Raw genomic sequence first — 115,343 nt, forward strand, 5'->3', positions numbered from 1 at the left:
TTGATCTTGAGTCATACCTATACCATCGTCAATTACTGATAATTCGAGGTAAGGACCATTCTTTTTTGCGTTTACATAAATATTTAATTTGTTATATATATCCCCCATTCCATGGAGAATTGAGTTTTCTACCAATGGTTGTAAAAGAAGCTTGAGAATATTTAGTTCATAAGCCGAAGGGTCAATTGTAAGAGTTACTTCAAAACGATCGCCGTATCTTAATTTCATGATATCGGCATAACTCCGCAGGGTGTTAAACTCTTCTTCTATTGACGCATACATACCGCCCTTGGACAAGGTATTAGCAAGGAGGGTTGATAAAGAAGTTGTCATTTTCTTAATATGCTGTGCACCGTAGATGTCGGCCATCATCGATATAGAATTAAGAGTATTTAGTAATAAATGCGGGTTAACTTGATACTGTAGGGTTTGTAGTTCCAACTGCAGCTTTTCTTCTTTTTCTTGATCGATTCTATGAATTAATAGATTAATGCGATCTACCATTTTGTTAAATTTCTTGTATAATTTAGCCACTTCGTCATATCCAAAAACTTTTAACCGTCCATTGAAATTGTTTTCTTCCAAGTCTGACATATGATGAATTAAACGATGGATAGGGCGAAGCAATGTACGGTATATGGAGGTGAAAAATACAATCATGAAAACCAGTAAGATAAAACTAAAAGTTGTAACAACGAGCGAAATGACCTGATTGACATTTTGGGTAAGTTCATTAAAAGAAGTCGTGTTGATAACCTTCCATTTTGTAGAGGGAACTGTATAGTATGTCATCAATAATTTATCCTTATTTGATTCGTAAATTTGCCATCCATAGTCATTAGTGAATGAACGCATATTTTTCTTTATAGGTTCAACTTGGTCATCTTTGGAATAAACAATATCACCGGACTCCGAAAGTATATCCAACCTGCCGACTTGACTGAGTTGAAGACCAAAAAAGACCTTTTCAAAAGCTGTATCCCTAAACGTAATATAAACAAGCTCTACTTCATTATCACCCGTAAATTGGCGATTATTTACGAACGAAACAATGGCAAGCGATTGCTCGCCACTTTCGTTAACACTTGAAAAAAGCGAATGATTGACCTTTCCAAGTACACGAAGATGTTCGTTATTCTGTATCATCTCCGTATACCATGATGATGATTTTATCAGGGACGGTTCAACTGGATAGCGATTATTGAAGGAATAGGTTTGATTATCTTTATAAACAAAAGTAATACCGGTAAGATCTATGGTGTAATTGAAATATTGGCTTAAATCATGGTCAATTTGTTGACGCAGAGTCAATTGATCGGTTTCATTAGTCATGATTCGAAGTGAATTTACTCTATCAATTATGCTTTGCGGTCCATTATAGATGCTATTTTCATTTGTGATACTAGAGGCTGTAAGGATATACCTCAAAATATTATCATCTATTTTTTTGGCGATTTGTTCGGTTAATTGCAGATTTTTATTGGTGTTATTAGTAACCAACGTAGTGACTTGATTCTTATACATATAGGCACCGGCAAGGATTAAGGGAATAGGGATAAAAACAAGAAAAATGGTTACGAACTTAACGATTACCCATTTTCTTACAATCGGTAACATCCACAACCCTCCTTCATAACTAAGTACCAAGATGTTAACATAGATTTAGTTGAATATGAAGCATCTAAAATAAGTTAATATATTGCATTATGTCGAATTATGTTGAATTTTGAAAGAAAGATCAAAACAAAGTAAAAATAGATCATAGTAAGAATGAAGGCGCTATCATATTATTAAGCTATCTTAAAAGAAGGGGAGAATAAGATTATGCGTAAAACAAATTTTTTTAGTTCAATTTGTATGTTGTTGGTGTTGCTTTTCTTATGTAGCAGCAGCGTTTTTGCTGCATCGAATCAAGTGGAAATATATAGACCTGACCCAAATGTTGGTGTCGATGCAACTGACCCAGGAGTAAACTACCCAAGAATGATTCGATTAAATAATAGCGGAACAGCAAATGGGACATTACTGACTACATTTGAAAAGTCAAATGGCTCTGTTGACGTACAAGGTACGTTTCCTATCTATAGGAGTACAGACGATGGAAAAACTTGGGCGAAATATTCGGATATCGTAGATACGCAGAATAATTGGGGAATGGTATGGGAGCCTCAATTGTTTGAACTGCCGGTGGCGGTTGGAAATGTGCCTGCAGGAACGATCCTGGCATCAGGGATGAGTATTAAATTAACTAAACTTCCTGATGGGACAATAACATATGCAAACGGAAGGATGGAAATATACCGAAGTGATGATCATGGGTTAACTTGGAGTTATTTGACTACTATTGCTGTTGGAGGAGACCAAACCCATCCAATATGGGAACCATTTTTGGCTTTGGATAGTACGGGGCATCTCGTATGTTATTATTCTGACGAACGAGAACATGAGACCCATAGCCAGAAGTTAGTCCATCAAGTATCGTCAGATGGGGGGTATACGTGGGGACCAGTTGTTAATGACGTGAGAGTTGCTGATGCTACCTTGAGGCCTGGTATGGCTGTCGTATCGAAATTGGGGAATGGGCAGTATTTCATGACGTATGAAGTGGTCGGGCAAACTGGAAATCCCGTTCACTTTAGATATTCGAGTGATGGGGACAATTGGGGTGACCCTTTGGATATTGGAACTCCAATCTATTCAGCTGATGGGGCTTACCCGGGTAACACTCCCTTTAACGTTTGGACACCTAACGGTGGACCTAATGGCACCATATATGTATCTTCCAAATTTACAACTCCGAGTTCACCAAGGGGTGGAGATTTCTTTGTAAATTATAACTATGGTCAAGGAACTTGGTACAAGATACAGCAACCAATTGCCTACACATATACGACAGGTTCGGGATATAGTCGTAGTATGGTTTTATCCCCGGATGGGCAATCTATGTATCATACTGTTCCTATACCTTACCCGGGACATACAGATAAAAACATAATTGTTACAGAAAAATTTCCGTTAAATGTGTCTGTTGGAAATGCCTATAAAATCGTAAGCAAAAACAGTGCAAAACCGATTGCGATTAACGCAGCATCAACTAGTGACGGAGCAGCAGCAATCCAATATTCAGACACCTATACGGCAGAGCAGCAATGGTATTTGGTCAATGCAGGTAACGGATACAACGCAATTATCAATTTTAACAGCAACAAAGCTCTTAGTATTGCCGGTGCATCTACCTTGGATGGTGGTGTTGCTGTTCAATGGCCATATTATATGGGAGACGAACAATTATGGACGTTAGAACTGCAATCTGATGGTTTCTACAAAATAAAAAATAAAAAAAGTGGCAAACTGCTGGATGTTGCCGGCGGATCAACAACCAATGGCGCTGCTATTGAACAGCGATCGGATAACAGTCAACCTTATCAAGAATGGCAATTTCAATTTACAGATGTATTGCCTTCCAATACTATTCTTAATCAGATACAAAACCCAAGCTTCGAAGCGGATCAAGCATGGACGGCCTCGCCGACATCATGGACGACATGGACGAATAACAATGCTGCATATGTTGAAACCACTGGCGGTGCACATACAGGCAATTGGCATGGTACACATTGGAAAAATGCTCCATACCAAGCTTACACATCCCAGACTTTTACAGGTTTGGCTAATGGGACTTATACGCTTCGTGCATATGTAAAAGGAAGCGGTGGACAGAATCAAGCATGGATGAGTGCTAAGAATTTTGGTTCTGCCGAACTTACAGCTAACATACCGGCTTCTAGTTATTATACACAAATAACAATCCCTAACATTAACGTAACAAATGGCCAATGTACGGTTGGTTTTTGGTCTGATGCCAGTGCCAATCAATGGATAAATTTCGATGATGTTGAGTTTTTCAAAAACTAAGCAGTGAAAAATCAATTATAAAAATTGCTTTCCTCCTACTTTGTAGGAGGAATTTTTTGAATAACATTCCGGCTGGAAACTACGTATCAAAACATTGTCGAAAAATAACGAAAAATACAACGAAAGATCAAAAATGATACAAGAAAGATCATGGGAGTTCAATATGCATTAAGATATACTTTGATTAAGGCGCAAAAGAAAGCGCTATCTAAAAAGGGAGGGTTTTAAAATGGAAGGATTGTTTTCAAAAAAGAGGATGGGTCTCGTCTTATCCGGAATTTTATCCGTCACGGTTGTTTTAGCGGGATGTGGAAGTAACACGAGCGGCTCTGGTTCACCGACTCCCAAATCAAGTAATTCACCGAGCGAAACAAGCAGCCAGTCCAATGAGAAAGTAACCTTAAGCGTTGCAATTTTAGCAGAGGACTTGGATTATTGGAAAACGACGAGTCAATCGGATTCCTTTAAAAAACTTCTGCCAAATGTGACTTTGGATCTCCAATCATTTAAAGATGTAGACTCCTTGTACAAATCATTAATGGTAAGGCAGGCAGCGAATGAAGTACCGGATTTATTTTATGTTAAACCTTATAAGTTGATTGATCTAAAAAATTCGCTTTATGTTTGGGATAAGAGCGATCCTCTTGTGCAAATGAACAGTGCCATGGATTCCCTTACCGAGCTCAAAGCGGGAGATGGGAAATACTATGGATTGCCGATGAAGCAATTCGGAGAATGGGTTTTCTATAGCAAATCCATCTTTTCCGAATTGGGTTTAACGGTACCTAAAACTTGGGATCAGTTTGTAAGCACGGGTAAAGCTATTCAAGACAGTGGGAAGTATCAAGGGTTGGCACTTGGAGGAAAAGATGCTTGGCCGCAATATCCATTCGTGGGACAATTATATTCTTCTATGTTTAACGATCCAAATACGGATAACGAAGCAGCGTTGAAGGACAAGCCATTTAGTCCGGATGGCAACTATTATAAGGCGTTTGAAAAGGTAGAACAGCTTTATAAATCCGGTGCGGTTGGGAAGTCGCCGCTTGGAATCGGATACCCCGAAGCAGAGCAAATGTTTGCTAATAAAAAGGCAGGCATGATGGCAATCGGCCAGTACTATTACTCGGACTTCGTAACTTTGGGCGGGGATGTAAAAGATCTGGGCTTGTTCCCGATGCCAGTCGTGAATGATCCAAATGAAAAGAACAGACAAGTATTTAATATCGATCTTCCATTTTGCATTTCCAAGAATAGCAAACATATAGATGTCGCAAAGAAAGTGTTGGAATGGTATTTTAGTCCCGAAGTCTATAAGCCATATCTTGAACAAAGAGCTATGAGCTCGACCATCAAAGGAATTGACCCGCAAAATGTCTTTACCGAAGCAAGTAAGCAGTATCCAACCCAAACGTTTACTGCGTTAGCAGGAGAAGAAGATTTTGTGAAATTACAAAAAGAAACAAAATGGGATAGTGTCGTGGTTGGTGCACAAATGTTGGCAGGAAAAGATTTCCGACCGATTTTTGAAGATCTCAATCAGAAATGGGCAGCCGGCAGACAGAAATTTGGCATCAAATAGGAATAAACAAAGAGTAATTTAATTGAAGAATGCTGTGTCAATGGCATAGCATTCTTCTATTCATAAGAGGTGTATGATGAGTTATCTTCTTCAAAGGAAAATGATTATCGGTTCGTTTTTATTGATACCAATGGCATTGCTAATCATCTTTGTATTCTTTCCTACGTTAAAGCTATTTCAACTTAGTGTGACTGATTGGGATGGATACTCGAAAACATTTAACTATACAGGTATTGAGAATTTTAAAACGATATTTTTTCACTCAAAAGATATGTGGATTTCCCTTAGGAATAACGCTTATTACTTTATTGCATTCACAATCTCAATGCCGTTTGAAATTTTGATTGCTTCCATTCTTTGTGGTAATCTTATCGGAAAAAATTTCTTTAAATCGATTATTTTTATGCCCTATGTTATCAATGGTGTTGCTATTGCTCTGGCATTTTCGTTTTTCTTTTCACCACTTGGCGGATTGAATACCATACTTGATGGTTTGCATTTAGGTGAATTAAAACAAGACTGGTTAGGAAATATTAAGATTCTGAATTTTACGTTAGTTTTTGTAACCATGTGGAGATATTGCGGTCAACATGTTGTGTTCTTTATAGCTGGAATCATTTCGATACCGAGAGACCAATATGAAGCTGCGGAAATAGATGGTGCGAATAAATTTCAACAGTTTCTCTATATCACAATACCAGGTGTCAAAACAATCATTGATCTCCTTTTGTTCTTAAATATTCGCGGAGTTCTTGCTTCGTTTGAAATTCCTTTTCTAATGACAAACGGCGGCCCGGGATATGAGAGTTCTACATTTGTTCTCTATTCCATTAAGGAAGCCTTCGAATACAGTCATTTCGGTTTGGCAGCTGCATTGGGAATCATATTAATGTTAATCACGATTCTTGTTTATTCGCTCCAAAGTTTGATTCTTAAAGGCCTAAGGTGAGAGTAATGAAAAACAAATTTGATGCGTCCATCATTGTTAAATATTTGATTCTGCTAGTTTTGGCGGCAATTGTTCTTGTTCCTTTGTCTGTTATCGTTCTTTCTGCATTTAAAACACGAATTGAGCTTAGCCGTTATTCCCTTTTCTCGCTTCCACATTCCTTTATGTTGGATAACTTCATTGAAGTCTACAAGAAGGCTGAAATTCCACTGGCACTTAAGAATACAGCCATCATAACATGTACCAGTGTTGCTTTGAATGTTATTTTGGGTGCGATGGTTTCTTATATCTTGGCCAGATTTGAATTCAAATCCAAAAAAATCGTATTGAGTTCCTTTATGGTGGCTATGATTATTCCCTTTACCACCATTGAAGTGGCTAGATTTTCGATTATTAACAGTTTGGGGTTATTTAATACCTATTGGGCGCCTATTTTCATTTATGTAGGGGCAGATTTAATCCAAATATTTGTATACAAACAGTTCATTGATAATATACCGGTTTCGTTAGACGAGAGTGCCATGATGGATGGCGCCTCATATATAACCATTTTTACACGCATTATATTCCCTTTAGTCGTACCCGCATCCTTAACGATTGCTATTATTAAATTTGTTGATATTAGCAATGACATGTATACGCCCTATCTCTATATTCCATCAGACAGTCTTAGGACCTTGACAACGGCCTTAATGATCTTTCAAGGGGAACGCACCTTGGACTGGGGGAAGTTAAGTTCAGGTGTTATTTTAATTATGGCTCCGCCGTTAATATTATATTTTATTTTTCAGAAAAGAATATTTGCCGGTTTAGTGGCAGGGGCTTCTAAAGAGTGATCAAGTCATCGACGAGCCGGGAGCGGCAACACTACAATCAAATGGTCGTAGAAACCGTCAAATCCGTGATGATCACCTTTCGTCAGGCGAAGAGTTAGCGAATCAGAAACGTCCGTTTTCATTCGAAAACAGGCGTTTTTCGTTTTGTTCGGGAATAACATGACAAAATATATCATCGAAACGCAAGATATATCATGTGCCCCATAGTTCGAAATGGTTATGATTTAAATTGTAAGCGATACCAACATTGGTGACCTTTTGAGTTGCCCCTTTGTCTCGACAATCTAATCGAAGGCGGATTGCTGCACGTGGCATCACATTTCATTGAGGGGGTGATTGAGAAAGCTTGACAACTTCGGGGAGCCTCATAAGGCTGTCGGCTGTTGAAGATGCAAGAAAAGAACTCAATTATGGGAGGAGCACACAAGCTTGAAAAAAACATTTAGACGAAAATTGGCCATGTTGCTGGCGCTAGCCATGGCCGTGCCATCCGTGGCATTTGCTAGTGGCGGCGGCGGGAGCGATCCCAACAGTACGGGGAGCGCGGTAATATCTACGGTAGGTTCTGTCGATAAGCACCCGGTCTCTTACGCCAGCCTGCCTAAGTCTGTGGACGTTGTGCACGTAACCATCGGCCAGCGGGATTTCAGCTTGCTTGTCGGGGCGACGAAAAGCTTAACCGTTTCGATAGCTCCCGTCGCAGCGACAAATAAAAGCGTTAGCTGGAGTTCTAGCGACCCGGCAGTCGCCACCGTCGACGAGAACGGCAAAGTGACGGCGGTCTCCCCCGGCACTGCGGATATCCAAGCGACATCGGCAGAAGATTCGTCGAAGTTTGATTCGGTCGCGGTTCAGGTAACCAAAGCGTCCTTCACCAACGTTTCCGTTCACGATCCATCGATTGTCAAGGATGGCAACACGTTCTATGTGTTTGGTTCCAATCTCGAGGCTGCGAAGTCAACCGATTTGATGAACTGGACCCGGTTCACGAACGGTGATACGACGCCGGGCAATGTCCTGTACGGCGACCTGGTAAAGAACTTGGCCGGTTCTTTTGCTTGGGCCGGGAATAGCGATGCCGACAGTACCGGCGAACATAGGGTATGGGCTCCTTACGTGTTTTATAATGAGGATTACAAGAACAAGGACGGATCGATAGGCGCATATATGATCTATTACTGCACCTCGTCCACTACTATTCGTTCGGCGATCGGATATGCGGTTTCCCAAAATATTGAAGGGCCTTATACGTATGTGGACACCATTGTCTATTCCGGTTTTACCCAGAATGACGCATATGACAACAGAAGTGTCATTAATAAAAAATGGACCAATACCAATATCCAGGCTCTGGTTGATAACGGCAAGCTTCAAGGACCCAGATCGGAATGGTTCAACGGTAACGGCTCGTTTAACAACGACCTTTTTCCGAATGCAATCGACCCGGATTTGTTCTATGACAAAGACGGGAAGCTGTGGATGACATACGGCTCCTGGTCCGGCGGGATCTTCGAGCTTCAAATCGATAAGGTAAGCGGAAAGGCTATCTATTCGGGCGCTGATGGTACGACGGCCGACGGCAGAATGGTGGACCGTTATTTCGGAACGAAAATCGCAGGCGGCTACCAACAATCGGGCGAAGGATCTTTTGTTATCTATGATAAGAAAACGGGTTATTACTTCCTGAATGTAACCTACGGATGGCTGGAAGCGGGCAGCGGGTACAATATGCGCATGTTCAGAGCGACATCCCCGAACGGCCCATTCGTTGACGCACAAGGAAAATATGCCGTTCTGCCGCCAAATACGTCGAACCAGGACTACGGCAACAAGATGATGGGAGACTACCTGTTTCAGAGAGAGATCGGAGACCCTGGAACCGGTACGGGCATCAGTTACGTTTCTCCTGGTCACAATTCCGTCTATTTTGATAAAAAAACCGGGCAGTTCTTCCTTGCTTTCCACACGCGCTTCCCGGGAAAAGGCAATTCTCATGAGGTCAGAGTTCACCAGATGTTTATGAACAAAGACAATTGGCCTGTCGTTGCACCATACCGATATACGGGCGAGAAGCTTGAAGCTGTAACCGATCAGGATTTGGCCGGAGAATACAAGTTTATCAATCACGGTAAGAGCACTTCGGGAATCATCCAAAAATCCGTCTTTATCCGTCTGAACAACGACCATTCCATTACCGGCGACGCTGCCGGCAGCTGGAGCAAAACGGGCGATAATCTGGCGGAAATCACCATTGACGGAGTTACCTACAACGGTGTATTCGCGCGGCTTTGGGATGACACCTCAGGACGGGTTGTTATGACCTTTACCGCGATGTCTGGCGAGGGAGTAACGGTTTGGGGAAGCAGGCTGCAGGATAAGACGGATCAGGAAATAGTTGAAGACGTATTGAACGACATTCATCTTGGCGATACAAACAATGTCGTTTCCAACCTGACACTCCCGGTCGAGGGCACCAGGCACGCAATAATTACGTGGCAGACATCCAATGCCGACGCTGTTACAGCAACCGGGGTTGTAACCCGCCCTGAACCGGGGGCACAGGCGGCAGCAGCCATATTGACCGCGACGGTAACCAAAGGTAGTGTAACGGACTCCAAAACAATTTTCGTTACCATACTACCGAGGCAAGCGGCCAAACTGAAAGCCGATTATTCGTTCGACGGCAGCCTGAACGATTCTACTGGCATATTGGGTGCGGGAACAGTAACCGGAAATCGCATCGACAATACGGGCGGCACGATTACCTATGCGCAAGGCATGCACGGAGATGCCGCCGTGTTTGACGGAAATTCCGGCGTTCGCCTGCCTGACGGGCTAATCAACAGTGACAGCTATTCGGTATCGCTGTGGGTCAAGCCGGATGCTTTGACAAGGTATACGCCCACTTTCTTTGGAGCGAAGGACCGGGGCAGCTGGATCAGTATTCTGCCGCAAGGTCCGGCAAAGGACAACACGATGCTGTGGTCCCATAATGTTGCAGCAAACGGCGAAAACACCTGGTATGAAGCACCGTCGGGCATGACAGTGAAGATCGGCGAATGGAACCATCTGGCCATTACCGTCGAGAAGGGCACTGCCACCGTATACGTAAACGGGGTGCAAAAATTTAAGGGAACGAGCTTCCCGGATGTCTTTACGCCCGAAAACAATGGCATCTTCGGCCTTGGAGTAAACTGGTGGGATACGCCATTTAAGGGCATGATCGACGACCTTCAAATCTACGACGGAGTTCTCACTTCACAAGAAATCAAGAACATGGTTTTTGACCCGGCCATTAAAGTGAGCGGGATTCGGCTTGGCTTGACGGAGAAGAGAATATCTGCTGGGAACACATTCACGCCTTCCTCCGTTTCGGTAGCCCCGGCATTCGCGGGCAATCAGGCGCTGGTTTGGAACTCGGCCGACCCGTCAATCGCAACCGTCGACGAAATTTCAGGCCAGGTCACTGCCCTCAAGGCCGGATCGACGACGATTACTGCAACCGCAACCGATGGGAGCGGTACGGCGGCAAGCTACACGCTCTACGTCCTGGACGGAGCAATTGCGTATTATACGTTCGATGGGAGTTTATTGGATTCAACACGCTACGGATCAGGTACGGTAACAGGCAACCGGGCGAATAATACCGGCGGAACCATTACTTTCAGCGACGGCGTTTCCGGCCAGGCGGCTGTATTTAATGGAAGCTCCGGCATTCGTTTGCCGAATGGCTTGATCTCAGGCTATACGTATACGGTATCGATGTCTGTATATGTGGATCAAGCCAGCCAATACACGTCCGCGTTCTTCGGATCGGCGACGCCAGGCAGTTGGATCAGTCTGGTACCAAGAGGGTCGGGTGACGCTCAGCCGACCATGCTATGGTCCGGATCAGCCTGGTACAATGCGTCTACCGGCATTCAAATTCCGACCGGCACCTGGGTTGATCTTGCTTTCACGGTCGACAATGGAACGGTGACGGTGTACGTTGATGGCGTTGCCAAATATACGGGCATAGGCTTTCCGAATGTGTTCACGACAGACAACGGAATATTCGCGCTCGGCGTGAACTACTGGGACAACCCATTCATTGGCAAGATTGATGAGCTCCGAATCTATGATAAAGCGCTGACTGCTGATCAGATTCAAACGTTATCGCAATAACCTGATTTCAGGCCAAGCAATGGCCGTCAGAGAAAGCAACTCTGACGGTCATTGAAAACGATTTTCAGGCGGCATGGGGGCTTCAAAAGAGTGATAGGGCTGTCAAGCTTTCCTCATAGAATGAAATCAAAATGAATAGAAAGATCAAATTCATGTAAAGAAAGATCATGTCCAATATGATTGCGCTACCATATCATAGAATTAGGTAACATACTTAATTTCAAAGGGGGATAAAAAATGAAAAAGTCAGTTTCAAGCACGGTTTTAAGTACAGCGTCCATCTTGGTGCTTGTTGTAAGCGCTTTAAGTTTGGCAGGATGCGGGTCTAAGACTCCAACTCCTAACGCTACCCAAGCACCGCAGAACACAGCAAAAGCAGCAGGGGAAACTGCTGAACCGGTTACCCTAAATTGGTTTTCCGATGTAAGCTTCTGGAATCCGCCAATGACCTGGAGCTCGGATCCCAATACCTTTATGGGTGTAATTTCCAAAAAGACTGGTGTTAAATTTGCAATGAATATCCCGCCCCAGGATGGAGATACCAAATTAAGCTTAATGCTGGTATCGGGTGATATTCCGGATGTAATTACTGTAGCAGACCCTGGTAATACAACAAATATCATTTCCAAATTGGTCAAGTCGGGAAAGGTGTGGAGTCTGGACGAGTTGATCAAGAAATACGACCCGAATTCTCACCTGCTGAAAGATTTCCCTAATGACATCAAAAATGAGTTGATTAAACGTGATGGCGGCTGGTATGCGATCCCGAGCCATATATCTTCAGATGATTTGAGAAAAACATACCCGCCTTCAAGTCAGTACTATATAGATCGAACTAAATATCAATACAACGATACCATCATGGTAAACAGCAAAATGTTGGAACAGGCGGGAATTGACATTAACAGCCTTGGCACCGAACAAGGTTTGCTTGATGCTCTTAAGAAAATCAAGGAATCGAATTTAAAAGTTGACGGCGCGGATGTTATACCTCTTCTACTTGATGGCAAGAACTATTGGGATACAACGATGAGGTCAATCACCAGCCAGTTTGGCGGAATGAATGTAGATGAAAAAGGTAATTACCGTGATTTGATATATTCATCAGGATACAAGCATGCACTTGAGTTTATTAACAAATCTGTAAATGCGGGATTTATTGACCCAAGTGAATTTACTATGGATACGAATGCAACAGCTGCTGCAATTGTATCCGGCCGTGTATTTGCATTTTGGGGAAATACGGCAAATACTCACTATGCGGATGACAAAACGAATCAGCCTTTTTGGAAATCGCCTGCTCCCGTACTTTCAAGCACCGGTGCAAAACCTGTAATGGGTATGCATTATAGACCTACCGTAGGCTGGATGCAGACATTTATCTCCAAAACTACAAAGGAACCAGAGAAAGCGATTAAATGGCTGAGCTATATGACAAGTAACGAAGGTCTATACGATAGCAATGGAATTGAGGGCACTAACTATACATTGGATAAAAATAAAATGATTCATATAACAGAGGAAGGAGCAAAGAATGATTCTACAAAAACCGGTATCTGGGCTTACTGGGCTTTCGCCAACACAGACTGGGGAAATCATGTTAACGAGGCGCCTACTAAACAGCTAGGAACGGGCGGACTTATGGATACTGCTGTTACAACAGCATTTGCGAGATCTGAGAAAACAACAATATTTGAAAGATCACCTCTTGATGTTCCGCCGGGATTCATCCAGTCCAAAGGATTAGGAAATCAGGAAACTGAAATCAAGAATTTCGTACAAGCCGAGGTAGCAAAAATTATTACGGCAAAAGATTTGTCAGAAGCAGATACGCTTTATAATAACATGGTAAAAAAGGCGACTTCTATGGGATTGGATAAAATTGACGCAGCAAAAGATGAACTCATGAAAAAGCAAAGCAAGGAAATGGGTATCCCTATGAAGGGTATAAACGAATAAGAGTGATGACATCATTCAGGTGATGAAATAAGTGACGCTAAAGTTCTGTATGATGCTTTGAGGCGTTAGCGTCACTTCATTTATATCAGAAATTAATATTTATGCCACCAGCGACTTCGGCGGAATGGAGATTCATATGTTTGAAAAAACGGTTGGTAAGTCCTTAATAATAAATAATACAAAAAAGAAGACATTTAAGCTTGGTCATGATTTTCGTACCCAATTTGAACTCGGTATCATGCTTTGGCCTTCCGTATTGCATATTTTAATATTTGTCTTTATCCCGCTATTTGGTTATATCATTGCATTCAAAGATTATGATCCGACAAGTGGGGTAGCGGGCATATTTTCGAGTGCGTGGAACGGTTGGGATAATTTTATGATCATGTTTCACAGTTATGACTTTATTCCTATGCTAAGGAATACAATCGGTATGAATCTTTTGGCGTCTTTTGTAAGCATTCCTATAACTCTATTTTTCGCTTTATTCTTAAATGAAATAGTCAGCAGTAAATTCAAATCGATCGTTCAAACTGCCACTTATTTACCGCATTTTTTATCATGGGTTATTTACGGTGGGTTATTTGTAACGCTATTAAGATCTGACAGTGCCGTAAATTTTATTTTGAAAAAATTGCATTTTATTCATAAACCCATTCAATTTCTTGCCGATCCTTCCTATTTTTGGGGGGTTGCTACTGTAACCTCACTTCTGAAGGATCTCGGGTGGGGAGCTATTCTTTACCTTGCGGCGATAGCGGGAGTGGATGCGGCCCTTTATGAATCAGCAACAATAGATGGCGCCGGTCGTTTTAAAAAGATGTTTTATATAACAATACCGTGTATCATGCCTACCTTGATGATTATGATCATATTTGCCGTAAGCGGTATACTTAACAATAATTTTACCCAGATTTACGTATTTCAAAATTCATTGAACCTTCCGACAAGTCAGGTAATCGATACTTATGTGTATCAGTTCGGCTTACAGCAGCTTCAATTTAATGTAGCGACCGCCATACAATTAATGAAATCGGTTTTTGCTGTATTACTTCTTTGGGGGGCAAATTCCATATCGAAGAAATTATCTAACTCGGGTCTTTTCTAAGGAGGAAAATCAAATGGTCCCCAATGGAGCTCGTTCCGACAGGACATTTAATATTGTGAATATTTCAATTATGATCATACTCATCATCTTAACCGTGTATCCATTCTACTTTTCTATTATCAATTCCTTAAATGATGGTACGGATTTGAGACGTGGACCGATATTATTATGGCCAAGGTTGTTTAGGTTTGACAGCTGGGCGAAAGTATTGTCAGATGCAACATTAATAAAAGCCGAAATGATTACCTTATCCCGTACAATCATAGTTACCGTTGTACAAATCCTAAATACGGCAATATTCACATACGCTTTTTCCAGGCCATACCTGAAATTCAAAAAATTCTATGTAGCCGTAGGGTTTATTAGTATGTACTTTCCCGGCGCCTTGATTCCGACCTTTATCCTTTATAATTGGTTGGGCATATATGATACCTACTGGGTTTATATATTACCTATTCTTGTCGGAAACTTTTTCAACGTAATCATATTTAATGCCAATTATAAGGCCATACCCGACGCGCTCTTTGAATCGGCTAAAATGGATGGTGCCAATGAGTTTAAAATTTTCTTCTCCATTGTTTTGCCTCTTTCAAAATCGGTTATTGCAGCCATATCGGTTTTCGTGGCAGTATGGATATGGAACGACTATGGCACCACGTTGTTTTTCACACAAAATTCGAACTTGCAAACCCTTCAATATTATATATTGAAATTAATTATGTCGAATGCAGGTGCTGACCAATTGTCGAGCGCAGCTTCCCAAAATGCAGATATAGCCCAACTCGCTATTCAAGCTAGAGGCATAGGTAAAACTACAGCAGAGACCATTCAACTGGCGGCTATGGTTATTGCATCTATCCCGATGCTTATCATGTACCCGTTTGCTCAGAAATTCTTCATAAAAGGAGTGCTGCTGGGGTCGGTCAAGGGGTAAAGAAGTTTGAGGGAGCACCTTTGTTAATAAAGGAGATGAAATCAATATGGCGGGTTCCAGTTTTGTTGTAAGCAAAAAAGTCCGAATGTTTGCGATTGTTTTGGTGGCATGCGCAGCAATCTTTGGCTGCGCAGCAGCCTTCAAATTCTTCTTTATCGGCGCCGATCATGCCAACATCGGCACCGATCATGCCAACGCAATATTCGGGCCCTTGAAGATGTACACTGCGCCGGACAGCGACCCGGGACCGGGCGCGCTTTACGGCAGAGCCACTCGTCTGCAGCACTCAAAATCCGCCAACGGAACCATGCTGGCCACGTTCGAGCAGTATGTGAACGGCACACCCAGCTTTCCAATCTTTGAAAGCACGGATTCAGGAGAAACATGGAAACAGATTTCCAGCGTAACCGATCAGGTAAACGGATGGGGGTTGCGCTGGCAACCCGAATTGTACGAGCTGCCACAGGCGATCGGAAATATGCCGGAGGGTACGATTCTGTGCGCAGGGAATTCTATCCCTTCAGACTATTCCAAGTCGAAGCTCGATCTCTATAAGAGCACGGATCACGGCAAGACATGGTCGTTCGTCAGCTCGATCGCTTCCGGCGGACAGCCGAAATCGGAAAACGGTTACACGCCGGTTTGGGAACCGTTCCTGATGGTGGCGAACAACAAGCTGATCGCTTATTATTCTGACCAACGCGATACCAAATATGGCCAAAAGATTGTGCATCAAACATCGACTGACGGAATAAACTGGGGCCCCGTCGTCGATGATGTGACTTCCTCTTTGTACATCGACCGCCCGGGAATGCCGGTAGTTGCGCGAATGGGTAATGGCAACTACATCATGACTTACGAAATGTGCGGTTCGCAAAATTGTGAGGTTTCTTATAGAATCGGAGCAGACCCGGAAAATTTCGGCTCAGTAAAGGGGATTGGCTTGCTGGCGAAAGATGGTACGAGCCCATCAAGTTCACCATATGTCGTTTGGCTCCCGACTGGAGGTGCGAACGGCACCTTGGCCGTTTCCGCTTTTTCCAGCAGCTCGCTGTTCCTGAATACGCAAAATGGCGAAGGACTGTGGACCAAAATCAAACCCAATGCGGGAATTGGTTACAGTCGAGGACTTGTGCCGATGTCTGACGGGCATACGCTGTTCGTCATCTCTGGAGGCCCGCTTGGCAACAACTATTCCAACTCGGTTACATACGGGACTGTCGATTTGAGGAGCGACATTTCGGATGGAGGGGAGCAGTCAAAAAAATAAGTAAAGTAAATTCGAAAAGTGGCTCCCGAGGGAGCCTTTTTTCGATAAGTACGATATTAGGCAGACGTATTGGATTCATTATATAGGGTGGAAGGAGGCGTGTTATGTACAGGGTCTTCATAGTGGATGACGAGCCGCTTATTCGATTGGCTATCCAACAAATTGTACCATGGGCTGAGGAAGATTGTGCTGTCATCGGGGAGGCGGCAAACGGACAAGAAGTGTGGGAACGAATATGTACGAAACAGGATATCGACTTGTTAATATTGGATATCCATATGCCAAAGATGGATGGCATCACGCTCTTGACATGTCTGAAAGAAGCGGACTTGAAACGCAAACCCGTCTGTATTGTACTCAGTGCTTTTTCGGACTATGAGTACGTCCGTCATGCGTTCCTGCTCGGGGCAGTTGATTATATCGTCAAGTCTGATTTGAGTCCCGAGCATGTCATACCGGTGTTAAGGAAAACGGTTGAATTATTACAGGACAGAGAGCATGATGCTCAGATCGATGATGAAGCTGCTTCGCTGAAGGCTAATAATTTGCTCAGGGAGTACTTGCTCCATAAGCAGCCGAATCATCAAACGATTGATATGACTTCATTATTGGCGAGCAGATTGCAAGGAACTGGAGCCAACCAGCAACTTGTATTCGTAGTGTTGGTAGATCGAACACGTGATATGGTTGAAGCTGAAAAAGATGTTAGCCAGCACAAATACGAATATTTATACACAACGATAAGCCAGGTGCTGCAAAGGGAAAATATTCCCTATGAACTTGTTCCATTTAACCTATACGAATACGTCGTTCTATTCTTTTTTGAAAATGCGAATAGTTATTTGTATCTTCGCAACAGAGTAGCGGAATTATTCATCTATCTGAGAAGCAATATAAAGAACTATCTCGATTGTTCGGTTTCCATTGGTGTTTCAGATATTTGTATGGATTGGAAGGAATGGCGGCTGCGTTATGCACAATCCAGACAACTGGCCGAGATGCGCTTTTATGAAGGCCCCGGACGGACCTTCTATTATGATTTGAACCGACCTCAGATTGCGACCGAGCCAGATATGCCGAATCCATGGGATTTAACTCAACTTTTGCCATACATCGAGCATGGAGATGAGCGCTGGGAAGCAGCATTTTATCAAGGCTTGGAAATATTGGAACTTGAAAAAAGAACGTTAGGAAAAACACTCCGATTCTATCAGCATCTGCTGCGTGAGCTCGGCGCTCTGTTAGTCGTAAAAGAATTGGATTGGAGACATTTGCTGGAAGGTGATAAGCTGCCTTACGAGCTCGTAGAACAATTCGATTTTAAGAAAGATCTTCACGACTGGCTAATTGATACCGTCCATAAAGCAGTAGTGTTATTGCATACCAAACAATCGGAGCGTTCGTTAAGTCTCGTGGATAAAGCTAAACGATACATTGAGAATCATTTCCGGAAGCCGATTGCGTTAAGACAAGTGAGCGAAAGCGTCGGCGTCAGCGAAAGTCATCTAAGTAAGCAATTCGCCAAAGAAACGGGAATGAACTTCGTTGAATTCGTCACGAAACTACGTATTCAGGAAGCCAAGCGCTTGCTCGAAGCAGGAATGAAAATGTATGAGGTTTCTATCCAGATAGGCTATGAAAATCCTGAACATTTCAGCCGGGTATTTAAGAAAAATGTAGGGCTTAGTCCGCAACAATACAGGGAGTCGCATCACAAAAAATATCATTGAAACCACAATATATATCATGTGACCCATGTATCGAAGCTTGTAGAATAAAACTTGTAAGCGATACCACCATAGGGGGAATGAACTTGAAAAAGAAAACACTTGGATCCATTATGGCCGCAGTCATGGCCGTTGGGTTGGCAGGATGCGGAGCTAACAGCGCAGCCGATACCAAATCTGCGGGTAACTCGGCAGCGTCTGCATCTCCCGATACTAGTAAGGGAGCTATCACTGCACCAATTACATTGAAGCTCTCTACCTGGGATAGCGACAGCGCTTTTCTGGACAAATGGTCGGCGAAAGTAAAAGATTTTTCCAAAGTGATGCCTAACGTAAAGGTGGAAGTCGAAACCTTCAAGAGCGATGGGGATTATTTGCAAGCGATGAAGGTAAGGATGGCAGGCAATGAATTGCCGGACGTTATTGCGCTAAAGCCTAATTTCCTTAACGATTTCAGAGATGAATTATTGCCGCTTGATGATATGAGTGTAACAGCTAAAAATACGAAGGCAAAGCACTTTGCCGTGAATGGCAAAGTGTTGGCACTACCGATGATCTCTTTCCCTGAGCTTGTCTACTATCATCCGAGCATCTTCAAAGAACTTGGACTCAGTGTACCGAAAACTTGGGAGCAATTCATTGAAACATTATCGTCGATTAAGAAAAGCGGAAAAAATCAAGCGTATGCCATGGGTGGAAAAGACTCCTGGCCGGACTATCCATTTAACGAATTCATGCCGCTGCTTGTATCCGGCGATGAAAATTACTACGATACAATTGCCGGACAAGACAAGCCTTTCGATAAAGATACCCCGTTCTACAAGGCCTATACGGATATTCAAAAATTATACGATGCTAAAGTAATGGGCAACGATCCGCTTGGCTTGAGCAATGATCAAGCTACAGGATTGTTCGAGGCGAAGAAGGCTGCCGTTATAGCAGCAGGGCTCTGGTACTTGCCGCAATATACATCCAAAGTTGGCAATACGGACGACCTGTCGGCATTCCCGCTGCCGGTGCGCCATTCGGAAGCCGAACCGCTTAAAGTAATAACATTCACCGATGATTTCTACGGAATTAATAAAAACTCGAAAAATCTTGACGCAACGAAAAAGTTTGTAGAATGGATGTTTACTTCTGATGCATACCAATTTTTTGTCGACGAGAAGATGAGCAAATCACTCATGGAAGGCGTTGAGTCTAAAGCACCGTTTATGAACGATTTCTATAAAAATAACAAGTTCGAAGAATTCAATTATCAACCGGGTGGCGAGAAATTCAACAAAATTGTGAATGCGATGCAACTGGATTGGAAGAAGCTGGGTCAAGATATGATGTCAGGCAAATCACTTGACGGAATTGCAACTGATTTGAATAATAAATGGGCTAAGGCAAGAACGGCAAAGTAATCCATTTGGATATGGAGCAGCTAAGAGATCATGATTGCAATCGTGGTCTCTCTGCTTCAACACTGCGCAATGGAGGGGAGACCAGAAGAGAATCTAAATATCTTCACATTAATGTAAGCGCTTCTATTAAGGAGCTTTATGAGATAGATTAACGAATGCTTTGCGGAGAAAGGGGGTGACGATTGGCTTCGACATGCATGCAGGGGAAAAAACAATAGCCCCGATCAAATCGATTTCTAAGGGAGTGTAAAAATGATGTTTTCACGATCCACAGCAAGTATGATGGTCCGAAAGTTAACGATTGCTTTTATGGCGTGCGTAGCAGTCTTCAGCGTCTTCTTTTTTGATGCCGATCATGCCCATGCAGTATTTGGACCATCCACGATGTACACACCGCCGTCTGGCAGCCCGAGTCCGGGCGCGTTATACGGTAGATCGCTTCGTCTAGAGCACTCTGGATCTGCTAACGGAACCATGCTGGCAACGTTCGAGCAGTATGTGAACGGCACACCTAGCTTTCCGATCTTTCGAAGCACGGATGCAGGCAAAACATGGACGCAGATATCCAGCGTGACCGACAAGGTGAACGGATGGGGGATGCGCTGGGAGCCCTTCTTGTATGAGCTGCCGCAAGCAATCGGCAATATGCCGGCAGGCACGATCCTCTGCGCAGGGATGTCAATCCCTTCTGATTTGTCCGTGACGAAACTCGATCTCTATAAGAGTACGGATCACGGCATAACGTGGTCGTTCGTCAGCTCGATCGCTACCGGTGGCGAAGCGATATCGACAAACGGCCACACGCCGATTTGGGAACCGTTCCTGCTTGTAGCGAACAACAAGCTGATCGCTTATTATTCCGACCAACGTGATCCTAATTATGGCCAAAAGATCGTGCATCAAACGTCGACGGATGGCGTAAACTGGGGCTCCGTCGTCAACGACGTGATCCAGCCGCCCTATGCCAACCGCCCAGGGATGCCGGTAGTCGCACGCATGGGCAATGGCAACTACATCATGACTTATGAATATGGTGGTGCTCCGGAGGCAAACTTCGCCGTTTACTATAAAATCACTTCGGATCCAGAAAATTTCGGAGCGGCAACGGGGACGGTTTTGAGGGCAACGGATGGCACAGTTCCGACCAGTTCCCCCTATGTCGTATGGCTCCCGACAGGTGGTCCGAACGGCACGTTGGCTGTTTCCGCTTATTCCGATGGCTCACTGTTCCTGAACACGCAAAACGGCGCGTCGGGAACTTGGACCAAATTCAACTCTAACGCGTCAAGTGGATACAGTCGTGGACTTCTGCCTATGTCTGACGGGCATACACTTTTCGTCATTTCAGGCGGTCCTCTTGGCGGTAACGCCAATTCGGTCACATACGGGACCGTCGATCTGGGGGGCGGCATCTCGGATGGGGCGGTTTACAAGCTGAACAACGTTAACAGCAATATGGTGCTTGACATTAACGGCGGTTCGACGAGCCAGGGAGCGGCGGCCGTGCAAGCGACGGATATCGGCGCGACAGACCAGCAGTGGCGGTTTAATTTGCAAGTGGACGGCTTTTATAAAATCATGAATATCAAGAGCGGGATGGTGCTTGGCGTCACGAACCAGTCGACGAGCAATGGTGCGGTTGCGCTGCAATGGAGTGACAACGGCACGCCGGACCATGAATGGGCCGTGCAGAATACGACCCAGGGCGGCTACTTGATCATTAATAAACTCAGCGGGCTCAATCTGGAGGTATATCAAGCGTCGACTGCCAGCGGAGCAACTGTCGACCAATGGCAGGACAATGGGGGCAGCAACCAGCGATGGAACTTTACGCAAATTTCGCCGCCCTCATTCACAACGGGGCAGTTTGTCATCACCAACAAGAATAGTGGGAAATATCTGGATGTCTATCAGGGCTCTACTGCTGACGGAGCGACAATCGATCAATGGAACGACACAGGGTACAATGGCCAGATTTGGACGCTGCAAGCGACAGACAGCGGGTATTACCGAATCGTAAACGTAAACAGCGGCAAAGTGCTGGATGTGTCCGGGGCATCGACATCGGCAGGCGCCTCCATCATCCAATGGCCGTACTATGGCGGCATCAACCAACAATGGCTGCCGGTTGATACCGGAGGCGGCAACTTCAAGCTGATCAATCGCAAAAGCGGAATGGCTTTGGGGATTGGCGGCGGTTCCACTTCCAATGGCGCAACAGCCATCCAATGGACGGATAACGGGGCGATCGACCAATCATGGCAACTGACCAGGATCGACTAGGAATATAGGCCGGTCCAGATACCTAAAGATTGTTTTCAGCGGAGACAACCTTCACGTTCTTAATGGGAACGGAAGGTTGTTTTCGATTTCTTGGGTGTGAGGATTAGCCACGGGTGAAGCGCCCGTAGTAATCACTAGATTTATCATGCTCATAACAAAATATATCATGTGCATTCTTATTCATTTTCAATAAGATGATGATACATCACAAATGAAAACTAAAGAAAATGGAGAAGAGGTAGTGGGAGTATGAATGCTGCATTACAGAAAAGGGTCATTATCTTTACCTTTTTATTTATCCCCGTAGGCTTATTGTTGTTATTTCTGCTTTATCCTACGGTGAAGTTGATTCAATACAGCCTTACGGATTGGAATGGCATTAGCAAACAAATGAATTATGTAGGAACAGACAATTATTTAAGTGCCATTAAAAATGCAGATGTTTGGCATTCACTTTACAACAACTGGTTATATTTTATTATTCACGGGTTATTTATTCCACTTGAAATCATCATTGCGGTGTTGTTGAATGCGAAACTAAGGGCGAGTTCATTTTTTCGGTCCATTATCTTGTTCCCCTATATCATTAATGGTGTTGCGGTCGCTTATATTTTCAGCTATTTATATAACCCAGTCAATGGACCCATCAATGAAATCCTAAATGGGATGGGGCTTAGCAGTTGGATTCAGAATTGGTTAAGCGACCCGCATATCGTTAATTTCTCGCTGGTTGCGATTTCATTATGGCGCTTTTCGGGATTTCATGTCATTTTGTTTCTTGCGGGCCTGCAGTCCATTCCAAATGATTTATTCGAGGCAGCTACCATTGACGGCGCAAGCAAGCTGCAACAAATTCGATATATCGTGCTTCCGGGGATTCGCAGAGTTGTGGAAATTGTGCTGTTCCTTAATATTCGCGGAGCTTTGCAGGTATTTGACATTCCGTTCCTGGTTACGCAGGGTGGACCTGGAAATGCAAGCAGCACCTTTACCATTTTTACGATCAATGCAGCTTTTAAGTTTAATAGCTACGGTTTAGCTTCTGCGATGGCCATTATGCTGATGGTTACGATTATTGTCTTTTCCTACCTGCAAAATCTGTTCATACGTGAAAGAGGGATCAAATCATGAGTATTACGGGCAAAGTGCTGTACTATCTCCTGTTTTCAATCATTATACTCGTTATTTTTGTGCCGTTAGCCATGGTGGTCATCGCTTCTTTTAAAACGTCGCCGGAACTTGCTGCTACTTCACCATTTAAACTGCCAAGTCATTTGAACTTCACGAATTTCATAACCGCTCTGAAGAAAGCGGACATGCTGCTCGGTTTCATGAATTCGCTCCTCATTACCGTAGCCAGCGTTGTAATCAATGCAATTTTGGGATCGATGACGGCTTTTATTTTGAACCGATTTGATTTCCGCTTCAAGAAAATAATTTTTGTTTTGTTCATTGTTGCTTCTGTTGTTCCTACCTATACGACGGAAATTGCCCGTTTCCAAATTATTAAATCAATCGGCCTGTATAACACATTGTATGCCCCGCTTATTATTTATGCGGGTACAGATTTAATGCAAATATTTATTTATTTGCAATTTATAGAAAAAATTTCAAATCAATTGGATGAGAGCGCATTAATTGACGGAGCATCCTATTTCCGCATATTTAAATCCATCATCTTCCCGCTGATGATTCCGGCTACAGCAACTCTCGCTATTATTAAAGTGGTAGATATTATGAATGATATGTATATTCCCTTTTTATACATGCCGTCGAAAAAACTTCATACCCTGTCAACCTCTCTCATGACTTTTGTCGGCGAGCGGGGGTCGTATTGGAATGAGCTATCAGCGGCGATTATTTTGGTTATGCTGCCTACCGTCCTTATTTATTTGCTGCTGCGTAAATTTGTGTTTGCAGGGTTGATGGACGGGGCAATTAAGGAATAGTCGAAATAGTTAAATTAGAAGGATAACAACGGGGGATTGTCGAAAATAGAAACTAGAATCGAATAGGGTCCGCGGTCAATCGAAAAGAAAAAGGGTGGCGGCACATGCGGTTAAATGTGAAACGATGGAAAGTTTCGTCAATCTTATATATCATGTTTGTTTTGATGATTGTGCTGCCAATAAGTATGGTGGCCTTTTTCTCTTTGCGAGCGTATACCCAAATTTTGCTTGAAAACAGCACCTCACAAACGATACAAACACTTAAGCAAGTCTCCTATTCTCTAAGTCAGGAAAATAGCAGGTACATTCATACGATAGCCTCTATTGCAACTGACAAAAGTGTACTAGAACTTACTGCTTCGCTTCATCATGAAAAGGATACTCAGAGCCATTTTAAGTATACCGTGCAATTGGATGAACAAATGAAGGGTTATTTTCACGATATGCCGGATTTAATATCCGCTACATTCATTTTTCGAGACGGGAGCTCTTACTATTATGAAGGCCCGCAATATTATGAGCATTTGACATCTGACGTGGAATCTCTTCGACAACTACGCGGGTACAAACAAGCATTGTCGGCTGAAGGCCACGTTCAGATGTTGGGAACGCAAGTAAAGTTCTCTGGAAATCTGGATTCCAAATACATCCTATCAGCAGCGATTGCACCGCGCAGCAACCCTTTGTTACACGATGTCGAGATGATTTATTTTTTTTATAAATCCAAAGCGCTAGAAAATTTAGCCGATTCATCGAAAAATGACAGTGGTTTCGTCGTTCTGGACAGCGACGGCGAAGTCATGCTGGCAACTGGCGGCACAAACCAAACGAAGGGGCTCGAGCCCAGAGCGATCGAAAAGGCGATGCTTGATCAATCAGGTCACTATAATACGATTGTTCAGGGAATGAAAATGTTCATAACTTTTCTCACCATGGATTCAACCGGGTGGAAGCTTGTGTACCTTATTCCTTATAATCAACTTACTTATCAGTTTAAACAAATCTATTATACGATGATGGAAATCTCCGGTGCCGGGTTTATCTTCTTTTTGATCGTTTCCGTCTTTATGGTAAGGAGACTCTCGCGATCGATCAGTATGCTGGTCAGGCAAATGAATCGGGTCAAATCGGGGGAGTTTGATGTCAAGATCACAGCAACGGGGCCTTTGGAAATTCACCTGCTTGGGAAAACGTTCGAAAGCATGGTTTTACGTATTCAAGAATTGATGAGGGAACTAAGGGAGCGAGAAAAGCAAAAGACGCATGCGGAAATCGATGCTCTACAATCTCAAATCAATCCGCATTTCTTGGTTAACACACTTAGTGCAATTAAGGTTATGGCTATGATTTCAAAAAACACAAATATTTATGAAATGACAGATTCATTGGTGAAAATTTTGTCCTCCACTTTCAATCGGAACGGTTCCTATATTCAATTGAAAGAAGAACTGATGTATCTTGAAAAGTATATACACATTATGAAGATACGATATGGTGATCGTTTTAAAGTGGAGTTTAGCTTTCAAGAAGGGATTCTGGAAACATATGTACTAAAGTTGCTGTTGCAGCCATTTTTGGAGAATGCTATTCATCATGGTGTTCAAGAGAGCGAGCCTTTCGGATATATTCATATTACAGGTAAGAAAGAAAATGAATGTTTGGTTTTATTGGTTCAGGACAACGGTAGAGGGATGGATCAGCAAACTGCTCAATCCTTACTTCGAAAGCATGCTATCAATGGTATCGGGATAGCCAATGTCAATGACCGTATCCGATTGAATTATGGGGAAGCGTATGGTGTTCAAATACAAAGTGAGGTGGGTTCCGGAACCACGGTAACGGTTCGCTTGCCATTGATCCTTACAATACCGGAGGAATTAAATAACCTGGGCACTATCTCGAGTACAAAAGGGAATCAATAAAAAGTACCATCAAAAGGCTGTCGTCGGGAAGTGCCGGACAGCCTTTTACCATGTTTATTGAAATGTACTTATCCGGACGGTTATGTGCTTATATTTTGGATTGAAAATGCTGGAGGAATTTATGATGTCACGTATTGTTAAGATATTCACCTTACTTCGCTTTAAACAAATTCGCAGTCGCGTCCTTTTTGCGATGATTGTCATTTCCGTACCTCCATTGTTTTTACTGGGGTATGTCTCATATGATACCGCTAAAGAGACATTAGTGGAAACGAATACACAAACGAATCAGGAGCATCTGGTGACTTCAAGCGAGGTCGCCGAATTAATGTTTCTGAACATAAGTAATCTGAATACAGCGATCGTTTTCGATGAGGGGATTCGAAATGATTTGCGGTTAAGCAATCAAGTAACCGATAAGGAACAAGATGATCTTCTGCAAATGCCTCAATTCAAAGCTGTATTGTATACGATTGTTAGAATTCTGTTAGGAGTTATTTTTCTTTCCCACGGGTGGATGAAGTTTCAAATGTGGCTTGGAAATGTGGCTCATTTTTTTCAGTCCATCGGACTACCGGGGACGCTTGGTTATGTAGTCGCAATCTGTGAGCTTATTGGCGGAATTGCACTGGTCATAGGTATAGGAACCCGATATGTGTCCATCATTTTCTTGATTATTATGCTTGGAGTTATTTTCAAAGTGAAGCTGGGTTCAGGATTGATGGGCAGTCCGGAATCTCCGGGTTTTGAACTGGAGTTAGGGCTTACGCTGGCTGCTCTTTATTTGGCGGCAGAAAACTATTGGCAATTCGGGTTGGACCGTTTTTTTGTGAAAAAGAACGTGGATATATAATCGGCCAGTCGGACGATCAAATGATGAAGGTTTACAGTTGAAGAAACAAGAAGTTGAAGTTATCAATATATTCATCCGCTCCTCTTGACATTTGTTACTCGATGTAACTACGATGGTTACACCGATAGGGTGTGAGTAATGAAAATAAGCAGCAGATTTCCCATAGCGGTTCACATTCTTTTGTTGATAGCTACCGCCAAGGATGCGCACTGCACGTCGGAATGGATTTTTTTAAATCGGCAAAAGTGAGTTTTTTTTGGCTGTTGTAACAATTCTCATTACAACGCTGCACTCGAAATAAGTTGAAAAGAGGTTACTAGAATGAAAGTTGAAGTTTGGTCAGATTTTGCATGCCCCTTCTGTTACATCGGCAAACAAAGGCTCGAAGCGGCGATTGATCAATTTGCGCACAGAGATGATGTGGAGGTTGTTTTCCGAAGCTTCGAGCTTGATCCGAATGCACAGAGAGATGTAAGTTATGATGTACATGACATGCTGGCTGCCAAGTACGGCATGAGCCGGGAGCAGGCGATTGCGATGAACGAGAATCTCGGCAATCAAGCAAAGGAAGTCGGGCTTGCGTTCCAATTTGACACCATGATTTTGACGAACACATTCGATGCTCATCGTTTGGCGCTGTACGCGTCCAAGCAAGGCAAAATGAACCCGATGACGCAGGAGCTGTTTCGGGCGTATTTCACCGACTCCCGGCATCTAGGCGATCATGAAACACTCACCGAAATAGCGGTTAAGGCCGGATTGGATCGGGATGAAGCACTCAAAGTGCTTACCGGCACCGATTATTCCGCCGAAGTGCGCGCGGATGAAGAAGCAAGCCGACTTGGCGCCAGAGGTGTGCCGTTCTTCGTCATCGATCGCAAGCACGCCGTATCGGGGGCGCAGTCAACCAATATGTTTCTCCATGCTTTGCAGACGGCTTGGAACGAATCACAGCCGCCGACTGTGCAGAACGACTCAGGGAGCGAATCTGCGCCAGCGGCTTGCGACGACGGCGTTTGCGCGCCTTCGGTCAAGCGTAAGAGTTAAGGTTGGATATTCAGCTCGTACACCCTCACACAGATCAACCTGTCTTTTCCAAGCGGGAGCGAAACGACACTTAACTTTGTGAAGCAATCTCACCCGAATCCGGCGGCGATTACGTAGACGATTCTTCCGGAATCGCAATGGCAAAATACAAACGGCAAGTTTTAATTTTTTGTACGCACAATGAAAGCCGTCCTTCCCGGTGCCCCGGCACCGGAAAGGACGGCTTTTCGTTAACGTTACCTGCATTTCCGGTAATAATCGCTTCCAAATTCGCTTTGCGGGATCCGAGGTCTTCGTAGAAGCTTTCAAAGAAATCAAACAAAGAGTTAAAGAAAACTTATGTCGAAATTTGACAGCTTGCGGGGGCAACGGTTCCGGTTCTGGTATTAACGCTAGCGCCAGCGCTGGGCCAACTAATGCAGCCGTAACGCAGGATTCAGGCAAGAAATCGACGATTACATTTTGGGCGGCAGCTACTACGCCTGAGAGAGATACGTTCTGGCAAAGTCTAAATGGTGTCGATTTTACTGTTTTACCAGTAGAACCATTTGAAGCCAGCGAGGGACGATGGGTAGGGGCGAAGGTGGGGGTATTCGCCTCCGGCTCAGGTGGAGGATATCTCGATATCGATTGGTTTAGGGTTACAAAATAATATCTCATTAAGATCATGATAAAAAAATACGTTTCCCAGGGGCTGAGACAGATTATTTTGTCTCAGCTTTCCTTTTACATATATATTAAAGCGCCTACATGAAGAGGGGGCGGTGATATTTCGTAACTTTGGGTGACTACATCGTGTGCAGTAAGAGGTGCCACGGGTACGCACAATGTATACCTGAAATTAACAGGATCAAGCGGGTATTTATTCAATCTCAATTGGTTCAAGTTTATTCAATAGCGAATCGAAAGGGTCATTGGAAGTTACGTTGCTTCTGCCGCCAGGACGATGACTCGCCCTGGCGGCGATATCGTTATAAAGATTCACCTGTAACGATTTGATGCTGCAAAAGCAGCACATTCAAATGTTTATTGTGGTTTCCATCGATTTCTTCAAGCAAGCGACTCACGGCTGTTATGCCTATTTCACTTACAGGGTATCGTACGGAGCATAATCTGGGAGAAATATATTTCAACGCGTCGATATCATCGAAGCCCATTAGACCGACCTGTTCAGGAACTCTGATTTTGTTTTTCTTAAAATGATTAAGCACTTCTAGTGCATAGATATCCGCAGGACAGACAATTGCTTTTTTGGGCTGGGATTCCAGATCGATTTGGCTAATGGCCTTGATGTAATCAGAATCCATGATGATAAGCGGTTCCTTTTTCCCCATCTCTGATAAACCTTCGCGGCATCCGGCCAATCTTTCTTCCAGTGTGTAAAGATTGACCTCGCCTCTGCGGGCCAATGGAGGGCAAATATAGATAATTTCTTCGTAACCTTGGCTTACGACATGTTTCACAGCGTCTTTCATCGACTCACGCTCGTTAATGCCAACATAGGTCCACCCGCCGGAAATACGATTTCCGATTGTAACGATGGGAATGTTTAAATCGAGCAATTCTTTTTCAAATTCATGTCCGGACTGTACACTGAACGTGATAATCCCGTCTACTTGCCGGGTTTTGAAATGCTCGAGTGCTTTCCGCTCATTTTGAGGATCATGATGCGTAAAAATAGGGAAAACGACATACCCTAGTTCCCTGGCTTTGACTTCAATAGCGTTCATTAGCTGCGCAAAATATGGATTGCGGACATCAAATAAAATGACACCGAGCGTCATCGATCGGCCCTTGGCAAGACCCTGGGCTAAATGATTAGGCGTATAGTTTAACTCCTTCGCGACGTTAAGAATATATTCCTTCGTTTTCTTGCTAATGCCCGGCCTATCATTTAACGCACGGTCGACGGTCCCTTCGGAAACCTTGCATATCCGGGCGATATCTTTAATGGTGACTGACATATCCGGCTCCTTTTTGTACGAATGTTCGTGTACGCGCACGATGTAACTGTTGATTATTTTATATGATGATATCCGTAATGGCAAGGAATTAGAGGTTATTCATTATTTTTTATTGACATAACAAGTTATTCGAGATATAGTGCAAGTGTATTTAGAACCGTGTGCGCACACGTAAATTATCTAATCATGGAGCGTGGATGAATGTCTAGGTTGGAAATTAATCCAAGAAGAGAACTTGGCAGGAGAGACAAGAAAATTTTCGGTCACTTTCTGGAGCATTTTCATCGTCAAATTTATGGCGGAATCTTTGATCCGGAGTCTTCGTTTTCCGATAGCAGCGGCTATCGTCAAGACGTAATGGAGGCACTTAAACGAATCGAGGTTCCGATTGTACGCTGGCCAGGTGGCTGCTTTGTTTCTGCCTACCACTGGAAAGATGCAATAGGAAAGCAGCGCACTCCTTACTTTGATAAAGCATGGAGACTAGAGGAATCGAATAAATTCGGAACGGACGAATTTATTGAATATTGCCGTTTAATTGGCGCGGAGCCTTATATTTGCACGAATGCCGGAACTGGGTCTCCGGAAGAAATGAGCGATTGGGTTGAATACTGCAACCTTCCTTCCGAAGGAAAATGGGCGAAGCTCCGTATTGATAACGGTCATTTAGAGCCCTACAAAGTGAAATACTGGAGCATCGGCAATGAAAACTACGGCGATTGGGAAATGGGGGCTAAGAATCTTAGCGAATGGGGGCGTTTCGTAAAAGAATCGGCCAAAATGATGAAGCGGGTTGACCCGAACATCGAGCTGCTGGCAGCGAGCATTTCTGATTTGGATTGGAATCTGAATTTGCTGCGGGAAGCGGGGAATTATCTGGATTGGATTTCGATTCACGACTATTGGGATCATTTGGGCCAAGTCAACGATTTATCGAATTATGAAACATGTATGGCTTATACCATGGAAATTGAGAAGCCGATTCTAAAGACAAAAAATATACTCGGCTCGCTCGGCTATCTGGGCAAAATCCGTATTGCCTATGATGAATGGAATCTTCGGGGCTGGCACCATCCGAATATTAACTCCGGAACCGAGGATTATATCAATCCGAGGGATAAAAATGACATCAATTCCAGCTACACCATGGCGGATGCTGTGTTTACAGCCTGTTTCTTAAATCAGTGTCACAAACATAGCGATGTCGTCGGTATGGCGAATTTTGCCCCGACCGTCAATACAAGAGGAGCCATATTTACGCATCAAGAAGGGATCGTATTGAGATCCAGTTACTATGTGTTTGAGCTCTATACTCGTCACCTGGGAGATATCGTCGTTGATTCTTGGCTTTCGGAAAATGCGGCTTTCGATGTGGAGAAGGCCGGCAAGACAACAAGCGTCCCGCATGTAGATGCAGTGGCTACCAAACGGACGGGAAGCGAAGATTTGAGAATTGCTTTGGTCAATCGCCATCCGGATCGGGCGGAAACCGTTTCCCTTCATCTTGGCAGTGCAGTCCAATATTCGAACGCGGTCCTTTATAGTGTGGTCGGCGATTCGAAAGACGCTTACAATGATATCGGAAGAGAGCAGGTTCGTGTCATCGAGCAGCCTTTGCGTTGGAATACGCAATCTGATGTTACGGTCGAAATTCAGCCCCATTCCGTGAATGTTTTGGTCATCAAGTAACGTTATCGCCATTCACGCCCGATCGTACTACGCTGGGTTGAGATTTCTAGATGAGTGAATCCCTATTCGCGGTTGAATGATGTTGTAAAAGTGCAACAATTGCTGCCTAAATCTCGCCTTTCTCCCTTCGTTAGAGTTTTCGAAAGTTTAGTACAAAGTGGTCCGAGCTACGAATTCTATATTCCGAAAATGAGTGCTTACCAGTGGCTTTTTGAAGTCAATGGTAAGCATTTTTATTTTGTATTTGATCACGATTATTTTGAATACGACGGGAACTCCAAATAAGGGGAGGAAAGCCGGAGCCGACTGGGAAGCTCTCTGTGGAACGATCGTCAAATCGGCCCAAATTTTTATCGGCACTCTGCCCATTCTGCTCGTTTATCCGTTTCTGCAGAAGTTCTTTATTAAAGGCATCGTAGTTGGGGTGTGAAAGAGTGAGCGGAGAAAATTGGCTTGATTCGTAGCATCTGTTGAAAACCTCTTATCACCTATAAGGGCTTTTCTTTGTTAAGATAGGAGTATTAGATTTTTGCATGCAAAAAAGAGAGGAGAGAAGCACCATGCGTATTATATTGGCACCCGATTCATATAAAGGGAGCTTATCTGCCCTTGCTGTTGCAGATGCGATGGAACGGGGGATTCTGGACGTATTTCCTGACGCTGCGGTGAGCAAAGTACCTATAGCTGATGGCGGTGAAGGCACGGTAGAAGCTCTTATAACGGCTACGAGTGGTCGAATGATCCAACAGAAAATAGTAGGACCTTTGGGTGAAGAAATTGACTCCTATTGGGGGATTCTCGGCGATGGAGAAACCGGGGTGATCGAGCTTGCGGCTGCTTCCGGATTACCATTGGTGCCGAGGGAACAAAGGAACCCGCTGTTGACAACGACTTTTGGGACCGGACAATTAATCAAGGCGGCTCTCGATTACGGACTTCGCAAGTTAATTATAGGTATTGGAGGCAGCGCAACCAATGACGGCGGAGCGGGAATAGCACAGGCCTTAGGAGTCAAATTCCTGGATTCGGATGATAACGAGCTATCCCAAGGCGGGGGGGCTCTTGCCAAGCTCGCACGAATCGATTTATCCGATTTAGATAAGCGTATCGCCGAATCGGATATTAAGGTCGCATGCGACGTCGATAACCCGCTGTGCGGGCCGTTAGGTGCTTCCGCGGTTTATGGTCCGCAAAAAGGTGCCACATCCGACATGGTAGCTCAGTTAGACCATGCCCTTAAGAATTATGCGGCAGTTGCCCAATTGGCAACACGCAGGGACGTTGCATTTATTCCGGGTGCCGGTGCAGCCGGCGGTGTAGGGGCAGGATTGTTGTTTTTCACGAATGCGAAGCTGATCCCAGGTATTCAAATTGTGCTGGAGGCTGCCGATTTCGCTGAAAAGCTTAAACAGGCGGACCTGGTTATAACCGGTGAAGGCTCCACCGACTTTCAAACCGCGCACGGTAAAGCCCCTGTAGGTGTGGCTAAGATCGCCAAGCAGTCGGGCATTCCGACGATCTGCTTGTCCGGCGGTTTAGGTGAAGGCGCTGAGGATGTACTACAACATGGGATCGACGGTCTGATGAGTATTGTGCCCCGGCCCATGGAATTAGAGCAATGTATAGTATCGGCTGAAGAGCTTATTCGTACTGCCACGGCTAGAATATGCAGATTGATAAGCATTGGAATCAAGATGAAATAATATCATGGCTATAGGACAACGATGTAGAGTAGAAAAAGAAGTCATGTGTAACCTCTAGGTAACCAAGTTAACAAGAAGTGCGTACTTTACGGTTTCTAATCTGTATACTAAGATTTATTTGAATAACAAAAAGAATGGGAGGTACAAATGTGATGAACTATAGGAAATTCGGTAAATTAGACTTTGATGTATCGGAAGTAGGATTTGGTGCTTGGGCTATTGGCGGCGATGCATGGGGACCGGTGAAAGCTGATACTTCGATCATAGCGATGGAAAAAGCACTTGATTTGGGAGTGAACTTTATTGATACGGCTGACGTCTACGGCACAGGGCATAGCGAAAGTTTGGTCGCAAAAGTCATAAAAGGTAGAAGAGATCAAGTTATTGTATCGACGAAGGGCGGATTGCTGGGGCACCACCGAGACCCAAAAGGAGAACCGGTCTATGATCGGCCTGAAAAGATCATCGAGGCTTGCGAAGCAAGCTTGCGGCGACTTGAAACCGATTACATCGATGTTTATTTTTGCCATCTTTGGTGGGATAAATATGAGGAAACGGAAGTATTCATCCGAGCTTTCGAAAAATTAAAGCAAGACGGAAAAGTAAGAGCAGTCGGTGTTTCTACCGAAAATTTCGATTATATCAAGCATTTCAACCGTGAGGGAGGACTTGATGCCGTCCAATTAGATTATAGTATTCTCAACCGTTCAACGGAGAAGGAAGTTCTGCCGTATTTGCAGGAGAACGGAATCGCTGTAGTTGTTCGGGGGCCGCTGCGTATGGGATTATTAACCGGAAAGTTCAACCAGGAAACAACGTTCCCAGAAGGGGATATCCGAAAAAATTGGCCAAATGAGCAATGGTTCAAGGATAGCATGGAAAAAGTGGAGCGCTTGCGTAGTTTAGTAAAAGAGAATCAAACCATGGGACAGGCGGCACTTCGTTATGTATTAACCCATCCTGCCGTTACCGTAGCCATTCCTGGTGCCAAGACGCCTGGACAAGTATTGGAAAATGCGGAAGCTTCAGTAAGGCCGCTGCTTTCCAAAGAGGATCTTGAAATAATTGATCGGTACTCTCCCGCTGTAGTCTAGATCGATATGAGCAAAAGAAAGGAAGTGCTGAATGAAAGTACTTATAACTGGTGCAGGCGGAAATCTGGGTCGGGTTCTTGCTCCCGCTTTGGTGGAAAGAGGGCACGAACCGATCATGATGGATTACCGTAGTATTGAAACTTCATATCCTTTTATTCAAGGGGATATTACCAACAAAACGGATGTATTGAGGGCAGCTGAAGGTGTGGATGCAATCGTCCATGCGGCCGCTTTGCATGGGATCCATCTCTCCAAATATACTCGGGACGATTTTTGGACCCTTAATGTTCAAGGTACCTATAATGTCTATGAAGCGGCCAGGCAATACGGGGTGTCCAAAATTTTATTGTGCAGCACAATGGGCGTCTATGGCGAGAGTATTCGTGAAGTTCCAGATAGCTTCGCTAAGGTTACGGAAGATCTGCCGTTGCTGGCAGGTGATTTTTACGGGGAGAGTAAAGTGTTGTGCGAACATATAGCACAATTTTACAGTCGTAAGGATCACATTCAGACGATCGCTTACCGTCTTGGTATGTTTGTTCCTGAAAGCTATTTAAATTATGGTATCCGATTGCTGAAGGGCGGTGTGGATGACCGTGATGTGGCGCAAGCTTTTATCCTTGGACTGGAAAATTCCACGATTGATTTTGATGTATTTAACATTATGTCAGACGTTCCTTTTTCGGAGAATGAGTTTACCAGATGGCGAAAAGAACCATTGGCGCTCATGGAGGAGCGTTTTCCCGGCTTTGCCGAACTGATGCTGCAGCACGGTGAAGAACCAGAAAATCTTTTGCGTAGATGGGGCTACACCTATTGGTCGATTGATAGGGCAAAAGAAAGGCTAGGATACAAACCGAATTATAATTTTCCTGAATTTTATGCTGCTTTAAAAGATAACAATAATAACCATTATCCTTATGCCAATCTTCCTTGGTGGGGAATGTAAGAAAACTAGAGAGAGTGCTATTAGAGGCAGACAAATTCCCCAATTTGATCTGCCTCTTTTTTTGTAGTTTGATACTTTTGCTTCGCATCTACCTTGACAAACGCACTCGTCCCTGAAGGACGACGGAGTCGTTTATCCTTGGTTCATACACTCGTTAACGATTTTATATAAATGTTGTATATTTCATATATAAAGTCGGATTGGCTGATGGTAAGCTTTTGAATGTAGAGTAAAACCTTTTAAGGGGGAAGTAAACATGAACATGAATGTAAAAGGTTGGTTTGGACTCAGTACAAGCTCGGTTCTCCTGCTGCGCCCTGGTAACTTTTAACGAAATTTTTGGATAAGCACGAAATCGGGTATGAAATGCTGCCTGCACCACGGATAACGAAGGATATGAAGTATGTGCATGATCAGAAAGACCGTCTGATTCGTTGGTATCACTTCATTGATCCACGTTTCACGCTTTTGTGCGCTAAGCGAGGCTGTAAAGATATTTTTCATCGTTACAGTCGCGAGGGGAAGGGAAATCGTGTCTGTAACGATATATTTCATCTTTACAGACGAGAAGATGACGAATTGGTATCAATCCAAACGAGTGGTAGCAAATAGAAGTTTGCTCCACCGCAGCAAGGTAGAAAAAGTAGAAGGCAGCACAAAGTAGAACAAAAAGGTAAGGATATGGGGTGGAAAAGCGTTAGATTAATTTCACATTGAACTTGAGGGATAACATCTTCAAGTATTGACGTATCTCTCGCGATTACGGAAGAGCAATTCTTACCCCAGGCACATTCAATGTGACTCCGAAATCGACCCGCAAAGCAGCGTCATTTTTGAACAAAGCAGCGTCACTTTGGCAAGCGCGTTCTTGATATGCTTGGAGCAACAAAGAGATGGAGAGTGAAGAGAATGTTGAAGGTTGCGATTATTGGAGCAGGCGCGATTTCAAGATCGCACATTGAAGGATATTTACAATTTCCGGAGCGATGCAAGATTGTTGCGATTAGTGATATTTATGTAGAGAAAGCGCAGGAGCGCATCGACCAATTTCAGTTAGATGCTCGAGCGGTTATGGATTACAAAGAGCTGCTGCAGGAGGATGTCGATCTTGTTTCCATCTGTACACCACCATATACGCACGCAACCCTTGCAACCGAGTTTCTTGAGTCAGGCTCTCATGTTATGGTTGAGAAACCAATGGCATCTTCACTTGAAGAGTGCGATCTAATGAATGAGGCTGCTAAGCGGACAAACAAGATTTTATCTGTTGTTGCGCAGAACCGTTTCAAAACACCTATGATGAAAATGAAAGCCGTGCTGGAAAGCGGACTTATGGGTAAAATCGGACACGTACAGGTTGACTCCTTCTGGTGGCGTGGACATTGCTACTATGATCTTTGGTGGCGAGGTACATGGGAGAAAGAAGGGGGCGGCCCGACGCTAAATCACGCCGTGCATCATATCGATGCGCTGCTTTGGATGATGGGCAGTCCTTCGGAAGTCCATGCTTTCATGAGCAACGTGGCCCACGATAATGCAGAGGTTGAAGATCTTTCCATCGGGATGCTTCGTTATGCGAACGGTTTATTGGGGCAAGTGACCAGCTCAGTTGTTCATCATGGCGAGGAGCAGCAGCTCATATTCCAGGGAGCCAAGGCAAGAGTCTCCACACCTTGGAAGGTAAAAGCATCCAACTCTAAAGCTAATGGCTTCCCTGAGCCAAATACTGAGCTGGAGGAGCAGCTGCAAGCTTTCTATGAAAAGCTGCCAGAGGTTGAATATGAAGGACATACTGGACAAATCGATAATGTATTAACCGCCATTGAGACGGGTGCACCTGTATTGATTGATGGCATTAGCGGACGTCAAACTTTAGAGCTCATAACGGCTATATATAAATCGGCAAGTACAGGGGAGCTTGTAAAACTTCCTTTAACGAACGAAGATGTGTTTTACACGAGACATGGCGTTCAAGCGAACGCTACACACTTCTATGAAAAGAAGACATCGATTGAAAATTTCGCTTCACAGTCGATAACAACCGGAAGTGCTTATGAATCATAGAGGCCGTTTTTCAAGCCATTGCTTACGGTATTGGTGAGGGGTTAAGCCGTAATGAAGTTTGAATATTTTACAAAAATGCGAGCAGCTCGTAATCCCGACTTCCTCTGCTATCCTTGTGACGGGATATTCATTAGACATTAAAAGGAGTAACGCTTGCTGCATCCGTTTGGCTGATAGATAGTCTGAAATACTACTGCCGGTGCATTCCTTAAACAAATGAGATAGGTGATGTGGAGAAAGATGCAAATCATTGCTCATTTGTTCCAAACGTAATGGTTCCTTATAGTGGCTCTCCAGCCATTCCAAAATGCGTTCAGCTTGATGAAGATTGCGAGATTTTTGCTCCAAAGAGCTATTTATATTCTGGCTTTTCCAAAGTTGTTTGAAGCTGCGAAAAAGTGTCACTAAAAAAAGAGAGAATTCTTCTAAATGATGATTTTTAGGAAGGGTTAAAACACTTTCGTGAAAGCTATAAAAAATACGCCCTAACAATTCCGTTTCTTGTTGATCTGTCCATATGGGCATTGGGATATTTCCTTTATGGATTAATTTGAAAAAGGCGTATAAAGCGGGCCACTTTTCAAAATAACTTTCATAGAAGCTTGGTTCATATTGCACAACGGATCGAACAAAAGGAGTTTCATGATTTATGTCCATTTGAATATGATGCAGCTGAAAAGGTTGAAAAACACAAATCAAACCTGGTTTGATTTCGTAGGTTTTTTGATCGACAATCAACCTTCCTTTGCCCTCGTGGATGAGAAGAATTTCGACCCCTTGGTGCGCATGAAATATACCGTCAAAATGTTCCGCTTTGCTGCTGGTATGTCTATAGGTGAAATACATCGGTATTTGACGAACGTCGAAATGCTGAGTGTAAGACATCATTCGATCTCCTTTTTAGAATGGAATGATAGAGCATATTTAAGGACCCCCAGTTCATTCTGAGGTTCTTTTTTGCATGCTCGCCTTTGACGGAGGATAGCCTTTAATGGATCTGAATACATTGCTGAAATAGCTGATGTCTTTGTATCCGCAGCGTTCCGCCACTTCGGAGACGGAAAACCCGCCGCCGGACAGCATCATTTCCGCGTTGTTGACCCGAATGATATTGATGAAATGCTTGACGCTGAAGCTCGTGCTGGTTTTGAAGAGCTTGCCGAGATATACAGGGTGCAGATTGACTACCTTGGCGACGGTCGCCAAATCCAGCTCATTTGAGAAGTGGTCGATGATGAACTCCTTGACCTTGTCGATCCGGATATCAGAATGGGCGTTCGGGGAATGATGAAAGGAAATCGTCAGCAACCGGTGGAGAATCAAATGAAAGATGCCCCTCGCAAACATCCGATATCCGGGCTGCATGCCACTCCAAACGCGATTAAATTCAAGGATATAGTTTAAGATTTCACTTGAGATTCGATTTTTGGTTACGGTTTCGAACGGAAATCGGATTATACCGGAGGGCTGCAACAGAGTAAAGTTGAAGGCATAGGAATGCATGGGATCATCTTTGAAGGTATGCGCCTCGCGGATGCTTCCCTGGGGAATGTAAAGCATATCCCCTGCTTCCACCGTGATTTTCTCGCCATTAACAAAATAATTCGCTTTTCCTTCGAGGATGAACGTCAGGTCATGAAAATCGATTTCCTGTCGGATGATTTCCCAATCGGGGAAACAGCGGCGGTCGACGAATAAGAAAACCTCGGGGACAATTGATTCGAACTGCTCGAAGTCCATGGCAAGATCACTCCGGGATTACTCAGGTTCGCTTCCTTTCTCGGGAAAAGGAGGCACTATGTCCATCATAACATGCCCATACGGTTCTTAAAAAGATATTTAATAATTACAAGTTTTCTTGTATTCTTCTATGGTAAAAAAATAGGCCGTTTTGTAAAATAATATTAAATAAATGGTGCACATGCTACAAATGAAACCGCACCAATTTGCAATGAAAATATTTAATAATTACAGGTCTTTATGCTCGAGTAACGCGTGGAACGGCAATTGAGGTGCTACTTGTATAAACATGTATGCGGTTTCTGAAAGCGCATACGAACCCCAAGGGGCTGGTGAATAAGCGCGATTGCGAAGTTTTTTTGGGTGTATGATTAGGGGACAATTTTCAGGGTGGAAAGTGGTGGGTGATTATATGTCAGTTGCGAATAAGGCGGTTTTACAGACCCCTCTTCTGAGACACGTCAGGAAGGAGTGGAAGTTATATTCCTTCCTACTTATTCCCGTTATTTACTTTATCATTTTCAAGTACGTGCCCATGCTCGGTAATGTAATCGCTTTCCGCAAGTATAGAGGCGGAACCAACTTGTTCGGGACGGAATGGGTAGGATTATCTTACTTTACCATGTTCATGAAGGACCCATCCTTTTGGAGAGCCTTCCGTAATGATTTGTATTTAAGTGTCTTGTATTTAGTCATTCGTTTCCCGCTCACATTGATTTTTGCGTTGTTGCTGAATGAACTGGTGCGGATTCGCACCAAGAAATTCGTCCAGACCGTATCGTATCTGCCTCACTTTATCTCCATGGTTATCGTCGCGGGCATGACCAAGGAATTGCTATCCATGTCTGGGCCGATTAACACACTGCTCGCCAATTTGGGTTTCGAGAAAATTGCATTCATTTCCTTACCGCAATGGTTCCCGACGATTTATGTGACGTCCGGCATTTGGCAAGGGCTCGGTTGGGGCACAATTCTCTACTTGGCGGCGATGACCGGCATCAATACCGATTTGTACGAGTCGGCCAAAGTGGATGGGGCTAATCGGTTGCGGCTGGCATGGCACATTACGATTCCAGGTATTTTGCCGACGATCATGACGCTGCTTATTCTCGATATCGGCGGCATATTGGGAGCGAATTTTGAGAAAATCCTGCTCTTGTACAATCCATTAACTTATGAGTCGGCAGATGTTATCTCCACTTACGTCTATCGGATGGGGATCACCGGCGGGAACTTCAGTTATGCCACTGCAGTTGGTCTGTTCGAAGGCGTCATCGGTCTTATTCTAGTCACGTCGGCGAACTACATTTCCAAGAAAACAACGAATTCAGGCTTGTGGTAGAAAGGAGCAGTTCAGGTGAAGGAGTCCGCATCCTACCGTGTGTTTCAAGTTATGAACGGATTCATCATGGCCCTTGTGGTCGTTATGACTTTGTATCCGTTCCTATATCTAGTTGCCCAGTCGTTCAGCTCGGAGGCTGCCGTATATGCAGGGAAGGTCACCATATTCCCCGTTGATTTTACGGACCAAACGTACCGAGCCGTACTAAGCAGGCCGGAATTCTTCAACTATTATGGCAATACGATCCTGTATGCCATTGTAGGAACGGTGATATCGGTAGCGGCGACAGCCGTGATGTCTTACCCATTGTCGAAGGATAGGCTGCGCCTTAATAAATTTTTTATCCCTTTCGTCCTGTTCACGATGTATTTTGGCGGCGGGCTGATCCCGAACTATATCTTGATCGCCAAAACGCTGCACATGAGGGATACCATCTGGGCTATTATCATACCCGGCGCCATCAGCGCTTTCAATGTCATCCTAGTGAAGACCTTCTTTGCAAGCTTGCCGAACGAATTGGAAGAGGCGGCTAAGGTCGATGGCCTAGGCGTCTACCGCATCTTCCTAAGGATTACGCTTCCGCTCTCCAAACCGATCCTGGCTACGATGGTGTTGTTCAGCATGGTCTCCATCTGGAACAACTGGTTTGGCCCGTCTCTCTACCTGGAATCGAAGGATAAATGGCCGGTCGCCCTTTATTTGCGGCAGATCATCGACAGCGCGATTAATCCGACGGAAGCCGGGCTTAGCAGCGATGCGACCGCTCAGATCGCGGCAACCATTAAATCCACTGCGATGGTGTTGACCTCTTTGCCGATTATTTGTCTCTATCCTTTCGTGCAAAAGTATTTTGTGCAAGGCATGATGATTGGTTCCGTAAAAGGGTAATCGCGTTATGTTTTGGAAAGGCTGCAATCGCGGGCTGTTACTAATAGGCATCTACTTAGCAGTGTTTCTGTTCTATAAAAACAATTGAAAGGGTGGCAATAAATGAAAAAATCTGCAAAAGCAGTAGGGGTCGCATTGGCGGTCATGATGGCCGTCGGCATGACAGCATGTACGAATAGCAACACGAAAGAATCGTCAAGCAGCGCATCCCCAGGCACGAGCTCAGCAGCACCACAGAATTACTCCTTTGGCGAAGGCCAAACGTTCCGTTCGAATGAGCCTGTGAACTACTCGATCATGTTCAGCGATCAACCGACCTATCCGTATAAGAAGGAATGGCGGATCTGGAGCGCGATCTCGGAGAAAACGAACGTATCGTTTGACGTAAACGTAGTTGCGGCCTCCGAATACGAGAACAAGAAGTCGCTCTTAGTCAACAGCGGAGACGCACCCTTCATTATTCCCAAAACTTATGACGAATCCGCTTACGTAGCCGGAGGCCAAATCGTACCGATCAGCGATTGGGTGCAGTACATGCCGAACTATCAGAAGGTTGTCAAAGCTTGGGGGATGGAAAGAGACTTGCAGCAGAAGTTGAAATCGGACGGGAAATATTATGTTCTGCCAGGGCTGTGGGAATCGCCGGGTGCGGGATACTCCTACATGATTCGGAAGGACATTTTCGAAAAAGCGGGAGTCGACGTAAAAGGTCAGGAAGGCAAATGGACTTATGAAGACTTCTACCAAGCCCTCAAGAAAGTAAAAGAGTTTACCGGCGCGAAGTACGTAATGTCCGATGAATTCACCGGAAAATCGACGCTGAATATTACGGCAGCTCAATACGGCGTAACCGGCGGTTGGGGAGTTGCCAACGGCACGCGCTTCAATGAACAGACGAAACAGTTCGAATTCGCCAATTCGACCAACGAGTTCAAGGATTATGTAACGTTCTTAAATAAGCTAGTCAAAGAGGGGTTGCTCGATCCGGAGTCCTTCACCCAAGACGATAAAACCGCCCAAGCCAAGTTCTATAAAGGCGATACTTATGTCATGAACGCCAACTACCAGATACTAGCCGATTCCAAGACCAAGATGCAGGTGCCGAATACCGATCTGTATATGATCGTTCAACCGGGCGGTCCGAAAGGGATGCTTCAAATCGAAACGTCCCGTCTCGAGAACGGAGTTATGATCAGCCAGAATGCGCTCAAGAAGCTCGGCAAGGACAACTTTATCAAAATGCTTCGCTTTGTTGACTGGCTGTGGTATTCGGACGAAGGCCAAACGCTCAGTTTATGGGGCGTCGAAGGCGAGACCTATACGAAGGATGCGAGCGGCAACATCACGCTCAAACCGGACATCTCTTATAACGGTATGAACCCGACAGCAACGAAGAAATTAAACGTCGACTTCGGCTTCGGCGGCGGCAACTTCGCGTACGGCGGTTCGACTAAACTGCGGATGTCCAAAATGACCGAAGGCGAGAAAGACTACCTCAGCCGCATTCAGACACATCGTAAACCGAGAACGCTAGCTCCGCCAATCATGGGTACCCCGGACGAAAGCGAACAAATGAACCTGATCTCGAAGCCGCTGATGGATTATGTGGATACGATTACCCTGAAGTTCGTCACCGGCCAAGCTAATATTTCAAACGATTGGAATGCCTATGCGGCTCAGGTCGAAGCACTCGGCGCTTCCCGATATATCAAAATGGCGAATGATATCTTTAATAAGACGAAGAGCAAGCTTGGATACTAATCATAACCAATAGTGCCCTTATAGGATCTGTGACAATAGACATTGTCGCAGATCCTGAATTTTAAAATATGAAAATTACTCGAGCGTTAGCCCGAGTCATCTATATATGAAATAGCGATAAGGATCAAGACTCTCTTAATGCCTGATAGTCATTTTTTACATATTTCAGGAGTGTTTGGAGCTTGGGGGTAAACGATGAATAAGAAGACACTGTTTAATAGTGGATGGGAATTTGCCAAGAGCAGCCTGGATGTGACGGATAGTGCCGGTTTGACATTTGAGCCGGTAGATCTCCCCCATGATTGGCTGATCTACAATACATTAAATCTGTATGAAAATAGTATCGGCTGGTACCGGAAAAGATTTACATGGACTCAAGAAGCGGACCAGCAAATTTTATTATGCTTCGATGGGGTCTATATGGACTCATCCGTTTATGTGAATCAGCAGTTTATAGGAGAATGGAAGTACGGATATTCATCTTTCGAACACGAGATCACAGATGCGATCGTTGACGGGGATAATGAAATCGTGGTGAAGGTCGTCCACCAAAGTCCGAATAGCCGGTGGTATTCGGGGGCCGGTATCTACCGCAATGTCTGGCTAAAGACGAGAACTCTTAATCACATTGTAACGGATGGAATCTATGCTGCTGCGAAAAGGTTGGGCGATAGCTGGGAGGTAGAAGTCGAGACGGAGTTGAGCCTCCGTGAAGACGTCCGAATCTCGCATACGATCCTGTACAAGGGTGATCTTGCTGCGACTGCGACAGACAAGATCGTTGCAGGCGGCTTTCTTCATCGACAGACGCTATTGATAGAACGCCCTCACTTATGGAGCACGGCCGAGCCGCACCTGTATCAGCTTGTTACCCAATTGCAGCGTGCTGCAGAGGACCGGGAAGACATAGTCGTAGAGAGCATCACGCAAAATATTGGATTTCGGGAAATCAAGCTTGATCCAGAGCTGGGGTTCCGCCTGAACGGCACAAGAATGAAATTGAACGGGGTCTGCGAACACCACGACTTAGGAGCCCTTGGAGCCGCCTTCCATAAAGAAGCACTGAGAAGAAGGCTTCGGATATTGAAAGAAATGGGCGTTAACGCCATTCGAACCGCTCACAATATGCCGGCGGTTGAACTTATGGATTTAGCGGATGAGATGGGGCTCTTGGTCGTCTCGGAAGCGTTCGATATGTGGGAAAGATCCAAGACCCCTTACGATTACGCGAGATTTTTTAAGGATTGGGCTAAGGCCGATGTGAAAAGCTGGGTCAAGCGGGATCGGAATCATCCGAGCCTGATGATGTGGAGCATCGGGAATGAGATTTACGACACTCATGCAGATGCAAGAGGGCAAGAAATCACTCGAATGCTTAGGGATGAAGTGCTGAAATACGATCCGAAGCAGAACGGCAGAGTGACCATCGGTTCCAATTATATGCCTTGGGAGAATGCACAGGAATGTGCGGATATCGTGAAGGTGGCCGGCTACAACTACGCGGAGAAATATTACCATAAGCACCATGAGGAACATCCCGATTGGATCATTTACGGCAGCGAGACAGCCTCTCTCGTTCAAAGCAGAGGCATTTATCGATTCCCGTTCGAGAAGTCCATTCTTGCCGATGACGACGAGCAATGCTCGGCTCTGGGAAATAGTGCGACGAGCTGGGGGGCCAAGTCAGTCGAGGACTGTATTATCGCGGAAAGAGAGGCGCCCTTCTCTCTAGGGCAATTCATATGGACCGGCTTCGACTATATTGGAGAACCGACGCCTTATCATACTAAGAACTCCTATCTCGGACAGATAGATACAGCTACATTCAAGAAAGATTCGTATTATATTTACCAATCAGCATGGACCGACTACAAGACGAATCCGATGGTCCATATTTTTCCCTATTGGGACTTTAATCCGGGCCAATTGATCGATGTTCGAGTGTGCTCGAATGCGCCGAAAATCGAATTGCAATTGGATGGCGCTATCGTAGGAACCTTTGATATCAATCATGAGCATGGAACCCAGCTGGTCGGCTGGTGGAAGCTTCCTTATGAAGCAGGGGAATTGAAAGCAATAGCCTATGATGAAACGGGCCATGTCATTGCGACAGATATAAGAAGGTCCTTCGGGGATGCGAAGAAGATTTGTCTGCTGCCGGATAAAGAGAGCCTGATGGCCGATGGTACGGACTTGATCTTCCTGGAGATCAACATGGAAGATGCGGATGGCAATCCGGTGGAGAATGCAAGCAATCGGGTTCGTGTCGAGGTGGCGGGGGCAGGCCGCTTGCTTGGTTTGGATAATGGCGACAGTACGGACTATGATCCGTATAAAGGGACTAGCAGAAGACTATTTAGCGGCAAACTTATGGCGATTATCGGGGCTACCCTGGTGCCCGGCAAGATTCGAGTTGTGGTTTCTTCCATCGGTTTGGAGAGTCAGACGGTGGAATTTGATGGTCTTCCAGTAAGGGAAGAAAGATCCTTATCTGGGGTTTCCGCCTATACCAAGAATCAAGAGCTGCCACCGGTAATGGGAACCGTAGACGAAATCCCTTTACGCAAGATTGAAATCGTAAGCCCGTCCGGTCAAATGTTCGACGAATCGAGAAAAGAGATGACGGTACGAGCCCACCTTTACCCCGCTGATACTTCCTATCAAGAGGTGGAGTGGAGTGTAGTTAACGATACGGGAATTGCCACGGGCCTTGCGAAAGTGGAAGCATTCGGTCATGAAGCGAGATTCACCGCGTTGGGCGATGGCGATTTCCGGGTTCGTTGTATGAGTAAGAACGGTACGAACAAGACGAAGCTCATCTCCCAGTTGGAATTTAAATCAACGGGACTCGGCACCGCTTATAAGGATCCTTATGGATTTATCTCTGCCGGCCTTTTTGATTACAGTAAAGGGGAGGTTGGAAACGGAAACGAGAGAGGCGTAGCTACTAGCCGGGACGGTGAAACTGAAGTCGGGTTCCGTGATATTGATTTCGGAACGCAAGGGTCCGATTTGATTACAATTCCGATTTTCGCCTTGTCCAGTGAAGAGTATTCCCTGCAAATTTGGGAAGGTATGCCAGATGATGAGGGCAGTGTACTCCTGGCGGATGTCATTTATCAGAAACCGTCCAAGTGGAATGTGTATCAAGAAGAAACCTATCGGTTATCCAAGCGTCTTTGCGGGATCACTTCCATTTGCTTCGTCCTTCAGAAGAAGGTGCACATCAAGGGCTTTTCGTTCCAAAAGATGAACAGAGCCTTCGAGAGGAATGACGCCACGGAATGCGACCGCATTTATGGCGATACGTTTACGATCTCGGAAGCCAGCGTTGAAGGGATAGGAAATAATGTCTCCTTGGAATTCGACCAAATGGATTTTACAAGCCTAGGGGCAACGAAGCTTGTCGTCTGTGGCCGATCGCTTCTTGATAACAATACCATTCATATTCGTTTCGCTAATCCGGAAGGTGAGGGAGACCAACTCATCGAGTTTGCACAGTCCGAGGGTTACGAAGAGCGGGTGTTTGAATTGGAAAAAATAACAGGCCTCCAAAAGGTAACCTTCCTATTTTTACCGGGAAGCCATTTCGATTTCGGTTGGTTCCGATTTGAGAGGTCGTTTACCTGAATGAACATAAACTAGCGGAGGTATCACGATGAATCACAGCACGAACGCATATGCCTGCTGGTTGCGCAATGCGCCGATAAACGATGATAAGAGGATAGAGGAATACCGGGGGTGGGCACGGGAGCTTGTAGTTCCCGGTCCTCTATCAGAGGTGCTTCAGACTGCGGTCGCCGAGTTGATGGATGGTCTCGATGCCATGCTTGGAGTGAGGCCCCTCCGTTCCACGGCTTCCAACGGGAGCGCCTGCATTCTAATCGGCGTTCGCGGGCAGTTACAGGATCTTGATGCGGAGCTAAGTTGGCAGGATGGATCCGAGGATGGTTACGCGATCAGAAACGTATCGATGGATGGACAATCAAGGCTTGTGGTTGCCGGACATTCGGCCAAAGGAGCCTTGTACGCGGTTTTCCATCTACTGCGGTTGATGCAATGCGGCGAGAGTTTGGCTGATCTTGCGATAACGGAAACGCCTTCGAACGGATTGCGGATGCTAAACCAATGGGATAATATGGACGGTTCGATTGAACGCGGTTATGCGGGAAAATCCATATTCTACCAAAATAACGAGATTGTTCGAGATATGTCCCGAATCCGTGATTATGCCCGTTTGCTGGCATCGGTGGGGATCAATGCCATTTCGATTAACAATGTGAACGTACACTCTGTAGAATCCTTGTTGATTACGGATAAGCTGCTGTCGGATGTCGCCCGGGTCGCCGGTGTATTCCGGCGCTATGGAATCTCAACGTTCCTAAGCATCAACTACGCCAGTCCGATGCAGCTTGGAGGCCTGACCAGCGCAGATCCGCTTGATGAAAGCGTCAGGCAGTGGTGGAAGGAGAAAGCTGAGGAGATTTACCGGGATATCCCGGACTTTGGCGGCTTCCTGGTAAAGGCAGATTCCGAGGGGCGACCCGGGCCATTCACCTATGGGCGTGACCATGCCGATGGTGCGAATATGCTGGCGGAAGTGCTTCAGCCCTTCGGCGGGATGGTCATTTGGCGCTGCTTCGTATACAATTGTCAACAGGATTGGCGCGATAGCAAGACCGACCGGGCGAGAGCGGCGTTCGATCATTTTACACCACTTGATGGAAAGTTTCGCGATAACGTCATTCTGCAGATTAAGAACGGACCCATGGATTTCCAGGTCCGCGAGCCGCTCTCTCCGCTTCTCGGAGCGCTGTCCGCGACGAATCAGGTGCTTGAGCTGCAGATTACGCAAGAGTACACGGGCCAGCAGAGGCATCTGTGCTACCTGATCCCCCAGTGGAAAGAGGTTCTCGATTTCGATACGTTTGCTCATGGGAGTGGAAGTACGGTTGCGCAAGTGGCAAGCGGTCAGTTATTCGGGAGACGGCTTGGGGGCATTGCGGCGGTATCGAATATCGGAGACAACCCGAATTGGACTGGACACATGCTTGCACAAGCCAATTTATATGGTTTTGGTAGGCTTGCTTGGAATCCGCAGCTATCAGCTGAGCAGATCACGCTAGAATGGATCTACATGACATTCGGTTCAGACCCCGATGTAGTACGCATTGTGTCGAAGATGCTACTCGATTCGTGGAGAATCTATGAGAATTACACAGCTCCCCTTGGCGTAGGGTGGATGGTTAATCCGGGGCACCATTATGGTCCGAACGTAGACGGTTACGAATATTCGAGATGGGGTACGTACCATTTTGCCGACTGCCACGGCATCGGCGTAGATCGAACCATTAAATCGGGAACAGGGTACACATCCCAATACTTTGCGCCGCGATCGGAATGGTACGAGTCGAGGGAGTTTTGTCCGGATGAATTGCTTCTCTTTTTCCATCACGTTCCATATACACACAAACTGAAGACGGGTAAGACGGTCATCCAGCACATCTACGATACCCACTTTGACGGCGTTCTTCAGGCGGAGGAATTGGCCCAGATCTGGAGTTCGATAGAGGGAAAAATAGATCCAGAACGCTTCGAAGATGTGAGGAGCCGACTGCGTGAGCAAGCGGCACATTCGAAGGAGTGGCGAGACCAGATCAATTCCTACTTTTTCCGCAAATCAGGCATCCCTGATGAGAACGGCCGCATCATAAATTAAAATATGGAAGACGGGACAAACGAGATGACGTTGTTACCGGTGCTGTCTAGAGTCCCGTCTTTTATTTATAATGGGAGCGCGAGACAGTCTGCCGAGAAGTCGATTTCCGGCTTCTCGGACTCAGTAGGCGAGCTTTGGCTCGTATAGCTCTCGCTGTAAGCGCGTATTCCGCGCTTATTTGTTCGTGCATATGACTTTATATAAAGGATGGTTTGGATGACGATTACAATTGGACAGATTATTGATCGATTGTTAGAGCAGGCTCCAGTAAACGAGCCCACTGTGGATTCATTGAGAGTCGGATCTGCCCAAACGGAAGTAACGGGAATTGTCGTTGTTTTTTTGGCCACGCAGGCTGTGATCGAGCAGGCTGCGGCTTTAGGAGCCAACTTGATCATTTCACACGAAGGGACGTTTTACCGCCACCAGGAGGATATGTTGGGGACGCATGATGATCCGGTTATCAACGAAAAGCGCGAATTGCTTGATCGTACCGGAATCGCCATATATCGTTATCACGATCATATTCACCGTTACAAAACGGACGGTATTATGATGGGGTTAATAAACGCACTGGGCTGGGTGCCCTACGTTGAAGAGCATTTGCCCGCCGCAACGGTTGTGCAAATTCCTAGCATGACCCTTGAACGAACGGTGCAATACTTGAAGGAAAAGCTTCAAATTCCATTCGTGCGCGTTGTGGGGGAAATAGAGATGACTTGCACCCGTATTGGACTATTGGCAGGGTGCAGAGGGGGGGCAGCCTTGGTGCTCCCATTGCTGAATGATTACAATCTTGACCTGGTTATCGCCGGAGAAGGGCCGGAATGGGAAACGCCGGAATATATTCGCGACGCTGTTCATCAAGGCAAGAACAAGGCATACATTGCATTGGGTCACGCGGAAAGCGAAGAGCCCGGCATGAAGGAATTGGCGGAACGACTCCAGGAAGAGTTCCCCGGCCTTCCCGTTCATTTTATAAGGGAAAAGCCTTTATTTCTTATTTTGTAGTCATACCCCATGAACCCACAGCAGAGAATGGTTTACGTCAGCATCATTCGCATTACCAAGAGGGCTGAATTGGCACGAGAGTTAGCAGAGAAAGTCTGCAGCGAGCTTCGAAAGCGTGGGACGAATTTCAGCGTGTCTATCGGTCCACCCGTAGAATTTATCCGGGATATAGCCAGTTCCTATTCGGGAGCGGTGGAGGTTTCGGTTTACCACTTTTTCCACTCTGACATTGATCTAGTCAATTATGAGAACGTGAACGAGATGGCGATTAGCTACGATTTACAAGCCATGACTACAGTTGAGAAAAAATGTTGGCTGCCGCGGAAAGGCTGCAGGAGCAGGAAACATTTCGAATTTTACAGGGACTGGCTTTTATGAAGAAAAACGGTATCGGCATCATCGAATGTATTCACGACTTGCGGATCGATGAAGCCAAGAGAAGACTCCAGTTTTCTGAAGATACGATTCGTTCCATTGCAGAGGATATCGGTTATGTGCATTATCATCATTTCCTGAGGGAATTTGAGAAAAGGGTGCCGGAAAAGCCGATTAAATACAAAGCAGACTTCGAGAGTGAGCGACAGTTTCACTACTTAACTTAGATCCAAGAATGAGAATATTCTTGATGAAGGAGGACTGACATATGGGCATAGCGTCAGTAAGGGACTCCTTTTATTCGTCCACGGCTGCCGTATTTTGTTGTTAAAAACCTTCCTTAGTATTAAAAGACTGGCCCAAAGAGAATAACGGACATATGCTTTTTTTTATGAGTCTTAGGTACTTTTTTGTAAGTTATGATGAACGTGAGACAGCTCCGTAAAGACGGTATTTTTTCGCAGTATCGGCACAGTTTTCTGAATACAAAATAGAAGCCAAAGTTGTTCCATTTGCTTATCACCTTGCTGATGAAAACAGAGATACACTGAAGGGCGATAATTATTATGGTGCTAGCGATTTGGTCGGTCTTCCTCAAAGTATCAATTATCAAGGAACTCAATATGTACCTATTCGTGAAATTGCAATTTTTTTCATTTAATAACACCTTCATCATTAAGATGATTCAAACGAGGTGGCTTTATCCAAGAAATTTATCTCACAAAAGTTCAAATGAACGAGGATTATTTAACGCTGTAGAAATTCAGATCATCTGAAATGGTTTCATTCCGTATTTACTTCGCAAAAGTACCGGTATGCCTGATACAATTTTGTTTGCCTCGATCTTCAGGTCTATTATACATGGATAGCAACTAACTAATTTAAATATATTGACTAACTTAATGTAAGTATATATTATGATAAATGTAAACTAAATTCCTGAACAATGAATCAATAAAATTGTTGAGAGGTGAGGTGTTATGAGATGACAAAGTTTGTTCACGTTAAAATACAAAATGTTTTCTGAGATTACTTTTATGTTTTTAACAGGTTGTCCAATATCTTGAAATAAAGATACTTTAATTTGAGATTATATCATAGAAAATGAAAAGGAGCTAACAATAATGAAAAAATATCTTACAGGACGCACAGTAACAACACTAGCACTGTTAACTGCTGTAGTATCCACAAGCGCATGTGGTTCTATGAACGGATCAAAAGGTAATACACCTTCTGCCGCGACTAGCCAAGCTCAAACAGCCATTCATGCGAAAGCTGTTCCATCTCCAAGATTGTTAACACCGACGAACCATACGTTGCTCATGATCGATCACCAGCCGCAAATGGCTTTTGGAACTTCGTCCATTGACATCGCGACATTGCGCAATAACGTGACTGGACTTGCCAAAGCAGCGAAAGCTTTCAATGTTCCAACTGTTCTGACGACAGTAGCTGCAAAGTCGTTCAGTGGACCGATTTTCCCAGAAATCCAAGCCGTATTCCCTGATCAACAGCCGATTGACCGTACGACGATGAACGCGTGGGAAGATCAAAGAGTGGTAGATAAAGTCAACAGTTACGGTAAAAAGAAACTAGTCGTTTCGGGTCTATGGACAGAGGTATGCGACTTGTCAGCGGTTCTCTCCGCAATCGATCAAGGATATGAAGTGTACATCGTAACTGATACTGCTGGCGGTGTATCAAAAGAAGCGCACGATATGGCAGTTGAGCGCATGATTCAAGCTGGTGCAACACCAATCACATGGGAGCAATACTTGCTAGAGTTGCAACGTGACTGGGCTCGTTCCGAAACGTACAAAGCCACTNTCAAGCTGGTGCAACACCAATCACATGGGAGCAATACTTGCTAGAGTTGCAACGTGACTGGGCTCGTTCCGAAACGTACAAAGCCACTACGGATATTGTCAAAGAACACGGCGGCGCATATGGATTAGGCGTTATTTACTCGCAAACTATGTTTGGCGGTAAAGAAGGACATTAATCAATAATTGAAGAGAAAATCAAATTTTAATAGAGGGAGACTATCAGATTATGTTTAAAAAGACGCCAGTTCTGCTGTTAGCGCTTGCCATTACTGTATCGTTAGCCGCATGTGAAAAAACGGATGAGACGAAAGGTTTGGCAACTAGCAGATCGGATGTCAGTACCAATATCACGCCTTCCCCTAATCTAACGGATTCCAAGCCTTCTGAGCCATCTGTTCCAACAAGCTCACCTGAAAATGTAGGCCAAGCGAATCATGCAATTCCCGATCCGGGTAAAAGCGTCACAACACCTTCTACCACAGCTGTGCTTGAGGCCGCAACCATTTTCAAGCAAAATTGTATAGCCTGTCATGGTGTAGAGTTAGAAGGGAGAATGATTGGTCCCAATTTACAAAAAGTGGGTGCGCGTTTAAGCAAAGAAAAAATCATTAACCAAATCACTAATGGGAACACAATGCCACCCTTCAAAGATAAACTGAATAAGCAAGAAATTGAAACGTTAGCAAACTGGCTAGCAGCCAAAAAGTAAAATATACAATATTTGGATCCTGTATAATGATTATTTGCAGCTTTATGAGTTATTTGGAGACAAGGCTTATTTGGATGAAGCGACGGAAGTATTAACAATTATAAAAATATATCTCTCTAGTCTGCACATATACAATGAACGTATTTTCATTGTTGAAAATGTATTGCAGAAATAATTTCCATTGAGAATTGGAAATCTAGATGTAAAAATAATCATATATTTTAACTGAAAAAAATATATTGACTAATTAAATGTAAGTATATATTATAATAAAAGTAATCGAAATTCCTTACACTGTTTCGAATAAACATAGTAAATTAAAGTGAAGGAGGCCTAGGCAGACAAAGGCACTAAGATTGTCTTTAGAAGCTACATTCTATCTGAATGTCGCATCTCTTAAAATTAAGATTGATAAGTTAAAGATAATTACAAGTAAGTTCATTAGGTTTGAGGCACCATAATGTGTTTTCAAAAAAATACTTTTTGCAAATATCTTAATATCATATGTCTTAATTTCGAGAATAATCAATTTGAGATAATTATTTTATAAAAAAAGGAGCTAATAACCATGAAAAAATATCTTACAGGACGCACAGTAACAACACTCGCACTTTTAACTGCCGTCGTATCGACAAGCGCATTCGGATCTATGATGGTTGCAAAAGCGGATACGCCTGCTGCAACTAGCCAAGGTACAACTGCCATACATGCAAAGGCTGTTCCATCTCCAAGATTGTTAACACCGACGAACCATACGTTGCTCATGATCGATCACCAGCCGCAAATGGCTTTTGGAACTTCGTCCATTGACATNATATTACAAAGAATTTGGTGAATATGTGTTAGATTAACAGCCATTCATGCGAAAGCTGTTCCATCTCCAAGATTGTTAACACCGACGAACCATACGTTGCTCATGATCGATCACCAGCCGCAAATGGCTTTTGGAACTTCGTCCATTGACATCGCGACATTGCGCAATAACGTGACTGGACTTGCCAAAGCAGCGAAAGCTTTCAATGTTCCAACTGTTCTGACGACAGTAGCTGCGAAGTCGTTCAGTGGACCGATTTTCCCGGAAATCCAAGCCGTATTCCCTGATCAACAACCTATTGACCGTACGACGATGAATGCGTGGGAAGATCAAAGAGTGGTAGATAAAGTCAACAGTTACGGTAAAAAGAAACTAGTCGTCTCGGGTCTATGGACAGAGGTATGTGACTTGTCAGCCGTTCTCTCCGCGATCGATCAAGGATATGAAGTGTACATCGTAACTGATACTGCTGGCGGTGTATCGAAAGAAGCGCACGATATGGCGGTTAAGCGCATGATTCAAGCTGGTGCAACACCAATCACATGGGAGCAATACTTGCTAGAGTTGCAACGTGACTGGGCTCGTTCCGAAACGTACAAAGCCACTACGGANCATGATTCAAGCTGGTGCAACACCAATCACATGGGAGCAATACTTGCTAGAGTTGCAACGTGACTGGGCTCGTTCCGAAACGTACAAAGCCACTACGGATATTGCGAAAGAACACGGCGGCGCATACGGATTAGGCATAATTTACTCACAAGCTATGTTTGGCGGTACAGAAGGACATTAATCGAAAGCCTATTAAAAATTCACGAAGCCGAATTTTGCTTCGTGAATTTTTTCATCAAAATAACTAGTAAGTATAAACTCAATATTTGGAGGAATTAAACCAAATGAAGAAATGCTTGAAATGAACCGTGCTCAATTCGCGAAAGTGACAGTTTTTGATCATGGGTCTAGATATCAACAAAGACTTGAAGGCTTCAAGCTACACTGATGTTAGTATGGACGACAAAGCTAACGGATATGCGCTCCCTTACATCGAAGCTTTGAAAGCTGCTGGCGTGACTGACGATTATGGGGAAGGCACATATAGTCCAGCGGGTAAAGTAATAGGCTCAAAATGCGTGAGTCCGATCCTTGTTTAGATGCAGACGGACAACCTTGCTTGAAGTAAACAGCCAGTAGATGGGTTGACTTATTTAGTGTAACATTAGATTATCTGACTGTAATTCGTAGGGGTAAGACCTATATTCTGTGAATTGTAAGCGTATTCTTTAAAAGTATAATAAATAGTGTAAGTAAATAAGTGTTTGGCCTATAGGATTATGCATCTTCATGGAGACAATAAGGGAGGACTAGAAAAATGGTTAAACAAGTAAAACGGCACGCTTTAGCTGCATTAGTACCTGTTCTGGCATTAGGACTGACACTATCAGCCTGCAGCAACTCGAAGGATGGTGATGCTGCGAATAGCTCCGCTTCACCTAATGGTAGTCAGACAAGTTCAGCAGCAACGAAAAACGACGCGATCAAGCCAGTTACATTATCTGTGTTCATTGGTGGACCTGGTCAACAGCCGACTCCTGATAACAAGATCTACAAGATGATTAAAGATAAAACTGGCGTTAGCCTAAAAATGGAGTTTCTGGTCGGTGACCTGCAGCAGAAGATGGGCGTTATGATTGCCGGCGGTGATTATGCGGATATTATGACCGGGGATGATAAACTAATTGCGGCCGGTGCTTTTATTCCCCTTGAGGACCTGATTGACAAGTACGCGCCGAATCTGAAGAAGCACTATGCAGCCGTGTTGAATCAGGCTAAGGATCCTGCAAGCGGTCACCTTTATGTTCTGCCGGCTTACGGCGTGTTCAGTGGTCAAGTTAACGATACTACGTATGGAGGACCAGGCTTTTACCTGCAAAAGGATGTCCTGAAGGAAATGGGGTATCCAACTCCGAAGACGTTGGACGATTATTTCGATATCATTGCGAAATACAAAGCGAAACATCCAGATATGATCGGGTTCGAGACGTTGAGCTTCGACTGGAGAAAATTCCCGCTGCTTAATCCGCCAGAGCATTTAGCTGGTTACCCAAATGACGGTGGTGTTATCGTCGATAACGGGAAAGCGCAAATTTTTGCTGACAAGGATATTGCCAAGACCTATTACAAGAAGCTGAATGAGATCAATGCGCAAGGCTTGATGGATAAGGAAGCGCTGGTACAGAACTACGATCAGTACTTAGCTAAAATTGCCAGTGGCCGCGTCATTGGGATGTTCGACCAGCAATGGAACTTTGGCGATGGAGAAAATTCTTTGAGATCACAAGGTAAATTCGGTAGCACATACGTCGGGTTCCCGCTCTTATATCCAGGCGCCACAGAGCACTACCGTGACCGTCCAGTTTTGAACATCAACCGCGGATTCGGGATTTCGACGAAAGCCAAGGATCCGGTTCAAATCATCAAATTCCTTGACACACTAATGACCGAAGATTGGCAGAAGACACTCCAATGGGGTATTCAAGGCGAGGATTATGAGGTGAAGGATGGTAAGTTCTACCGTACGCCTGAACAGCGTGCGAAAGCAGACGATAATACATGGAAGCTAGCGAATAAAGCGGATGCGTTCTTGGGTGGCCTGCCTAAGATGCAAGGGTCGTATAGTGACGGAAATGCAACTGATGCGGGATCACAGCCACAGGAATTCTTCGACAGCTTGAAGCCGCAGGATCAGGAAGTGCTGAAGGCATACAACCATAAGACATGGGCAGAGTTCTTCAAATCACCAGTGGAAAATCCCATATACTACCCAGCGTGGAGTATTGATCTGGTGGATGGTTCACCAGCCAAAGTGGCCAATCAGAAGATGGAAGACCTTGCCGTAAAATATTTGCCGAAAGCTATTATGGTCAAACCGGATGACTTTGATGGTGTATGGAAGGAATATGTGGATCAGATTTCCAAAAGCAATTTCAAAGCCATCGAAGATCGTATCAATGAACAAATTAACTGGCGTATTAAGAATTGGAGCAGCAAATAAGAGAATAGAACATTCAGTAGAGTGGGGGAGACTCAGGGTCTTCTCCGCTTTACTTCCTAGGAGGGAATGTCGATGGCCGAGACCATACTGTCCAAAAGACCAAAGAATAAGCAAAAAATTGATCCGGAAATCGGCGTCGCTTTAAGTTGGAAGACGTTCAAAAATCAGAAGCAGTTAATGCTGATGTCGTTTCCCATCGTGATTTATATTCTGATTTTCAATTATGTACCGATTTGGGGCTGGTTGATGGCGTTCCAGAATTATCGTCCGGCTTTGAAATTTTCCAAACAGCAGTGGGTGGGGTTGAAGCAGTTTAAATTTCTCTTTCAAGATGATACGTTCTTGACAGTGCTTCGCAACACGCTTGCCATGAGTATGATCAATTTGGTTCTTAGTTTTGCAACAGCCATTATTTTAGCTCTTTTACTGAATGAAATTAAAGTTCGTTTCTGGAAACGGTCCATCCAAACGATTTCTTATCTGCCTCATTTTCTGTCGTGGATCATAGCTGCGGGTATTGTAGCGACTTCCCTATCCGTTGATGATGGTATCGTTAATCAGCTGTTGATGAAGCTGCACTTCATTAAGGAACCTGTGATGTGGCTTAGTCAAGGCAAGTATTTTTGGGGGATTGTGGGCTTGTCTAATGTATGGAAAGAGGTGGGATGGAATACCATCATTTACCTTGCAGCTATCACCTCGATTGATCCGTCGCTGTATGAGTCTGCCGGAATCGACGGTGCAAACCGTTACCAGAAGATCCTGTACGTCACACTGCCTGGGATCAAGTCGACATTTATCATTCTATTAATCATGAACATCGGACATATTCTGGATGCAGGCTTTGAAATTCAGTACCTGCTCGGCAATGGATTGATCGTCGACTGGTCGCAAACGATTGATATTTTCGTTCTAAAGTACGGGATTGCTCAAGGCAACTATTCGCTGGCCACTGCGGCAGGTATTTTCAAAACAGTTGTAAGCATAATCCTTATTCTAATTGCAAATTCTACCGCCAAACGCTTAGGTGAAGAGCGGTTGATATAAAGGAGAGATGACGATGGGAACAATGACTGCGCGCAGAATTCGGATGGAGCCGATTCTGTTCCATACGATTAACGGCATCTTCATGCTCGTTCTTGCTATAGTAACCTTATATCCGTTCCTTCATACACTAACGATTTCATTCAATGAGGGCAATGATGCGCTTCGAGGAGGCATCTATATATGGCCTCGTTCATGGTCATTGCAAAATTATAAAGCGATTTTCCTTTCAGGTACGATTTACCATGCAGCGTGGATTTCAGTCGCTCGTACGATTACAGCGACGGTGATAGGTGTATTCCTTACCACCATGTTAGCGTATACACTAGCACAGCCCCACTATATTTTTCGTAAAATCATCGGTTTAATTTTTGTGTTGACGATGTATTTTAATGCAGGACTTATTCCTAATTACTTTCTGATCAAAAGCCTGGGGCTTCTGAATAACTTCTGGGTGTATGTGCTCCCAGGAATGGTGAATGCGTTTAATCTCATTGTCATTCGGACGTATATTCGAACGCTTCCATCTGGCTTGGTTGAGTCTGCGAAAATGGACGGAGCCGGTGATTTCACCATATTTATACGCATCATATTCCCGCTGTGTACGCCTGTACTAGCGACCATCGCCTTGTTTATTGCAGTTGGCTCTTGGAATGCCTGGTTCGATACGTTCCTGTATGCTTCGTCTGATTTGAAGCTGAGTACACTTCAGTATGAGATGATGAAGCTGCTTGGATCAACGATGAGCAGCAACAACGATCCCGGTCTGATGGCAGGGGCAAACACAAATCAAACGAAGGCCATGGTTACGCCTTCTTCCATACGTTCGGCGATCACGATTGTGGCGGCGGTTCCGATTCTATTCGTGTATCCTTTCCTGCAAAGGTATTTTATCGTCGGCATGAACCTTGGAAGCGTCAAAGAGTAAGAAGTAATAAACCATGATGATAATCATTTTCCGTTTCAGCTCGGAGCTGGGACGGTTTTTGCTTTATTCAAATCAATCCTTTCCTGTATAATAGCTATATGTACTCCCTGAAGGGTGGTGTTTCCCATGTTAAGGGTCATGTTTGCTGATGACGAGCCCTACATGCTAGAGGGATTGCGGTCAATGATTGATTGGAATAAGCTAGGCTTTGAAATATGCGGGGAAGCGTCGGATGGCGAAGACGCATTAGCCATGATGGCGTCGACCCTGCCTCATTTGGTGCTAACGGATGTTCGAATGCCTGTCATAGATGGTTTGGAATTGATTGAACAAGCTTCCTGCCTATATCCTGAAATGAAATTTATTATTTTGAGCGGATACGCAGATTTCGAATATGCCAAAAGAGCTATGCGACATGGTGTGGCTAATTATTTGACGAAGCCTTTGATTGAAGCGGAGCTTGTAGCTGCGGTGGAAGCGGTCGCGAATACGATCCGGGAGCGTGAAGTTCACAGCCAGTACGAAAGCGCTGCCTTGGAACGCTTACGATTGGAAACGATTTCAAGGTTATTGCAGGGAGAAATCAGGCAGAAATGGATTGAGCAGGCGAACGCTTTGTTGGATCTTCATGAATGTTCCAGCTTCCGCTGCATCTTACTTGAACCTGACGTTCAGGCTCATATCCAATCGGACCTGATACAGGTTATTGTGGATAGGATCAGGCTTCCTCAAGCGACTTTGCTTCCATTTGGCGTAGGCAAAGAACGACATGGATTCTTGCTGGTCTCGGGGCCAGAGGAGCACGATCTTTCTCCCGCAATGATTACAGAGTTAATTGCCAGTATCCGAAATAACTGGGGCAGTGCGCTCTCGTTTTCGGTAAGCGGCGAACACAAGGGACCGCATGCGTTAAAAGAAGCATTCCGTGAGGGACTTTTGGCCGAAATGTGCAAGTTCCCTTCTGGAACTGAAGGGATTTACATCTATCAAGGAGAGTGGTCAGCGGAGACGCTGCCTGCCTTTGTTGGAATGACGGAATCCATCCTAGCTGCCGTCGGGAGTGGGTGTCCAGAAACGGTGCGAGCCCACGTGCACGACTTATTCATCGCTCTTTCGAAGCAGTCCGTCTCCGGATCTTGGGTGAGTGCTTATTTAGGCAACATTAAGCTTGAAATTCTTAAGGTTGTTACCCAATACGGAGGTGAGCATGTGTGGGCCCCGAATTGGTTTGCTTCATACGTGCCAACGGATCTTGGCCTCTTGGAACGCAAGGTCATGCGGGAATTCCTGCAAGCTGCAGAGTGGATTGGCCAGAAGAAAGGCATAGGGCAAGATGAAGTCGTATCCGCAGCGGGAGACTATGTCAAATCGCACTATAGGGAAAAGCTGCAGCTGCAGCATGTTGCAGAGCATTTTCGGCTGAATTCGGCCTACTTTGGCCAGAGATTCAAGAAACAAGTTGGCCTCACCTTCAATGAATATTTACATGTCGTACGAATTGACGAGGCCAAAAAATTACTTCGTCGTGAAGAACTGAAAATATCCGATGTCGCCGATCGTGTCGGCTACTCAGATTCCGAACAATTCGTAACCAAGTTCAAGGCACTTACCGGCCTGTTACCCTCTGCCTACAAAAAGGGCTGACCTACAACTGACAAGGAGATCGCATATGAGCCGGAGATGGAAGCTGTTAAGTATAGTTAATGATATTCCGCTGAAATTCAAGTTTCTGATCATTTACTTGATGTGTGTGCTGCTTCCCATTTTGTGTATAAACGGTTTATTTTACATGCAGGATAGTAAAAACACGGAACGTAGAGAGATGGACAACTTGCGAATTTCCCTGAATCGGGTCGGAAGTGAAATCATGCAAATGGTGAACGAAAGTGTCGTGATTGGCAACGCCGTATCCGCTGACCGTGTCTTTAATGAAATGCTTGAATATTCGTACTCGGATAATGTCGCCTATTACGAAGAATACGATAGCTACCTCAGAGATAAATTGGGACAGTATCCGAATATTTATCCCTACATATCTCGGATTAGCGTGTATACCTCTAACCCAACACTATCCAATGGTGGAAGTTACTTTATGCTTAAGCCCAATGATTTACAGAGCGAATGGTACCAAAAGATGAATGTAAACAAAGATAAGGTGACAGTGACCTCGAATTTGGATACGAATCCCATGAATCCCGGGGAGAAAATGGTGTATGTCAGCATCATTCGGAAGCTGGACAATTTCCCTGACCTCATGAAGTTTCCCAAATATTTGCGCATAGATATTCGGATGGATAAGCTGCTGGAGCTATTTGATAAAGAACGCAATTACTTGCTAATCAAGCTCGTGGATGAGGAAAATCGGCTTGTTCTGGAATCAGCAGGTACGTTTAAAGGTTTTGACCCTTTGCTGCTGAACCTGCCTGTCTCTAAGGATAATCAGTTGGCAGGATTACCTTGGAAGAGCTTCGTCAGTCCTCTCGGTACGGCCAGTTATATGCTTAATTGGCGCCTAATCGGGATTCCGGAGGGAAGTCGAATGGAGGAGGAGAGGAAAGGGATTATCCATTTTTTTACATGGCTGACTCTCATCTCTACGATTATTCCGACGATATTGATTTATATCATTATGCATTCCTTTAATTTCCGGGTCAGAAAGCTCTCCAAACATATGCAATTGGTGAAGAACGAGAGGTTTGAACCCATCACGATGTATGAAGGGAAAGATGAGATCGGCAATCTTCTTCGCAGCTTTAATCTGATGACAGGGAAAATACGCAATTTAATCAATGACGTGTACAAGCTCGAAATTCAAAAAAAAGATTTGGAACTCGAACGCGTGCAGGCAGAGCTGAATTATTTGCAAAGTCAGGTAGATCCTCATTTCCTGTTCAATACGTTAAACGCGATTCTCGTAGTCTGTAAGAAATATCGCTATGAGCATGTGACGGAAATCATACAAAATTTGTCCCAAATTCTGAGAAGGCTGCTAAGCTGGAAAGAGGACTTGGTAACCGTAGAAGAAGAGTTAAGCTTTACGGAAATGTACCTCCAGATCGAGAAATTCCGATTCCAAGATCGATTTCACTATGAATTGTCCATTGACGAATCTGTTCTCGCGTATCGGATCCCAAAGATGAGTATTCAATCGCTCGTAGAGAACTCTTGCAAGCATGGTCTTCAATCGGTTAAAGGGAACCGCAGGATTCGAATATCTGTAGAGCGAGCAGGAATGAACTTGCTCATGAAGGTTGAAGATAACGGAATCGGTATGAACAGTGCGAAGCTGGATGAGATTGTTCAGAGTCTATTTAAGGGAGAAGATAACGGCAAGAACATCGGACTTCGCAATGTGTACCGCCGCTTAAATCTGTTTTACGCAGAACGTTCTCTCTTCCATATTGAAAGTATCCCCTTCGAAAAGACAAGCGTTACGATTCAAATCCCTTTGAGTCTCATCAAGAACCAGGAGGAGGCTATTGGACATGTATAAAGTTATTTTTGCTGATGACGAGCCTTTCGCCTTGGAAGGGATAAGGCTCATGATGGAATGGGAAGAGCTTGGCTTTGAAATTGTGGGAATGTGCGAGAATGGCGAAGAAGCATTGGCCTGTATTGAAGCCTGCAAGCCCGATCTCGTGGTAACAGATATTCGGATGCCGGTGATTGACGGTTTAGAATTGATTGAAAGGGTGCAAAAGGCAGGCAGTGATCCGGTATTCATTATTTTAAGCGGCTACAACGATTTCGAGTACGCTCGATCTGCCCTGAGGTACGGGGTTAAGCATTATTTGCTTAAACCGGCTTTGGATAGGGAATGGGATGCTATCATTCAACTTGTTATTCAGGAGCTGCAGCACCGAGAACAGCAAAAGGTACGAAATGACCTTGTTGCTAATCGTCTTGTACCGACTATGCTTGCTCAGATACTTCGGGGAGAAATTTCGGCAACGGACGAGAACGTAGGAGAGATTCTGGATCCTTTGGTACTAGGAGATCAGGGCTGGAGGTATATCCATTTCGAATGGCTGAGCGACACAGAGCAGGAACTGGATGCGAGGTACTTACAGTCGCAGAAAGTCTATCCCATTGATTTATTTGGGAGTCAGGACGGACTTGTGGTGCCGTCTGTCCCTGATATCAAGGAGTGGGCTCAACATGTATATGAAGATCTTCGTCAGCGGGGTTTCGAATGCTGTCTTTCGATAGGACCACGGGTTGACTCCCTCCGTCATATTGCAGATTCGTATGCAGGTGCTCTAGAGGCATCAGTGCATCATTTCTTTCATGTATCAGGTGGTCCACTCGATTACGAAACGATTCATCACAGGCAAATTAGCTATGATCTCAATGCGGTTTCTATCGTAGACGACATTCACATTGCGATCGAGGCGCTCCAGGAGAAACGGGTTGGGGAGCTGATTAAACAAATGTTTGTGATGCTGTCTGCTAACAAAATGGCTCGGGAAGTCGTCCATTTGTTGGTCATCCGCATTGTTCTGAAGAGCGCTGCCGTCATGCGGGAGATGGGCATCGATTCAGAGGCACTGCCTCGTGTTCGCGATTTTTTGAGAAGGGAGCATCGTTCCTTAAAAGAAGTGGAGGAATCCCTGCAGGTATATATGCAGCAGTATTTGAGCCAGTTGAAGCAGCATAAAGACAAATTCTCGGGCCATCCCCTTCGGGTTATTGAGCGTTATATCCAAGAACATTATCGGGAAACGCTAACGATTAAAGATATCGGAGAACGGTTCTTTATGAACCCGGTTTACTTAGGCCAAGCGTTCATGAAGAGGTGCGGCGTAGGCATGATTGAGTATATTCATGACCTGCGCATTCATGAGGCGAAGCGAATGCTGTGTGAATCGGATGAAACGATTCGCGTGATCGCGGAGCAGATCGGATATGTTAACTATCATCATTTCCTCAAAGAGTTTGAAAAACGTGTGTCCGATAAGCCCGCCGCGTATAGACAATTAAGCAAAGCCTAAAGGAACTGGGAGTGAATCCTACAGTCTGTGAATTGTAACCGCATTCAGGAAGCTAATCATAAAGGAGAGGCTCTCGATGTGTATTTCTTTTCTAAGAGATACACGTCTATTTGCGTAGATAAGACTTCCATGCCGCGTTACGGCACCACTGATGAATGAAAATTTTTAATTTTCAGGGCAGCGCGGTCGTCCTAGAAGGACGACGGAGTCGTTTATCCTTGGAGCGCACAAAAATTGTGCGCAAGGTCGTCAGATCTGTCGCCACCGAACGCTAGCGCACAAAAATTGTGCGCAAGGTCGTCGGATCCGTCGCGACCGGATGCTAGCGCACAAAAATTGTGCGCAAGGTCGTCGGATCCGTAGCGACCGGACGCTAGCGCACAAAAATTGTGCGCAAGGTCGTCAGATCCGTTGCCACCGGACGCTAGCGCACAAAAATTGTGCGCAAGGTCGTCGGATCCGTAGCGACCGGACGCTAGCGCACAAAAATTGTGCGCAAGGTCGTCGGATCCGCCGCCACCGGGCGCTAGCGCACAAAAATTGTGCGCAAGGTCGTCAGATCTGTCGTCACCAGTTGCTAGCGCACAAGGTAGTGCTTCTTTCAAAAAATCCTATTGTAATTTTGCTTAACTTTAAGTAAATTATCCGTTTATCAGGTCATGAAGTACATGCCGCATGCTCCGAAAAATTCATTTCCGAAGCATGCTGCTATTTTTTAGCCTGTAGATTTTAATAAAAACAAACAATGTTTGCAAAATATTTTATTTAAGAAAGTTAATTTATTTGGTCAGGGGGGGACTCGAGCTTACTCCTTATTTTGCATGGATAGCTATGGATTTTGCTAATGCTGAGTGAAATAAGGATAGTGACATGATGCTTCGTTAGTGACTTAGGTTTTATGTGTTTGGTTTTTATGTGTTTGGTTTTTCTGTGTTTGGTTTTCTGTGTTTGATTTTTCTCTATTTTGATTTTTGTCATCTGGTTTTGATTTTTGAGAGAAATAAGGAAATTAGATTTACAAGTTGTCTAACGTGCAACAATTTCTTTGATTTTTTCTTGAAAAGCTCAGGATGTTGTATGTTGTACAACAATTTAGCCTTAGCTCACTCTAATGGACCACTTTGGATCAGAATTGTTGTATTTTTTGTATTTTTTGCAACAATCGCGTGAAAATAGCGGATTAACTTGCCAAATGTTGCAAAAAGTGCAACAACACACGGACAAGCAAAAGCAAAAGCATATGCGTCTCGCGTGTTGTAGCTTACTTTGCATCAACATTTATAAAAACTCTCACCCGAAGACCGCGAAAGCCGTTTTTCTAATATGAGTGTAACTGGAAACAATGCATCCAATTTTTAATGCTTTTCAAGAATGGGGGGGAGAGACCTTTAATCTGTGAATGGTAAGTGTATTCAGATTCTATATCATATAACATAGAACGCCTGTTTAAACAGGATATGATGAGGAGGCTTGCCAATCCATGAACAACAAGGTACCGAATTTGCACGAGGCTTTTAATGGAATATTCAGAATCGGGGCCGCCGTTAGCACGAAGACCATCCGATCCGAGGGGGATTTCATCGCCCGGCATTATAACAGCATTACCGCGGAGAACCAGATGAAGTTCGAGGAGATCCATCCTGAGGAAGAGCAGTATACATTTGAGGCGGCGGATGAAATAATGGATTTTGCTTTGCAGAACGGGATTGCCGTCCGGGGGCATACGATGGTCTGGCATAATCAAACCTCCGATTGGGTGTTTGAAAGCCCTTCCGGCGGTCCTGCCAGCAGAGAACTGGTTCTCTTACGGATGCAGGACCATATCCGTACGGTAGCCAGTCGTTACAAGGGGAAGGTTTATGCGTGGGATGTGGTTAATGAGGCGATCGAAGACAAGACGGAACTGGTGATGCGAAGTACCAAATGGCTGGAGATTGTCGGTGAGGATTATATCAGCCATGCCTTCGAGGCAGCACATGAAGCCGATCCGAATGCGATTCTGTTCTATAACGACTACAACGAGACAGAGCCGGTCAAGCGGGATAAGATTTATAATCTCGTCCGTTCCTTGAAGGAGAAGGGGGTTCCGATCCACGGAATCGGCATGCAGGGACATTGGAACATCCATGGTCCTTCCCTGGATGAAATCCGGCAAGCGATCGAGCTTTACGCATCCCTCGATCTAGAGCTTCACATAACCGAGTTGGATCTTTCCATGTTCCAATTTGACGACAGACAGACCGATCTGACGGCGCCCACCGAGCAAATGGTTGAGCTGCAACAGCAGCGGTACGAGGAAATCTTCGGGCTTTTTAAGGAATATCGGGATGTCATTACGTCGGTAACGTTCTGGGGAGCTGCTGACAACTTTACCTGGTTGGACAACTTCCCTGTTCGCGGCCGAAAGAATTGGCCGTTTCTGTTCGATGGGGATTTTCAGCCTAAAAAAGCATTCTGGCGTGTAATCGGGTAAGTGGTTTTTCCGGAACTCTCCAATTTCGTATTCAATGCACACCGTTCACCGATCGGTGCTTTTGCCAGCGGCCGTCCCTAAGGTCAATTTATGAACTTTTGGGACGATTTCTTTTTATTTAGTAGATAAGCAAAGTATAAGTTTTATTACACTTCGCGTAACTGCTGGCTTTATTGCGGTGTATCAATTGTAGTTATCTGTTCTACCCGGCACTACACTATGCTCGCGGAACGTAAGGACCTTATTTTGCTCAAAACCGCTTATTTCCCGTTTTCGCGGAACTATGGGCCGCTATTTCCTGTATTCGTGCTGTAAAAGCTGTGAAAACACCAAAATAGCGCCGCTACGTTCCGTGTACCAGCCCCATATCGGCATTTTCGCCGAAATAGAGGCTCCTAGTTCCCCGTCAACCTAGATTAGCAGCTTATATCCACTATGCTTGTGAACATAGATACCTTATTTTGCAGTAATTCCCCCTTTTTAGAGGAGGTAGAGCTACTTTTGGTTAGAATTGCTGTATTTTTTGTAGAATCCACATTCTTAATCGAATGAAGTTATATAAAGTGCAACAATTCTGCCTAGAATCCACCTCATATCCCTTCGATGTTGCATAATGTACAACAATTTAGCCCCAAACAGGAGATTTTGCGACAAATGGGTTCGAATTGTTGTACAAACTACAACNACCTCATATCCCTTCGATGTTGCATAATGTACAACAATTTAGCCCCAAACAGGAGATTTTGCGACAAATGGGTTCGAATTGTTGTACAAACTACAACTTTTACTAGCAAAATCGCCTTTTGGCATGTGAATTGTTGCAGAATATACAACATTGGTAATCACGATAGCTCATCGAAATCGAAGTTGCCAATGTGGTTAATGCTTACTTTGGGCGCTTTGAACTCATTCTATCGAAGTAGCAATCGTTATCCATGGACAATAAAAAAGATGACCCCTGGCGAAAACCGAATAATGGAGCCATCTTGTAGAATAGAAGAGGGGGGAAAGGCACTTTGCGGTAGGCCCCACATCCCTCGCTCCCCGTGCTCAAAATGTATGGGTTTGCATGCAAAAGGACCGTCAGGGTTCCCTGACGGTTTTTCATGGCAATCGTACTAATTTTTAATACATTCTACTTCATAATTGAGGGGGGATTATTCTTTACTTTGAGTATGTGAAGCCAATTACCTAAGTTGTAAAATGAAATTACATAATATTGTAAGCGATTGCAAGAAAGAGGAGGATGTTTGTGAGAAAGAAAATTAATTAAGGTTGTTGAAAAAATATATCCGAAGGGACAATAATGAGCCATGAAAAGCATGAATGTGACGTCAGTGCCAGCCGAATATCTTAGGTCAGTTAATGAAATGCCTCAAGGTACGGTTCAGGAGGTATCCTATAAGGTAGGCAACTATATTCATTTGTCTCGACAGCTTGTAACAGATAGGGGCATAGATACAAGCGAAGCAGGAAGAGAAACCGTTGCAGGAGATCCCATATTGAAGAAATGCAACGTCTACTTGCCTGCGGGTTATGACCCAAATGACACCACTGTTAGATATAATGTATTGTATTTGCTTCATGGAGTAGGTGGGGATCAATATGAATGGTTAAGCAGTAACGGTAAGGCTGACGGACGATTTATCATTTGCAATATATTTGACAATCTTATTGTAAACGGCGATATCGATCCGCTGATCGTCGTATTTCCCAACGGAAGAAGCGCGTACGACTGGACGGATAGCTCCTTCAATTCCGAAGGAACCAATATGCTGGGATTCTATTACTTCGATTATGAGTTGAGATACGATCTGATTCCATTTATAGAATCAAACTACAAAACCTACGCAGATATATCAGACACTTCACATGAGGGAATCATATATAACCGCACGCGCAGAGCGATCGCCGGGCTTTCGATGGGGGGAATGCAAGCCTTGAATCTGATTCTCGGCGGTTACCGACATGATTCGACGCGAATCACTGGCACAGAGAGTCCCTGGAACAACGGGTTGGATAAGACTGTGATCACGCCAGGCATGATAGATTTGTTCGATTATGTCGGAGCTTTTTCAAACGCTCCTACGTCGAGTGATGGCAAAACTCTTGGAGCCAGTCTCACATCATGCGTCCATAATCTTCATTTACTATATACCACCTCCGGCGATGCAGACGAAGTGGCAATTGGCAGCTATATAAAATCGATAGATGGGCTTATACACCAATCGGGGAATCATCTTAATCATTTTTATCAAATTCTGATTAAGGATGGTTTTCATGATTTCCATGTTTGGAATAACGGTGCCTACAATTTTAGTCGTTTGATATTCAGAAATTGTGATGATCATGTAAGGTCCCATGTTGTGAGGAAAATACTTTAATGAGTCTTGCAGAGCAATACGAACAGATTCTTCGTTGCGATCTCCGTAGATAGTTGTGCGGGAAATACAGGTTTTCGTTGTGCTGCTGATGCTTAATTAAGCATCCATGTCGCCAATAACGATTGAAACCAATTTGGTCCAATGGCGTTCACACTCAGGGTGAGCGTCTTTTTTACAATAAGTATGCAGAATAATTGATAGAAAATATCCAAGCGTACTTGAATTTGTGTAGTGAAGAGTGTACTATTAATCTTAAATCTGAAATTTCAGTTGGAGGAAGTTGAATTGGATAAGAAAGGGGGAGGGAATGTGTATGAATTAGAGCACACCGAGCTTTCGGAGAAAGTGTATCAATTGCTTAAAAAAATGATTTTAAACCGAGAATTTATTGGCGGGCAAAGGTTGGACCTGAATGATCTATCGCAGAAAATGAACATAAGCCGTACGCCACTGAAGGATGCCGTTAACCGTTTAGTTCAAGAGGGTTTAATGGAAGTAAAGCCGCGGTCGGGGACATTTGTTACGAACTTAAAGATTTCGGACATCGAAGAAGTTTCTGAAATGCGCTTAATGATCGAGCAGTGGTGTGTGTCACATCTGACAGAACTGAGAGCACAAGAACTTGTTGCAGCGCTTGAAGATATCCTTGAAAAGTTTAATCGGACATTATCTGTTAAGCCGTTTCCATTTGAGAGCTTTCTTGAACTTGACGTTAGGTTCCATAACGAGATTGTTCAAGCAGTGGACAATCAGCGAATGCTGGAACAATATAGGTCAATAAACAGTTTTCTGCATGCAGCAAGGATCTACTTCTTCCAAAGCTATGAGAGGTCATTGTCCGGTCACGATGAACACATGGCGTTTGTGCAGGCATTAAAACGGTACGATTTGCTTGAAGCCTGCGGGAAGCTTGAAGAACACATTATGAATAGTAAGATCAGTATGATTGCTCGCTTGCAAGAAAATGGAGGGGCCTTGTAAACAGTTCCCTTTCTATTTTTTAGTAAATCTGAAATTTCACATTATAGATTTCAATATTGAAAATACAAGGAGATTAGAACATGGACAAAACAAGAGCAAATACAATCGCAGGATACGATTTCGATTTCTTGGAGCAAAAATTGTATTCAGCGGTTATTGGTGATATTTTGGATGATCTTGGTTACCGCAATCAAACCTTCGGCGCAGGACTCCGCCTGATTGATCCAAGCCTAAAAATCAGCGGCCGCTCTTTTACCGCTCAGGCTACAAAAGTATTTTCAATTCCAGCAGAACCTTATAAGTTGCAAATGGAAGCCATTGACGCCGTTTCTCAAGGTGAAGTGTTTATCGTTTCCACCGGGGCTCCAGACGAAGCTGCTTTCTGGGGGGAGTTAATCTCTACGGCTTGCCGTGCGCGCGGAGGAAGAGGGGCCATTGTTGATGGCCTGAACCGTGATACGGCCAAAATCATGGAAATGAAATTTCCTTTAGCTGCGAGAGGACAAGTGCCTACGGATTCGAAGGGGAGAGTGGATCTTATTTACTATCAACAGCCGATAGAAATCGATGGAGTTCGAATTCACCCTGGCGATTACGTATTTGCGGATATCGACGGCATTGTCTTCGTTCCTCAAGCTGTCGAGGAGGAAGTAATTAAGAAGTCGCTGGAGAAGGTTGAAGGCGAGAATTTGGTAAGAAAGGCCTTACAGGACGGTATGCTATGTACAGAAGCCTTTAAAACTTTTGGGATCCTATAAGAGGTTGTTTAAAAGAGGAGCCAGAACGAGTGCATTTTTAAAATACAGGGAGATGCTGTCATGAAGCTAGGTCTTGGATTATATCGCGACAGATTGACGAAAGATAATTTCCGTTTTGCCAAGCAAGCCGGATGTACCCATATCGTTGCTCATTTGGTCGACTATTACAATGGTGTCGAAGGCTTGCCTTCTACGGACAAAGACCGCAATATGGGAATAGCGAGACCGAATGAAGATGTATGGTCCTATGAAAATCTGGTCGGATTAAAGAAGTCCATGAATGATGAAGGTTTGGTATTCGAAGCCATCGAAAACTTCAGTCCCGCCGATTGGTACGATATTCTTATGGATGGCCCAACTAAAAAGGCTCAGATCGAGCACTTAAAGCAGATCGTCCGCAACGTAGGGAAAGCCGGCATTCCTATTATTGGGTACAATTTCAGCATCGCCGGAGTTTGGGGACATGTGAACCGGGCTGTTGCCCGTGGGGAAGCAGTCACGGCTACATTCGACCTCCAAGAAGGACCGGAAGAAACGCCGATTCCGAACGGGCAAATCTGGAATATGACCTATGATTTTAACGCACCGAAAGGATTCATTCCCCCGATCTCCTCGGCTGAACTTTGGGAAAGGCTAGAGCATTTCCTTAAGGAGCTCATCCCTGTGGCAGAAGAAGCCGGCGTCAGATTAGCCGCACACCCGGATGACCCGCCGATGTCGACGATCCGGGGATACGGTCGATTGGTCAATCAGCCTCATTTGTACCAAAAGCTGCTTGACATCGTCCCAAGCCATAGCAATGCGTTGGAGTTCTGTATGGGCACTTTGCAGGAAATGACAGAAGGAAACGTTTATGAAGCGATCGATCAATACAGCAAACAGAACGCAATCGGATATGTTCACTTTCGCAATGTAATTGGCAAAGTGCCGAGCTATCAGGAAGTGTTTGTCGATGAGGGCGATATTGATATGATCAAGGCGCTTCGCATATTTAAGAAAAATAAATTTGACGGTGTTTTTATTCCGGATCATACACCGCAGATGACGTGCAAAGCTCCGTGGCATGCGGGAATGGCCTATGCATTAGGGTATATGAAAGCCGCGCTTTCAATCGTGAATAATGAATAATGGATGGGATGGGATAGTATGTTTACGGACCTGGCAGGAAAAGTAGCGGTGATTACCGGCGCATCGAAAGGGATCGGACGCGGTATTGCTGTCCGATTCGGGCAAGAGAAGATGAAGGTTGTCATTAACTATCATCACGATTCTGACATGGCCGGTAAAGTGGTGGAAGAGGTGAGGGAGGCCGGTGGAGAAGCGATTGCCGTCCGTGCGGATGTCAGCAAAGAAGATGAAATCAAACAACTCATCGAGACCGCCATTGAGACATTCGGCAGCCTGGATGTTCTTGTTAACAATGCGGGCATTCAAACCACCAGTCCATCCCATGAATTAAGTTTGGATGATTGGCACAAAGTGATGGATACCAACTTAACCGGGGCTTTCGTGGGTTGTCGTGAGGCCATCAAGTACATGCTTGCGCACAACATTCAAGGGAATATCATCAATGTGTCGAGTGTGCATCAAAAAATACCAAAGCCTTTCCATGTTCACTATGCTTCCAGCAAAGGCGGGTTAAGGCTGTTGACTGAGACGCTTGCGCTCGAATATGCGCCCCGCGGTATCCGCGTCAATACGATCGCGCCAGGAGCTATTGCTACGCCAATGAACGAACATATTCTATCCGACCCGAAGCAGAATGAAGATGTTCTTTCGCTCATCCCTATGAACCGTGTAGGGGAACCGAAGCAAGTCGCATCGGCTGCAGCATGGCTGGCTTCGGTGGAAGCGAGCTATGTGACGGGAATTACGCTCTTTGTCGACGGTGGGATGACGCTGTATCCGTTCTTCTTGAAAGGATGATGGCTAATGGATTTTTATCGTAAACAAAGAAATTATGGTTGTCGTGTTCATGACCAATATACCTATATGGGAATGAAGACAGTAGTGTTGGAAAATGAAAAAATAAGGCTTTCTATCCTGGTAGATAAAGGTACAGAAATCTTCGAGTTTTTATTGAAAAGTCGTGATTTGGATTTTATGTGGCTGACAGAAAATGGAGTCGATAACCCGAACAGGTATTTGCCGACATCCCCGGATTCCCAGTCCACTTTTATCGACTATTACAGTGGCGGGTGGCAGGAGATCTTCCCCAATGGCGGTGCCAGCAGTTCCTATCTTGGAGCCCAATTTGGCCAGCATGGCGAAGTGGCTCATATGCCTTGGACATACACCACCCGGATGGATACACCGGAAATGGTTTCCGTTACATTTTCGGTCAAAACAAAGAAAGTTCCTTTTAAACTTAGCAAGACGATTACCATACACGCTAACTCTGCAAAAGTGGACATCAAGGAAGAAGTCGTGAACTTAAGCGAGGTGTCTCTAAATTATATGTGGGGACAGCATCTGGCTTTTGGCAAGCCATTTTTAGAACCCGGGTGCACGATCCGCCTGCCGGAGAACATCAAAGTAATTGCTGACGAGTTGGACGTCTCTGGAGATCAATCCTCCGCACGGGTAAAACGTGGCATCAGCCATGAATGGCCGAACGTTGAGGATATGTCTGGCAATAAGACGGATTTATCCGTACTTCCTCCTATGGGAACTTCTTCTGAAATCGTTTATTTGAAAGGATTTGAAGAAACAGGATGGTACCAAGTAGAAAATGACAGGCTTGGCGCTGCCATTCGCGTAGAGTGGGATGCCGAAACGATGCCTTATTTGTGGTACTGGCAGGAGTTTGGACAAACGACCGGCTACCCTTGGTTTGGCAGACACTATAATATCGGCCTGGAGCCCTTTTCTAGCTATCCGACTCATGGTTTATCCGAGGCTGTACGAAATGGTACCGCAGCGTTTATTCGTGGTGGAGAGACACAGACATTTACCATGTCCGCAGAATTATTGGAATTCAGCGGAAAGATTTGCTAAATTTCGTTTCCGGCTCAAATTGCGTAAACTATGAAAATATGACATCAAATGGATATGCGGCTCTTGATGGGCGGTCCAGCGTGCCTTGCAGTCGTGAAGAGCGATGCCCTGGATTTGCTTAAATAGCTGTAAGAAAAAGACGACTTTCATTCCTTTTTTTGAGGCGTGGGTCGTCTTTTTGCTTTTATTGATCTAACGATATACAATCCAGCGAAAATAAACAAAAATACTACAAGAAATATAGAAATACACTCGTAGATGGAAGCATAGGCTCCAGCTTATAATTTAGTTACAAACATTGCTTTAAAATCTTCACCAAAAATTTCATTAAAAGGGGAGTAATTTCAATGAAAAAAACATTAATTCTTGCGACATTAACGGCTTTAACTCTATCTCTGGCAGCCTGCGGTACTTCAAAGACAGCCACTGAAACTGCTAAAGCAACAGCAAGCACGGCAGTCAAAGCCACTGATAAGAAAGCGGATCTCGTTGTGGCCGGCGTCGTGTTCCAGGAAGACCAATTCATGAAGCTGCTGTCTCTTGGTTACCAGGATGCGGCAAAAGCTGCAAGCGTAAAAGTCTTAACTGGAAATACAGCTAACGACCAGGCAAAAGAAGCGGAATTGATCAACACGTATATCTCGCAAAAGGTAAATGGTATCGCGATTTCGCCGTTGAATGAAAATGCCTCTATCGCAGCTTTAAAGAAAGCGGACGAATCAGGCGTGAAAATTGCCATAACCAATACCGCCCTCACAAATGCACCTTTTGCCGTTGGCGGATATACTTCGGATAATAAAAACATCGGCCAAATTACCGGTAAGGCAGCTGCGCAATATATCAAAGAGAAACTTGATGGAAAGGCGAAAATTGCTATCCTTCAATTCAAATCGCAACTGCCGGAACAAAGCGCCGATCGTGTAAACGGATTCCTGGACGAAGTGAAGAAAGTCAACCCGAACGTTGAAGTGGTCGCTGACCAAGACGCTTGGATACAAGATAAGGCTGTATCCGTAATGGGTGATATTTTAACTGCACATTCTGATGTAAATATTATTTGGTCTGCTAATGAAGGCGGTACGATCGGCGCAACGATGGCTGTGAAAAATGCCGGTAAAGCTGGCAAAGTGGCTGTATTCGGTACAGATGCAAGCGATCAATTGATTTCAATGTTGAAGGATAAAGATAATATTCTACAGGCGATAACCGGTCAAAACCCTTACGATATTGGCTATAAAGCGATGGATCTGTTGATTAAAGGTCTAAAAGGCGAAGATATCAGTGCGAGCAAAGGTAAGACTACCATTATTGACGGCATTCTGCTTAGCCGAGCAAATCCGGAAAGCATTTCCAAGTTTGAGGCTGATCTGAAGGCGAAAATGAGCAAGTAGTCATCTGACCATTTTCTAAGTAAATGGGGTTGCCTTGTTCGAAGAACGAGGCAGCCCCTAACCATATAAAAGAGAGAGAACTGTGAGGTAGACCCCATGAGTGTATTGGAAACCAGTAAAATTTCTAAAGTATATCCGGGTACTGTGGCCTTGGATCAAGTTTCCGTGTCGTTCGAAAGCGGAAAGGTGCATGCGCTGCTTGGGAAGAACGGATCCGGAAAATCAACCTTGCTCAAAATTTTTTCGGGTGCGGTCGAGCCTACACAGGGAGAAGTCATATTGGATGGAGTGTCCTTGAAGTTTCGCGATCCGAGAGATGCTTTCGCGAAGGGGATTGTGACCGTTTATCAAGAGTTAAGCCTTGTACCTGGTTTGACCGTTGCGGAAAACATTTTTCTAGGTCGAATGCCTATGAAGGGTATGATCGTGGACTGGAAAAAGACATACGAGATGGCGAATGATATTTTAAAGGAATACAATGTGGATATTCCGGCTGAAGAAACAGTACACAACTTGAGTGTCGGTCAAGCTCAAATGATTGAAATTGTGAAAGCAATGAGCTATAACCCGAAAGTTCTGCAACTGGACGAACCGACATCTGCTCTTGCGAAAAACGAAATCGAATCGTTATTCAAGATGATTAGGGAATTGAAGAAAAAGAATGTCATTATTGCCTATGTTTCGCACCGTCTGCATGAGCTTTGGGAAATCGCGGATACTTGTACGGTTTTGCGAGAAGGGCATTTGATCGGTAAGGCGCCGATGCAGGAACTGACTCGCAAAGATTTGATCGGCATGATGTTTGGCGATGTGGAAATCCGGACCCGTCCCGCTAATTTAACAATATCGAGCGAGGTTGTGCTGGAAGTAAAAGGATTAACCCGCAAACATAAATTTCAGGATGTATCCTTTCAGTTAAGAAAAGGTGAAATTCTTGGCATCGCAGGCATGCTCGGATCAGGCCGAACCGAGCTGCTTAAATCGATTTTCGGCGCAGATTCATTCGATAGCGGCCAGATTTATTGCAATGGTCAACAAATTCAGTCGCCTACTCCAGAAAAGATGAAAAAAGCCGGACTTGCCTACACGCCAGAAGACCGCAAGCATGAAGGGCTCATCCAGATTGCTTCGATCAAGGATAATTTATGTGTAGCAAGCCTGGATTTAATAGCAAAAGGTTTGTTTATCCGCAAGCAAGACGAAGACGAAGTCGTTCAAAGGCAAGTGAGCGACCTCCAGATCAAGGTAGCGGATGTAAATCACCAGGTATCCTCCTTATCCGGAGGGAATCAACAAAAAGTGGTTGTCGGCAACTGGTTAAATACGAACCCGAGCATTATGATTTTCGATGAACCAACGCGAGGCATTGACGTCAACGCCAAACAGCAAATCTTTCAAATCATCTGGGAGCAGTCGCGCAAAGGAATTTCCAGCATCATGGTGTCATCGGAGCTGGAGGAGCTGCTCGAAGTTTGCCATCGCATCCTCATACTAAAGGACGGCAAAATTTCAGGGGAATATGCGCCGGAACAATTGAAAATAGATGAGCTATATGCGCTTAGCATGGGAGGAGAAGCATCATGAAACCAGCGGCTGCCGTAAAATTGTCTTCTTCATCGTTTGATTTGAAGAAGAAGCTGAGCAAACATGTACTAGAGATCATACTTTTGGTCATCGTCATCCTGATGACATTCGCTTCATCCGGCTTTTTAACCGGGGAGAACTTGTTAAACATTTTAAGAAATATGGCTTTGCAGGGTTGTATCGCCTTCGGCATGACGATTGTCATCATTGCAGGTGAAATCGATCTTTCCATCGGATCGACGGTTGCGTTAACGGGCGTTATCATAGGTCTTACGACCGGCAAACTTGCTGACGCAGGAATGCCGATGGATGCTGCTGTCATTGTAGGTATCCTTTTATCGTTTGTCGTTGCCGGTTTGATTGGTTTGTTTAATGGATGGATTTTAGCGAAGTATAAAGTCCCTTCATTTATTATTACCCTGGCTATGTTAAACGTCATATATGGTGTTGCCGCAGTCATTTCAAAAGGTTTTCCCGTAACGACCTTGCCTTCATGGTATAATGTTCTCGGGGCCGGACAAATCTTCTCAATTCCGATTCCTGCTATTATTTTGCTTCTTGTATTCGCTGTCATTTTTATCGTAATGAACTATACCAAATTCGGACGTTCCGTCTATGCGGTAGGGGGCAACCCGGAATCGGCTCGTCTGTCAGGAATTAATGTTTCACGTGTCAAAATCATTTGTATGATTGTCGTCCAACTTTGCTCTGCGCTTAGCGGGGTACTCGTTTCCTCACAGGTCATGTCCGGCTCATTCAACTTCGGAAAAGGCTGGGAAATGATTGCGATTTCATCCGTCATAATCGGCGGCACGAGCTTGTTCGGGGGCGTCGGTAAAGTATGGGGAACATTTATCGGTCTGATCTTCCTAGGCGTACTCATAAACGCGATGACGATCTTAAATGTCAATGAATACGTGCAATATATCGTTCGTGGGCTCCTGATTCTAACAGCGGTACTGATCACAACGATACAATTAATGAAGAAACGCAATTAACCTCAGTTAAACTATACGAAGATGGCATCCCTTTTTCCTGTAATTGCAGGGCAAAGGGATTGTTCCATCTCAAGAGGAATGGAATGCGGATGAACTTTCAAAACGTCAGTTTTCGGACCAAAATGTTCATGAGTATGGTGATCGTGATCCTCATTCCCATGATCATTGTAAGCAGCTTACTCTACAATAGGTCTGCGCAATCCATAACGGATCAAACTTCCAACGTTGTCATAAGCAGTATAGATTTTGCTGTTATTAATATTGATACCGCTCTTGATAATGTGACCGGATTAAGCAAGTTGATTCTAACGGACAACAGGCTTTTAACACTTGCAAAGCAAAAAACGCGGCTGTCTTCTGAGGCGAAAAACGAAAAATACGCAGAGATGCTGGACTTACTCCGTTTTTTTATCACTCGCATTAAAATCCAAAATGTTTTGGAAGGTACCGATTCTTTTTATTTATATTTGGTAAAGCAAAATACAATCATCGATTCGAAATCAACTTATTACGAAGATATGGATACGAATAACATTGATTTTGTGAAAAATGGCCAAAACAAAGACGGTATTGAACACTGGTTTGTGTCAACTCCCGTCAATTATTATAGCCTGAATCATATTTCTACACGGTTGGAAGACAGTAAACTGATTACTTTTAATAAGGTCTTAAATGACGAAGATGGGAATACGATTGCAGTTCTGGCCGTCAATGTAAGCGAGGACTATATTAGCGACTATTATAGAAAAATACAAAGAGGCATTCCTGGTGAATTCGTCGTCTTGGACGCCGATTCTAATGTTGTTGCCCATTCAGACAAGAGTGTTGTGGGGACCAAAATGGACCTCTATTCACAGATTAACGAAAAGATTCAGTCATCGGGAAAAGAAAGCGGCAGCTTTTTTGTCGATTCGCAAAAACAATTCGTCGTTTATTCGATCTCCCGCTACAACCAGTGGAGGTATGTTGTCGTTATCCCGTCGTCCGAGATATTGGGTAAAGTCTATGAAATCAGAAATTTTTTCTTCGTCCTCATCTCGATAACGGCTCTGATCATTTTTATGGTTAGTTACTTTTTAGCGAATCTATTTTATAAACCATTGTTAAAGCTCATAAAGGCGATGCAAAAAATCGGCAACAGAAATTTGGATGTAAGGATACAAGACAATCGTCAAGATGAGTTTAGTCAGGTTTATCAGGGGTTTAATGATATGGCGGATGAACTGAATGCGCTAGTTAAAGATCTTGCAAATGAAAAGTTTTATAAACTGGAAGCCGAAATCAAACTGCTGCAGGCTCAAATTAACCCTCATTTTTTATACAATACACTTGATTCCATCTATAGTATCGCGAAAATTAAAAAGGTCGAAGAGATATCGCAAATGGTTGCTGCTTTATCCAAATTTTTCAGAGTCAGCTTAAGCAGCGGCAGAGATATCGTCTCGTTAAAAGAAGCGGTAAGTCTGGTTGTCAGTTATTTAACTATATTAAATATTCGTTATCGAGGTGAAATCAGCTTTCACGTGGATCTTCCGGATGAATTTGCCGACAGTCTGGTCCCTAAGATGCTGCTACAGCCAATTGTTGAAAACTCGGTCAATCACGGAATTGAAAAACAAAAAGGGCGGGGGCATATTTCTGTTGCCGTATCGTCTATGGATGGGAATCTGCAAATTATCGTTGAAGACAACGGTATGGGGATGAAGAAAGAGGAATTGTCGCGATTAAGACAGTATCTGCAAATGGAAGCGACAGAGGAGACATCAAGCTTTGCCCTTAGAAACTTAATCCACCAAATCCGCTCACAATACGGACCTCATTATGGAATTGAAATTGAAAGCGCTTATGGAGAAGGTACGAAAGTAACGATAGAAATTCCGATAGCAATCAGAGAGGTGCTGGCGACATGATCAAAATGATGGTTGTGGATGACGAAGCATGGGTACGAGAAAGGCTGGTCCATACGATAGATTGGGAGCAACTGGGGATCAAGGTTATGGATGAGGCGAGCTGTGGTCAAGAAGCGCTGGACAAGGCACTTCAATTGAATCCTGATATCATATTGACCGATATTCGTATGCCTAATATGGGTGGCATTGAGCTTATTCAATCCCTCAGAGGTCATCAGCTTCATTGCAAAGTCATTATTATCAGCGGCTATAGCGACTTTGAATATGCCAAGAAAGCAATTTCTCTTGGAGCTTTCGATTATATATTGAAACCGGTGGAAGACCACGATTTGCTTGGCGTCGTAAAAAAATGTCTGGAGCAAATTCTGGCTGACAAGAAAAAAGAAGAATTGCTGCAAAAGGCGGATACGCAAGTCAACAAGCATTTACCTATGTTGAAAGAAATGTTGTTTGCAAATCTGATTAATGGGAGGATCCAGAACGAACGGGAAATTCTTGAGGCTCTAAACGACTTACAGTTTGAATATTCAAATCTGAATCATTGTTGCGTTATTTTTCAATTCAAAGAATTGGAGAAAGATGGAATTCACTTGGATACCGAATTCGCACAGTTCGTTATCGGAAATTTGGTCGGAGATATACTTCGAGAGATTAACTGCAGAGCGATTACTTTTACAAATTCTGATGAAGTAGTAGCAATTGTGTCTTCTGACCACGCCTGCAAATCTCTTTGCCAACAGCTCGATTCGGCGGCGTTCAATCCTATGATCAATAAAATTTTTGGATGCTCGGTTGATATTGGCTATGGAGGATGGTATTCCAACATCATGAATATTTCTTCGTCATACCGACAGGCGAAGCAGTCGTTGCTGATAAGCGGTTTTCTCAATCAGGAACGCGGTGCGATCTCAGATATTTCCGCGAAATCGGAGACATATAAGCATTATGATATTGAAGGGTTAGTCAATTCAGTTAAATTGGGCGATAAGGAATCGGTACTTATACATTTGGATCAGCTTGTGAAACAAAATAAACAGATGAATCTGATTGAATTCAAGTTTTTATATTTTCAAATCATTACCTCAATAACAAGAACTGCGATCCAAGGCAAACAGACCTTGGATAATGTCTCCTGGTTCAGTTTACAGTTCTTCGAGTTACTGCAAAGATCTCAGAACGTAGATGAAATCCGTCAATTATTTGAAGAAGCCTTGTTTAAGCTCATGGCTTACTTGGATAAGACGCAAAAGAAGAAGAAACGAAAAGTGATCGAGAAAATTGTTGCATATATGGAGGAACATTATAACGAATCCATAAATCTGAATACGGTTGCAGAAGCATTTTTTATGAATGCGTCTTATTTAAGCAAAATTTTCAAAGAGGAAATGGACATTTCGTTCAGTAAATTTGTGATGGAATATCGGGTGGAGAAAGCGATTGAACTCATGAAAGATCCGACGATTAAAATTTATGAAATTGCGGGTATCGTTGGATATGACGATGTTCAATATTTCACGAAAATGTTCAAAACCATCAAAGGTGCAACACCGGTGCAATATCGGGAAAAGCTGTGTTGATATTGCGTAAATAAGTTATTGCACTAAAAAGGGGCAAGTCGAATGTAATCATTCGTCGCCCCTTTTTGTCGTTCAACTCATCCATAAGGGCGGCTATTTGCCGTTTATGATCGATATCACCGACGATGTTGAATTTGGAGCGGATAATGTGATTGCTGTACGTCTTTTCTTGACGCCTGCGACGAACTCGGGTTGATGGCCGTCGAGCCGACTCCCGGGTCCCTAATTTAGCTACCCTATATAGACGGAACTGCAAAGCCTGTAAAGGCAAGAATGTGGTTCGATCCCGATAATGAAAAAGCAGATGAGGTACCTCCTCTTCTGCTTTTATTCTTTCAGGGTGTACTTTTAGTAAAAGCAATTTAAAGGCATTTATAAATAAGCTAGCGGCCTAGAGGATTTGATCTCGATCGGGTCGATCGGATTGATCAAAGCTTCGACGAGTGGAATTTTAGAGCATTATCGTGGAAAATTCTATTAACAATTGAGATCAGTAACGTTAATCTACTTATAGATCATACATGAAACATGTTACAAATATGAACTGGCGGTAAAATGACTTCTCGTTTGGGTTCCATAATTAAAATAACATTTCAAAATTTTATTAATTATATTGACATGATATTTCAGTGAACCTATAATAAAAATATAAACCAAGATAACCCAGCAAAACAGGAAGGTGGTCCATTTTTTGCCATACGTAATCGGAATAGACGGCGGAGGCACCAAAACCTCCTGTGCGATTCAATACATTGAACTTGACGGTCGAGTGGTGAGTCGGGAACGCGGGATAACGTTTTTCGGGGAGGCAACGAATCCGCAATCAGTTGGATGGGATACGATGATCTGCAGATTAAAGGATCTTATCAGCCAAGCTATTCAAGCGAGCGACATTCTTCCGGGTGAAATTATTGGTATATGTGCAGGAATAGCCGGAGCGCGTCTGGAGGCAGACAGAATCAGAATTGAACAATCGCTGCAGCAAATTGCGGGCGAGCTCAAGCTGAGTAAAGAAGCTGTATATTCGGTTACAACGGATTTGTACATTGCTCTCAGAGGGATGTTGGATTCGAAGCAATCCCAAGGCATCCTCGTGATTGCTGGAACGGGCTCCAATGCAATTGGTTTAAGCGATGGTGTTCTCTATAAGTCCGGGGGGTGGGGGCATGTGCTTGGCGATGAGGGTAGCGGTTATGCAATCGGTCTTGAGGCATTGAGAGCAGTTTGCAGAGCTTACGATTATCGTGAGGCGCCAACTGAGTTATCTCATATGGTTTTGAAGGCGCTTAAAATCTCTGGAGAGAGTGAATTAATCTCTTATATGTACCCTGCGTTGCCACCAAAGAATGAAATCGCAAGTATCGCCAAGCTGGTCATCGAGGCATCCCATCGCTCCGATCAGACGGCTATCCGAATTTTACAGAAGGCGGCAGATGATTTGGCGGAGCTAGTCAGAAGCTTGTTTCTGAAATCACGAGAATTTGACGTACATACGCCAGTTTTCGTGACAGGATCTGTATTCGTCCACTCTGAATTACTCAGAGAACGATTTGCGCAGCACTTGAAAAAAGAAGGCTTAGGTCATGTTCAGTTATCTCGAGGCGATTCTCTAGATGGAGCTTTGACCGTCGCTCGCGAATTACTTTACCAAAATTCATGACAGTGATGGTGATTTCACATGAAAATTGATTTATCGGCATTAGCAACAGAACAGCGTAATCAAAATAGTATGAACCTTGATCGGATGTCTGTTCAAGAGATATTACAAATAATCAATACCGAAGATAAAAAGATAGCGGAAGCAGTTGAAAGCGTGCTGCCCGATGTAGAGCTGGCAGTGGGCCAGATCGTTAAGGCGTTTAAGCAGGGGGGCAGACTATTTTATGTTGGTGCTGGTACTAGTGGGAGGCTTGGCGTTCTTGATGCTGCAGAGTGTGTGCCAACTTACGGGACGCCGCCGGAAATGATACAGGCCGTCATCGCCGGTGGACATGATACGATGACCCGTGCCGCTGAAGGCATCGAGGACGATGAGGAGCAGGCGGTTCAAGAATTGAAAGACCGCAACTTGTCCAACCTGGACGTTGTTGTAGGAATTGCAGCAAGCGGCCGGACACCTTATGCAATAGGTGCATTGAAATACGCTCTTAATGTAGGCGCTTACACTGTGGCTTTATCCTGTAATCATAACGCGATAATCAGTCAATTTGCTGAATGCAAAATCGAAGTCGTCGTTGGTCCGGAAGTCGTCTCGGGGTCAACCCGGATGAAATCGGCCACTGCGCATAAAATGATCCTCACGATGATGAGTACGGCCTCGATGGTCCAGTTGGGGAAAATTTATGAAAACTTAATGGTCGACGTTCAGGCTTCGAATAAAAAGCTGATAGAGCGTGCAAAAAGTATGGTCATCGACATTACGGGGTCCTCTTATGAGAAAGCGGAAGAGGTTCTCGTCCAAACAGGCTTTGAAGTGAAAACTGCAATCGTCATGATGGAAGCGAATGTATCTTTGGATCAAGCGAAAGCCGCTCTTCAGCAAAGTGCCGGTCATGTCAGGCTCGCCATTCAACAGATCAAAAGCAGATTGTAGAAGATGTAAGAAGTTTCACTGAATCCTCCGTTCAGGCGTTCGTGAGTTTCGATAGAACATATATGAAGAGGGGTTATGGGTATGAATAAGCTTGGCCAAGGAATGGTTGCAGCCGCCATGGTTGTCACTATGCTTACAGGGTGCGGCAGCACCGGAAATCAGACAACGAATAAAGCGGTAGATTCAACACCGTCTTCAGGTACTGCAGCACCAGCAAAAGCGAAGCTTTCTGGAAAGCTGGAAATACAGTATTTCGTAGGTGGTTATGGTGACAAATGGTGGAAAAAAGCCATTAGCGATTTCAAAGAGGCGAACCCGGGATTGGAGATTGTAGAGCAGGCAGGACCCAGTGTGAACACGGAGATGAAAACCCGATGGATTTCGAATAACCCACCTGATCTCGTATACATAGCAGGCGCAGGCTCTAGTGAAGCGCAAATGGTAGCGGATGGTCAATTGATGGATCTGACGGAATGGTCCAAAACATTAAAGCTGGAAGATGGATCTCCGCTGCTTTCCAACCTGTTTGTTCAACCTAGTGTTTATGAAGGAAAAAATTATAGCTTACCGCTCGTTTTTGATGCTTGGGGCACATGGTATGACCGCAAGTGGTTGAAAGATAACAATTACAAAGTGCCGACCGATTTTACTAGCTGGATGGACAACATGAAAGAGATTAAAGCGAAAAGCGGCATCGCTCCGCTTGTAACGGATGGCATGCATCCTTACCCTCTTAGAGGCCTATTCATGCCGGGGGCAGCGTCTGAAGGCGGAGCCGCTTTCATTGCTGATCTGGTCGATGCCAAGCCAGGCGCCTGGCAGAGCGAAGCTGCACTGAAAGTGGCGAAGAAGATCGAACAAATGCAAAAGGCTGGACTGATTGATCCAGGTTTTGCGGCGCTCAATCATACCCAATCGCAGATGAATTTCCTCCTTCACAAAAATGCGTTTATTCCGGTAGGGTTCTGGCTGCCGTTTGAAATGCAAAAGGATGTTCCGCAAGGCTTTGATTTTGGCTTCAGCCCGACACCTTTACAAGATGCAGGCAAGCCGTTGTCGATCGTTCCTCAACCGGCCCCTGTCGCCATTGCCAAGCAAGCGAAAAATCCTGAAGCGGCTAAATCGTTCTTGGACTTTGTTTTCAAGCGGAAATATGCAGAGCTTTCTTTGGAGCTGCAAGGTGCGATGATGAGCGTCAAGGGCGTCGATGTGAGTAAAAACGAGAAAATTCCTGGATATCTAAAAGAAGTCAATGTTTTGGTTAATGATAAATCCAAGGTTACCTTCAGTACACTGCCGCATCCGATGCATGCGGACTTGGAGAAGCCGATTTTTAACGAGTTGGTTTCGTTGATGGTGGGCAAAATTTCGGCAGAAGAGTTTGTGAAGCGCGCTGATAAAGCTGCTGCTGATTTCAAGAAAAACCAGTAAAATGCGAAAAGTAGGAAGGCAGGGCAGCACCTGCCTTTCCGATTATTCAGCAAGGGAAGCAAGGTGATATAGATGGTTCAATCGAAAGCGCAGCGAATGAAATTTTTAGCTTTTTGCTTGCTTCCGACTTTTGTGATGTTCGCGATATTTAGTTTGTTTCCGCTATTCAGCGGCATGTACGATTCATTTTTCAAATGGTCAGGCTCCGGAAGCAATAAAACTTTCGTCGGCTTGAAGAACTATATTCGTTTATTTAATGACCCGGTTATCCCTCAAACGATTTATCATGATTACTTTCTCGTGTTTTTTAAAGTATTGTTCATCATGCTGATTGCAACGTTTTTTGCTGTTGTGTTAACACAATTTCGCATTAAAGAAGCTGCCTTCTACAGAGTTATTTTCTTTTTCCCGAATATTATGTCTGTCGTAGTCGTCGGAATCCTGTGGATGTTTATCTACAATCCCAATATGGGTATTGTGAATTCCGGTCTTCGCCAGCTAGGTCTAGAGGGCATGGCAAAGCCATGGCTAGGTGATATGACCTGGGCGCTGCCGAGCTTGGTGCTTCCGGCCGTATGGGCAGGGATTGGGCTTTTTATGTTGATGATTATGGGCGGGATCAGCAATATACCGACCAGCATCTATGAAGCTGCGGATGTCGATGGAGCTACACGCTGGGAACAGTTTTGGAAAATTACGGTACCCCTGATCTGGGCGCAGCTCAAATCGTCTATCATCTATATTGTGATTACAACGCTGAACGGTTCATTCGTCATAGTGCAAATCATGACCGAAGGTGGTCCGAGCAATTCGACACACGTGATGGGGTCTTATTTATATCAACAAGCTTTTGTAAACTATAATTTCGGTTATGCGGCCGCGATCGGTGTCATGATTCTGGTCTTTTCCTTAATTACGGTGTTGCTGCTGCAATTGCTATTGAAACGTGAAAAAATTCAATACTAGGAGAAAACAGATGAGATCTTTAAATCAACTTGCTACCGGAGCGGTCGTTCGCATACCTTTACTCCTATGGTCTGTTGCAGTTATTTTCCCGATCGTCTGGATGCTAATCAGTGCGTTAAAGTCGAATGCCGAAATTTTCGCTTCGCCCTGGGGATTTCCAGAGATATTCAACTATGCTAATTTTACCAAGGCATGGACAGAATATCATATTGGAAAAAGCTTTTTTAACTCGGTGATGGTTACAGGGATTGGAACGCTGCTTAATTTGGCTCTGGCTGTACCGACTGCCTATGCGATTGAGAGAGTGAATTTCCGTGGAAGCATCATCCTGCATAACATCTATTTATCGGCCATGATGATTCCCATGGTCTTGGGCTGGATTCCTCTCTTTTTCATGCTGATGAAGTTTCATTTGCTGAATAATTTAATTGGGCTGGCTGTTGTATATGCGGTCATTAAATTACCTTTCAGCATCTTTATTCTCACCAGCTTTATCGGAAGCATTCCCAAGGAGCTGGAAGAATCAGCAACCATGGATGGATTGTCGCCCTATGGGGTCTTATTCCGCATCGTTACGCCTTTGGCCATGACGGGAATTGTCACGGTAACGATTATGAATGCGATTCAATTTTGGAACGAATATTTTATGGCCCTCATCTTTTTGCAATCGCAAGAAAACTATACGCTTGGCGTAGCGATGGACTTTCTTAATAAAAAAGCGCAATATCAAAATGAGTGGGGAGGCCTGTTTGCAGGACTGTCAGTGTCCATGGTTCCTGTGCTGATCTTGTATGTATTCTTTCAGCGGCATATCGTACGTGGTATGATCGAAGGAGCTGTAAAAGGATAATTTTTGAAAATGGAGGTAGTGTGAGTAATGGCTGACAATCATCTTGCCCAGTCGCTATCAGGTGGTTTAATTATGCTAAAGGAAATGGCTGAGCAATTACCTCCTTCCGAGAGGAAAATTGCTTTGTATATTATAGAGAATCCCCATGAGGCGATTCGATGTACTGCCAATGAATTAGGAGAATTGAGCTCTACTAGCGCTTCTGCGGTCATTCGGCTTTGCAAATCTCTCGGACTTGGCGGATTGCAGGAATTGAAGCTTCGGGTCGCAGGCGACATGCGCAAATCCGATAAAGAGGGTTTTACTGATTTCCAGCCCAATGAACCGCAGCCATCGATTGTGCAGAAAGTAACGGCTAATAGCATCCAAGCTTTGCTAGAGACTGCGGAAATCATGAATTATGATTCATTGTCGAAAGCAGTGGAAGCACTAATACGAGCCAAAAGCATTCATTTTTATGGTGTAGGCGCATCTGCCGTTATCGCCCAGGATGCGCAGTTGAAGTTTGTTCGTATCAACAAATGCACAACGTCGAGTCCGGATTTTCATCTTTCAGCGATGCTCGTCGCCCAGTCAAGTGAGGATGATGTTGTCGTAGGCATTTCATTCTCAGGAGAAACGTTTGAAGTTGCTAAAATTTTGGAGCTGGCCAAAGAAAAGGGCGCAACGACGATCAGCTTAACGAGCTACGGATTATCACCGCTCAGCGAAATTGCAGACATTAATCTATACGTTTCCGCGAAACAGGAAGAGGTATTCCGAAGCGCCGCGACTTCTTCGCGTCTTGCTCAGCTTCATTTCATCGACATTTTATTTATGTGTGTGTTAACGAGCCAGTACGAGGCATCCATTCAAAAGCTGGATGAGGTTCGTATGGGGATCAATTTCATTAAGCAAAATTGATGACAAGCGCCTTCCTGCGAAATCAGGAGGCGGGTTTCGAATAATCATTGAAAGCGGTTACTTAATTATTGGTACAATGTATCTTAATAAAATTGGTGGTTAGAGAGGAGTAAGATAATGAACAAAACAAGTAAGATAGGCAAGAAAAGATCTCTCTCAATGATGTTGGCTTTTGCTTTGGTGTTTAACTTGGGATCCTTAATGATTGAACCAGTTAAAGTAAAGTCAGCGACCAGTCAAGACTTTGTTGAATCTTTCGAAAATGGATTTGCCGGTGGCGGTTGGAGGAATATTAACTTTAATAATACTAGTAACCCTAATCTTGTTGACGCAACATATACAACTGCTTCAGCGCCAGCAACAATACCTGACGGAACACAAGTTTTCTTGCCAAATCCTTTAGGTTCAAAAACATCAAGCGCATATATTCAAAAGAAGTTCCCAGCTGCAAGCACGGGTACAGTTTCAGTTTCGGTCTATGATAATGCGGCTAATACCGCAGGATTTAACCAATTTAATATATATAATTCTGCTAATGCTACTTTTAATAACGGTTATGTAAGCGGATCTAATAATTTGGTTGGTCTTGGAACATCATCAGCAAATACATACCAAATAAGAAATGGCACCAATGGTATTTATACAAATACAAATGTAATTAGAACAACCGGATGGCATACTTATAGATTTGTTGTTGAATCAACAGGTACAACTGTTTATTTGGATGGTAATCAGGTTGGTACACATCCTTCAATAACAAGCTTTGATACGATCGATCTGGGTGATATGTGGACTACTAGCGCTACTTATTCCCCAGTGTATTACGATTATCTTCAAGTCAATTTGGCAAGCATCCCAGTTGCGACTTTAAGCGCAATTCATGTTAACGGAACTGCTGTAAGCGGGTTCTCACCGAGCAATCTTAATTATTTAGTTCAAGTACCTAGTGCTACGCCTCTTCCAACAGTAACAGCAACTACAACAGATCCTAATGCAGCAGTTACAATTACTCAAGCAACCGATGTTCCAGGAAAAGCTACAATAGTAGTGACATCCGAAGATGGTACAATAACAAAAACGTATACAGTTAACTTTACATTACCGCAACCGCTACAAGAATTTTTTGATGACTTTAATTATACAAGTCAAACAGACCCTGCCTTAGCGCAACATAATTGGATGTTGCAAGACGGCATAGGTATGAGACCTGGGGACAGAAATTTGAATTGGAAAGCTTCTAATATTAGCTTTGGGCCAGGTCCTGCTGACTCTGCTTTCCCTTCGGAAACGGATGTAATGACACTTTCAGCTACTGCAACAGGTGTACCAAGCACTTCATCTGAGGCTCAAATTAGAGAAGCTTATGAAAAATTTGGTGATGGCGTTTATTCATCAAGGGTTTATTTTACCGATGCACCAACTTCAGGCCCAGATATGAAAGATAAAATCGTTGAAACCTTCTTCCCTATTAACAGAAACCAGTATATTGGTTGGTCAGGATATAGTGAAGCAGACTTTGAATATCTTCCAAACGATGGCTGGGGTGCTTCTCAAAGCAGTAAAGTTATGTATTTCACATCATGGGGGCCTTATACATTAAATTCAGCAGGTCAACAAGTTAATGTATCAAAACTATCTAATAGTAAGATACAAAGCTATGAAGGATGGCATACGCTTACAATCGTTGTAAAGAACGGTTTTAATTACTACTATATTGATGGTCTGTTAATGGCTACTCACGGTGCTCCGGCAGGCGGTGCAAGAAGCCCAATGGCTCCTGCGTTTAATCTTTGGTTCTTACCTAGTGGAATAAATGCTTCTACGACACCTCGTACTTATAGCCAAGGCGTTGCATGGATGTATTACACAAATGATTTATCAGCATTCGGTACTACAGCACCAACTAATATCTCAGCAACTATTGACTCAAACGTTTTAACGAAAGTAAATAGTTATAAAGCACAAAGTAAAAACTTTGTTGATACGATACCGAACCCTGTTGTAACGGCAAGTAATATTCAAGTTAATTCAACAGCTTTAAGAGGATTTGCTCCAGACACAACGGAATATAATTATTCTACAACAGGAACTACCGTTCCTACAGTTACAGCAACTGCAACAGACAGTCATGCCATTGTTACAGTAATACCTGCTACAAGCGTGCCGGGAACAACAACTGTCATGGTTCAATCTTCAGATTTGGTATTAAATACAACCTATCATATTAACTTTACAGTCTCAGGAGACTGGGCAGTTGCACCTCCTGTAGCAAGTGTAGGAAACGGAGCGTTTGTTCAAGGATTTAATGTAGCGCTTAGCGCTCCAATTAACAACGGAGCAGCTATTTACTACACAACAGACGGGACAACACCTACCACAAGCTCAACTCCATACACTGGGCCTATATCCATTGCAGGAACATCAGCTCCAACATTAAACACCATTAAGGCTATAGCTGAACTTTCCGGTAGTACAAGTATAGTAGCAACATTTAAATATGCCACTTTGCCTCTTACACCTCAAGTAGTAGCTGCACCTACTATTAGCCCCAATGGCGGTACATTCACAAACGGTGCAGCAACAGTTACACTTTCTAGTGCAGCAACCGGCGCCGCAATTAAAGGTGCGGATATTTACTATACAACAGACGGAACTGACCCAACTACAAGTGCTACTAGAATACTTTATACAGGTCCCTTCGTATTAACGAATACGAAAACGGTTAAATCGGTTGCAACATTCCCAGGTGCAACAACAAGTAATTCTCCAGTGAGTGCTATCTTCAATATTTCAGGAGCAGCTGAGCAAGTGTCTGCACCAACAGCAACACCTTCTGCCGGAACGTATGCAGGCGCACAAAGTGTGACGCTTAGCAGCACTACACCAAGTGCGACTATTTACTACACAACGGATGGAAGTACACCAACAACAGGTTCAACAAAATATACAGGACCTATAAATGTATCAAGCAGTATGACAATTAACGCTATTGCAACAGCAACAAATAAGACAAACAGTGCTGTGGGAACATTCACCTATACTGTGAATCCACAAGAAGTGACACCACCGGTAACGACAGCGAATGTGACATCAGCCGTGCCGGATGGACTGAATGGATGGTATGTCTATCCCGTAACGCTAAGCCTAAGCGCTTCTGACAGCATATCGGGTGTAGCCAAGACGGAGTACAGCCTGAACGAAGGAGCTGCATGGCAAAGCTATATGTCGCCTGTAACGTTCAGTCAAGACGGCGAGTATGCCGTGAGCTACCGTTCAATAGACAATGCCGGCAACAAAGAAATGCCGAAGACCGTCAGCTTCAAACTGGACGCGATTGCTCCAACTGTCACTGTCACCGGATTGACGGACGGTACGTATAGCGACTCCGTGGACATCTCGCCAATCATTGCATTGAGCGATGACATGTCCGGGGTTGACAACAGGAAAACTACAGTGAAGTTGGATACGCACGCGGTGCAGCAAGGGACAACGATTCCCCTTTATACACTGCCTCTCGGTTTGCATGAATTGATCGTTACTTCGGTCGATCTGGCGGGGAACACAGGGAGCCAAACGATATTATTTCAGACAACAACTAACTCCAATTCCTTAAATGCATTAGTTACGCGCTTTGCGAATGCCGGATGGATCGATAATGCAGGTATCGCAACCAGTCTGCAAAGTAAACTTAGTAATGGTAATTTAGAGGCATTTATAAATGAGCTAGAGGCCCAGAGTGGAAAACATATAACAACGGAGGCATCAACCTATTTGTTGAGGGACGCGCAGGCGATTCTGCTAAGTTCAAACCATTAGTAAATAACAAACAGAAAGATTTCTTTTATTGAGCAGGAGTATTCTCCTGCTCTTATTATGCTATGGATGACAAGAAAGGTGAATGTTGAACCAATTAATACCGATTGGACCATAACACAGACTCTAGCAACTTCTATAATTAGGGGGCCGAACCGGGATTATGAATAGTTACTACTGCATCGAATGTAATTTGGTTCATTTAAGGTCTTTTTTAACAAAAGAAACTATTTTTAAAACTGGCTTCCATTATGTCAATTCAACTTTGTATCATGTTGGTTTATGTTGTAAAAACACAAACCAACCATTTATGAAGGGGAGACAAGAGCGGGCTCTATACTAGCCTAAATAATTCAAAAGTTACTCAAATTGAGTCTTTTGTTGAATCTATGCCGAAAAACATCCAGAATGATCCCGTCCATCTAAAACCTGATGTTCCGAAGGACTCTACGCGAATCGGAAAAAACCAAAAACTGTCGCCATTCAGCAGCCATACATAGGTGTAATGATGCACACAGTCGATCATGTAGGTACCATAAGGTTTTGGAGGGATATATGCAGGCGGAGGAGGCAGGGGTTATCTTGTTGACCCACTAACTTCAGATTGTTGCATACCCATCGTTTTTTTATCATTCTTAAACATGTTATGTAGGTGAATCACCATTTGTCTGTACAGATGCCTAATATCCATTATCTTAGTTAGGTACAGTTATGATTGACAGTTACCGATAAAGTATTTAACATTTATCATACACGATATATTAAGTTGGGTTCAGTCCATAAAGATTCATTACCCTGGTAAAGTCTATGCTGTACCTTTTACGGCCGCTAACTAGTGCGCATGACTTAGGAAACAGAAAGTTAGATATAATTAATCCATATTAATGTAAAGTATGAAATTTTTTCAACCTTTTGCTATTTGTACATTCAAAATACAATTATCAACGTGGAGCGCTTATACATGCTATTTTGAAAGCGCTTCAAAATGATTACCCCTAAAGGGGGGATGCGGGATAAGAAATACCTCTTGAACAGGCCTAAAAAGATAAGAGCAAAATTTGTTCTAACCGCCTCGACGTATGCCTAGAGGCTATCTAAAAGTGTAGGAGAGGTGAAAGAAGGTTGAAAAAATTATTCATTAAAAAAGCAATTTCTACAGCCTTGGCTTTACTTTTATCAGGGAATATTCTGAGCGCACTTCCTGATCTTGCTAACGCCGCAACAAATCAGCCTTCGATATTACCTAAGCCTGTAAGTTATACAACTGGAACTGGGCAATTTCTTTTAACACAAACTAGCTCCATTTTTGTAGCTGGTAATACCGCTGAGGAAACAGATGAGCTATTCAAAACTGGACAAATGCTCGCCAATAAGCTGAATACTTCAACCGGATTCCCTATCAGCGTCATAAAATCAAACAATCCAACTTCAGGAAGTATTTACCTCACTACAATTGGTGGAAATGCAGCCTTAGGTAATGAAGGGTATGATTTAATCACAACTTCCAATCAAGTTACACTTACAGCTAATAAACCCGAAGGTGTTTTTAGAGGTGATCAAACCTTAATACAGCTCTTACCAGCGGATATTGAGAAGAACACCGTTGTGTCTGGTGTACAATGGGTGATCCCTAATTCTACTATAAGTGACAAGCCTGCTTACGAATATCGTGGGCTCATGCTTGATGTGGCACGACACTTCTTTGCAGTGGATCAAGTTAAACGTCAGATCGATCTGGCATCACAGTATAAGATCAACAAGTTGCATATGCATTTGTCTGATGATCAGGCTTGGCGTATTGAAATTAAATCTAGACCTGATCTCGTGCAGATTGGAAGCAAGGGACAGGTAGGCGGCGGTCCAGGTGGATATTATACACAGGAACAGTTTAAAGACATCGTCAGCTATGCGGCTGAGCGATATATTGAAGTCATTCCAGAAATCGATATGCCTGGTCATACGAATGCGGCATTAGCTTCATATGGAGAATTAAATCCTGATGGACAACGAAAAGCTATGCGAACGGATACTGCAGTAGGCTATAGTTCACTTATGCCTCGATCTGAGGTTACATATACATTTGTTGATGATGTAATCAGAGAACTTGCTGCTATTTCACCTTCACCCTATATTCATATTGGCGGTGACGAAGCTCAATCAACTACTGCTGCTGATTACGATTATTTTATTGGCAGAGTTACAACTATTGTGAATAATTATGGTAAGAAAGTTATTGGATGGGACCCGTCTGATACCTCAAGCGGAGCAACTAGCGATTCTATTCTGCAAGACTGGCATTGCACCACTTCAACTGGAACTTCAGCGAAAACAAAAGGGATGAAGGTCATCGTATCCCCGGCAAATGCTTATCTCGACCAGAAATACTACTCAGATACGCCACTTGGCCTAACTTGGAGAGGACTCATCAATACCAACACAGCCTATAATTGGAACCCAACCGATTGCATATCAGGAGCAAATATTTATGGGATTGATAGTACATTATGGTCAGAAACCGTTGTGACTCAAGATAATTTGGATTATATGCTCTATCCACGATTAATAGCGAATGCTGAAGTCGGCTGGACTGCTCAAAGCAATAGAAACTGGGCTGATTTTAAAGGGAGGCTTACAGACCAAGCTTCAAGAATGCAAAATAAAGGAATAAAATATTTCGCCGACCCTATTGTATGGGTGCCTCCGTTTGTCCCAATAAATTCAGAATGGAAGATGGATGAAGGAACTGGAACCAGCTTGGCGGATACGTCTGGTGCTCGAAATGGAACTTTAGTTGGCGGCGCAACATTGACAACGGGTAAGTTTGGAAATGGGGTAAATTTAGATGGAAGCACTGGTTACATAAATTTAGGCGGGCAAGATATAACAGGAGACTGGACAGTAAGCGCTTGGGTTTACGGGAAGCCGAACACGACGAGTAATGAGGTGCTTCTGGCCGGCTCATCTTCATCAATTAAGATCAACCAGTATAATAAAACAGGTAAAGTTGGGGTTTCCATTTACGGTGTTAAAGACGCTACGTACACTTATAGTATTCCTTCAAACCAATGGACTCATTTGGCTTTTGTAGGTACAAGCACGGGAACTGCTCTTTATGCAAATGGTGTGCTAAAAGGAACAATCACTGGTAAAATGAATGGCCCAATGTCATTAGTTGGCGTAGAAGCGCAGCCTGGAACCGGATTAAAAACTTCCTATTTCAAAGGCAGCCTTGATGAATTGAAAATATTCAACAGGGCGTTGAGCGCAAGCCAGATTGTTGCTTTGACAAAATCACCGACAGCAACTTTAAGCTCTATTAACGTTAATGGTTCTGCATTAAATGGATTTACGGAAACAAACACAGATTACAATGTAATATTACCTTCCGGAACAACTACAGTTCCAACGGTAGAAGTAACTAAAACAGATAATAATGCAAGTGCGGTTGTAACTGCAGCGGCAGCATTACCAGGTACTACTACTATAAAAGTAACTGCAGAAAATGGAACAACAACAAAGACTTACAATGTTAACTTTCTCGTGATTCCTGATGCACCGACGGAATTGACAGCAGTGGCAAATGGGGCCACTGATGTTACGCTGAATTGGTCAGCTGTGCCTGGGGCAGAGAGGTATAACATTTACCGTGCTGATTCCAAGAGCGGAATCTTTGAGAAGGTAAACGATGCTGAAGTTCTTGCTGCGACATATTCAGACCTCAACTTGAATCCGGATACGGTGTACGATTATCAAGTAACTGCCGTTAATACTACGGGCGAGTCGGACTACAGCAACGTAGCCGAGATTAATTTAAACATTCCTCCAGTAACTGTCGCTAAGCTGGATGGTACAAAGTTCGGTGAGTGGTATCAAACTCCAGTTACAATAACGCTTGATGCAACTGATAATTTCTCAGGTGTAGCTGATACCTTCTACACGGTCGATGGCGGTACTGAGCAAAAAGGTACTTCCGTTACCATAATAGAAGAAGGCAATCACACCATCTCTTATTGGAGCGTTGACAAGGCAGGTAATGTTGAAACGCCGCATACAGCAGTCGTGCAATTGGATAAGACGGCCCCAACACTTCATGTCGTTTTGGATAAAATTATTTTTTGGCCAGCAAATCACCAAATGATTACAGTAAGTGCGTCTGTGTATGCCGAAGATAGTCATTCCGGAATCGAATCTGTCGTTCTAACATCCATAATAAGCAACGAGTCGGATAATGGATTAGGTGATAGTCAAACGTTAAACGACATTCAAGGTGCAGAGTTAGGCACTTTGGATACTACATTTTTGCTTCGTGCCGAAAGATCTGGCAAAGGGAATGGACGCATATACACGCTCACCTATACGGCTTTTGATCATGCAGGCAATAAAACTTCTGCTTCATCAACCGTTACGGTCCCACACGACGAATCCGGTGAATAATGTAATAAATTTTCTCGAAAGCCGGGCATAAGCTACGATGCAAAAATTCGATAATGAAAGGTCGGTAAAAATGAGAAAAAAGGCTGAGTTTATGACCCCAACACGTCTCAAAAGAACCTCCAAAATGTTGACGATGGCACTTTTGATTTCATTGTCAACCCCTTGGTTTTCCAATTTAGATTCCCATGTGGCAGCCGCAGCGCCATCTAGTTCAATTCCTGAAATTTCTCCAGTTCCACAGTCCGTTTCTTTAGTGGGAAATGGCTTTGCGATCCCTGCCGAAGTAGGGCTGGTAACAGGTGACACGACTGATCCTTCTGCAGTGAGGGTCGTTGAAGAAATATTACATAACGCCGGAGTTCAGAATATTAAGTTGGCAAGCGATAACAGCCCCGTTCCCGATACGGAGGTAACCGTATGGATCGGCGGCCCGTCCGAGAATCTTGCGACCGCTTCCGAGCTGCAAAATATGGGCGCGGCTGGACCGGAAGATTTAATAAATGACGGATACGTGCTGGCTTCTGGAATCGACCACACAGGGCATAAAAGTATCGTACTAGCTGGCAAAAATAATACGGGCACTTACTATGCCGCCCAAACGTTACGTCAAGTCATAACACTCCAAGATTCCGCCTATTCGATCCCAGGGCTTGCGATTAGAGATTGGCCGAAAATGAACTGGCGCGGGTCCATTGAAGGTTTCTACGGGACTCCATGGTCGCATGAAGACCGGCTCAGCCAGTTGGATTTTTACGGGCAGCAGAAAATGAATATGTATATCTACGCTCCGAAGGATGATCCGTATCACCGTGATCAGTGGCGCGTACCTTATCCGGCGGATAAACTGGCGCAGATTAACGAGCTGGTCAACAAAGCGGCACAAAATCATGTTCAATTCGTCTTTGCCATTTCGCCTGGGAACACTGTGTGCTATTCGGACAACACGGACTTCCAAGCTCTAACAGATAAAGCACAAATGATGTATGATGTCGGCGTACGTTCTTTTGCGATTTTCTTGGATGATATCGGTAAAACACTGGGCTGCAATGCAGATAAGACCAAGTTTAACACCGATTCAAGCCCATCTGCGGCTGGGCAAGCATTCTTGCTTAATAAGTTCAAGACAGAATTCATCGACAAACATCCAGGAGCTAATCGTTTGATAACAGTTCCTACGGATTATGCCAATATTACAACAACAACATATATCAACCGTTTTTCGGTGCTTGTTGATCCAAGTATCATCGTTCAGTGGACGGGTCCAGCAGTCGTACCTGCCGGAATCTCCGTGTCGGATGCAGATAAAGCGAAAGCAATTTATAAGCACGATCTATTAATCTGGGATAATTACCCGGTTAATGATTACGCGCGCGATAAGATTTACTTAGGTCCGCTTTATAACCGTGATGCCGGATTAGCTGACCATGGAATCATTGGTCTTACCTCTAATCCCATGAATGAGGCGGAAGCGTCAAAAATTGCCCTATTTTCAATTGCAGATTATCTTTGGAACCCGCAGGCTTACAATCCGGATAATGCTTGGCAGCTTAGTATTAAGAGATTAGGTGGTTCAGCCGCAGACGCGTTAAAAACATTTGCAGAAAATCACTATTCATCTCCACTAAATGCGAAGGAGTCATTGACACTAACTCCGTTAATTAATAACTTATGGACCCTATTCAGCAGCGGCGGAGTTGTTACGGATGCAGTGAACCAATTAACAGCCGGATTTACAAAGCTGCAGCAGGCCCCTGCTATTTTGCGCAGCACGTTGAACAACGCGAATTTTATCGCGGAGACCAACTATTATTTGAATAAAGACGAGCTTTATGGCAAGGCAGGCATAGAAGCTGCTCAAATGCTGCTTTCTCAAAAGCGCAACAATAAGCAGCAGGCGGCATTGCACAGAACCGAATTAATGAATCTCAAGGCGCAAATTAGCGCTATTACCCAGGCTAAAGCAAATCAAGTATTTGAAGACTTTTTCACGCGAGCGATCCGAGAGAATGACACTTGGTTAGGCGTTATTCCGGCGACTCCTTTTCCAATAACGACGATGCCAGCGTACCAAACGAATACACCGGACAAGATGCTTGATGGCAATCTGAACACCTATTTCTGGAGCAACAGACCTCCTGCTATTGGGGACGTGATCGGCGTTGATTTGAACGAAGTCCGCAATGTTTCAAACGTGCAAGTTTCAATGACCAAAACAGGCAGCTTGAACGATTTTATGCATCACGGCCTACTAGAAGCTTCATCCGACGGAACTAATTGGACGACGTTAGCCACTTTGGAAGAACAAACGAGCATCAACATCCCGGTTAATAATTTAAAAGCAAGATTTGTGCGCATCCGAGCGACGGACACGCAAACTTTCTGGGTCATTGTCAAAGAATTTACAGTGACTTCGACGCCAGTTCCAAAAGATCCAGCTGTTGTTTTAGCAGGTGACGACACTGTTGAAGCCGGTAATGCGTTTACGCTTCAACTTGGAGTAGAAAATGTCACTCAGAGTGTATATGGAGAGAACATTGCCATGGAATACGATCCGAATTTGATCGAGTTCGTGTCGGCTGCGCCCATGCAGGCAGGTATCGACTTGCTTTCGACTGAAAAGAGTACCCCCGGCAAGCTGCAATTCCTTATGGGTACTACAAATGGAGTTACGGGTAGCGCGCAGCTGCTAAACCTATCGTTCAAAGCAAAGTCAGTAACGCAAGAGGGACTGATCATGGTTACCGATTTGACCTTAGTTGATTCTAACGGCACGGAAAAGAAGCTTGCTTCTTCCACGTGGAGCATTCAAATCACCGATAAGACAGCTCCAACAACGTCGGATAATGCGCCTTCTGGCTGGGTGAACAGCGATGCTACGGTTACTTTCACTTCCAGCGACAGCGGCTCAGGTGTAGCTGATACCTTCTACACGGTCGACGGCGGTATTGAGCAAAAAGGTACTTCTGTTACTATAAAAGCAGAAGGCATTCACACCATCTCTTACTGGAGCGTTGACAAGGCAGGCAATGTTGAAACGCCGCATACAGCAGTCGTGCAATTGGATAAGACGGCCCCAACACTTCATGTCGTTTTGGATAAAACTATTTTATGGCCAGCAAACCACCAAATGATTACGGTAAGTGCGTCTGTGTATGACGAAGATAGTCTTTCCGGAATCGAATCTGTCGTTCTTACATCCATAATAAGCAACGATTCGGACAATGGATTAGGTGATGGTGGAACGTCAAACGACATTCAAGGTGCAGAGTTAGGCACTTTGGATACTACATTTTTGCTTCGTGCCGAAAGATCTAGCGAAGGGAATGGACGCGTATACACGATCACCTATACGGCTTTTGATCATGCAGGTAATAAAACTTCTGCTTCATCAACTGTAACGGTTCCTCACGACAAATCTGGTGAATAATGTAATGAATTTGATCGTTAGTAAATCTCAATGCGAGTGCAAAAAACTTGATCGAATTGGTCTAAAATAATTTCAACAAGTCCAAAAGCCTGCTAGAGTCTACTTCATGACGACTGCAGGCTTTTATTCAAACACAACTGAAGGGAATGACTTAAAAACACATGAATGATTTATCAATCGAAATGCAGTATCGAAACTCTTGGTCGACTTTTGCGGGATCCCCAGAAACCCAACAATTGGGAGGGTCTTATGATTGAACGGAAAATTGTACATGTCCTTTCCCATAACATTGTGATGGCGCATTTATCGACTGGAAAAAATTCGATCGCATTCGGGAAAGGAATCGGGTTTATGAAGAATCCGGGGATGAATATAACTAAAAGTGAAATTACGCAGGAATTTCTGTTACATACATCCGAAGTGCTTAAAAACTATGAGCAAATTTTAAACGCAGTTGATGTTAAAATTATCGGGCTCACCGAGGAAGTCATTGCCTACGCAAAAGGGATACTGGAAGGCGCCTTCTCTGAAACGATTCACGCTTCACTCGTTGATCACATTAACTTTGCGGTAGAGCGGCAAAAGCGCGGTACTTACATCACCAATCCATTTGCATATGAAATTCAATATATGTATCCTGAGGAGTACAAGGTAGCCAAGAAGTCTGTCGATTTCTTAAATGATCATCTTGGTGTCAAACTCCCTGAGGACGAAATCGCTTTCCTGGCCATGCATTTCAACGCTGCGAGAAATAAGGAGAAGCCTACGGATTCCTTAGCTATCGTAAGAATAGTGTCTCAGACGATTGAATCCGCCAAAGAGTTGGGTTTTCACTTCGATGACTCCTTTTCCACACTCCGCTTTATTAGTCACCTGAAGGGCTTAATCGAGCGGGTCAAACAAAGAAAGACGCTCCAGAACTCACTGTTGGACAAAATTAATGAGGAGTATGGAGATACGTACGTGAAAGCCAAAGTGCTATCATTGATGTTGAGCGATACCTTGCAAATGGAAGTTCCGGATGATGAAACCGGATATCTGACGATACATCTTGAGAGATTGCGATGCGTTCATCATGTATGAATCGAGCTTATAATAAACACGACCACCTTTATATTTATTGTCCCAAAACTGATTTAGATTTCTCCTTTTTATAACTCCGATAACCGCCTCGGCTTGTGTTGAAGGCGGTTATTTCCCTTTGCTAGTCCGAGCTGAGAATTGACATGTAGAATGGAAATAGGTTGAAAAAAGTTCAACCTTATTAAGACCTAAAATTATAAATACAATAAAGTTAAATCAACTAATTCAATTATGTTGCAGCAGGAGGTCTTCCATGAGAATTATCTATTTAGATATCGATTCGCTTCGTCCTGACCATATGAGTTGTTATGGCTATAACAGGAAGACGACGCCGAATATCGATAAGATTGCTTCTAGCGGGATGATCTTTAATAGCTGCTATACAGCATCCTCCCCTTGCGTGCCATCCAGGGCAAGCTTCATGTCTGGCCGGTTCGGCATTAACCATGGTGCCTTGACGCACTGGGGACCTGGCGGAGAGTTTCAGTATCCGGAAGGAGACGGGCACAGCGAGGAAGTTCCGTTTTTCAGTAGACATTTACGCAACGCTGGTTACAAAACAGTCACCTTCTCCACGTTCGGAGATCGGCACCATGCCTGGTGGTACTTTGCAGGATGGAACGAAGTACACACACACACGCTAAAGGAAGGGAACGAGAACGCTGATGAAGTAAATGCTTCCGTAATTCCGTGGCTGAAGCAGCACGGGAAGGAAGATAACTATTTCCTGCACATCCAATACTGGGACCCGCACGCTTTCTATACGTATCCAATCGCATATATGGAGCAGTTTAAGGATGAACCAGTGAAGCCTTTCCCGGACGAGGCTGAGATTGCAAATCAACAGCATCATAGCTTCCCTCGATCTGCGTCATTCTTGCATTGGGGCAATAAATACCCAGCTACAATGCCTGGGCAAATTACGAACCGCTCGGATTTCAAGCATCTTATCGATGGTTATGACGGTGGAATCAGCTATATGGATAAACATGTTGGCGAGCTGCTGAACACACTTCAGGAGCTGGGCATTGAAGATGAAGTCTGTTTCATTATCAGCGCGGATCATGCAGAGTCGATGGGCGAGCAAGGCATTTATGTCGAGCACCCAAGCGCAACCGAAGCCGTCCATCATATACCGCTCATCATCCGAGTGCCCGGTGTTACCCAACCGGGGCAAGTGGTAGACGGCTTTGTCTACAACGTAGATGTGATTGCCACGATTACGGATCTGGTTGGACTTAAAGTTCCATCCGGCTGGGACGGCAAATCGTTCCTTCCGGCGCTCAAGGGCGAACATTGGAACGGCCGTGATTACTTGGTTATGGATCATGCACTATATGTGTGCCAACGCGCAGTGCGGGATGAGAAATGGTATTTCATCCGAACCTACCATCCTGGCTTATACTTGCATTTTGATGAAGTCATTTTATACGACATGGTCAATGATCCGAATCAAACTGTCAATTTGGCGAGCGATTACCCAGACGTTGTGAAAGAAATGGATCACCGTCTTTCCACATGGCTGCATGAACAGGCACGCAGACCGGACTATAAGGTAGACCCGATGCAGAAAGTACTGGAAACAGGCCCGTGGAAATATTTGAAAGCGGAAGACTGGGTGCGCAGATTGGAGCAGGCAGGTTGGAATGAAGCAGCAAACAACATCAAACGAAAATACCAGAGAGAGGCACTGCAGCCTGCATATGACGGCTAATGATTTCTAATCGGATCAAGAAGGAGGATGTTCTATGAAAAGATTTCCAAGCTGGCTTTTGACCGTTATTTCCATCGTTATCGGAATTGTAGTATGGTACCTGCTTTCTGCCATACCTGCGGTTGGAGCGATTATCACGAGCCCACTTAGAGTTGTAAAAACACTGCTAGTCGAAATTGAAAGCGGACGTATGTTGTCTAATATATGGGCAAGTCTGCTTCGCGTCCTTGGCGGCTTTTCACTCGGATTAATTGTCGCGATTCCAGCCGCTTTCCTAATGGCATGGTACGCATTTGTCCGTGCGATTGTTGATCCTTGGATCCAATTTTTCCGCACGATTCCGCCTATCGCTTTAATCCCCCTCGTTATCGTTTCTCAAGGCGTAGGGGAATCCGCAAAGATCAGTGTTATTTTTGTGGCGACGTTCCTCGTAATGGTCATCTCGATCTTTCAGGGGGTTCGTAACGTCGATCCGACGCTCATTCGTGCAGCAAGAGTTCTGGGTGCGACGGATAAGCACATTTTTCTTGAAGTCATTGTTCCGGCATCGTTTCCCTATATTCTTGTCGGAGTCAGGCTTGGCCTTGCCGCGGCTTGGACGACATTAGTAGCTGCTGAGCTCACAGGCGCAAGCAAAGGTTTAGGCAATATGATTATGGAAGCAAGCTTATACTTCCGAATGGATGTCGTTATTCTCGGCATTATGGTCATTGGCCTCATCGGATTAAGTATGGATAAATTCGTACTCTTCTTAGAAAGGAAGCTGACAGGATGGCAGGAGCTCAGGCAAGGATAATAAGTGATTTACAGGTACATCGTGGGAATGCGGCCGCTAAAATTGAGATTCGAGAACTTTCCAAGGTCTACAAAGGTCGTAACGGAGATACGGTAGCCTTGCAAAATACGGATCTTACGATTATGCAAAACGAGTTTGTCAGCGTCGTCGGACCCAGTGGCTGCGGCAAAACGACGCTGCTGAACATTATTGGCGGTCTAGAGCCGTCCACCTCCGGCTCGGTCAAGGTCGATGGTATCGAAGTGAAGGGCCCAGGCAAGGATCGCGGTGTTGTGTTTCAGCAGTACGCGTTGTTTCCATGGAAAACCGTTCAAAAGAACGTCGAATTCGGCTTAAAGCTTAGAGGACTGAGTAAGCAGGAGCGCAAAGAGAAGGCCGAGTATTACTTGGAGCTCGTCGGTCTTAAAGATTTCGCAAATGCTTACCCAAAGGAACTTTCTGGCGGTATGAAGCAGCGTGTAGCAATTGCGAGAGCATATGCCGTTCAGCCTGAAGTTCTGTTGATGGATGAACCATTCGGCGCCTTGGATGCTCAGACTAGAGCACAGCTGCAGGAGGAACTGCTGAAGACATGGCAGAAAGAGAAAAAAACTTGCTTCTTCATTACGCACGATGTGGAGGAAGCAGTGATTTTGGCCCAACGCGTTATTATCATGAGTGCAAGACCAGGCAGAATTAAAGAAATTATTGATATCGATATTCCTTACCCTCGAGATCAGTCAACCAAGCTGGATCCACGATTCATAAGTATTAAAAATGAAATTTGGTCCAAAGTATACCGTGAATATCTTGAAGTTTCAAAGTAAAGATCCATAGGCGAAAGCTAGTATAACTAACATACATTTGGGAGGTCTTTATCCATGGTTGCTCAATTTAAATCTCTTTCCAAACTTACGGTTACTTCTGCATTATTCAGTGTGACTATTCTTCTAAGTGCGTGCGGCTCAGGCAGCAGTCCTACGAACGCCGGTAACGCCACACAGACACCTGCGGCACCGGCCACTTCAGCTGTCAGCACGCCGACACCAAAGGCTGAATTGAAGATGGAGACGATTAATTTCGCGTATATGCCGAATATGGGAGGCGCTGCTCCGGTTGCGTTAGGTGAGGATAAAGGATTTTTCAAAGAACAAGGCATTAAATTGAATGCGGTTAAATTCCTAAGCGGTCCACCTGAGTTTCAAGCTATGGCGTCAGGTGATATCGACATCGCTTATATCGGTCCCGGCGCTACGTTCTTATCCGCTCAAGGTCAAGGCAATATTGTTGGTCTGGTCTCTCTCGGAAAGGCCGATATGGTTCTTGCAACGAAAAAATCCGGCATCCAAGAGTGGAAGGATCTGAAAGGTAAGACTGTAGGCGTTCCGAAAGGAACTTCCGGCGAGATGGTCCTTAACCTTGGTCTTGAGAAAGGAGGTTTAAAGCCAAGCGATGTAAATATGGTGAACATGGATGTGGCAGGAGCTGTGTCCGCTTACGTGGCAGGCAAAGTAGATGCCGTTGCAATTTGGTCACCATATACGGTGGAAATCGAGAAGCAAGTAGGAAAAGAAAACATCGTGAAGCTAGGCGATAACAGCAGTTTTTACCCAGATTACAGCTTCCCGTCTAGTTGGGTCGCTAGTCCGAAATTCCTGAAAGAGAAGCCTGAGCTTGCTGAACGATTTATGAAAGCGATGAACAAAACGACGGATTACAAAATTAGCCATCTGGATGAAGCTGTCAAGTTGACGGCGTCGTATACGCAAGTGCCTGAAGACAGCCTGAAGCAAGAGTTAGCCTCCATCGATTGGATTGACAGCAAGAAGCAAGCGGAAGTGTTTAAAGATGGAACAGCTAAAAAATGGTTTGATAACTTGCAAAAGCTGTTCGTTGATACCGGCAAGGTGCAAAGTACAGTTCCTTCAGAGAAGTTTATGACAACAGAACCTGCCATTAAAGCAATGCAGCCTTAAAATTTGTTAAGTGAAAAAGAAGAGGAGGAACTTATGAAAAAAAGGATATTGAATTTGAATAAGCTGGTATCAACTGCAGTCGCGGTTACAATGGCATTTAGCGGAGTAATGGTGTCACCTGCAAAGGTGATTATGGCTGACACGGTGAATGCGATGCCGCCAATTATTCCGAAACCTGCAAGCTTTACAGGTAGAACCGGTTCTTTCACCGTAACGGCTAGCACTAAGATCTACATACAAGGCAAAGATGCCGCAGAAACCCAAGAAATTGCTGACAATGTGGGGGCTTATCTGAAGAACAAATTTGCCAAAGCAGCAGGTTATACGTTAAGCATTTCACAATCGGCACCTACTGGAACAAACTATATTTACTTTACAACAACAGGTGGCGACAACTCTGCATTGGGCACCGAGGGTTATAATCTTGAAGTAGCTGCAGACAGCATTACAGTAGCAGCGAACAAACCGGCAGGTTTGTTTTATGGCATGGACTCCATCAGACAAATGCTTCCAGCTGACTTTGAAAAAAACTCTTTGGCTAATGGTGTGACGTGGAGTATACCTTGTGCGACGATTAGCGATATCCCAAGATTTGGATATCGTGGTTTCATGATCGATGATGCCAGACATTTCATGACTGTTGATGAAGTCAAACGTCAAGTCAACAATGCTGCCCAGTATAAGATGAATACGCTGCACCTCCATCTGAGCGATGATCAGGGTTGGCGTTTGGAATTGAAGAATTATCCACAGCTTGCCAAAATCGGCGGTTCTCAAGTCATTGACGATTTCTATGCTACCAATGACTTTGGTGGATTAACCAAAGGCAGCGCTGCCTATTATAAAGCAGCTACTGGCCCTGCAGGAGCAATCACAGGTTATTATACACAAGATGAGTTTAAAGATATCATAGCCTACGCACAGGCACGATATATGCAGATTATTCCTGAATTTGATGTACCCTCCCATTCAAATGCGCTTTTGTCCACATATGGCTTTGTAAATCCAAATGGACAACCCAGCACTCAGTCAGGAAATACTGGGAAAAACCTTCCGTCGAATCCATATACCGGTAATGGGGTCGGATTCGACTCATTGACAGCCGGAGACCCAGCCACGATGGCATTTTTGGATAACTTATTCGCAGAAGTAACGGCCATCTCCCCATCCCCTTATATTCATATGGGGACGGACGAAGCAGCTTCGACAACATTAGCTGACCGTAACTGGTTTATTGATTATCTGACATCTCTCGGTGTTAAGTACAACAAAAAAGTAATTGGCTGGGATTCAGCAGATGCTATTAATTCAACTTATCATCTTACCGATGTCATGCAGTATTGGCATAACTTGGATAAACCTGCCGTTCCTGGTAATGCCTTTAACCAAGGCAAGAAGGTAATCGTATCCAATCAGAACTACTCCTATCTATCCAAGAGAATGACTGGCAATATGCCGATAGGTAGAGGCACCGGTACTACTTGGCCTAATGTCCTGCCTACAGAGAATGCGTATTATGATGATCCTCGTAATCTGATTGGGGCAACCAGCGACGACCAGATCCTAGGAGTAGAATGTGCTCTTTGGGCTGAAACCGTAGGCACACCCCAAGGCTTAGACATGCTTTTCTATCCAAGACTCCCTGGTTATGCGGAAATAGGTTGGTCTCCTAGAGGTACCAGCGGATCAGTAGGCTGGAACGATTATAAGGCAAGACTGCTAGCCAATACGACAAGAATGACATACCAAGGAATAGGATTCTTCCCTGATCCATCCGTATTCGATGTCAAGGTACCCGTATCGTCAGGCAATGCAAATTCTTATTATAATATGAATGAAAAAACATCAAGTTCTACACTTGAAGACGTTATCAACGGTAACAACGCAACAATATCCGTAGCGACAGGCGTAACGCCATCAGGATCCATTAAAACGGATCCCAATGATTTAAGTCCAGCATTTGGAAATGCGTTATCCTTTGACGGTACCAAAGGAAATTATGTCAATATAGGTAAATCCGATATACCTAAAGGCAATGATTGGACTGTTGCTCAATGGGTTTATAGGGAGAATATAACAGCATATTCTGCTCTGACTGTAGTTCTGGTCGCTGGCGATGGTGCCGTTATTAAGAGTGAGCAGTATAATAACAGTAAAAAAGTTGGAATTTCTGGACTCGATGCTAATGGAGTGAAAAAAGATTTCCAGTTTAGCAATTATAGTGGAATACCTGTAGGCACATGGACACATCTTGCTTTCGTTGGTACATCCACAGGTACAAAACTATATGTAAACGGAACATTAGCTGATACGTTAGCTGTAGGGTCACAGGGTATTGTAAGTACTACGGGTACAACGGCTCCATTAGCTGCATTTCCCGGCCCTAGAAAAACGCTTGGTGCTGAAAATCCATCTTCTACCTCTACAAGCTTCAAAGGAAAAATGGACGAAACGAGGATCTTTGAAAGAGCATTGAGTGCTGCTGAAATTACAGCTCTTGCAACTGTGCCTTCAGGAACCGAGCCAGCACCATTTTTTGAAGATTTTGAAGCAGGTTTTGGCAAATGGACACCTGTAGCTGGAACACCTTCAACCGATACGGCACTAAAAATGAACGGTGGAAACAGCTTTGTTGTTAATGAGGGCAATGATGCGATTTCAAGTAAACTGCCTCAACCAATCAATGGGGTTGCATCACTTTGGTTCTACGATACAGGGTTATCAGGACTTAACCAACAAGCGTTGGTCTATGATTCTACAAATCCAATCGGTCTGATCGGAGTGGGCATCAATAGCAGTATCAGTAATAACTTTTATTCAGTTACAACCAGTACCGCTCAAACCGCTGCGACAACGATTTCGAGAAAAACGGGTTGGCATAAAGTGATGGTTGACTACACGTCCAATAGCTCAGTAGACATCTATTTAGACAACAACAAGATAGGTACTGTTTCAGGGTATGCGAAATTTGACACGATTCAATTGGGAGATAACGCATCAAGCTCATACTTGGGTACACCAACAGGATATTATGATGATGTTCAGATTAATAATTTCTCAACATCTCTCGCTGTACCTGCTTATGCTTCACCTGATTCAAGCTTAAGCGCCCTTATGTTTAATAATGGAACAGCCGTTTCTGTTGATTATTTCACTGGGGGGCAGAAAACGTATGATGTGAAGTTGCCGGCTGGAACGACTACAATTCCTACGGTTACAGCAACACCAAAAGTGGCTGCTTCAAATGTGGTTATCACTCAGGCTGCGGCTTTGCCAGGAACAGCAACTGTACAGGTAACAGCACTGGATAGTTCTGTGTCCACCTATACCGTTAATTTCAAAGTTCTTCCTCAACTCGTTCCTGCAACAATACCATCAAGTTACAGTGCAACTACTACCATGAACACACCGGTTTCAGGTAAAGTAGTACCAACGGGGGCACAGGCTGAATATCCGGCGATCACCTTCGCAACAGTCGCTCGAGGAACAAAAAATGAAGTTGGTACGGTTTCTACTACAAATGGAAAAGTGCTTGTAAATAACGATGGTACGTGGGTTTACAATCCTAAGCCAGGGTTTACTGGAACCGATAGCTTTATGATTGATGTAGACCAAGGTACTGGAGCAGCGGTAGCACAGACCACAGTAAACATGACCATAAATCCAAATACGGCTCCTGCAGTCAGTGACTATAGTGTCAACGCAAATCCTGGCGTGCCCGTTACTGGCAAAGTAGTAGGAAGTGACATAGATGGGGATATATTGGTCTATAGTGTATTAACCCAACCGATAAAAGGAACGGTTACCTTACAGGCAAATGGGGTTTGGTCCTATACGGCTAATACCAGTTCATCAGGAGCGGACAGCTTTGTAGTTAAGGTGGATGACTATAAAGGCGGAGTAGTAAACTCAACCGTGACAGTCAATGTAACCGATGAAGAACTTAATATTACAACTCAACCTGTAGGTGCCACATACGATGTAGGTGATGAAGCAAACCCTCTAACTATAGGGGCAACTACAACTTCGGGTGTAATTACGTACCAATGGTATTCCAATACTAGCTCATCAACAACTGGCGGAACGCTGATAAGTAATGCCACAAATGCAGCACTCACACCTCTTACAACAAATGCAGGTACTACATACTACTACTGTGTTGTAAGAAATACTAATTTCGGTCTCACAGCAATCTCTAATATTGTCGGTGTTGAAGTAATTGAAAAGCCTGATATTACTCCCCCTTTAACTGAAGCTGCTTTGGACGGAGTGAAAGGCTCTGAAGACTGGTTTACTTCAGACGTGACAGTATCGCTTCAAGCTCAAGACGATCATACCGGTGTAGCGTCTACTGAATATTCATTGACTGTCATTCAGAGTGTGTACGGTCAATCGACGAATGGATTCGTGCCTTATACGGCTCCGCTCCTGCTCAGCGATGGAATTTATCAAGTGCAATATCGCTCGGCAGATAAAGCTGGAAATGTAGAGGCTGTCAAATCTATTTCCGTCAAGTCGGATACAACTTCACCGATGTTCACTGTATCGGCGAACGGAAATCCACTGACGGAGGGTGCGGTATTCGAGGATAGTCAGACAGTAACGCTTGCTTTACAAAGCGCAGATAACTTATCCGGCATCGCTTCTCAATCCATAACGGTGGATGGAAAGCCGTATGAGTCTGGAACGGCGTTGAATTGGGCAGGTCAGCTCGGCACTCATTTCATTCAAGTTTCCGCCCTGGATCAAGCAGGGAACACGAGTCAACAGATGACGAACATATCTGTAACGACAAGCGGCACTTCCATGCAGCTATTGTTTGCGGCATTCTCTGCAAGCGGCGAAATTAGCGGCTCGCTACGAGATCAGCTATCAAACAGCTTGACTCAAGCTCTAGATCAGTCCGCCAAAGGTCATAAGGATCAGGCAATTAAACATATGCAGGATTTACTTAAGCATATGGGGTATATGGAGCAAGGTAACATTTCTAATAATGCGGAGCAAGTTCTGACTACTGATGCGAATGCAGTAATTGCAGCCTGGTCGAATTAAGCGTGAACATATTATGAAATAATTGCTAAGCCAAAAAGTAAGAGGAGGACTCATAGTCCTCCTCTTGCTTTTTGTATAAATGGCGTTACATTCAGTTCCCGAAGCAGGGTAGTCACTTCTTTGGTTCTCTTCTTGTTGAACTTTTTCAAAATCACATTAATTTGCGATTTGATGGTGGATAATTCGACTTGCCGTTCCTTTGCGATTTCCGTTATTTTCATATCTTTGAGAAGTAGATCTAGAATAACTAGCTCCGAGGGGGTCATCTGTGAAAGAATCAACGTCGAATTCAACAACGATTCCTGCGTGCGGCGGATCCTAGAGAACTCATTTTTGATTTTATAGGCAAACTCAGGGCGAACTTGTACATTTCCCGCATGAGCTGAACGAATGCTTTGAATAATGGCTTCGCTGGAGCTTGTCTTCAGCACGTAATCGACAGCACCTGTTTCGAAAGCGCTGAATACTGTTTCATCATCTTCATGCACCGTAAGGAACACGATTCGTGTTTGCGGATGAAGCTCAAGCACTTTTTGTGCGGTGATGATCCCGTCATGTCTCATTTCCATCTCGATATCCATAAGAATCAGCTCGGGTGCTCCCAGCTCGGCTATAAGCTTCAGCACTTCTTTGCCGCTAGAGGCTTGTCCAACTACCTTCAAATCATCTTCTAGATCTATCAACTCACAGAAATGCTCCCTCAGAACATCCAAATCTTCAGCAACGATAATACGAATGGGTGCTATCATGTCCATCAACCTTTCTTAGCCTCTAGTTTCAACACATATAGCGGCATAATAACTTGGAAGGTGCTGCCCTTTCCGGATTTGCTGTCAAGATGAATGCGTCCGTAATGTCCAAGCACGATATGCTTCACATACGATAAACCGACGCCCCAATTTTTATTTGTATTTTTACTTGTATAAAAAGGATCGAAAATCTTATCCTGCAGATGATCAGGAATACCCGGACCGTTATCCGAAATTTTGATGATCACCCAATTATCTTCTTCATAAACGCAGAGCTGAATAACGCCTGCAGTGTCGGATGCAATAGCTTCAACCGCATTGATCAGCAGATTGTAAATCACTTCTGACATATGTTCAAAATCAGCTAGGATCATGGGTTCAGTTTCAGGTCCTGTACGCTCAATGATGATGTTAGAAGGTAATGAGGACATCCTTCCCAGCGTATGAGCGATAAGCTTTTGCACGGATTGGGGCCTCAATTGAAGATGGCTTGTTTTAAATGACTTGTACAACTGATCGAGTCTTCCGAGCGTTTGGTTCACAATGACGTCCGCTTTACTCAGCGCCGTCTCCATCTTTTGAACATCGGCAGTTCCACCCGCGACACTTTGATTAGCTTGCTTGATGAGGAGCTGAATCATGAGCAGTTGATTTTTCACGGCATGTGTGAACACTTGAGCGCCCATATTAGCGGTATTTAGTTTTCGCTCCAGTATTAGGTCCTCATTGCCCATTTTCTTCTCAATTTCCGTATAACGCCAAATGGAGAATATGCTGATAACAGATAAAATACCTGTAAAGCTAATGCTTATATACCACTCAAACAGGGTTAAAGGCGGGTTGAAATTTGAGAAATCCGAATACAGCACATAGAAGGTGCGAACGTCGAAGACCTGTAAAGGACCCATGAAGCCAAGGTAAAAATAAAACAGAACAAGCGAGAGCACGCCGAAGATTATAAACTGGCTTTGTCTTTTTAACCATGGAATCGTTACGCGTTGATATTTCCAAATCATGATAGATACGGCTGCGCCGGCAGATAGAACAAGCCATCCCCTTGTTACCCAACCAACGATATAGGTATTGTTGCGATCCATGACTGACAGAGCCCATTTGTAGATAATGGGATCATAGAAAATCAGATTGGCTAGTGCAGGCAAAAGAGTTAACGCATATACCTTCCACATGCGCTTTGCCTTTTTGTAAGACATTAAGGATATCGACAGTCTGATTAAGCTAAAAATAAAAAGAGACCGCCCAACTGTAAGCATACGGCTAATTCCCTCGATTTTGATAGGAGCATTCAACAGCATATTGCGGATCGTGTCGTTGAAAAACAATACAATATTTACTCTGTAATAGAATCCGCCGAACTTGGCAATAAACAAAATCAATCCGGACATGCTAAGAAACCATCCGACTAGCACAAGCCCCATCCAATAAGCGGAAGGGTTACGCGCTTTGGCAATAAAGAGTGTAATGGCTGCAATCATGAGCAAGATAAGGAGTATCGTCATTGTGTCACCTGTTTATAAGTAGTACCTCTAATATAACACATTATGATAGTTCTGCCTGTCATCTTAATAGGAATTTCGGAGATTAATTAGGTGCATTTCTACAGATACAATGGCGAGGTGGTCACTAAGAGGGGTCCGTTTAGTCAATTCACCTTAAGAAGGATGAACAGTCTAGGCGGACCTATTGTTTGGTTATTTTTAGTAAAGGGTAGGAATCGGGGGACACGCTACCGTATCAATTGACCTTGAATCTATGCCGAAAAACATCCAGAATGATCCCGTCCATCTAAAACCTGATGTTCCGAAGGACTCTACGCGAATCGGAAAAAACCAGAAACTGTCGCCATTCAGCAGCCATACATAGGTGTACTGATGCACACAGTCGATCATGTAGGTACCATAAGGTTTTGGAGGGATATATGCAGGCGGAGGAGGCAGAGGTTGTCTCGTTGACCCGCTAACTTCAGATTGTTGCATACCCATCGTTTCATTCCACTCCCTTTAAATTAGGTGTTTATCATTCTTAAACATGTTATGTAGGTGAATCACCATTTGTCTGTACAGATGCCTAATATCCATTTTCTTAGTTAGGTACAGTTAAGTTAGGTACAGTTAAGATTGACATTTCCCGATAAAGCATTTAACATTTATCATACATGATATATTAAGTTTGGTTCAGTCCATAAAGATTCATGACCCTGGTAAAGTCTATGCTGCAATCATTGAATAGGAGGGGATTAGATATGAGAATTGATGCGCATCAGCACTATTGGAAGCTTTCCCGAAACGATTATGGATGGCTTACACCAGAGCTTACGGTTCTTTACAGAGATTTTTTACCTGGCGATTTGACCGAGCAGTTACATCAACACGGAATTAATAAGACGATCGTTGTTCAAGCTGCGCCAACCCTGGAGGAGACAGAATTCCTGTTAAGCCTTTGCGAACAAGATGAAACTTTGGCGGGCGTAGTCGGATGGCTGGATTTTGAGGCAGATACGTTCCGAGAATCGTTTGCTGCATTGCGTAAAAATCCTTATTTTATCGGGGTTCGAATCATGCTGCAGGACATTGATGCGTCTGAGTTTTTGCTGCGTCCAAATGTTATTGATCATTTGAAGTTTTTAACGAGGCATGATTTCCCTGTAGATTTGCTAATCAGAGCAAGCCAGCTGCCTGTGATCGTAAAGTTGCTCGAACAGATCCCCGATTTGAAAGCAGTCATCGATCACATCGGAAAACCGCAAATTGCCAAACAAGAGAAAGAACCTTGGCAGCAATTGATTTCTGAGGTTGCGGCATATCCGAATGTATTCTGCAAATTATCTGGTATGGTAACCGAAGCGGACCTTTTTAATTGGAAGGAATCTGATTTTAGTTTTTATATTCATCATGCCTTGAAATTCTTTGGAAAGAAAAGAGTGATGTTTGGCAGCGACTGGCCCGTGTGCTTATTGGGAGCCAACTATTCGCAGGTCATTGATATTTTGCTTCATAATTTACCGGATACATTAACGAGTGACGATATGGACGATATTTTCGGGCAGAATGCAAGCAGGTTTTACAATTTGAAAACATCACATCATACATGATATATTCAAAGTGAGGAGTGAGGTTAATAGGATGCAATTACAGGGAAAAGTGGCGATCATTACGGGCGGGGCTTCTGGAATCGGTGAAGCGACAGCCAAACTATTTGCGAGTTTTGGCGCGAAGGTGATCATTGCAGACTGGAATGAAGCTGAAGCAAACCGTGTGGCCAACGAAATTCATTTGATGAATCCGTCATGTGGCAGCGCAATAGCTGTAAAAACAGACGTCTCATCGGAGCAGCAAGTCAAGCTGCTTGTGCAGCAGACTGTCACCACATTTGGTTCCATAGATATTTTATTCAATAATGCAGCGGTTGTTTTACCCAAAGAGTTGGAAGATATAACCAGTGAGGAATGGACGCGTGTTTTGGATATTAACTTGAAAAGCGTCTATTTAATGATTAAATATTGTATACCTGAAATCAGGAAAAACCGCGGTAACATCGTGAACATGGCTTCATTAAACGGATTAATGGGCCAGCGGCAGAACCCGGTTTATTCGGCAACGAAAGGCGCCGTTATTGCGATGACGAAAGCATTAGCGCTTGATTACGCGAAGGACGGCGTACGAGTGAATTGTATTTGTCCTGCGGGCGTTATGACGCCGTTGTTAGAAGAGTGGATCGGGCAGCAGCCGGATCCGGCTGGAACAATCCAACAGCTGATCGACATGCACCCAATAGGGAGATGCGCAACAACGGAAGAAGTTGCCAAAGCTGCCCTGTATCTTGCAAGCGATGCGTCTGTTTTTATTACCGGCGTAGCGCTTCCTGTAGATGGCGGGGCATCGCTAGGCTACTAAAAGTCGATTATTTATGTTGACAGTATACGGGAATAAGATTAATCTATTCTTATAATCATACACGATATATGATACACAATACAAAATGGATAATAAATTAAAGGAGCTAATAAGATGAAAATTACAAAGGTAGAAAGTTTTATTCTGCACGTTCCATTAAATCCCCCGATTACGGATGCGATTAATTCACCTACGCATTGGGGATTGCCAGGTGTTAGAATTTTCACGGATGAGGGCATTGTTGGCTATGGCTATACAGGTACATGCGCTAACGGAGATAAGATGATCACAGATACGATTGATGGTTATTATGCGCCTGTTCTTTTAGGTAAAGATCCGTTTATGGTAAAGGAAACATGGGATGAGCTCCGGTTTGGCAGCATGCATTGGATCGGGCGCGCGGGTATTACGCATATGGCACTTGCAGCTGTTGATATTGCGTTGTGGGATATCATGTCGAAGGCGTCCAATAAGCCGCTTTGGCAATATCTTGGCGGACATAAGTCCAAAGGAATTAAAGCATACAATACAAACGGCGGCTGGTTAAACTGGTCTCAGGAAAGATTGCTTAAAGATATTAGTTCCTATGTTGAGGAAGGCTTTACAGGGGTCAAAATGAAGGTCGGAAAGCCGAACACCAAAGAAGATTATGATCGCGTTAAAGCAGTAAGAGAAGTCATAGGCAGTGATATTATTTTAATGATTGATGTTAACCAACAATGGAATATCAATACCGCTATGACTTGGGGGAAAAAGTTAGAAGAGTTCGATTTATTCTGGTTGGAAGAGCCGCTGAATCCTGATGACGTTATGGGGCATAAAAAATTAGCGGATGAATTAAATGTACCGATTGCTTTAGGCGAGCATGTGTACAATAAATACGCTTTCCGTGATTATATTCATGCCGGAGCCGTAGAGTATGTGCAAGTTGATTGCACCCGCGTTGGAGGCATCACCGAATGGCTGCAGGTTGCAAGTCTTGCGGCAGCATACGATTTACCCGTTGTTCCGCATGTCGGAGATATGGGACAAATCCATCAGCA

At 44.1% G+C, this 115,343-nt stretch carries 81 protein-coding genes and 2 pseudogenes (2 of these 83 only partly in view); 76 read left to right on the forward strand and 7 right to left on the reverse strand.

Annotated features, from left to right (window positions below):
- Window positions 1–1,617 carry the 5' portion of a sensor histidine kinase gene (locus tag ASG93_RS05650; protein WP_056829703.1) on the reverse strand. 213 nt of this gene lie to the left of the window's left edge, so 1,617 of the gene's 1,830 nt are visible here — the first part of the coding sequence; it begins with the start codon at window positions 1,615–1,617; the stop codon falls past the left edge of the window.
- A 207-nt stretch (window positions 1,618–1,824) separates the two neighbouring features.
- On the opposite strand from ASG93_RS05650, the gene ASG93_RS05655 reads away from it, so the two are divergent.
- From ASG93_RS05655 to ASG93_RS33875, 20 genes and pseudogenes are all read left to right on the forward strand, one after another.
- Window positions 1,825–3,915: an RICIN domain-containing protein gene (locus ASG93_RS05655; RefSeq protein ID WP_056829705.1), complete on the forward strand. Its 2,091-nt coding sequence runs from the start codon at window positions 1,825–1,827 to the stop codon at window positions 3,913–3,915.
- 229 nt (window positions 3,916–4,144) lie between these two features.
- Window positions 4,145–5,497, forward strand: a complete 1,353-nt coding sequence (locus ASG93_RS05660) for an ABC transporter substrate-binding protein (RefSeq protein WP_056829707.1) — start codon at window positions 4,145–4,147, stop codon at window positions 5,495–5,497.
- 73 nt (window positions 5,498–5,570) lie between these two features.
- A complete protein-coding gene (locus tag ASG93_RS05665) occupies window positions 5,571–6,446 on the forward strand; it encodes a carbohydrate ABC transporter permease (RefSeq protein WP_063891778.1) in 876 nt (291 codons plus the stop codon).
- 5 nt (window positions 6,447–6,451) lie between these two features.
- Window positions 6,452–7,282: a carbohydrate ABC transporter permease gene (locus ASG93_RS05670; RefSeq protein ID WP_056829711.1), complete on the forward strand. Its 831-nt coding sequence runs from the start codon at window positions 6,452–6,454 to the stop codon at window positions 7,280–7,282.
- Window positions 7,283–7,711: 429 nt separating this feature from the next.
- Window positions 7,712–11,446, forward strand: a complete 3,735-nt coding sequence (locus tag ASG93_RS05675; RefSeq protein WP_063891779.1) for a LamG-like jellyroll fold domain-containing protein — start codon at window positions 7,712–7,714, stop codon at window positions 11,444–11,446.
- A gap of 237 nt (window positions 11,447–11,683) precedes the next feature.
- Window positions 11,684–13,405 carry an extracellular solute-binding protein gene (locus ASG93_RS05680; RefSeq protein WP_056829713.1) on the forward strand — a complete coding sequence of 574 codons (1,722 nt, stop codon included), beginning with the start codon at window positions 11,684–11,686 and terminating at the stop codon, window positions 13,403–13,405.
- A 136-nt stretch (window positions 13,406–13,541) separates the two neighbouring features.
- Window positions 13,542–14,513: an ABC transporter permease gene (locus tag ASG93_RS05685; RefSeq protein ID WP_056829715.1), complete on the forward strand. Its 972-nt coding sequence runs from the start codon at window positions 13,542–13,544 to the stop codon at window positions 14,511–14,513.
- Between the two features lie 13 nt (window positions 14,514–14,526).
- The gene (locus ASG93_RS05690; RefSeq protein ID WP_056829718.1) at window positions 14,527–15,447 is read left to right on the forward strand and encodes a carbohydrate ABC transporter permease; all 921 of its coding nucleotides are present in this window, start codon (window positions 14,527–14,529) and stop codon (window positions 15,445–15,447) included.
- Window positions 15,448–15,493: 46 nt separating this feature from the next.
- On the forward strand, window positions 15,494–16,717 hold the full coding sequence (locus ASG93_RS05695) for a sialidase family protein (protein WP_056829720.1): 1,224 nt from the start codon (window positions 15,494–15,496) through the stop codon (window positions 16,715–16,717).
- Window positions 16,718–16,821: 104 nt separating this feature from the next.
- Window positions 16,822–18,447: a helix-turn-helix domain-containing protein gene (locus tag ASG93_RS05700; protein ID WP_056829722.1), complete on the forward strand. Its 1,626-nt coding sequence runs from the start codon at window positions 16,822–16,824 to the stop codon at window positions 18,445–18,447.
- 83 nt (window positions 18,448–18,530) lie between these two features.
- A complete protein-coding gene (locus ASG93_RS05705; RefSeq protein WP_056829724.1) occupies window positions 18,531–19,853 on the forward strand; it encodes an ABC transporter substrate-binding protein in 1,323 nt (440 codons plus the stop codon).
- 252 nt (window positions 19,854–20,105) lie between these two features.
- The gene (locus tag ASG93_RS05710) at window positions 20,106–22,136 is read left to right on the forward strand and encodes an RICIN domain-containing protein (protein WP_056829727.1); all 2,031 of its coding nucleotides are present in this window, start codon (window positions 20,106–20,108) and stop codon (window positions 22,134–22,136) included.
- Window positions 22,137–22,385: 249 nt separating this feature from the next.
- A complete protein-coding gene (locus ASG93_RS05715) occupies window positions 22,386–23,267 on the forward strand; it encodes a carbohydrate ABC transporter permease (protein ID WP_056829728.1) in 882 nt (293 codons plus the stop codon).
- Complete coding sequence (locus ASG93_RS05720) at window positions 23,264–24,085, forward strand: carbohydrate ABC transporter permease (RefSeq protein WP_056829730.1); 822 nt, start codon at window positions 23,264–23,266, stop codon at window positions 24,083–24,085. Before ASG93_RS05715 ends, ASG93_RS05720 begins: the two co-directional genes overlap by 4 nt.
- Before the next feature lie 104 nt (window positions 24,086–24,189).
- Window positions 24,190–26,007 (forward strand): sensor histidine kinase, encoded by a 1,818-nt coding sequence (locus tag ASG93_RS05725; RefSeq protein ID WP_056829732.1) that lies wholly within the window; start codon window positions 24,190–24,192, stop codon window positions 26,005–26,007.
- Between the two features lie 121 nt (window positions 26,008–26,128).
- On the forward strand, window positions 26,129–26,860 hold the full coding sequence (locus tag ASG93_RS36165; protein ID WP_235550752.1) for a DoxX family protein: 732 nt from the start codon (window positions 26,129–26,131) through the stop codon (window positions 26,858–26,860).
- Window positions 26,861–26,998: 138 nt separating this feature from the next.
- Window positions 26,999–27,088: pseudogene (locus ASG93_RS36170) on the forward strand (transcriptional regulator); the annotation flags it as partial.
- A 93-nt stretch (window positions 27,089–27,181) separates the two neighbouring features.
- A complete protein-coding gene (locus ASG93_RS05735) occupies window positions 27,182–27,907 on the forward strand; it encodes a DsbA family oxidoreductase (protein WP_056829734.1) in 726 nt (241 codons plus the stop codon).
- A 199-nt stretch (window positions 27,908–28,106) separates the two neighbouring features.
- Entirely contained in the window at window positions 28,107–28,559 is a 453-nt protein-coding gene (locus tag ASG93_RS05740; protein ID WP_056829736.1) for a hypothetical protein, read from the forward strand.
- A gap of 132 nt (window positions 28,560–28,691) precedes the next feature.
- On the forward strand, window positions 28,692–28,805 hold the full coding sequence (locus ASG93_RS33875; protein ID WP_082614716.1) for a carbohydrate-binding protein: 114 nt from the start codon (window positions 28,692–28,694) through the stop codon (window positions 28,803–28,805).
- A gap of 73 nt (window positions 28,806–28,878) precedes the next feature.
- Here the strand turns inward: ASG93_RS33875 and ASG93_RS05745 are convergent, their stop codons facing one another.
- Window positions 28,879–29,871 (reverse strand): LacI family DNA-binding transcriptional regulator, encoded by a 993-nt coding sequence (locus ASG93_RS05745; RefSeq protein WP_056829739.1) that lies wholly within the window; start codon window positions 29,869–29,871, stop codon window positions 28,879–28,881.
- 201 nt (window positions 29,872–30,072) lie between these two features.
- On the opposite strand from ASG93_RS05745, the gene ASG93_RS05750 reads away from it, so the two are divergent.
- From ASG93_RS05750 to ASG93_RS05775, 7 genes and pseudogenes are all read left to right on the forward strand, one after another.
- On the forward strand, window positions 30,073–31,560 hold the full coding sequence (locus tag ASG93_RS05750; protein WP_056829741.1) for an alpha-L-arabinofuranosidase C-terminal domain-containing protein: 1,488 nt from the start codon (window positions 30,073–30,075) through the stop codon (window positions 31,558–31,560).
- Window positions 31,561–31,891: 331 nt separating this feature from the next.
- Window positions 31,892–31,990 (forward strand): annotated as a pseudogene (locus ASG93_RS34835) (carbohydrate ABC transporter permease); the annotation flags it as partial.
- 130 nt (window positions 31,991–32,120) lie between these two features.
- Window positions 32,121–33,263 (forward strand): glycerate kinase, encoded by a 1,143-nt coding sequence (locus tag ASG93_RS05760; protein WP_056829745.1) that lies wholly within the window; start codon window positions 32,121–32,123, stop codon window positions 33,261–33,263.
- Window positions 33,264–33,415: 152 nt separating this feature from the next.
- A complete protein-coding gene (locus ASG93_RS05765) occupies window positions 33,416–34,357 on the forward strand; it encodes an aldo/keto reductase (protein ID WP_056829747.1) in 942 nt (313 codons plus the stop codon).
- A gap of 31 nt (window positions 34,358–34,388) precedes the next feature.
- Window positions 34,389–35,306 (forward strand): NAD-dependent epimerase/dehydratase family protein, encoded by a 918-nt coding sequence (locus tag ASG93_RS05770; protein WP_056829749.1) that lies wholly within the window; start codon window positions 34,389–34,391, stop codon window positions 35,304–35,306.
- Window positions 35,307–35,838: 532 nt separating this feature from the next.
- Window positions 35,839–35,970: a hypothetical protein gene (locus ASG93_RS36760; protein WP_268795986.1), complete on the forward strand. Its 132-nt coding sequence runs from the start codon at window positions 35,839–35,841 to the stop codon at window positions 35,968–35,970.
- 245 nt (window positions 35,971–36,215) lie between these two features.
- Window positions 36,216–37,370 carry a Gfo/Idh/MocA family protein gene (locus ASG93_RS05775; RefSeq protein WP_056829752.1) on the forward strand — a complete coding sequence of 385 codons (1,155 nt, stop codon included), beginning with the start codon at window positions 36,216–36,218 and terminating at the stop codon, window positions 37,368–37,370.
- Here ASG93_RS05775 and ASG93_RS05780 read toward each other — a convergent pair.
- Both ASG93_RS05780 and ASG93_RS05785 read right to left on the reverse strand, forming a co-directional pair.
- The gene (locus ASG93_RS05780) at window positions 37,365–38,258 is read right to left on the reverse strand and encodes an AraC family transcriptional regulator (RefSeq protein ID WP_063891780.1); all 894 of its coding nucleotides are present in this window, start codon (window positions 38,256–38,258) and stop codon (window positions 37,365–37,367) included. The two genes, ASG93_RS05775 and ASG93_RS05780, sit on opposite strands and share 6 nt — an antisense overlap.
- A gap of 51 nt (window positions 38,259–38,309) precedes the next feature.
- Window positions 38,310–39,110: a helix-turn-helix domain-containing protein gene (locus tag ASG93_RS05785; RefSeq protein ID WP_056829756.1), complete on the reverse strand. Its 801-nt coding sequence runs from the start codon at window positions 39,108–39,110 to the stop codon at window positions 38,310–38,312.
- A 412-nt stretch (window positions 39,111–39,522) separates the two neighbouring features.
- Between ASG93_RS05785 and ASG93_RS05790 the strand changes: the two genes are divergently transcribed.
- From ASG93_RS05790 to ASG93_RS06025, 46 genes are all read left to right on the forward strand, one after another.
- Window positions 39,523–40,452 carry an ABC transporter permease gene (locus tag ASG93_RS05790; protein ID WP_056829758.1) on the forward strand — a complete coding sequence of 310 codons (930 nt, stop codon included), beginning with the start codon at window positions 39,523–39,525 and terminating at the stop codon, window positions 40,450–40,452.
- 15 nt (window positions 40,453–40,467) lie between these two features.
- Window positions 40,468–41,340 carry a carbohydrate ABC transporter permease gene (locus ASG93_RS05795; RefSeq protein WP_056829760.1) on the forward strand — a complete coding sequence of 291 codons (873 nt, stop codon included), beginning with the start codon at window positions 40,468–40,470 and terminating at the stop codon, window positions 41,338–41,340.
- Between the two features lie 102 nt (window positions 41,341–41,442).
- Window positions 41,443–43,101: a hypothetical protein gene (locus ASG93_RS05800; protein ID WP_056829762.1), complete on the forward strand. Its 1,659-nt coding sequence runs from the start codon at window positions 41,443–41,445 to the stop codon at window positions 43,099–43,101.
- A gap of 195 nt (window positions 43,102–43,296) precedes the next feature.
- Window positions 43,297–46,731: a glycoside hydrolase family 2 TIM barrel-domain containing protein gene (locus ASG93_RS05805; protein WP_056829764.1), complete on the forward strand. Its 3,435-nt coding sequence runs from the start codon at window positions 43,297–43,299 to the stop codon at window positions 46,729–46,731.
- Window positions 46,732–46,759: 28 nt separating this feature from the next.
- Window positions 46,760–48,820: an alpha-glucuronidase family glycosyl hydrolase gene (locus tag ASG93_RS05810; protein ID WP_056829766.1), complete on the forward strand. Its 2,061-nt coding sequence runs from the start codon at window positions 46,760–46,762 to the stop codon at window positions 48,818–48,820.
- Window positions 48,821–49,036: 216 nt separating this feature from the next.
- Window positions 49,037–49,831 carry a Nif3-like dinuclear metal center hexameric protein gene (locus ASG93_RS05815; RefSeq protein ID WP_056829768.1) on the forward strand — a complete coding sequence of 265 codons (795 nt, stop codon included), beginning with the start codon at window positions 49,037–49,039 and terminating at the stop codon, window positions 49,829–49,831.
- A 69-nt stretch (window positions 49,832–49,900) separates the two neighbouring features.
- A complete protein-coding gene (locus ASG93_RS35690) occupies window positions 49,901–50,209 on the forward strand; it encodes a hypothetical protein (protein WP_056829770.1) in 309 nt (102 codons plus the stop codon).
- The gene (locus ASG93_RS05825; protein WP_056829771.1) at window positions 50,206–50,433 is read left to right on the forward strand and encodes a helix-turn-helix domain-containing protein; all 228 of its coding nucleotides are present in this window, start codon (window positions 50,206–50,208) and stop codon (window positions 50,431–50,433) included. The genes ASG93_RS35690 and ASG93_RS05825 overlap by 4 nt, the downstream gene beginning before the upstream one ends.
- Before the next feature lie 1,095 nt (window positions 50,434–51,528).
- Window positions 51,529–52,032, forward strand: a 504-nt coding sequence (locus tag ASG93_RS36175; protein ID WP_414858843.1) for a hydrolase, incomplete at its 3' end; no start/stop codon positions are given.
- A gap of 226 nt (window positions 52,033–52,258) precedes the next feature.
- Window positions 52,259–52,741, forward strand: a complete 483-nt coding sequence (locus ASG93_RS05840; RefSeq protein WP_056829776.1) for a c-type cytochrome — start codon at window positions 52,259–52,261, stop codon at window positions 52,739–52,741.
- Window positions 52,742–53,678: 937 nt separating this feature from the next.
- Window positions 53,679–54,166: hydrolase (locus tag ASG93_RS05850; RefSeq protein ID WP_235550757.1), on the forward strand; the 488-nt coding region annotated here is incomplete at its 3' end.
- A 342-nt stretch (window positions 54,167–54,508) separates the two neighbouring features.
- Complete coding sequence (locus ASG93_RS05855; RefSeq protein WP_056829780.1) at window positions 54,509–54,706, forward strand: S-layer homology domain-containing protein; 198 nt, start codon at window positions 54,509–54,511, stop codon at window positions 54,704–54,706.
- 218 nt (window positions 54,707–54,924) lie between these two features.
- Window positions 54,925–56,607 (forward strand): extracellular solute-binding protein, encoded by a 1,683-nt coding sequence (locus tag ASG93_RS05860; protein WP_056829782.1) that lies wholly within the window; start codon window positions 54,925–54,927, stop codon window positions 56,605–56,607.
- Window positions 56,608–56,679: 72 nt separating this feature from the next.
- Window positions 56,680–57,654: an ABC transporter permease gene (locus ASG93_RS05865; RefSeq protein WP_056829784.1), complete on the forward strand. Its 975-nt coding sequence runs from the start codon at window positions 56,680–56,682 to the stop codon at window positions 57,652–57,654.
- A 22-nt stretch (window positions 57,655–57,676) separates the two neighbouring features.
- Window positions 57,677–58,579, forward strand: coding sequence for a carbohydrate ABC transporter permease (locus ASG93_RS05870; RefSeq protein ID WP_056829973.1), 903 nt, complete (start codon window positions 57,677–57,679; stop codon window positions 58,577–58,579).
- A 126-nt stretch (window positions 58,580–58,705) separates the two neighbouring features.
- Window positions 58,706–60,223 carry a response regulator transcription factor gene (locus tag ASG93_RS05875; RefSeq protein WP_056829786.1) on the forward strand — a complete coding sequence of 506 codons (1,518 nt, stop codon included), beginning with the start codon at window positions 58,706–58,708 and terminating at the stop codon, window positions 60,221–60,223.
- Between the two features lie 25 nt (window positions 60,224–60,248).
- Complete coding sequence (locus tag ASG93_RS05880) at window positions 60,249–62,072, forward strand: sensor histidine kinase (protein ID WP_056829788.1); 1,824 nt, start codon at window positions 60,249–60,251, stop codon at window positions 62,070–62,072.
- On the forward strand, window positions 62,065–63,570 hold the full coding sequence (locus tag ASG93_RS05885; RefSeq protein WP_056829790.1) for a response regulator: 1,506 nt from the start codon (window positions 62,065–62,067) through the stop codon (window positions 63,568–63,570). Before ASG93_RS05880 ends, ASG93_RS05885 begins: the two co-directional genes overlap by 8 nt.
- A gap of 1,480 nt (window positions 63,571–65,050) precedes the next feature.
- Window positions 65,051–66,043 (forward strand): endo-1,4-beta-xylanase, encoded by a 993-nt coding sequence (locus tag ASG93_RS05895; RefSeq protein ID WP_056829794.1) that lies wholly within the window; start codon window positions 65,051–65,053, stop codon window positions 66,041–66,043.
- A gap of 1,313 nt (window positions 66,044–67,356) precedes the next feature.
- A complete protein-coding gene (locus ASG93_RS05900; RefSeq protein WP_056829796.1) occupies window positions 67,357–68,427 on the forward strand; it encodes an alpha/beta hydrolase in 1,071 nt (356 codons plus the stop codon).
- Between the two features lie 285 nt (window positions 68,428–68,712).
- Window positions 68,713–69,408, forward strand: coding sequence for a GntR family transcriptional regulator (locus tag ASG93_RS05905; protein WP_056829798.1), 696 nt, complete (start codon window positions 68,713–68,715; stop codon window positions 69,406–69,408).
- An 80-nt stretch (window positions 69,409–69,488) separates the two neighbouring features.
- A complete protein-coding gene (locus ASG93_RS05910; RefSeq protein WP_056829800.1) occupies window positions 69,489–70,166 on the forward strand; it encodes an RraA family protein in 678 nt (225 codons plus the stop codon).
- A gap of 60 nt (window positions 70,167–70,226) precedes the next feature.
- Window positions 70,227–71,294, forward strand: coding sequence for a mannonate dehydratase (locus ASG93_RS05915; protein WP_056829801.1), 1,068 nt, complete (start codon window positions 70,227–70,229; stop codon window positions 71,292–71,294).
- An 18-nt stretch (window positions 71,295–71,312) separates the two neighbouring features.
- On the forward strand, window positions 71,313–72,092 hold the full coding sequence (locus tag ASG93_RS05920; protein WP_056829803.1) for a glucose 1-dehydrogenase: 780 nt from the start codon (window positions 71,313–71,315) through the stop codon (window positions 72,090–72,092).
- Between the two features lie 6 nt (window positions 72,093–72,098).
- Window positions 72,099–73,163, forward strand: a complete 1,065-nt coding sequence (locus tag ASG93_RS05925; protein ID WP_056829805.1) for an aldose 1-epimerase — start codon at window positions 72,099–72,101, stop codon at window positions 73,161–73,163.
- 347 nt (window positions 73,164–73,510) lie between these two features.
- Window positions 73,511–74,554 (forward strand): substrate-binding domain-containing protein, encoded by a 1,044-nt coding sequence (locus ASG93_RS05930; RefSeq protein ID WP_056829807.1) that lies wholly within the window; start codon window positions 73,511–73,513, stop codon window positions 74,552–74,554.
- 96 nt (window positions 74,555–74,650) lie between these two features.
- A complete protein-coding gene (locus ASG93_RS05935) occupies window positions 74,651–76,138 on the forward strand; it encodes a sugar ABC transporter ATP-binding protein (RefSeq protein WP_056829809.1) in 1,488 nt (495 codons plus the stop codon).
- Window positions 76,135–77,136 carry an ABC transporter permease gene (locus ASG93_RS05940; protein WP_056829810.1) on the forward strand — a complete coding sequence of 334 codons (1,002 nt, stop codon included), beginning with the start codon at window positions 76,135–76,137 and terminating at the stop codon, window positions 77,134–77,136. Before ASG93_RS05935 ends, ASG93_RS05940 begins: the two co-directional genes overlap by 4 nt.
- 89 nt (window positions 77,137–77,225) lie before the next feature.
- The gene (locus tag ASG93_RS05945; RefSeq protein ID WP_162262827.1) at window positions 77,226–79,046 is read left to right on the forward strand and encodes a sensor histidine kinase; all 1,821 of its coding nucleotides are present in this window, start codon (window positions 77,226–77,228) and stop codon (window positions 79,044–79,046) included.
- Complete coding sequence (locus tag ASG93_RS05950; RefSeq protein WP_056829815.1) at window positions 79,043–80,623, forward strand: response regulator; 1,581 nt, start codon at window positions 79,043–79,045, stop codon at window positions 80,621–80,623. The genes ASG93_RS05945 and ASG93_RS05950 overlap by 4 nt, the downstream gene beginning before the upstream one ends.
- A gap of 691 nt (window positions 80,624–81,314) precedes the next feature.
- Window positions 81,315–82,283: an N-acetylglucosamine kinase gene (locus ASG93_RS05955; protein WP_056829817.1), complete on the forward strand. Its 969-nt coding sequence runs from the start codon at window positions 81,315–81,317 to the stop codon at window positions 82,281–82,283.
- 18 nt (window positions 82,284–82,301) lie between these two features.
- A complete protein-coding gene (gene murQ, locus ASG93_RS05960; RefSeq protein ID WP_056829819.1) occupies window positions 82,302–83,216 on the forward strand; it encodes an N-acetylmuramic acid 6-phosphate etherase in 915 nt (304 codons plus the stop codon).
- Window positions 83,217–83,297: 81 nt separating this feature from the next.
- The gene (locus ASG93_RS05965; RefSeq protein WP_056829821.1) at window positions 83,298–84,647 is read left to right on the forward strand and encodes an ABC transporter substrate-binding protein; all 1,350 of its coding nucleotides are present in this window, start codon (window positions 83,298–83,300) and stop codon (window positions 84,645–84,647) included.
- Between the two features lie 72 nt (window positions 84,648–84,719).
- The gene (locus ASG93_RS05970) at window positions 84,720–85,613 is read left to right on the forward strand and encodes a carbohydrate ABC transporter permease (protein ID WP_056829823.1); all 894 of its coding nucleotides are present in this window, start codon (window positions 84,720–84,722) and stop codon (window positions 85,611–85,613) included.
- A 10-nt stretch (window positions 85,614–85,623) separates the two neighbouring features.
- Complete coding sequence (locus ASG93_RS05975; protein WP_056829826.1) at window positions 85,624–86,463, forward strand: carbohydrate ABC transporter permease; 840 nt, start codon at window positions 85,624–85,626, stop codon at window positions 86,461–86,463.
- Window positions 86,464–86,490: 27 nt separating this feature from the next.
- Complete coding sequence (locus ASG93_RS05980) at window positions 86,491–87,366, forward strand: MurR/RpiR family transcriptional regulator (protein ID WP_056829828.1); 876 nt, start codon at window positions 86,491–86,493, stop codon at window positions 87,364–87,366.
- Window positions 87,367–87,483: 117 nt separating this feature from the next.
- Window positions 87,484–91,182, forward strand: coding sequence for a chitobiase/beta-hexosaminidase C-terminal domain-containing protein (locus tag ASG93_RS05985; protein ID WP_056829830.1), 3,699 nt, complete (start codon window positions 87,484–87,486; stop codon window positions 91,180–91,182).
- A 160-nt stretch (window positions 91,183–91,342) separates the two neighbouring features.
- Entirely contained in the window at window positions 91,343–91,522 is a 180-nt protein-coding gene (locus ASG93_RS37065) for a DUF3973 domain-containing protein (RefSeq protein WP_162262828.1), read from the forward strand.
- Window positions 91,523–92,301: 779 nt separating this feature from the next.
- Window positions 92,302–95,613 carry a family 20 glycosylhydrolase gene (locus tag ASG93_RS34850; protein ID WP_063891781.1) on the forward strand — a complete coding sequence of 1,104 codons (3,312 nt, stop codon included), beginning with the start codon at window positions 92,302–92,304 and terminating at the stop codon, window positions 95,611–95,613.
- 91 nt (window positions 95,614–95,704) lie between these two features.
- On the forward strand, window positions 95,705–99,040 hold the full coding sequence (locus ASG93_RS05995) for a beta-N-acetylglucosaminidase domain-containing protein (protein WP_056829832.1): 3,336 nt from the start codon (window positions 95,705–95,707) through the stop codon (window positions 99,038–99,040).
- A gap of 249 nt (window positions 99,041–99,289) precedes the next feature.
- The gene (locus ASG93_RS06000) at window positions 99,290–100,123 is read left to right on the forward strand and encodes a PRD domain-containing protein (protein WP_056829834.1); all 834 of its coding nucleotides are present in this window, start codon (window positions 99,290–99,292) and stop codon (window positions 100,121–100,123) included.
- A 253-nt stretch (window positions 100,124–100,376) separates the two neighbouring features.
- Complete coding sequence (locus ASG93_RS06005; protein WP_056829836.1) at window positions 100,377–101,837, forward strand: sulfatase; 1,461 nt, start codon at window positions 100,377–100,379, stop codon at window positions 101,835–101,837.
- Window positions 101,838–101,871: 34 nt separating this feature from the next.
- Complete coding sequence (locus ASG93_RS06010) at window positions 101,872–102,633, forward strand: ABC transporter permease (protein WP_056829838.1); 762 nt, start codon at window positions 101,872–101,874, stop codon at window positions 102,631–102,633.
- Complete coding sequence (locus tag ASG93_RS06015) at window positions 102,609–103,439, forward strand: ABC transporter ATP-binding protein (protein ID WP_082614723.1); 831 nt, start codon at window positions 102,609–102,611, stop codon at window positions 103,437–103,439. Before ASG93_RS06010 ends, ASG93_RS06015 begins: the two co-directional genes overlap by 25 nt.
- Before the next feature lie 54 nt (window positions 103,440–103,493).
- A complete protein-coding gene (locus ASG93_RS06020; protein ID WP_056829840.1) occupies window positions 103,494–104,588 on the forward strand; it encodes an ABC transporter substrate-binding protein in 1,095 nt (364 codons plus the stop codon).
- Between the two features lie 33 nt (window positions 104,589–104,621).
- Complete coding sequence (locus ASG93_RS06025) at window positions 104,622–109,640, forward strand: family 20 glycosylhydrolase (RefSeq protein WP_056829841.1); 5,019 nt, start codon at window positions 104,622–104,624, stop codon at window positions 109,638–109,640.
- A gap of 50 nt (window positions 109,641–109,690) precedes the next feature.
- Here ASG93_RS06025 and ASG93_RS06030 read toward each other — a convergent pair whose 3' ends face one another.
- The 3 genes from ASG93_RS06030 to ASG93_RS06040 form a co-directional block, all read right to left on the reverse strand.
- Window positions 109,691–110,389 carry a response regulator transcription factor gene (locus ASG93_RS06030; RefSeq protein WP_063891786.1) on the reverse strand — a complete coding sequence of 233 codons (699 nt, stop codon included), beginning with the start codon at window positions 110,387–110,389 and terminating at the stop codon, window positions 109,691–109,693.
- Between the two features lie 5 nt (window positions 110,390–110,394).
- On the reverse strand, window positions 110,395–111,906 hold the full coding sequence (locus ASG93_RS06035) for a sensor histidine kinase (RefSeq protein WP_056829845.1): 1,512 nt from the start codon (window positions 111,904–111,906) through the stop codon (window positions 110,395–110,397).
- A 198-nt stretch (window positions 111,907–112,104) separates the two neighbouring features.
- Window positions 112,105–112,389, reverse strand: coding sequence for a transporter (locus ASG93_RS06040; RefSeq protein WP_082614724.1), 285 nt, complete (start codon window positions 112,387–112,389; stop codon window positions 112,105–112,107).
- 260 nt (window positions 112,390–112,649) lie between these two features.
- Between ASG93_RS06040 and ASG93_RS06045 the strand changes: the two genes are divergently transcribed.
- The 3 genes from ASG93_RS06045 to ASG93_RS06055 all read left to right on the forward strand — a co-directional run.
- Window positions 112,650–113,498: an amidohydrolase family protein gene (locus ASG93_RS06045; RefSeq protein ID WP_056829847.1), complete on the forward strand. Its 849-nt coding sequence runs from the start codon at window positions 112,650–112,652 to the stop codon at window positions 113,496–113,498.
- Window positions 113,499–113,529: 31 nt separating this feature from the next.
- Entirely contained in the window at window positions 113,530–114,300 is a 771-nt protein-coding gene (locus ASG93_RS06050; protein WP_056829849.1) for an SDR family NAD(P)-dependent oxidoreductase, read from the forward strand.
- Between the two features lie 114 nt (window positions 114,301–114,414).
- Window positions 114,415–115,343: the 5' portion of a mandelate racemase/muconate lactonizing enzyme family protein gene (locus tag ASG93_RS06055; RefSeq protein ID WP_056829851.1), read on the forward strand. Its footprint extends 169 nt past the window's final position; only the first 929 of its 1,098 coding nucleotides appear in the window; its start codon is at window positions 114,415–114,417; the stop codon falls past the right edge of the window.

The organism is Paenibacillus sp. Soil787 (assembly GCF_001429545.1).
Classification (GTDB): domain Bacteria; phylum Bacillota; class Bacilli; order Paenibacillales; family NBRC-103111; genus Paenibacillus_E.

What these genes read in the sequence shown, in the direction of transcription:
- ASG93_RS05655 (WP_056829705.1), top strand. Translation starts at nt 1,825, where the DNA reads ATGCGTAAAACAAATTTTTTTAGTTCAATTTGTATGTTGTTGGTGTTG.
- ASG93_RS05660 (WP_056829707.1), top strand. Translation starts at nt 4,145, where the DNA reads ATGGAAGGATTGTTTTCAAAAAAGAGGATGGGTCTCGTCTTATCCGGA.
- ASG93_RS05665 (WP_063891778.1), top strand. Translation starts at nt 5,571, where the DNA reads ATGATGAGTTATCTTCTTCAAAGGAAAATGATTATCGGTTCGTTTTTA.
- ASG93_RS05670 (WP_056829711.1), top strand. Translation starts at nt 6,452, where the DNA reads ATGAAAAACAAATTTGATGCGTCCATCATTGTTAAATATTTGATTCTG.
- ASG93_RS05680 (WP_056829713.1), top strand. Translation starts at nt 11,684, where the DNA reads ATGAAAAAGTCAGTTTCAAGCACGGTTTTAAGTACAGCGTCCATCTTG.
- ASG93_RS05685 (WP_056829715.1), top strand. Translation starts at nt 13,542, where the DNA reads ATGTTTGAAAAAACGGTTGGTAAGTCCTTAATAATAAATAATACAAAA.
- ASG93_RS05690 (WP_056829718.1), top strand. Translation starts at nt 14,527, where the DNA reads ATGGTCCCCAATGGAGCTCGTTCCGACAGGACATTTAATATTGTGAAT.
- ASG93_RS05695 (WP_056829720.1), top strand. Translation starts at nt 15,494, where the DNA reads ATGGCGGGTTCCAGTTTTGTTGTAAGCAAAAAAGTCCGAATGTTTGCG.
- ASG93_RS05700 (WP_056829722.1), top strand. Translation starts at nt 16,822, where the DNA reads ATGTACAGGGTCTTCATAGTGGATGACGAGCCGCTTATTCGATTGGCT.
- ASG93_RS05710 (WP_056829727.1), top strand. Translation starts at nt 20,106, where the DNA reads ATGATGTTTTCACGATCCACAGCAAGTATGATGGTCCGAAAGTTAACG.
- ASG93_RS05715 (WP_056829728.1), top strand. Translation starts at nt 22,386, where the DNA reads ATGAATGCTGCATTACAGAAAAGGGTCATTATCTTTACCTTTTTATTT.
- ASG93_RS05720 (WP_056829730.1), top strand. Translation starts at nt 23,264, where the DNA reads ATGAGTATTACGGGCAAAGTGCTGTACTATCTCCTGTTTTCAATCATT.
- ASG93_RS05725 (WP_056829732.1), top strand. Translation starts at nt 24,190, where the DNA reads ATGCGGTTAAATGTGAAACGATGGAAAGTTTCGTCAATCTTATATATC.
- ASG93_RS36165 (WP_235550752.1), top strand. Translation starts at nt 26,129, where the DNA reads ATGATGTCACGTATTGTTAAGATATTCACCTTACTTCGCTTTAAACAA.
- ASG93_RS05735 (WP_056829734.1), top strand. Translation starts at nt 27,182, where the DNA reads ATGAAAGTTGAAGTTTGGTCAGATTTTGCATGCCCCTTCTGTTACATC.
- ASG93_RS05745 (WP_056829739.1), bottom strand. Translation starts at nt 29,871, where the DNA reads ATGTCAGTCACCATTAAAGATATCGCCCGGATATGCAAGGTTTCCGAA.
- ASG93_RS05750 (WP_056829741.1), top strand. Translation starts at nt 30,073, where the DNA reads ATGTCTAGGTTGGAAATTAATCCAAGAAGAGAACTTGGCAGGAGAGAC.
- ASG93_RS05760 (WP_056829745.1), top strand. Translation starts at nt 32,121, where the DNA reads ATGCGTATTATATTGGCACCCGATTCATATAAAGGGAGCTTATCTGCC.
- ASG93_RS05765 (WP_056829747.1), top strand. Translation starts at nt 33,416, where the DNA reads ATGAACTATAGGAAATTCGGTAAATTAGACTTTGATGTATCGGAAGTA.
- ASG93_RS05770 (WP_056829749.1), top strand. Translation starts at nt 34,389, where the DNA reads ATGAAAGTACTTATAACTGGTGCAGGCGGAAATCTGGGTCGGGTTCTT.
- ASG93_RS05775 (WP_056829752.1), top strand. Translation starts at nt 36,216, where the DNA reads ATGTTGAAGGTTGCGATTATTGGAGCAGGCGCGATTTCAAGATCGCAC.
- ASG93_RS05780 (WP_063891780.1), bottom strand. Translation starts at nt 38,258, where the DNA reads ATGATGTCTTACACTCAGCATTTCGACGTTCGTCAAATACCGATGTAT.
- ASG93_RS05785 (WP_056829756.1), bottom strand. Translation starts at nt 39,110, where the DNA reads ATGGACTTCGAGCAGTTCGAATCAATTGTCCCCGAGGTTTTCTTATTC.
- ASG93_RS05790 (WP_056829758.1), top strand. Translation starts at nt 39,523, where the DNA reads ATGTCAGTTGCGAATAAGGCGGTTTTACAGACCCCTCTTCTGAGACAC.
- ASG93_RS05800 (WP_056829762.1), top strand. Translation starts at nt 41,443, where the DNA reads ATGAAAAAATCTGCAAAAGCAGTAGGGGTCGCATTGGCGGTCATGATG.
- ASG93_RS05805 (WP_056829764.1), top strand. Translation starts at nt 43,297, where the DNA reads ATGAATAAGAAGACACTGTTTAATAGTGGATGGGAATTTGCCAAGAGC.
- ASG93_RS05810 (WP_056829766.1), top strand. Translation starts at nt 46,760, where the DNA reads ATGAATCACAGCACGAACGCATATGCCTGCTGGTTGCGCAATGCGCCG.
- ASG93_RS05815 (WP_056829768.1), top strand. Translation starts at nt 49,037, where the DNA reads ATGACGATTACAATTGGACAGATTATTGATCGATTGTTAGAGCAGGCT.
- ASG93_RS05825 (WP_056829771.1), top strand. Translation starts at nt 50,206, where the DNA reads ATGAAGAAAAACGGTATCGGCATCATCGAATGTATTCACGACTTGCGG.
- ASG93_RS05840 (WP_056829776.1), top strand. Translation starts at nt 52,259, where the DNA reads ATGTTTAAAAAGACGCCAGTTCTGCTGTTAGCGCTTGCCATTACTGTA.
- ASG93_RS05855 (WP_056829780.1), top strand. Translation starts at nt 54,509, where the DNA reads ATGGGTCTAGATATCAACAAAGACTTGAAGGCTTCAAGCTACACTGAT.
- ASG93_RS05860 (WP_056829782.1), top strand. Translation starts at nt 54,925, where the DNA reads ATGGTTAAACAAGTAAAACGGCACGCTTTAGCTGCATTAGTACCTGTT.
- ASG93_RS05865 (WP_056829784.1), top strand. Translation starts at nt 56,680, where the DNA reads ATGGCCGAGACCATACTGTCCAAAAGACCAAAGAATAAGCAAAAAATT.
- ASG93_RS05870 (WP_056829973.1), top strand. Translation starts at nt 57,677, where the DNA reads ATGACTGCGCGCAGAATTCGGATGGAGCCGATTCTGTTCCATACGATT.
- ASG93_RS05875 (WP_056829786.1), top strand. Translation starts at nt 58,706, where the DNA reads ATGTTAAGGGTCATGTTTGCTGATGACGAGCCCTACATGCTAGAGGGA.
- ASG93_RS05880 (WP_056829788.1), top strand. Translation starts at nt 60,249, where the DNA reads ATGAGCCGGAGATGGAAGCTGTTAAGTATAGTTAATGATATTCCGCTG.
- ASG93_RS05885 (WP_056829790.1), top strand. Translation starts at nt 62,065, where the DNA reads ATGTATAAAGTTATTTTTGCTGATGACGAGCCTTTCGCCTTGGAAGGG.
- ASG93_RS05895 (WP_056829794.1), top strand. Translation starts at nt 65,051, where the DNA reads ATGAACAACAAGGTACCGAATTTGCACGAGGCTTTTAATGGAATATTC.
- ASG93_RS05900 (WP_056829796.1), top strand. Translation starts at nt 67,357, where the DNA reads ATGAAAAGCATGAATGTGACGTCAGTGCCAGCCGAATATCTTAGGTCA.
- ASG93_RS05910 (WP_056829800.1), top strand. Translation starts at nt 69,489, where the DNA reads ATGGACAAAACAAGAGCAAATACAATCGCAGGATACGATTTCGATTTC.
- ASG93_RS05915 (WP_056829801.1), top strand. Translation starts at nt 70,227, where the DNA reads ATGAAGCTAGGTCTTGGATTATATCGCGACAGATTGACGAAAGATAAT.
- ASG93_RS05920 (WP_056829803.1), top strand. Translation starts at nt 71,313, where the DNA reads ATGTTTACGGACCTGGCAGGAAAAGTAGCGGTGATTACCGGCGCATCG.
- ASG93_RS05925 (WP_056829805.1), top strand. Translation starts at nt 72,099, where the DNA reads ATGGATTTTTATCGTAAACAAAGAAATTATGGTTGTCGTGTTCATGAC.
- ASG93_RS05930 (WP_056829807.1), top strand. Translation starts at nt 73,511, where the DNA reads ATGAAAAAAACATTAATTCTTGCGACATTAACGGCTTTAACTCTATCT.
- ASG93_RS05935 (WP_056829809.1), top strand. Translation starts at nt 74,651, where the DNA reads ATGAGTGTATTGGAAACCAGTAAAATTTCTAAAGTATATCCGGGTACT.
- ASG93_RS05940 (WP_056829810.1), top strand. Translation starts at nt 76,135, where the DNA reads ATGAAACCAGCGGCTGCCGTAAAATTGTCTTCTTCATCGTTTGATTTG.
- ASG93_RS05945 (WP_162262827.1), top strand. Translation starts at nt 77,226, where the DNA reads ATGAACTTTCAAAACGTCAGTTTTCGGACCAAAATGTTCATGAGTATG.
- ASG93_RS05950 (WP_056829815.1), top strand. Translation starts at nt 79,043, where the DNA reads ATGATCAAAATGATGGTTGTGGATGACGAAGCATGGGTACGAGAAAGG.
- murQ (WP_056829819.1), top strand. Translation starts at nt 82,302, where the DNA reads ATGAAAATTGATTTATCGGCATTAGCAACAGAACAGCGTAATCAAAAT.
- ASG93_RS05965 (WP_056829821.1), top strand. Translation starts at nt 83,298, where the DNA reads ATGAATAAGCTTGGCCAAGGAATGGTTGCAGCCGCCATGGTTGTCACT.
- ASG93_RS05970 (WP_056829823.1), top strand. Translation starts at nt 84,720, where the DNA reads ATGGTTCAATCGAAAGCGCAGCGAATGAAATTTTTAGCTTTTTGCTTG.
- ASG93_RS05975 (WP_056829826.1), top strand. Translation starts at nt 85,624, where the DNA reads ATGAGATCTTTAAATCAACTTGCTACCGGAGCGGTCGTTCGCATACCT.
- ASG93_RS05980 (WP_056829828.1), top strand. Translation starts at nt 86,491, where the DNA reads ATGGCTGACAATCATCTTGCCCAGTCGCTATCAGGTGGTTTAATTATG.
- ASG93_RS05985 (WP_056829830.1), top strand. Translation starts at nt 87,484, where the DNA reads ATGAACAAAACAAGTAAGATAGGCAAGAAAAGATCTCTCTCAATGATG.
- ASG93_RS37065 (WP_162262828.1), top strand. Translation starts at nt 91,343, where the DNA reads ATGAATAGTTACTACTGCATCGAATGTAATTTGGTTCATTTAAGGTCT.
- ASG93_RS05995 (WP_056829832.1), top strand. Translation starts at nt 95,705, where the DNA reads ATGACCCCAACACGTCTCAAAAGAACCTCCAAAATGTTGACGATGGCA.
- ASG93_RS06000 (WP_056829834.1), top strand. Translation starts at nt 99,290, where the DNA reads ATGATTGAACGGAAAATTGTACATGTCCTTTCCCATAACATTGTGATG.
- ASG93_RS06005 (WP_056829836.1), top strand. Translation starts at nt 100,377, where the DNA reads ATGAGAATTATCTATTTAGATATCGATTCGCTTCGTCCTGACCATATG.
- ASG93_RS06010 (WP_056829838.1), top strand. Translation starts at nt 101,872, where the DNA reads ATGAAAAGATTTCCAAGCTGGCTTTTGACCGTTATTTCCATCGTTATC.
- ASG93_RS06015 (WP_082614723.1), top strand. Translation starts at nt 102,609, where the DNA reads ATGGCAGGAGCTCAGGCAAGGATAATAAGTGATTTACAGGTACATCGT.
- ASG93_RS06020 (WP_056829840.1), top strand. Translation starts at nt 103,494, where the DNA reads ATGGTTGCTCAATTTAAATCTCTTTCCAAACTTACGGTTACTTCTGCA.
- ASG93_RS06025 (WP_056829841.1), top strand. Translation starts at nt 104,622, where the DNA reads ATGAAAAAAAGGATATTGAATTTGAATAAGCTGGTATCAACTGCAGTC.
- ASG93_RS06030 (WP_063891786.1), bottom strand. Translation starts at nt 110,389, where the DNA reads ATGATAGCACCCATTCGTATTATCGTTGCTGAAGATTTGGATGTTCTG.
- ASG93_RS06035 (WP_056829845.1), bottom strand. Translation starts at nt 111,906, where the DNA reads ATGACGATACTCCTTATCTTGCTCATGATTGCAGCCATTACACTCTTT.
- ASG93_RS06040 (WP_082614724.1), bottom strand. Translation starts at nt 112,389, where the DNA reads ATGGGTATGCAACAATCTGAAGTTAGCGGGTCAACGAGACAACCTCTG.
- ASG93_RS06045 (WP_056829847.1), top strand. Translation starts at nt 112,650, where the DNA reads ATGAGAATTGATGCGCATCAGCACTATTGGAAGCTTTCCCGAAACGAT.
- ASG93_RS06050 (WP_056829849.1), top strand. Translation starts at nt 113,530, where the DNA reads ATGCAATTACAGGGAAAAGTGGCGATCATTACGGGCGGGGCTTCTGGA.